108 protein-coding genes, 1 tRNA gene, 1 pseudogene and 1 riboswitch (1 of these 111 cut by a window edge) are annotated in these 114,034 nt (G+C 52.6%); of the genes and pseudogenes, 56 read left to right on the forward strand and 54 right to left on the reverse strand.

Annotated features, from left to right (window positions below; genetic code table 11):
- Positions 1-99 (forward strand): annotated as a pseudogene (locus tag EHSB41UT_RS25045) (IS30 family transposase); the annotation flags it as partial.
- Positions 100-325: 226 nt separating this feature from the next.
- On the opposite strand, the gene EHSB41UT_RS17795 reads toward EHSB41UT_RS25045, so the two are convergent.
- The 7 genes from EHSB41UT_RS17795 to EHSB41UT_RS17820 form a co-directional block, all read right to left on the reverse strand.
- Positions 326-1,093: an AbaSI family restriction endonuclease gene (locus EHSB41UT_RS17795; RefSeq protein ID WP_087112211.1), complete on the reverse strand. Its 768-nt coding sequence runs from the start codon at positions 1,091-1,093 to the stop codon at positions 326-328.
- A 184-nt stretch (positions 1,094-1,277) separates the two neighbouring features.
- On the reverse strand, positions 1,278-1,745 hold the full coding sequence (locus EHSB41UT_RS17800; protein WP_087112212.1) for a GNAT family N-acetyltransferase: 468 nt from the start codon (positions 1,743-1,745) through the stop codon (positions 1,278-1,280).
- Positions 1,746-1,856: 111 nt separating this feature from the next.
- A complete protein-coding gene (locus tag EHSB41UT_RS24510; RefSeq protein ID WP_133060567.1) occupies positions 1,857-2,090 on the reverse strand; it encodes a hypothetical protein in 234 nt (77 codons plus the stop codon).
- A 92-nt stretch (positions 2,091-2,182) separates the two neighbouring features.
- On the reverse strand, positions 2,183-2,623 hold the full coding sequence (locus tag EHSB41UT_RS17805; protein ID WP_087112213.1) for a DUF4085 family protein: 441 nt from the start codon (positions 2,621-2,623) through the stop codon (positions 2,183-2,185).
- A 98-nt stretch (positions 2,624-2,721) separates the two neighbouring features.
- Entirely contained in the window at positions 2,722-3,723 is a 1,002-nt protein-coding gene (locus EHSB41UT_RS17810; RefSeq protein ID WP_207626693.1) for a hypothetical protein, read from the reverse strand.
- 569 nt (positions 3,724-4,292) lie between these two features.
- Positions 4,293-4,368, reverse strand: a tRNA-Arg gene (locus EHSB41UT_RS17815).
- A 168-nt stretch (positions 4,369-4,536) separates the two neighbouring features.
- A complete protein-coding gene (locus tag EHSB41UT_RS17820) occupies positions 4,537-5,514 on the reverse strand; it encodes an arginase family protein (protein WP_165767313.1) in 978 nt (325 codons plus the stop codon).
- A gap of 134 nt (positions 5,515-5,648) precedes the next feature.
- Here EHSB41UT_RS17820 and EHSB41UT_RS17825 point away from each other — a divergent pair, with 134 nt between their 5' ends.
- Positions 5,649-6,545: an ArgP/LysG family DNA-binding transcriptional regulator gene (locus EHSB41UT_RS17825; RefSeq protein ID WP_087112216.1), complete on the forward strand. Its 897-nt coding sequence runs from the start codon at positions 5,649-5,651 to the stop codon at positions 6,543-6,545.
- On the opposite strand, the gene EHSB41UT_RS17830 is transcribed toward EHSB41UT_RS17825, so the two are convergent.
- On the reverse strand, positions 6,542-7,540 hold the full coding sequence (locus EHSB41UT_RS17830; protein WP_165767314.1) for a 2-dehydropantoate 2-reductase: 999 nt from the start codon (positions 7,538-7,540) through the stop codon (positions 6,542-6,544). The genes EHSB41UT_RS17825 and EHSB41UT_RS17830 overlap by 4 nt on opposite strands.
- Before the next feature lie 191 nt (positions 7,541-7,731).
- Between EHSB41UT_RS17830 and EHSB41UT_RS17835 the strand changes: the two genes are divergently transcribed.
- Complete coding sequence (locus EHSB41UT_RS17835; protein ID WP_087112218.1) at positions 7,732-8,076, forward strand: PBPRA1643 family SWIM/SEC-C metal-binding motif protein; 345 nt, start codon at positions 7,732-7,734, stop codon at positions 8,074-8,076.
- 93 nt (positions 8,077-8,169) lie between these two features.
- On the opposite strand, the gene dapD is transcribed toward EHSB41UT_RS17835, so the two are convergent.
- A complete protein-coding gene (gene dapD / locus EHSB41UT_RS17840; RefSeq protein ID WP_087112219.1) occupies positions 8,170-9,207 on the reverse strand; it encodes a 2,3,4,5-tetrahydropyridine-2,6-dicarboxylate N-succinyltransferase in 1,038 nt (345 codons plus the stop codon).
- Between the two features lie 111 nt (positions 9,208-9,318).
- Entirely contained in the window at positions 9,319-9,684 is a 366-nt protein-coding gene (locus EHSB41UT_RS17845) for an ArsC family reductase (RefSeq protein ID WP_087112220.1), read from the reverse strand.
- 147 nt (positions 9,685-9,831) lie between these two features.
- Between EHSB41UT_RS17845 and EHSB41UT_RS17850 the strand changes: the two genes are divergently transcribed.
- Complete coding sequence (locus EHSB41UT_RS17850; protein WP_087112221.1) at positions 9,832-11,358, forward strand: WD40 repeat domain-containing protein; 1,527 nt, start codon at positions 9,832-9,834, stop codon at positions 11,356-11,358.
- 68 nt (positions 11,359-11,426) lie between these two features.
- Here the strand turns inward: EHSB41UT_RS17850 and EHSB41UT_RS17855 are convergent, their stop codons facing one another.
- The 5 genes from EHSB41UT_RS17855 to aspA form a co-directional block, all read right to left on the reverse strand.
- A complete protein-coding gene (locus tag EHSB41UT_RS17855; protein WP_087112222.1) occupies positions 11,427-12,548 on the reverse strand; it encodes a M20 family metallopeptidase in 1,122 nt (373 codons plus the stop codon).
- An 80-nt stretch (positions 12,549-12,628) separates the two neighbouring features.
- Complete coding sequence (locus EHSB41UT_RS17860) at positions 12,629-13,093, reverse strand: YjiG family protein (protein WP_087112223.1); 465 nt, start codon at positions 13,091-13,093, stop codon at positions 12,629-12,631.
- An 11-nt stretch (positions 13,094-13,104) separates the two neighbouring features.
- Entirely contained in the window at positions 13,105-13,806 is a 702-nt protein-coding gene (locus tag EHSB41UT_RS17865) for a nucleoside recognition domain-containing protein (RefSeq protein WP_087112224.1), read from the reverse strand.
- 209 nt (positions 13,807-14,015) lie between these two features.
- Positions 14,016-14,285, reverse strand: a complete 270-nt coding sequence (locus EHSB41UT_RS17870) for a hypothetical protein (RefSeq protein ID WP_087112225.1) — start codon at positions 14,283-14,285, stop codon at positions 14,016-14,018.
- A gap of 171 nt (positions 14,286-14,456) precedes the next feature.
- Entirely contained in the window at positions 14,457-15,872 is a 1,416-nt protein-coding gene (aspA, locus tag EHSB41UT_RS17875; RefSeq protein WP_415837464.1) for an aspartate ammonia-lyase, read from the reverse strand.
- 455 nt (positions 15,873-16,327) lie between these two features.
- Between aspA and EHSB41UT_RS17880 the strand changes: the two genes are divergently transcribed.
- From EHSB41UT_RS17880 to frdD, 5 genes are all read left to right on the forward strand, one after another.
- Positions 16,328-17,626 (forward strand): anaerobic C4-dicarboxylate transporter, encoded by a 1,299-nt coding sequence (locus tag EHSB41UT_RS17880; RefSeq protein WP_087112226.1) that lies wholly within the window; start codon positions 16,328-16,330, stop codon positions 17,624-17,626.
- A gap of 68 nt (positions 17,627-17,694) precedes the next feature.
- The gene (frdA, locus tag EHSB41UT_RS17885) at positions 17,695-19,479 is read left to right on the forward strand and encodes a fumarate reductase (quinol) flavoprotein subunit (RefSeq protein ID WP_341350355.1); all 1,785 of its coding nucleotides are present in this window, start codon (positions 17,695-17,697) and stop codon (positions 19,477-19,479) included.
- 17 nt (positions 19,480-19,496) lie between these two features.
- Positions 19,497-20,285, forward strand: coding sequence for a succinate dehydrogenase/fumarate reductase iron-sulfur subunit (locus EHSB41UT_RS17890; RefSeq protein ID WP_087112227.1), 789 nt, complete (start codon positions 19,497-19,499; stop codon positions 20,283-20,285).
- Positions 20,285-20,677 (forward strand): fumarate reductase subunit C, encoded by a 393-nt coding sequence (locus EHSB41UT_RS17895; RefSeq protein WP_087112228.1) that lies wholly within the window; start codon positions 20,285-20,287, stop codon positions 20,675-20,677. The genes EHSB41UT_RS17890 and EHSB41UT_RS17895 overlap by 1 nt, the downstream gene beginning before the upstream one ends.
- Before the next feature lies 1 nt (position 20,678).
- Positions 20,679-21,044, forward strand: a complete 366-nt coding sequence (gene frdD, locus EHSB41UT_RS17900; RefSeq protein ID WP_207626694.1) for a fumarate reductase subunit FrdD — start codon at positions 20,679-20,681, stop codon at positions 21,042-21,044.
- A gap of 70 nt (positions 21,045-21,114) precedes the next feature.
- Here frdD and EHSB41UT_RS17905 read toward each other — a convergent pair whose 3' ends face one another.
- Positions 21,115-21,987, reverse strand: coding sequence for a LysR family transcriptional regulator (locus tag EHSB41UT_RS17905; RefSeq protein WP_087112229.1), 873 nt, complete (start codon positions 21,985-21,987; stop codon positions 21,115-21,117).
- 110 nt (positions 21,988-22,097) lie between these two features.
- Between EHSB41UT_RS17905 and EHSB41UT_RS17910 the strand changes: the two genes are divergently transcribed.
- On the forward strand, positions 22,098-22,472 hold the full coding sequence (locus EHSB41UT_RS17910) for a YybH family protein (protein WP_087112230.1): 375 nt from the start codon (positions 22,098-22,100) through the stop codon (positions 22,470-22,472).
- Between the two features lie 58 nt (positions 22,473-22,530).
- Here EHSB41UT_RS17910 and EHSB41UT_RS17915 read toward each other — a convergent pair whose 3' ends face one another.
- The 5 genes from EHSB41UT_RS17915 to EHSB41UT_RS17935 form a co-directional block, all read right to left on the reverse strand.
- Positions 22,531-22,908 carry a PH domain-containing protein gene (locus tag EHSB41UT_RS17915; protein ID WP_087112231.1) on the reverse strand — a complete coding sequence of 126 codons (378 nt, stop codon included), beginning with the start codon at positions 22,906-22,908 and terminating at the stop codon, positions 22,531-22,533.
- 227 nt (positions 22,909-23,135) lie between these two features.
- Complete coding sequence (locus EHSB41UT_RS17920; RefSeq protein WP_087112232.1) at positions 23,136-24,704, reverse strand: aldehyde dehydrogenase family protein; 1,569 nt, start codon at positions 24,702-24,704, stop codon at positions 23,136-23,138.
- Position 24,705: 1 nt separating this feature from the next.
- Complete coding sequence (locus tag EHSB41UT_RS17925; protein ID WP_087112233.1) at positions 24,706-25,218, reverse strand: hypothetical protein; 513 nt, start codon at positions 25,216-25,218, stop codon at positions 24,706-24,708.
- Positions 25,215-26,696 carry a GMC family oxidoreductase N-terminal domain-containing protein gene (locus EHSB41UT_RS17930; RefSeq protein WP_087112234.1) on the reverse strand — a complete coding sequence of 494 codons (1,482 nt, stop codon included), beginning with the start codon at positions 26,694-26,696 and terminating at the stop codon, positions 25,215-25,217. Before EHSB41UT_RS17930 ends, EHSB41UT_RS17925 begins: the two co-directional genes overlap by 4 nt.
- 130 nt (positions 26,697-26,826) lie before the next feature.
- Complete coding sequence (locus tag EHSB41UT_RS17935; protein ID WP_087112235.1) at positions 26,827-27,864, reverse strand: C45 family autoproteolytic acyltransferase/hydrolase; 1,038 nt, start codon at positions 27,862-27,864, stop codon at positions 26,827-26,829.
- Between the two features lie 133 nt (positions 27,865-27,997).
- On the opposite strand from EHSB41UT_RS17935, the gene EHSB41UT_RS17940 reads away from it, so the two are divergent.
- Together EHSB41UT_RS17940 and EHSB41UT_RS17945 are read left to right on the forward strand one after the other, a co-directional pair.
- Positions 27,998-29,071 carry a patatin-like phospholipase family protein gene (locus tag EHSB41UT_RS17940; RefSeq protein WP_207626695.1) on the forward strand — a complete coding sequence of 358 codons (1,074 nt, stop codon included), beginning with the start codon at positions 27,998-28,000 and terminating at the stop codon, positions 29,069-29,071.
- Between the two features lie 119 nt (positions 29,072-29,190).
- Positions 29,191-30,114 (forward strand): hypothetical protein, encoded by a 924-nt coding sequence (locus EHSB41UT_RS17945; protein ID WP_087112237.1) that lies wholly within the window; start codon positions 29,191-29,193, stop codon positions 30,112-30,114.
- Between the two features lie 15 nt (positions 30,115-30,129).
- Here the strand turns inward: EHSB41UT_RS17945 and EHSB41UT_RS17950 are convergent, their stop codons facing one another.
- Complete coding sequence (locus EHSB41UT_RS17950) at positions 30,130-30,726, reverse strand: LysE family translocator (RefSeq protein ID WP_087112238.1); 597 nt, start codon at positions 30,724-30,726, stop codon at positions 30,130-30,132.
- A 151-nt stretch (positions 30,727-30,877) separates the two neighbouring features.
- Between EHSB41UT_RS17950 and EHSB41UT_RS17955 the strand changes: the two genes are divergently transcribed.
- The 7 genes from EHSB41UT_RS17955 to EHSB41UT_RS17985 all read left to right on the forward strand — a co-directional run bounded on the left by EHSB41UT_RS17955 (position 30,878) and on the right by EHSB41UT_RS17985 (position 37,443).
- Positions 30,878-32,308 (forward strand): aminotransferase-like domain-containing protein, encoded by a 1,431-nt coding sequence (locus EHSB41UT_RS17955; RefSeq protein ID WP_087112239.1) that lies wholly within the window; start codon positions 30,878-30,880, stop codon positions 32,306-32,308.
- Positions 32,309-32,458: 150 nt separating this feature from the next.
- On the forward strand, positions 32,459-33,262 hold the full coding sequence (locus EHSB41UT_RS17960) for a DUF1338 domain-containing protein (RefSeq protein ID WP_087112404.1): 804 nt from the start codon (positions 32,459-32,461) through the stop codon (positions 33,260-33,262).
- 108 nt (positions 33,263-33,370) lie between these two features.
- Positions 33,371-34,192, forward strand: a complete 822-nt coding sequence (locus tag EHSB41UT_RS17965) for a hypothetical protein (protein WP_087112240.1) — start codon at positions 33,371-33,373, stop codon at positions 34,190-34,192.
- Between the two features lie 173 nt (positions 34,193-34,365).
- Complete coding sequence (purE, locus tag EHSB41UT_RS17970) at positions 34,366-34,848, forward strand: 5-(carboxyamino)imidazole ribonucleotide mutase (protein ID WP_087112241.1); 483 nt, start codon at positions 34,366-34,368, stop codon at positions 34,846-34,848.
- A complete protein-coding gene (locus EHSB41UT_RS17975) occupies positions 34,849-35,997 on the forward strand; it encodes a 5-(carboxyamino)imidazole ribonucleotide synthase (RefSeq protein ID WP_087112242.1) in 1,149 nt (382 codons plus the stop codon).
- Between the two features lie 268 nt (positions 35,998-36,265).
- A complete protein-coding gene (locus EHSB41UT_RS17980; RefSeq protein WP_087112243.1) occupies positions 36,266-36,841 on the forward strand; it encodes a hypothetical protein in 576 nt (191 codons plus the stop codon).
- Positions 36,838-37,443: a hypothetical protein gene (locus tag EHSB41UT_RS17985; protein WP_087112244.1), complete on the forward strand. Its 606-nt coding sequence runs from the start codon at positions 36,838-36,840 to the stop codon at positions 37,441-37,443. Before EHSB41UT_RS17980 ends, EHSB41UT_RS17985 begins: the two co-directional genes overlap by 4 nt.
- Before the next feature lie 13 nt (positions 37,444-37,456).
- Here EHSB41UT_RS17985 and EHSB41UT_RS17990 read toward each other — a convergent pair whose 3' ends face one another.
- On the reverse strand, positions 37,457-38,218 hold the full coding sequence (locus EHSB41UT_RS17990) for a TSUP family transporter (protein WP_087112245.1): 762 nt from the start codon (positions 38,216-38,218) through the stop codon (positions 37,457-37,459).
- Positions 38,219-38,383: 165 nt separating this feature from the next.
- Here EHSB41UT_RS17990 and EHSB41UT_RS17995 point away from each other — a divergent pair, with 165 nt between their 5' ends.
- Together EHSB41UT_RS17995 and EHSB41UT_RS18000 are read left to right on the forward strand one after the other, a co-directional pair.
- Positions 38,384-39,799: a YcjX family GTP-binding protein gene (locus tag EHSB41UT_RS17995; RefSeq protein WP_087112246.1), complete on the forward strand. Its 1,416-nt coding sequence runs from the start codon at positions 38,384-38,386 to the stop codon at positions 39,797-39,799.
- Entirely contained in the window at positions 39,796-40,827 is a 1,032-nt protein-coding gene (locus EHSB41UT_RS18000) for a YcjF family protein (RefSeq protein ID WP_087112247.1), read from the forward strand. The genes EHSB41UT_RS17995 and EHSB41UT_RS18000 overlap by 4 nt, the downstream gene beginning before the upstream one ends.
- On the opposite strand, the gene EHSB41UT_RS18005 is transcribed toward EHSB41UT_RS18000, so the two are convergent.
- On the reverse strand, positions 40,822-41,283 hold the full coding sequence (locus EHSB41UT_RS18005; protein ID WP_087112248.1) for an acyl-CoA thioesterase: 462 nt from the start codon (positions 41,281-41,283) through the stop codon (positions 40,822-40,824). The two genes, EHSB41UT_RS18000 and EHSB41UT_RS18005, sit on opposite strands and share 6 nt — an antisense overlap.
- Before the next feature lie 161 nt (positions 41,284-41,444).
- Between EHSB41UT_RS18005 and EHSB41UT_RS18010 the strand changes: the two genes are divergently transcribed.
- The gene (locus EHSB41UT_RS18010; protein ID WP_087112249.1) at positions 41,445-41,984 is read left to right on the forward strand and encodes a DUF2058 domain-containing protein; all 540 of its coding nucleotides are present in this window, start codon (positions 41,445-41,447) and stop codon (positions 41,982-41,984) included.
- Positions 41,985-42,006: 22 nt separating this feature from the next.
- Here the strand turns inward: EHSB41UT_RS18010 and EHSB41UT_RS18015 are convergent, their stop codons facing one another.
- Both EHSB41UT_RS18015 and EHSB41UT_RS18020 read right to left on the reverse strand, forming a co-directional pair.
- Positions 42,007-43,443 carry a CAP domain-containing protein gene (locus EHSB41UT_RS18015; RefSeq protein WP_087112250.1) on the reverse strand — a complete coding sequence of 479 codons (1,437 nt, stop codon included), beginning with the start codon at positions 43,441-43,443 and terminating at the stop codon, positions 42,007-42,009.
- Between the two features lie 75 nt (positions 43,444-43,518).
- Positions 43,519-44,790, reverse strand: coding sequence for a hypothetical protein (locus EHSB41UT_RS18020; RefSeq protein WP_087112251.1), 1,272 nt, complete (start codon positions 44,788-44,790; stop codon positions 43,519-43,521).
- Between the two features lie 145 nt (positions 44,791-44,935).
- Here EHSB41UT_RS18020 and EHSB41UT_RS18025 point away from each other — a divergent pair, with 145 nt between their 5' ends.
- Positions 44,936-45,448, forward strand: a complete 513-nt coding sequence (locus tag EHSB41UT_RS18025; protein WP_087112252.1) for a peroxiredoxin family protein — start codon at positions 44,936-44,938, stop codon at positions 45,446-45,448.
- A 7-nt stretch (positions 45,449-45,455) separates the two neighbouring features.
- Here EHSB41UT_RS18025 and EHSB41UT_RS18030 read toward each other — a convergent pair whose 3' ends face one another.
- Positions 45,456-46,562, reverse strand: coding sequence for a hypothetical protein (locus tag EHSB41UT_RS18030; RefSeq protein WP_133060568.1), 1,107 nt, complete (start codon positions 46,560-46,562; stop codon positions 45,456-45,458).
- A 786-nt stretch (positions 46,563-47,348) separates the two neighbouring features.
- Here EHSB41UT_RS18030 and EHSB41UT_RS18035 point away from each other — a divergent pair.
- The 3 genes from EHSB41UT_RS18035 to EHSB41UT_RS18045 all read left to right on the forward strand — a co-directional run bounded on the left by EHSB41UT_RS18035 (position 47,349) and on the right by EHSB41UT_RS18045 (position 49,865).
- Positions 47,349-48,035 carry a helix-turn-helix transcriptional regulator gene (locus EHSB41UT_RS18035; protein ID WP_165767315.1) on the forward strand — a complete coding sequence of 229 codons (687 nt, stop codon included), beginning with the start codon at positions 47,349-47,351 and terminating at the stop codon, positions 48,033-48,035.
- A gap of 168 nt (positions 48,036-48,203) precedes the next feature.
- The gene (locus EHSB41UT_RS18040; protein WP_087112255.1) at positions 48,204-49,550 is read left to right on the forward strand and encodes a reductive dehalogenase; all 1,347 of its coding nucleotides are present in this window, start codon (positions 48,204-48,206) and stop codon (positions 49,548-49,550) included.
- A gap of 21 nt (positions 49,551-49,571) precedes the next feature.
- The gene (locus EHSB41UT_RS18045) at positions 49,572-49,865 is read left to right on the forward strand and encodes a hypothetical protein (RefSeq protein ID WP_087112256.1); all 294 of its coding nucleotides are present in this window, start codon (positions 49,572-49,574) and stop codon (positions 49,863-49,865) included.
- A gap of 381 nt (positions 49,866-50,246) precedes the next feature.
- Here EHSB41UT_RS18045 and EHSB41UT_RS18050 read toward each other — a convergent pair whose 3' ends face one another.
- The 5 genes from EHSB41UT_RS18050 to EHSB41UT_RS18070 all read right to left on the reverse strand — a co-directional run bounded on the left by EHSB41UT_RS18050 (position 50,247) and on the right by EHSB41UT_RS18070 (position 55,040).
- Complete coding sequence (locus EHSB41UT_RS18050; protein ID WP_165767316.1) at positions 50,247-51,626, reverse strand: OprD family outer membrane porin; 1,380 nt, start codon at positions 51,624-51,626, stop codon at positions 50,247-50,249.
- A gap of 342 nt (positions 51,627-51,968) precedes the next feature.
- Complete coding sequence (locus tag EHSB41UT_RS18055) at positions 51,969-52,433, reverse strand: CesT family type III secretion system chaperone (protein ID WP_087112258.1); 465 nt, start codon at positions 52,431-52,433, stop codon at positions 51,969-51,971.
- 13 nt (positions 52,434-52,446) lie between these two features.
- Positions 52,447-54,021, reverse strand: a complete 1,575-nt coding sequence (locus tag EHSB41UT_RS18060) for a hypothetical protein (protein WP_087112259.1) — start codon at positions 54,019-54,021, stop codon at positions 52,447-52,449.
- 15 nt (positions 54,022-54,036) lie between these two features.
- Positions 54,037-54,516 (reverse strand): hypothetical protein, encoded by a 480-nt coding sequence (locus tag EHSB41UT_RS18065; protein ID WP_087112260.1) that lies wholly within the window; start codon positions 54,514-54,516, stop codon positions 54,037-54,039.
- Positions 54,513-55,040: a hypothetical protein gene (locus EHSB41UT_RS18070; RefSeq protein ID WP_087112261.1), complete on the reverse strand. Its 528-nt coding sequence runs from the start codon at positions 55,038-55,040 to the stop codon at positions 54,513-54,515. The genes EHSB41UT_RS18065 and EHSB41UT_RS18070 overlap by 4 nt, the downstream gene beginning before the upstream one ends.
- Positions 55,041-55,433: 393 nt before the next feature.
- Between EHSB41UT_RS18070 and EHSB41UT_RS18075 the strand changes: the two genes are divergently transcribed.
- The 5 genes from EHSB41UT_RS18075 to EHSB41UT_RS18095 all read left to right on the forward strand — a co-directional run bounded on the left by EHSB41UT_RS18075 (position 55,434) and on the right by EHSB41UT_RS18095 (position 61,452).
- Positions 55,434-56,003: a 2-oxoacid:acceptor oxidoreductase family protein gene (locus tag EHSB41UT_RS18075; RefSeq protein ID WP_087112262.1), complete on the forward strand. Its 570-nt coding sequence runs from the start codon at positions 55,434-55,436 to the stop codon at positions 56,001-56,003.
- The gene (locus EHSB41UT_RS18080) at positions 55,997-57,202 is read left to right on the forward strand and encodes a pyruvate ferredoxin oxidoreductase (protein WP_087112263.1); all 1,206 of its coding nucleotides are present in this window, start codon (positions 55,997-55,999) and stop codon (positions 57,200-57,202) included. The genes EHSB41UT_RS18075 and EHSB41UT_RS18080 overlap by 7 nt, the downstream gene beginning before the upstream one ends.
- Positions 57,202-58,233 (forward strand): thiamine pyrophosphate-dependent enzyme, encoded by a 1,032-nt coding sequence (locus tag EHSB41UT_RS18085; protein WP_087112264.1) that lies wholly within the window; start codon positions 57,202-57,204, stop codon positions 58,231-58,233. Before EHSB41UT_RS18080 ends, EHSB41UT_RS18085 begins: the two co-directional genes overlap by 1 nt.
- A complete protein-coding gene (locus tag EHSB41UT_RS18090; RefSeq protein WP_087112265.1) occupies positions 58,233-59,885 on the forward strand; it encodes an NAD(P)-binding protein in 1,653 nt (550 codons plus the stop codon). Before EHSB41UT_RS18085 ends, EHSB41UT_RS18090 begins: the two co-directional genes overlap by 1 nt.
- Before the next feature lie 283 nt (positions 59,886-60,168).
- On the forward strand, positions 60,169-61,452 hold the full coding sequence (locus EHSB41UT_RS18095) for a hypothetical protein (RefSeq protein ID WP_087112266.1): 1,284 nt from the start codon (positions 60,169-60,171) through the stop codon (positions 61,450-61,452).
- Positions 61,453-61,479: 27 nt separating this feature from the next.
- On the opposite strand, the gene pgm is transcribed toward EHSB41UT_RS18095, so the two are convergent.
- On the reverse strand, positions 61,480-63,117 hold the full coding sequence (pgm, locus tag EHSB41UT_RS18100; protein ID WP_087112267.1) for a phosphoglucomutase (alpha-D-glucose-1,6-bisphosphate-dependent): 1,638 nt from the start codon (positions 63,115-63,117) through the stop codon (positions 61,480-61,482).
- Between the two features lie 399 nt (positions 63,118-63,516).
- Between pgm and EHSB41UT_RS18105 the strand changes: the two genes are divergently transcribed.
- The 11 genes from EHSB41UT_RS18105 (at position 63,517) to EHSB41UT_RS18155 (ending at position 73,098) form a co-directional block, all read left to right on the forward strand.
- Positions 63,517-64,320 (forward strand): amino acid ABC transporter substrate-binding protein, encoded by an 804-nt coding sequence (locus EHSB41UT_RS18105; protein WP_207626696.1) that lies wholly within the window; start codon positions 63,517-63,519, stop codon positions 64,318-64,320.
- Positions 64,321-64,341: 21 nt separating this feature from the next.
- The gene (locus EHSB41UT_RS18110; RefSeq protein WP_341350356.1) at positions 64,342-65,013 is read left to right on the forward strand and encodes an amino acid ABC transporter permease; all 672 of its coding nucleotides are present in this window, start codon (positions 64,342-64,344) and stop codon (positions 65,011-65,013) included.
- Positions 65,013-65,750 (forward strand): amino acid ABC transporter ATP-binding protein, encoded by a 738-nt coding sequence (locus EHSB41UT_RS18115; RefSeq protein WP_087112268.1) that lies wholly within the window; start codon positions 65,013-65,015, stop codon positions 65,748-65,750. The genes EHSB41UT_RS18110 and EHSB41UT_RS18115 overlap by 1 nt, the downstream gene beginning before the upstream one ends.
- A 261-nt stretch (positions 65,751-66,011) precedes the next feature.
- Positions 66,012-66,290, forward strand: coding sequence for a peptidylprolyl isomerase (locus tag EHSB41UT_RS18120; RefSeq protein ID WP_087112269.1), 279 nt, complete (start codon positions 66,012-66,014; stop codon positions 66,288-66,290).
- A gap of 46 nt (positions 66,291-66,336) precedes the next feature.
- The gene (gene yiaY / locus EHSB41UT_RS18125; RefSeq protein ID WP_087112270.1) at positions 66,337-67,488 is read left to right on the forward strand and encodes an L-threonine dehydrogenase; all 1,152 of its coding nucleotides are present in this window, start codon (positions 66,337-66,339) and stop codon (positions 67,486-67,488) included.
- Positions 67,489-67,846: 358 nt separating this feature from the next.
- A complete protein-coding gene (gene rimK, locus EHSB41UT_RS18130; protein WP_087112271.1) occupies positions 67,847-68,761 on the forward strand; it encodes a 30S ribosomal protein S6--L-glutamate ligase in 915 nt (304 codons plus the stop codon).
- A gap of 41 nt (positions 68,762-68,802) precedes the next feature.
- A complete protein-coding gene (locus EHSB41UT_RS18135; RefSeq protein WP_087112272.1) occupies positions 68,803-69,846 on the forward strand; it encodes a succinylglutamate desuccinylase/aspartoacylase family protein in 1,044 nt (347 codons plus the stop codon).
- A 173-nt stretch (positions 69,847-70,019) separates the two neighbouring features.
- Positions 70,020-70,301 carry a hypothetical protein gene (locus EHSB41UT_RS18140; protein WP_133060569.1) on the forward strand — a complete coding sequence of 94 codons (282 nt, stop codon included), beginning with the start codon at positions 70,020-70,022 and terminating at the stop codon, positions 70,299-70,301.
- A 90-nt stretch (positions 70,302-70,391) separates the two neighbouring features.
- Positions 70,392-70,489, forward strand: a riboswitch (TPP riboswitch).
- Positions 70,490-70,574: 85 nt separating this feature from the next.
- Positions 70,575-71,342, forward strand: coding sequence for an ABC transporter ATP-binding protein (locus EHSB41UT_RS18145; RefSeq protein ID WP_087112274.1), 768 nt, complete (start codon positions 70,575-70,577; stop codon positions 71,340-71,342).
- Positions 71,339-72,094 (forward strand): ABC transporter permease, encoded by a 756-nt coding sequence (locus EHSB41UT_RS18150; RefSeq protein ID WP_087112275.1) that lies wholly within the window; start codon positions 71,339-71,341, stop codon positions 72,092-72,094. Before EHSB41UT_RS18145 ends, EHSB41UT_RS18150 begins: the two co-directional genes overlap by 4 nt.
- Before the next feature lie 35 nt (positions 72,095-72,129).
- On the forward strand, positions 72,130-73,098 hold the full coding sequence (locus EHSB41UT_RS18155) for an ABC transporter substrate-binding protein (protein WP_242667359.1): 969 nt from the start codon (positions 72,130-72,132) through the stop codon (positions 73,096-73,098).
- Positions 73,099-73,131: 33 nt separating this feature from the next.
- On the opposite strand, the gene EHSB41UT_RS18160 is transcribed toward EHSB41UT_RS18155, so the two are convergent.
- From EHSB41UT_RS18160 to EHSB41UT_RS18175, 4 genes are all read right to left on the reverse strand, one after another.
- On the reverse strand, positions 73,132-73,929 hold the full coding sequence (locus EHSB41UT_RS18160) for an SDR family oxidoreductase (RefSeq protein ID WP_087112277.1): 798 nt from the start codon (positions 73,927-73,929) through the stop codon (positions 73,132-73,134).
- A gap of 302 nt (positions 73,930-74,231) precedes the next feature.
- A complete protein-coding gene (locus tag EHSB41UT_RS18165) occupies positions 74,232-75,179 on the reverse strand; it encodes an SDR family oxidoreductase (protein ID WP_087112278.1) in 948 nt (315 codons plus the stop codon).
- Positions 75,176-76,099 (reverse strand): bile acid:sodium symporter family protein, encoded by a 924-nt coding sequence (locus EHSB41UT_RS18170; protein ID WP_087112279.1) that lies wholly within the window; start codon positions 76,097-76,099, stop codon positions 75,176-75,178. The genes EHSB41UT_RS18165 and EHSB41UT_RS18170 overlap by 4 nt, the downstream gene beginning before the upstream one ends.
- Positions 76,096-77,451, reverse strand: coding sequence for a flavin-containing monooxygenase (locus tag EHSB41UT_RS18175; protein ID WP_087112280.1), 1,356 nt, complete (start codon positions 77,449-77,451; stop codon positions 76,096-76,098). The genes EHSB41UT_RS18170 and EHSB41UT_RS18175 overlap by 4 nt, the downstream gene beginning before the upstream one ends.
- A 126-nt stretch (positions 77,452-77,577) precedes the next feature.
- Here EHSB41UT_RS18175 and EHSB41UT_RS18180 point away from each other — a divergent pair, with 126 nt between their 5' ends.
- The gene (locus EHSB41UT_RS18180; RefSeq protein WP_087112281.1) at positions 77,578-78,600 is read left to right on the forward strand and encodes an AraC family transcriptional regulator; all 1,023 of its coding nucleotides are present in this window, start codon (positions 77,578-77,580) and stop codon (positions 78,598-78,600) included.
- Here EHSB41UT_RS18180 and EHSB41UT_RS18185 read toward each other — a convergent pair.
- The 4 genes from EHSB41UT_RS18185 to EHSB41UT_RS18200 all read right to left on the reverse strand — a co-directional run bounded on the left by EHSB41UT_RS18185 (position 78,597) and on the right by EHSB41UT_RS18200 (position 83,704).
- Positions 78,597-81,383: a hypothetical protein gene (locus EHSB41UT_RS18185; protein WP_087112282.1), complete on the reverse strand. Its 2,787-nt coding sequence runs from the start codon at positions 81,381-81,383 to the stop codon at positions 78,597-78,599. The genes EHSB41UT_RS18180 and EHSB41UT_RS18185 overlap by 4 nt on opposite strands.
- A 76-nt stretch (positions 81,384-81,459) precedes the next feature.
- Positions 81,460-81,903 carry a GNAT family N-acetyltransferase gene (locus tag EHSB41UT_RS18190; RefSeq protein ID WP_087112283.1) on the reverse strand — a complete coding sequence of 148 codons (444 nt, stop codon included), beginning with the start codon at positions 81,901-81,903 and terminating at the stop codon, positions 81,460-81,462.
- A gap of 12 nt (positions 81,904-81,915) precedes the next feature.
- Positions 81,916-82,191 (reverse strand): hypothetical protein, encoded by a 276-nt coding sequence (locus tag EHSB41UT_RS18195; RefSeq protein ID WP_087112284.1) that lies wholly within the window; start codon positions 82,189-82,191, stop codon positions 81,916-81,918.
- Positions 82,192-82,282: 91 nt separating this feature from the next.
- Positions 82,283-83,704, reverse strand: a complete 1,422-nt coding sequence (locus tag EHSB41UT_RS18200) for a PP2C family serine/threonine-protein phosphatase (RefSeq protein WP_087112285.1) — start codon at positions 83,702-83,704, stop codon at positions 82,283-82,285.
- A 276-nt stretch (positions 83,705-83,980) separates the two neighbouring features.
- Here EHSB41UT_RS18200 and EHSB41UT_RS18205 point away from each other — a divergent pair, with 276 nt between their 5' ends.
- From EHSB41UT_RS18205 to EHSB41UT_RS18220, 4 genes are all read left to right on the forward strand, one after another.
- Positions 83,981-85,573 carry an ABC-F family ATPase gene (locus EHSB41UT_RS18205; protein ID WP_087112286.1) on the forward strand — a complete coding sequence of 531 codons (1,593 nt, stop codon included), beginning with the start codon at positions 83,981-83,983 and terminating at the stop codon, positions 85,571-85,573.
- Between the two features lie 140 nt (positions 85,574-85,713).
- Positions 85,714-87,696 carry an excinuclease ABC subunit UvrB gene (gene uvrB / locus EHSB41UT_RS18210; protein WP_087112287.1) on the forward strand — a complete coding sequence of 661 codons (1,983 nt, stop codon included), beginning with the start codon at positions 85,714-85,716 and terminating at the stop codon, positions 87,694-87,696.
- Between the two features lie 218 nt (positions 87,697-87,914).
- Positions 87,915-89,306: an MATE family efflux transporter gene (locus EHSB41UT_RS18215; protein ID WP_087112288.1), complete on the forward strand. Its 1,392-nt coding sequence runs from the start codon at positions 87,915-87,917 to the stop codon at positions 89,304-89,306.
- Positions 89,307-89,370: 64 nt separating this feature from the next.
- Positions 89,371-89,823 (forward strand): YcgN family cysteine cluster protein, encoded by a 453-nt coding sequence (locus EHSB41UT_RS18220; protein WP_087112289.1) that lies wholly within the window; start codon positions 89,371-89,373, stop codon positions 89,821-89,823.
- Between the two features lie 15 nt (positions 89,824-89,838).
- On the opposite strand, the gene EHSB41UT_RS18225 is transcribed toward EHSB41UT_RS18220, so the two are convergent.
- Positions 89,839-90,447 carry a DUF4136 domain-containing protein gene (locus EHSB41UT_RS18225; RefSeq protein ID WP_165767317.1) on the reverse strand — a complete coding sequence of 203 codons (609 nt, stop codon included), beginning with the start codon at positions 90,445-90,447 and terminating at the stop codon, positions 89,839-89,841.
- Between the two features lie 168 nt (positions 90,448-90,615).
- Positions 90,616-91,596, reverse strand: coding sequence for an acrylyl-CoA reductase (NADPH) (acuI, locus tag EHSB41UT_RS18230; protein WP_087112291.1), 981 nt, complete (start codon positions 91,594-91,596; stop codon positions 90,616-90,618).
- A gap of 70 nt (positions 91,597-91,666) precedes the next feature.
- Between acuI and EHSB41UT_RS18235 the strand changes: the two genes are divergently transcribed.
- The 4 genes from EHSB41UT_RS18235 to EHSB41UT_RS18250 all read left to right on the forward strand — a co-directional run bounded on the left by EHSB41UT_RS18235 (position 91,667) and on the right by EHSB41UT_RS18250 (position 95,543).
- Entirely contained in the window at positions 91,667-92,752 is a 1,086-nt protein-coding gene (locus EHSB41UT_RS18235; RefSeq protein ID WP_087112292.1) for a permease, read from the forward strand.
- A 221-nt stretch (positions 92,753-92,973) separates the two neighbouring features.
- Positions 92,974-94,335 carry a class II 3-deoxy-7-phosphoheptulonate synthase gene (locus EHSB41UT_RS18240; protein ID WP_207626697.1) on the forward strand — a complete coding sequence of 454 codons (1,362 nt, stop codon included), beginning with the start codon at positions 92,974-92,976 and terminating at the stop codon, positions 94,333-94,335.
- A 90-nt stretch (positions 94,336-94,425) separates the two neighbouring features.
- Positions 94,426-94,998: a hypothetical protein gene (locus EHSB41UT_RS18245; RefSeq protein ID WP_087112294.1), complete on the forward strand. Its 573-nt coding sequence runs from the start codon at positions 94,426-94,428 to the stop codon at positions 94,996-94,998.
- Positions 94,999-95,075: 77 nt separating this feature from the next.
- On the forward strand, positions 95,076-95,543 hold the full coding sequence (locus tag EHSB41UT_RS18250) for a ferritin-like domain-containing protein (RefSeq protein WP_087112295.1): 468 nt from the start codon (positions 95,076-95,078) through the stop codon (positions 95,541-95,543).
- Positions 95,544-95,606: 63 nt separating this feature from the next.
- Here EHSB41UT_RS18250 and EHSB41UT_RS18255 read toward each other — a convergent pair whose 3' ends face one another.
- A complete protein-coding gene (locus EHSB41UT_RS18255; RefSeq protein ID WP_087112296.1) occupies positions 95,607-96,542 on the reverse strand; it encodes a tetratricopeptide repeat protein in 936 nt (311 codons plus the stop codon).
- Between the two features lie 287 nt (positions 96,543-96,829).
- Between EHSB41UT_RS18255 and EHSB41UT_RS18260 the strand changes: the two genes are divergently transcribed.
- Positions 96,830-97,057 (forward strand): hypothetical protein, encoded by a 228-nt coding sequence (locus EHSB41UT_RS18260; RefSeq protein ID WP_087112297.1) that lies wholly within the window; start codon positions 96,830-96,832, stop codon positions 97,055-97,057.
- A 234-nt stretch (positions 97,058-97,291) separates the two neighbouring features.
- Positions 97,292-97,870 (forward strand): lysophospholipid acyltransferase family protein, encoded by a 579-nt coding sequence (locus tag EHSB41UT_RS18265; protein WP_087112298.1) that lies wholly within the window; start codon positions 97,292-97,294, stop codon positions 97,868-97,870.
- Positions 97,871-97,890: 20 nt separating this feature from the next.
- Here EHSB41UT_RS18265 and EHSB41UT_RS18270 read toward each other — a convergent pair whose 3' ends face one another.
- The 6 genes from EHSB41UT_RS18270 to EHSB41UT_RS18295 form a co-directional block, all read right to left on the reverse strand.
- Positions 97,891-98,694 (reverse strand): hypothetical protein, encoded by an 804-nt coding sequence (locus EHSB41UT_RS18270; RefSeq protein WP_087112299.1) that lies wholly within the window; start codon positions 98,692-98,694, stop codon positions 97,891-97,893.
- Between the two features lie 97 nt (positions 98,695-98,791).
- Positions 98,792-99,367 (reverse strand): peptidylprolyl isomerase, encoded by a 576-nt coding sequence (locus tag EHSB41UT_RS18275; RefSeq protein WP_087112300.1) that lies wholly within the window; start codon positions 99,365-99,367, stop codon positions 98,792-98,794.
- A gap of 194 nt (positions 99,368-99,561) precedes the next feature.
- Positions 99,562-100,959 carry an aspartate aminotransferase family protein gene (locus tag EHSB41UT_RS18280; protein ID WP_087112301.1) on the reverse strand — a complete coding sequence of 466 codons (1,398 nt, stop codon included), beginning with the start codon at positions 100,957-100,959 and terminating at the stop codon, positions 99,562-99,564.
- Between the two features lie 337 nt (positions 100,960-101,296).
- Positions 101,297-102,196 (reverse strand): CvfB family protein, encoded by a 900-nt coding sequence (locus tag EHSB41UT_RS18285; RefSeq protein WP_087112302.1) that lies wholly within the window; start codon positions 102,194-102,196, stop codon positions 101,297-101,299.
- A 42-nt stretch (positions 102,197-102,238) separates the two neighbouring features.
- Positions 102,239-103,690, reverse strand: coding sequence for a Na+/H+ antiporter NhaC (gene nhaC, locus EHSB41UT_RS18290; protein ID WP_165767318.1), 1,452 nt, complete (start codon positions 103,688-103,690; stop codon positions 102,239-102,241).
- Positions 103,691-103,934: 244 nt separating this feature from the next.
- Complete coding sequence (locus EHSB41UT_RS18295) at positions 103,935-104,852, reverse strand: glutaminase (RefSeq protein ID WP_087112304.1); 918 nt, start codon at positions 104,850-104,852, stop codon at positions 103,935-103,937.
- Between the two features lie 656 nt (positions 104,853-105,508).
- Between EHSB41UT_RS18295 and EHSB41UT_RS18300 the strand changes: the two genes are divergently transcribed.
- Entirely contained in the window at positions 105,509-107,404 is a 1,896-nt protein-coding gene (locus EHSB41UT_RS18300; protein ID WP_087112305.1) for a DEAD/DEAH box helicase, read from the forward strand.
- Between the two features lie 108 nt (positions 107,405-107,512).
- On the opposite strand, the gene EHSB41UT_RS18305 is transcribed toward EHSB41UT_RS18300, so the two are convergent.
- From EHSB41UT_RS18305 to ppnN, 3 genes are all read right to left on the reverse strand, one after another.
- Positions 107,513-108,427: a pseudouridine-5'-phosphate glycosidase gene (locus EHSB41UT_RS18305; protein WP_087112306.1), complete on the reverse strand. Its 915-nt coding sequence runs from the start codon at positions 108,425-108,427 to the stop codon at positions 107,513-107,515.
- Positions 108,428-108,459: 32 nt separating this feature from the next.
- A complete protein-coding gene (locus tag EHSB41UT_RS18310; protein WP_087112307.1) occupies positions 108,460-109,542 on the reverse strand; it encodes a PfkB family carbohydrate kinase in 1,083 nt (360 codons plus the stop codon).
- A 179-nt stretch (positions 109,543-109,721) separates the two neighbouring features.
- Positions 109,722-111,101 (reverse strand): nucleotide 5'-monophosphate nucleosidase PpnN, encoded by a 1,380-nt coding sequence (gene ppnN, locus EHSB41UT_RS18315; protein ID WP_087112308.1) that lies wholly within the window; start codon positions 111,099-111,101, stop codon positions 109,722-109,724.
- Between the two features lie 142 nt (positions 111,102-111,243).
- On the opposite strand from ppnN, the gene EHSB41UT_RS18320 reads away from it, so the two are divergent.
- Together EHSB41UT_RS18320 and EHSB41UT_RS18325 are read left to right on the forward strand one after the other, a co-directional pair.
- The gene (locus EHSB41UT_RS18320) at positions 111,244-111,771 is read left to right on the forward strand and encodes an NUDIX hydrolase (protein ID WP_087112309.1); all 528 of its coding nucleotides are present in this window, start codon (positions 111,244-111,246) and stop codon (positions 111,769-111,771) included.
- 37 nt (positions 111,772-111,808) lie between these two features.
- Positions 111,809-112,423: a riboflavin synthase subunit alpha gene (locus EHSB41UT_RS18325; RefSeq protein WP_087112310.1), complete on the forward strand. Its 615-nt coding sequence runs from the start codon at positions 111,809-111,811 to the stop codon at positions 112,421-112,423.
- Between the two features lie 58 nt (positions 112,424-112,481).
- Here the strand turns inward: EHSB41UT_RS18325 and EHSB41UT_RS18330 are convergent, their stop codons facing one another.
- Positions 112,482-114,034: the 3' end of a hypothetical protein gene (locus EHSB41UT_RS18330; RefSeq protein ID WP_087112311.1), read on the reverse strand. 3,472 nt of this gene lie beyond the right edge of the window; 1,553 of the gene's 5,025 nt are visible here — the last part of the coding sequence; its start codon lies off the right edge, out of view — the gene reads right to left on this strand; the stop codon is at positions 112,482-112,484.

Genomic DNA, 114,034 nt, shown 5'->3' on the forward strand with positions numbered 1-114,034 from the left:
ACTCAAAGAGAATGTGATGCCATAGCCAATGAACTTAATCGTCGTCCAAGAAAGAGGTTGGGCTATAAGTCACCCATCCACTGCTTCCTTAACTGTTAGGGTGTCGCGCTTCAAAACTGATACTAGGGGGCTCTTCGATTTCTTCACCAACAAATGCTTCCAGTTCCTCTTTTGTTAATTCAGAGTTCTTATCCAACATATTCACTCCATTTTTATATGGATGTAGCGCTCTTTATCTATCAAGCAGCTGTATGGCCCTGTGGGCACCCTATGAAAAAACACGAGGAGCCCTATGATTTTTTATAATCGTAGGGCTCATTTATCATTAGTGGCTGAATTTACGAAAAAGATTAAGTAGGTAAGAGATAGTTTCTTCTCTTGTGAGTTGTTTGTCCAAATCGGTTATTTTCCAGTAGGGTGGTTTCGTTTTTGACGGTTCTGAACAATGTAAACCTAAAGTTTCTAGCGTGGAAGAGTCATATTTTCCGATAATAATTTTTGGTTTGCATGTGCTTCTTGTGAAAACAGTTAGTCTTAGTTCCCCAAAAATAACGTCGAAGCCTATCATGCCATTGTTTGGCAGGGTGTTTGGATTTAGCTCCTTGGTGTCGATGGTTAGGCCCATCTGCTCTAGTTCTTCTTGTATACCATCCAGGAATTCAAATGCTTTTGCAGCCGTTAATCTGTCGATCTTGTCTTGTGAAAATTCACCACTAAAATGCCTTTTTGCACGATCCTTTATCTCCCATTTAGGTGGAGATAAAGCTTTGATTTTATCGACTAATCTATCAATCTGTTCGTATACGGGCTCATTAGTATTGATACGATAGAATTCACAGTTGAGCTCGGATTTAATATGGGCTTCTCTGATCGAGTCCTTTTCTTTTATCTTCTCGTGATATGGTTCGTCAACTTCTACAGCAATATTTAAATCTGGGAAATATCCATCAATATAATAATTGCCAACTGGGTATTGCGATAATAGTTTTACGTCTCGGAGTGCGTAATGCAGAGCGTACATTACTATGGATTCCCATCTTTTATGACTGGTTCTGGTGTTGTTAAAGATGAATTTTTCTACTTTAGTGCCCATGAAAGATACAGCTTTTTAGTTATTGTAAAATGTGCAATATCCCAGAGGTGGGATTTAGTTAGCCTTTGATAACTTTGATCTACTCTGGGTTTAGTATGAAGGGTGTGGCTTATTTTTGGGAAGGAACAAGCGTCCCTGGAGGCTTGTCTGTCGCACACTATCGGCTTGATATTTGGCGATAAAATTAAAGCTTCTTCTGACCAATATGAATGAGTGGCTTGATTCCACAGCTCTGATAGAAAGCCACGGCTCTTTCGTTAAATGCATAAATCTCCACCCAGATTTCTTCTACCCCTATGCTTTTCACCTGCTGCTCAAACTCGGTAAGTAGCTTTTTCCCTATACCATTGCCCTGAAATTCTTCCTCAACAGCTAGATCTATAATGTTTGCAATGCTTCTATTTTGGAGAATCCAGGATTTTCTCTCCCAAATATTACCAAGCAAAAAGCCTATAACCCTGTCTTGTGAGCATGCTACTACTGCAACATGCTTTTCATTATCAATAAATTCATTGGTTTTGATTTTTTCTTGAATATCTTCAGGTGAGTTATAGTCTCCAGGAAGGTTGTCGAGATGCATTTGGTTTAATGAAAATAGTAACTCTTGTATTCTTGGGATATCGGAATGTAAAGCAGGTCGTATTTTAAACATTATATTTCTGTTTCAGGGTTTTTATGAAATTTTTGTTTGGCGTAGTTAATAATTGAATCTCTGAGGTTTCAGGTTCATTTGTACCTGAACTTATAGTCGTACCGTTTGCATCTATGAATCCCCCTTCCGTTTCCATGATGCCCATAGAAATGAAGGTAATTTACCAACAATAGCTATATAAATTGCTGTAGCACCAAAAAGAGTATAAATCACTTCAAATAATGAGATATCCCAATCGCCATAATAAATTTGGAAGGCCATAAGAATAATTAATAATACTGATGGAACAGAAATGACTGCGGCCAAAACTCTAACATTTGTAGGCAAATTATTATTTTCATTCATTGTGCATGATCTCCTTATCTTATACAGCTAATGCCTAAGTGTGGAGCACCGAAGATGTCCCAGGAAGGTTGCTGGCGTACACGACGTTCTTGTTATGCCTCTAGTGCTTTGTATTCAAAATCCCGGTACAAGACTGAGAATGTTGCCCCTGAAGAGAAGATGCACCGGAAAGCAAAGTTTGAGTCATCTAATTCATGTTCCCAATAACCGAGGTCACCAAATTCAGGACTTGATAGGTCTTCATCATCTGAAAATTTGAAGTCACTCGACTGAATATCAGTGAATTTTACTTCATAGTTCTTCTGGTTCTCGAAGTGTTGATCCCAGCCCTTTAAGTTAAGCACAAGCTCTTTACTTATATAATTAATGGATATTCCTTTTATGCGTGAGTCATGTAAGGAAAAGAGACTCTCAAACTCTACCATTTTACTTGGTAGTTCATGTTTGATTGAGTTGTAATAATCGAGATAATTTTTGGCAGCTGGATCATTATCATCGGCTGCGTTCCACCAATCCATTGTAAAGTATTTCATTTATTATTCTCGAATGTATCAGTGTGTACCAAGGGCATAACGCCTGTGTAAGGGGGCGAGGGCGTCTCATTTGACGCACTTGTTAGCTGCCCGATATTTCAAGCTGTCTCGGTTTCAATTTTATTGACTCGGTTAAAACCTTGCGTTTTTTTGAATGACATGTTGTGTATAAAATTTTCCATAGCGTCTGATGGATCTATATAATCCATATTTAGATTATTTAAGGTGTTTCTAAGAATTTTTGCAGAAAATATTATTTGGTCTTCTATGTGGCCTGTTGATTTGTTTAGTAATTCATCTTCTGCGTTAATGATAACTTCGTGATCGGGTAATATAGAGAAAAATTCCCTGGCTACACGTAGGATTGCACTGCATACATAGTCTTGGTAAATTTCATTGAATTTGCCGATTGGCATTTTCTTAACGGAAAGCTTACCACTTTGAAGTAAGCTTTTCTGCTCATTTGGAACTATACCCTTACCATGAACCTTTATGGTTATCTCTATTAAAGAGTTTTCATGTGCTTGGAATAATAAATTTGACCCTAAGCTATCAAGTTCTGAGAATGGATCTAATTCCTCTATTACTTTTAGCTTTGTTTGTGGATCGTTTTCTAGAACCTTTTTTGCTGTCTCAATGCTTTCATCTCTGTCGTTGATGCTTATTTCCCAATCATTTAAAGAGTCTTGATAATATTCTTGATCTCTTTTTTTTGCTTCAAGTATATCTTTGTCGAAAACTTTGTTTTTGGCATCCGATCTGTTTAAAACTTTATCAATGAGGCTGGGTTTGTAATTCGCTTTAGCTACCAAAGCCTCCCTTTCATATTTTTTATTAGGCTCTGGCTTTACTGGTTTCGGGGTATTCAATATAAGATTCCAATCAATTGTGCTGCTACATTCTTTATGTAGAGATTGTAATAAATCAATATGGTTGTTGTAGATATCTACTTCGTACGAGGCTTGTTCTAATGCCTCCATTTTTGCTAAATGTTTTTGCTTTAACTCAAGCTCTCTTTGCCTTTTTCGTGCATTTCTCTCAGCCCTTTTAACAGCAGCATTTACTGATCTAATTGTTCCTTTCCATCCCATATGATTCACCAATTTATCCTATTAAAAGGCAGTGAGTATAATTGAATGCGGTGCTAATGGTTATTGCAGCTAACAGTTGCATATACGTATCACTCTCGTATGAAATTCTGTCTTTGTATTTTGCGATATGCCGCTTTTTATATTTGTTGCTTAAGCTAATGGATTGATCGAATCACGCGCTTATTAAGCGATGCGATGCATTCTTTTCAAAGCTTATAATTGAACCGTTATTTACTATTTTCATCATCAGCCTTTGGGTTGAAGATTTCCATCAGATAAAAATCGATTGCTTAAGGCTGGTTGAATTCACTCGATTGATAAGTCACGCACGCTACCGCCACCGCTCACGCACTGCAAACATCCCGTGCTGGGTGATTCGGAATCCCTTTGTGTGGAAGATTATGCCGATTTATTTGCTGGAAAGTAAGGTAATACGCAGTGGATAAATTCAATTCGGGATCTATTGCTCAAGTGTTGAATGAAAGTGCAAACGTCCGGGGGCACAGCCAAGTGGCGGCCTGTGGTGCTGATGATAGAGACAAGCTGTAAGAGGAGGAGAGAGCGAAGAAGTCTGAAAATGGCGTCCCCACCAGGACTCGAACCTGGATCTGATGCTTAGGAGGCAACGGTTCTATCCTGTTGAACTATAGGGACGGAACACCATTTTTTAGCCGTGAAAGATTTAGCATAACAGCCCGTATCTTTCACGGGCTGTATTCTATGAGCAGTCTTGTGGGTAAACAACCACTAACACAGGGTGCTTTGTACGTAAGTCCTGACTCTATAGTGATTCACAACACCGCTTTACATCAAACGGACTTTTTAGTCGCGATCTTTCCAGGTCGCTCCCAGCGCATTAATGATCAGCCGACCTGCCGTAATGCAGGTAATGGCATTTTTAAAATCAAAGGACGGGGCGATTTCCACAATATCCATGCCCACCAGGTCATTATGTTTGGCCAGGTGCTGAATCATGACCGCGACCTGCTCTTTATAGAGCCCACCGGGCTGAGGTGCCAGCACGCCTGGCATATGGGAGGCATCCAGACCATCGGCATCAATGGTGAGATACACTTTCCGGCCTTTGGGCAGGCGATCACAAATGGCCTTAACCCCTTCCATATGAACGTCCAGTGCCGGAATGATATCGGCTCCCCAGGCGACGGCATCTTCCATCTCTTTACGGCGGGCACTGCCAGTGCCGCGCATGCCGATCTGGGTAATATGGCTGATCCACGGCATTTCGCTAGCTCTGCGCAGTGGGCTGCTGTAACCGCCTTTTACGCCTTCCTTCTCTTCTCGCCAGTCGAGGTGGGCATCAATATGCACAACATGAACAGGTTCACCGATAACATTCAGCGCCTGCAGCGCCGGTGTTGTCACGCCATGGTCGCCACCCAGCATGATGACCTGGGTTTTACTGCGCCAGAGCTTTTCCAGTAACGCGACCTGATGTTCTGCAAAGGCCGGATACTGGTCTGGCTTGCGGCTGTCGAAATTGATATTGCCACAGTCAAACGGCTTCATGGCGGTGAGTGAGGAGAGGGTTGTATTGATATCAAAATCCCACTGGTCCGGGCCATCGCAAAACTGGTAAGACTGCAGGCGAACAGCATCCGGTGCGGTGGCCTGATCAGACGGTTGCGGATCGGCCGGGTAAGGCTCACTTTGTTGAACACCAATCAGGGCAACATTACCTTCCCACTGTTGCGGGTCGGTAATCACCGGCCAGTCCAGAAAGCAGCGAACAGGTTGGGAGGTGGGTGCCAGAACAGCGTCTTGAAGGCTTGGGGTGGTCATGGAGGGGCTTCCATCCAGTGGGTGTATGGTGGAAAAGTTTATTGACCGGTATCGGTTCAGCCTAACTAAAAATGCAATACCATCTTTAGTCATTCTAAAGTGAGGCGGGCGCATCATGCTCGGTCATAAGTACCATGCTCGATCATAAAGAGCTGGAAACTCTGGTTGCCATTATCGACTGTGGCAGTTTTGAGGCGGCAGCCCGCCGGTTGCATATCAGCCCCGGTGCGGTTTCCCAGCGTATTAAAGGTCTGGAGAACCGGGTTGGTCAGCCCTTGCTGGTGCGTCGTCAGCCACCGGTTGCTACGGAGGTTGGCAGTACAGTGCTTCAGCATGCCCGTAAAGTGCTGTTGCTACAGGATGAGGTGGAAGCTGCGCTGTGGCCTGCTGCCAGCTCTCAGGGGCATTCTGTTTCGGTAGCGATCAACCATGATTCCCTGAACTGTTGGTTTATGGTCGTGGTTATGGCTGTACAGAAGGATGTTCCGGTTAATTTTGATATTCGCACCATGGATAACCGCGCAGCGCTGGAGCAACTCAAACGTGGTGAGGTGATGGGGGCGATTACTTCTGTGGTACAGGATGTTCCGGGTTGCCGAAGTCGTGTATTAGGTCGGTTGGGTTATGTGGCGGTATGCAGTACATCGTTTCATCAGCGGTACTTTAGTCAGGGGCTTCATGCTGATTCCCTGAGCCATGCTCCTTATTTATGCCATGACCGCTGTGATGATCTGGCGGATGCTGTTCTGGCCCGGTATCAGGCCAGTCAGACACTTGCCAATACCCACTATATTCCCAGCACACCTATGATTGCCGATGCTGTTGCCCAGGGATTGGGGTGGGGAATGTTGCCCTCCACTCTGGTGGAAAAGCATCCGGCCCGTGAACAGTTAATCGTGCTCGACGGGCCAGAAGTGAATGTTGAGCTGCACTGGAAGCGTTGGGATATACAGTCCGACACGCTTGCCGTTATTGAACGGCATTTATTTGCGGTTGCCCGTGCCTGCCTGAATCAGGGCCAGAGCGATTAAAGGCCTACGGCTGTTAACAGTTCATGTGAGCTTAACCCTGTTGAACCCTTTCCCTGCTCCACATCGTGAACCAGCCGGGTCAGTGCCTCATTGGCCGGGCTGGAAAAGCCGAGCTTTGCTGCTTCTTCTGCAACCGCACCGTTGAGATAGTCGATCTCGGTGATGCGGCCGCTGCTTAAGTCACTCCACATGGAGGAGCGGGCTTTGGGGTCAATCGCCAGCATAGCGCTGGCCAGTCGGGTAAATAGCCAGTCCGGCGCTTTCAGGAGTGTGGGCAGCCAGTGTGGAGGGAGTTTGGTGAGCTTGGGCAACTCAAGTCCCTTTGCCTTGGTGACACGAAGCAGTTCTTGCTGGGCAGCAGCCAGAACGCGGCGGTAACCCCTTTGGCTCAACTGCTCCTTCAGAGGAATATTGGAAAGCGCATTGATGGGGTTATTCAGATTGAGCTGAAGCTTGGCCCACAGCAAGGCTTCCAGATCATTATGCAGGGCCAGTGGCAGGGAATCCTTCTGGAAGCAGGGGAGTAGTGCCTGGGTTTTCGGGGTTGTTGGCAGATCAATGCCACCCTCTGTACCCCGGTGCAGATGCCCCGGTTCCAGCTCGGCAATATTGGCGGCAAACACGCCCCGAATCACGGTATGCTCCGGAAAGTGGGATTGCACAAACGATTCCGCCCCGAGCCCATTCTGCAGGCAAATAATCATGGTGTTCTTGCCCATGCAGGCCTGAATGTCGGGTATAGCCTTCTCCAGTGCTGTGCATTTCACTGTCAGCCATAAAACATCCGGATATTGCCCCGCACTGTTCTGGGGATCAAAAAAGGTCAGATTGTTCAGCTCCGCACTGTTGCCAGCATAGTCGGTAATGCGTAACCCTTTTGCGAGCTTCTCACGTGTTGCCGGGCGCACGACCCAGTCCACGGTCTGACCGTTGAGGAGAAGGTTGGCTCCGAGATAACCGCCGATAAGACCTGCGCCAAAAACCAAATGCTTCACAATAATGGCCCTGTTTATTGTTTTTGTTCGCGAATCTTACTAGGAGTGTGGAGGTGTGCCTAGCGGCAGGTGGATGTACCCGTAAGAGTGGGATCCGGTGAGTCTTTGTGGTGTGGGTGTGTTAAGCTTCACCGTGTCTGGCGAGCCGTAATCATTGTTGCGGGCATGCCAATTCATTTCCAAGGAGTCTCATGTCAGACAAGTTTTTTTTCAAAGGGCGTCAGGATGCACGTGTTAACCACGTGAAGTGTGGTTACAAGGAGAAAGGGGCTCAGAAGGTTGGAACCAAGAAGTTCCCTCTGTCTCTGGTTGTAACCAGTGAAGAACGCAAAGAGGAAGTGGCAGCGCTGGTTGCAGGTGCCAACCTTTATGCGGATATTCGTATTGATGAAAATGAAGGCGCTGTTGAGTCCATTGACGCTCTGACAGTGTTGCTGAATAAAACCGTGACATCGGTGAAGCAGGAAGCCGTCCCATCCCGGAACGATCCTTGCAGCTGCGGCAGCGGCAAAAAGTACAAGAAGTGTTGTGGCTGAGTTGTGAAACTCACCCACTGACAGATACAAAAAAGGAGAGGGCGAACCTCTCCTTTTTTGTTGGTCTCCGGTTAAAGGAGACAGTATTAGCGATCAGTTATGAGCGTGCAGTTCTTCGTTCAGCTCGATCGCGGTTTTGTTGGCCAGACACTCGATCGCGCCAGTCTGGGAGTTACGCCAGAACATCAGATCGGATTTGTTGGCCAGAGTCACAGCCTTCACGGTTTCTACCGGCTGCTTATCTTTGTCCAGTACGGTCACTTTGGAACCGGCGGTCAGATAAAGACCGGCTTCCACGGTGCAGCGATCGCCCAGAGGAATATTGATACCGGCGTTGGCACCGATCAGGCAGTTTCTGCCGACGGAGACAACAATATTATTACCGCCGGAGAGGGTGCCCATGGTGGAGCAGCCACCGCCCAGATCAGAACCTTCACCCACCCAGATACCGGCAGAGATACGGCCTTCAATCATATTCTTGCCTTCGGTACCGGCATTGAAGTTCACGAAGCCTTCATGCATGACGGTGGTGCCTTCACCAATATAAGCGCCGAGTCGAACACGGGCAGTATGGGCAATACGCACACCTTTTGGCACAACGTAGTTGGTCATGCGCGGGAACTTGTCCACACACTGAACATCCAGCACTTCACCACGGGCACGGGCCTGCAGCTGACGGTGTGGCAGCTCTTCCAGATCGATAGCGCCTTCGTTGGTCCAGGCCACGTTCGGCAGCAGCGGGAAAATACCGGTGAGGTCAACACCGTGTGGCTTAACCTGACGGTGGGAGAGCATGTGCAGCTTCAGATAGGCTTCCGGAGTGCTGGTTGGGGCTGCGTCGGTTTCCAGAATCACCAGAACACGCGGGTTGGCGCTGGTTTCCAGAGAGTTGAGAATTACGGTGTGATCCAGCAGGTTGCGCTGCAGGAACAATTCTTCCAGGGCGTGACAGGTGGCGCTGTCCAGTTCAATCACCTGGTTGCCGCCTTCGTAGCCGACAATCGCGGCAACGGCTTCGATCAGATCCGTTTCCGGTTTGTGCAGTGGCGCCGGGTAGAAGACTTCCAGCCATTCACCCTTGTTATTTTTGGTGCCGATCCCGGCGGCCATGCTGAAGTATTCTTTGCTCATAGTGAGAAATGCTGTCCTTAACTCAAGTTTGAAGCCAGAGGGTTATTGTAGAGGCCAACTCCGTGGCTTGTCACGGTGGTGCACGATCTGTCAGAGGTTATGTGCCTGCTGTCAGAGATTGAGTGCCTGTTGCCAGTCGTCTGCCTTAAAGCCCAGCAGATAACCCGAACCATCGCTGTTTAATGGGCCAAACAGCGGACGTTTGATCATGCCGGACTGTTCCAGCAGAGTTTCCAGCGCACTGTCGGCATCCATGGTATCGCGCTGTTCCTGTGGCAGCTGACGCCATGTGGTACCACGACGGTTCACAACCTGTTCCCAGCCCAGCTCATCAATACGGGCTTTCAGCCAGTCACGGTCGAGGCTGTCTTTGCGATAGTTATGGAAGGTGTATTCCAAACCGTTATCGTCCAGCCACTTGCGGGCTTTTTTCATGGTATCGCAGTTGGGGATTCCATAGAGCGTCAATTGCGGCATAAGGCTTTCTTGGTGATTTTGAGGAAAAACGCATTATACGTATCTGACGCAGGGCTCGCTATAAAGGAGCCCGTGCGTGCATCAGCAGGATCACGAAAAGCTCCGGCCGGTCGATTTACCCGTTAGATTTTCTATCGGTGAAATATTATGCGCAAATATCTGGCCGGACTTCTTTCTCTCTTCGCACTTAACTGCTGGGCCGAGCTGAACAGCCAGCCGGCTTCCCTGTTTTTTGGGCATGTCCCGGTCGGTTATGAGGAGATACGTGATCTTCGGGTTTGTGGTGATGAGTTATCACCGGACACGCTGAAAGAGCTGCGCATCTCCGATCCCGAGCTTAAAGAGGTGTTTCGTATTATCGATTTGCGGTGGCGGGATGGTTGCCTGCAGGTCTCTGTCAGCTTTCAACCGGCAGCTGAGCAGGTCGACGACTATCGCACCTATGGCAACTTTGGTAAAGGTGAGGGGCTTATTTTCGGTTTCGGCCCCAGTCAATCCTACGCGGGAGGAAGTCTGCTGGAGGTGGTGCCGGGTGATGGTGATCCCCTTGTGGTGGCACCGGTGATGGGGATTGGTGTTTCCGGGTTGGCCTGGGAGCGGGATATTGAGCCAGCGGGGTGGCGCTATGGTGGGCGGGTCACCTATCGCAGAGAGCAGGGGCGTTTTATCTCTATCGGCCATAGAGCCATGGTAAACCGGCGAATGATTTATTCGGATGGGCGGGAATTGCTGTCCATGATGTTAAATCAGCAGGATATTCCGCTGATGATAAAGCCAGAGCCCCTCGTCCGACAGAATTCTCAGTGGGTGAGTGCCTACTGGCCGAAAAGGATTATGGCTACGGCAGGACGCAGGGGAGCAGTCAGTCTCTGGAAGCGATCACGTGGAGAGTGGCAAGAGTTCCCTGTGTCATCGAACAATACCCACCACCTCTTTGTGAATACCAGCTACCGCCCCCTATTTAATCAGACCGGCAGTTGTCTGTTGATGCCCCATGGTGATCTTAAAAACTTGCGTCGTATAAAAATTGATGGAGAAGGGCGTGCGCAGGAGCTGGAGCCTTATCCAACACCGAACTCTCCCTGGGCGCTGACCCAGGGGCGGGGTTCGGTATTTACCTTCGCCAATAGTCGAACCAATACTATTCAGGAGTGTGAGCTGGAGGCGGAGAGTTGTGATATCGGCAACTGTCGTGAGATTAAGGGGGCTGATCGTTACCGGGCTTATGATCTGCACATCAGCCCTGATGGACGCTGGCTGGTCTCGGGGGGAGATGGTGACGGTACTGTACGGCTGTGGTCTCGTAAAGATGATCGGGTTGAGAATAACCAGCCGGTGGGCGTTTATAATCTTGACGACAAGTGGCCAAAGCATCCGGGGCTTCTGTTCAGTCAGGACAGCCGCACGTTGTTTATGGTCAACAGGACGGTGATGCATATCCTCTCAGTGGGCGACGAGGGTACGCTAACCAGGGTGGGCGAATATAATTTTCGCTCAGCTAACGTGCATACCTTGCCGGTAGCCGCCGAGTGGTTATTTGGCCCTATGAGTCTGAATCGCATGGGTGATCGCCTTTTTATTAGCGCTCAGTTTCCTGACCAGGGGCTGGTACTGTTCGATAAGCTTGACGATAACGGCGAAAGCCGTCATCTGCGAAAAGTGGAAGACTGGTAGTTTTGTCGTAAAAAAATGCCGGCCTTCTCGAAAGAAAAGGCCGGCATTTGTTTGAGTGAGTAAAGAGATTACTCAGCCAGTTTGGCAATCACACGCTGCAGCAGCTTGATACGTGGTTCGATGGAGTCCAGAACCAGATATTCATCAGCCGTGTGCAGACCGCCACCGATAGGACCGAAACCGTCCAGTACGGCATCGCAGACCAGCGCTGTGGTGTTACCGTCGGAACCGCCGCCAACAGCCATCCACTCGATATCTACGTCAACATCCTTGCCGCACTCTTCAACCAGCTTCATCAGCTCTTCGGTTGCTGAGCTTGGAGTCATGGCCGGCTTGTAGGCGGTACGCTTCAGAGTGATCTCAACACCGTTAATAAATGGCTTCTCGGCCATTTCTGCCAGCTTGGCCTCAACGGCAGCGTAGTCTTCGTTGCTCCAGAAACGGATATCCAGATCAGCCTTGGCCTTCTCGGCAACCACGTTACCTGCGGTGCCTCCGGAAACCACACCAAAGTTAAAGGTGGTGCCGGTTTCAAAGTTGGTCATGGCGCTGATAGAAGCGATCCACTGAGCCATTTCGTGAATAGCACTGCGGCCTTTCTCTGGCTCGTTACCTGCGTGGGCAGCTTTGCCGGAGAATTCGATATCGTAACCGGCAATACCTTTACGGGCTTTTACCAGTGCGCCGTTGGCACGGGCAGGCTCGGCTACCAGAACGGTTTTGGCGTGCTGGGCAACGCTCTTCAGCCATGCGGCGGAATCGTTGGAGCCGGTTTCTTCATCCGGGTTCATGCATACGGCGATGGACAGCTTGTCCAGAACCGCAGCGTCCAGGCTGCGCAGAGCGTATACCACGTTCAGCAGACCGGCTTTCATATCGGATACGCCAGGGCCGTACGCGTTGGTTTCGTCAAACGTCATTGGACGTTCAGCAACGGTACCCACCGGGAATACGGTGTCCATATGACCGATCAGCATCACGTCGATATGCTCGGCTTCTGGCTTATTGCGCACTTCCAGACCGGAACCGGCCTTGCCCAGGGCAACGCGCTTCACGTTCCAGCCCATGGCTTCGTACTTGGCAGTCATGATGTCGGCAACGGCTTCGATACCTTCGAGGGTGTAGGTGCCGCAGTCAACGTCGATCAGGGGACGCAGTTCGTCCAGATAGGCTTCTACAGAAAAGCTCATGGGGCTCTCCTTGCTTTGTATAGATGAGGGGAAGACAAAACGGGATAGGGGAGCCGAAGCTCCCCAGGGTCAAACTTTTATCAGACCAGGATGTTCATAATGAACATGGCGATAAAGGCGTTGATGATGCAGATGATGAACATCGGCGGGATCAGACGACCTTCGGTGCCAACAACACCCAGGATGCGGCCCATGTACTGAACAATGGAGCCCATCAGGTAGATAGCTGGCGCAACGATGGCGATATGTTCGCCGGTCATGAGGCCACCTTCGTACAGGCCCATAACCACGCCAACCGCGCCGCCCATGGACATCATGGCACTCATCAGAACGGCAGCGGCTTCACCCGGCAGGCCAACAATCGCCATTACCGGTGCGAAAACCTTACCGATCATGGCCAGAGCGCCGGTAATGACCAGAGCTTTGATAATGATGAACGCCATCATAACGTTCGGGATGGTGCTGCTGGTGGCAATCGCCCAGCCTTTACGGGCGCCGGTCACGAATACGTCAGTGATCATCGGCTTGGAAGTAGGTGCAGACATCAGGCTTTCCCTCAGGCAGTAGCAGTTTTTGCGGCGGACTTGGAGGAAGTCACCTTCAGGTAAACACGCATCAGGTTGGCACCGATGATTTTGCACAGCAGCATCACGGCAACACACAGACCGATGGAAGAAGGCACAGCCAGGGAGCCGTCAGCCGCCAGCAGGGTGAACAGCACCGCGCCGGAGGAGAAGAAGTTAACGATGGTGGCACCGGCAGAGAACTGGAACATGGTGAACACGTCGCCCTGTTCTTTGGTCATCTTGCCTTCATCGATCAGGCCACGGGTCATCGCGGAGCCAGCGTCGGTGGACTGCAGGGAAGCGATCAGAGACAGACCGGCTTCACCGGAGATACCCATCAGCGGCTTCAGCAGTGGAGTCATCAGTTTGCGAGCAGCTTCCAGAGCGCCAAAGTGCTGCAGCACTTCGATCATGCCCATAGCGAACATAACAGTTGGAACCAGAGTCAGGGCGAAGATAAAGCCATCTTTGGCGCCGCTGCCGCCGGTACCGCGGAAAGAGGTGAACTTCTGGGTCACAGCATCAGCGCTGCCGGCTACGGAGCCAAGAATTTTACCAAAACCACCGTTCAGGGTGGTGAAGTCGAATACACCGTACCATTCGTTGGATTGCAGCAGTCCGGAGAAGAATACGCAGGCAAAGGCCAGCGCAATCAGACTGCCAATCGTGATCTTCTGATCATTGGCATTCATGGGGAATAGAACCTTGAGGGAGAGGAAAATCAAGGCGACATCATACTGATAGGGAGTGGTTTTTTTTTGACCAGCGTCATGTTTGACTGGTAAAAACCATAGTGACTTTCGAGGGCAGGGAGAGTAGCGACACCGAGCGGTGTCGCTTGGTCAGCACTCTGTAAATTATCGGTAAATAATCAATTAATGATATTTACCGTTAATTTTAATTAATGCTTTTCTGTCTCCGAATGCGCAGCGTGGGAAACAGATGCATACAATAAAGTATCAATTAACTCTTGCGTATTGATTTCACCTTCGTGAAGTTTTTCCGCAAGGAATCGTTTAATTTCTTTTGGCGATGTTTCCGCTTCGGAAACAAGTTCTTCTAATCGATCGACCTGGGTTTCAATCTGCACAGTTTCTGCAGGGATGTTATTTTCGTTTTCCAGGACATCTTCGTTCTTAGCCATTGAAGAATTGATTTCATTCTTATTCATACGGCTTATTTCTCCTCTGGCAAACAACAACTTGCTAGTGGAGTATACGTGAAAACACCTATCTCGTTCCAGTCGTAAAGCTCTGGACGATAAAAAAGGCAGGGACCGAAGTCTCTGCCTTTTGTGGGGTTTCAGCGGAAAGACATGTATCGATTAGACGATAATGGTGTCTTAGTTGAAACGCTTACCGTGGTACTTAGGGTTCATCAGGTTGTCGGCGGAGAAGATCACATCCAGTTCTTCTTCAGTCACCAGACCACGCTCCAGAACCACATCACGTACGCTGCGGCCGGTCTGGGCGCATTCGCGACCTACCAGGTCACCGTTGTGGTGGCCGATGTGCGGGTTCAGGTAAGTGATGATACCGATAGAGTTCATCACCATCTGCTCGCAGATTTCACGGTTGGCAGTGATGCCTTCCACGCACTTCTCACGCAGGCTGGTGCAGGCGTTGGCCATCAGAGTCAGGGACTCGAACAGAGCCTGAGCGATAACTGGTTCCATAACGTTCAGCTGCAGCTGACCGGCTTCAGCAGCCATGGTCACAGTGATGTCGTTACCGATCACTTTGAAGCAAACCTGGTTGACCACTTCAGGGATTACCGGGTTTACCTTGGCTGGCATGATGGAAGAACCCGCCTGCATTTCTGGCAGGTTGATTTCCTTCAGACCGGTACGAGGGCCGGAGGTCAGCAGACGCAGGTCGTTACAGATCTTTGACAGCTTCACTGCGAAACGCTTCAGTGCGCTCTGCAGCATTACGTAAGCGCCACAGTCAGAAGTAGCTTCGATCAGGTCAGCCGCTGGCACGTAAGCGTCGCCAGTGATTTCAGCCAGCTTGGCGATAGCCAGGGCGGAGTAGCCTTCGCAGGCGTTCAGGCCGGTACCGATAGCGGTTGCGCCCAGGTTTACTTCCAGCAGCAGCTCGCGGCACATCTGGATAGTCTTGATCTCTTCACGCAGGGTCACTGCGAAAGCACGGAATTCCTGACCCAGAGTCATAGGAACGGCGTCCTGCAGCTGGGTACGACCCATCTTCAGGATGTCCTTGAACTCTTCGGACTTGGCTTCAAGCGCACCGATCAGTTGTTCCAGGTTAGCCAGAACAGAAGCGGTAGAGTTGTATACGGCAACACGGAAACCGGTAGGGTATGCGTCGTTGGTAGACTGACTCTTGTTCACGTGATCGTTCGGGTTGATGATCTCGTACTCACCCTTTTCATGACCCATCAGTTCCAGAGCCAGGTTGGCCAGAACTTCGTTGGTGTTCATGTTTACGGAAGTACCGGCACCGCCCTGGAAAGCGTCAACCGGGAACTGGTCCATGCAACGGCCTTCGTTCAGAAGCAGATCACAGGCCTTAACGATGTTTTCGCCGATTTCACGTGGGATGGTACCCAGTTCGGTGTTAGCCAGAGCTGCAGCTTTCTTGGTCAGCACCATGCCACGGATGAATTCCGGTGCATCGTTGATGGTTTCACGGCTGATCTTGAAGTTCTGGATGGCACGCAGAGTGTGGACACCGTAGTAGGCTTCAGCAGGAACATCCATGAAGCCCAGCAGATCTTCTTCCTTGCGGAATTGCATATTACTCACCAATAAGAAAGGTGTTTGAGCAAAAGAGCCACGAATGCACCTTTTGCATCTGTAGCTCGGAAATTGGTGGCAAAGCTAAAAGAATGAAGTTGTACGTTTATTGATCTATGTCGTGTTTTTGGACGGATTGCGGAAAGTCCCTTTTAGAACATCTTTATATATAGAAATGGGCAAAAATTTAACAACAGATGATTTGTTTGTTTTTGTGTTCAGGAAAGAGTTTCTCCTTGTTTTTTTGCGCGATTATTTACATTAATAACCAATGTTGAGGTTCCGGAAGAAATATTGACCTAGCTCAATCTAATCCTGATGGCTATGTTTACTATTTGCTGCGCGTTAATTAGCCAGATCGTTTCGTAATCTTTTATTAAGCGTATTAATAGAAACAGAGAAACGGAATGGCTGTCTCTCTTATTTGACTCGACGTTTAATAAAAAGGTTTGTTTATGGTCTGGTTACAACTTGCTGTTGTTCTGGCATTCATTTATCTGGGGGCTCGGCTGGGAAGTATCGGTATTGGTTTTGCCGGTGCGGTCGGGGTTGGTGTGCTGTCCTTGTTCTTTGGTCTGGCACCCGGCGGAATTCCTATTGATGTTATTCTGATTATCATGTCTGTGATCGGTGCTGTTGCTGCCATGCAGGTAGCAGGCGGTCTGGACTACCTGGTTGACCTCGCAGAACGCATTCTGCGCCGCAACCCAAACCACATTACCTTTATGGCACCGGTTGTGACTTATGTTATGACCATGCTGGCCGGTACCGGCCATACCGCTTACTCCACTCTGCCGGTTATTGCTGAAGTCGCCCATGAAAGTGGCGTGCGTCCTTCCCGTCCGCTGAGTATTGCGGTTATCGCTTCCCAGATCGCTATTACCGCTTCCCCGGTGTCTGCTGCGGTGGTTGTATTCAGTGGTTTCCTGGAGCCATACGGCGTTGGTTACCTTGAGCTGCTGCTGATCTGTATTCCTACCACCTTTGCTGCGGTTATGCTGACTGCGGTGATCTGTAACTTCCTGGGTGTGGACCTGGCCAAAGATCCTGTTTACCAGGAGCGCGTCAAGAAAGGTCTGATCCAGAAGAAAGAAGGCGAGAAGCGAGTACTGAAAGACACCGGTCGTACTTCTGTACTGATCTTCATCGCGGCTATCGTGGCTGTGGTTATCTACGCGACTCTGATCAGCAAGAACGTTGGCGTGATCGAGAACCCGGTTCTGGGTCGTGACAATGCGATCATGATCTTCATGCTGGCTGCCGCAACTGTGATCACCATGATCACCAAGATCGATGCTTCTGAAATCCTGAACGCCCAGACCTTCAAGTCCGGTATGAGTGCCTGTGTCTGCGTACTGGGTGTGGCCTGGCTGGGTAACACCTTTGTAGGTGCCCATATTGACTCCATCAAAGCGGTCGCTGGTGACCTGCTTGCGGGATACCCTTGGTTGCTGGCAGTAACGCTGTTCTTCGCTTCCATGCTGTTGTATTCTCAGGCCGCGACAACCCGTGCCCTGATGCCTGCAGCCCTCCTGCTGGTTGAGCCGACCACTGCTATTGCCTCCTTTGCGGCGGTAAGTGCCCTGTTCGTACTACCAACCTACCCAACCCTGCTGGCTGCTGTAGAAATGGATGACACCGGCTCCACCCGTATCGGTAACCTGGTCTTTAACCATCCGTTCTTTGTGCCGGGCGTGATCTGTATCACCCTGTGTGTAGCCCTGGGCTTTGTCGTAGCCCCGATGGTGATCTAAACCTTCTCTTGGTTAGTTTTTGATTCCCCTTACGCCCTGCCGTTTCGGTAGGGCATTTGTCTGTTGAGATGTCCATGCAGATTGTAAATGCTGATATTGTGATCGTGGGAGCTGGTGGCGCAGGTTTGCGCGCTGCTATCGCTGCTGCAGAGAAAAATCCGGGCCTGAATATTGCCCTGATTTCCAAGGTTTACCCGATGCGAAGCCACACCGTGGCCGCGGAAGGTGGCTCTGCCGGTGTGGTACAGGCACACGACTCTCTGGAAAATCACTTCCAGGATACCGTGGCCGGTGGCGACTGGCTGTGCGACCAGGATACCGTTGACTACTTCGTCTCTCACTCGACTGAAGAGATGATCCGTCTGGAAAACTGGGGCTGCCCTTGGACCCGTAAAGACGACGGTAACGTGAACGTGCGTGCCTTCGGTGGCATGAAGATCGAACGTACCTGGTTTGCGGCGGACAAGTCCGGCTTCCACATGCTGCACACCCTGTTTCAGACTTCCATCAAGTACCCACAGATCAAGCGTTTTGACGAATACTTCGCTACCGACCTGATCATCGAAGACGGCCGTGCCCAGGGCGTTGTTGCTATCGAGATCGCTACTGGAGAACCAAAGACCTTCCTGGGTTGTGCGGTTGTCTTTGCAACTGGCGGTTCCGGTCGTGTATTCCGCTTCAACACCAACGGTGCCATCGTAACTGGCGACGGCCACGCTATGGCTTTCCGTGCCGGCGCTGCGCTGCGTGATATGGAATTCGTTCAGTACCACCCAACCGGTCTGCCGGGCTCTGGTGTACTGATGACCGAAGGTTGTCGTGGTGAAGGCGGTATCTTGCTGAACAAGCACGGCTATCGTTACCTGCAGGACTACGGTCTGGGACCGGAGACTCCGGTTGGCGAGCCAAAGAACAAGTACATGGAACTGGGTCCTCGTGACCGTCTGTCCCAGGCGTTCTGGAACGAACAGCGTAAGGGCAACACCATTGAAACCCCACTGGGCGACGCTGTTCACCTGGATCTGCGTCACCTGGGCAAAGAGAAGCTGATGGAGCGTCTGCCGCTGATCTGCTCCCTGGCCAAGAACTACCTGGGCGTTGACCCTGTGACTGATCCGGTACCGGTTCGCCCTGCGGTTCACTACACCATGGGTGGTATCCGTTCTGACCAGACCTGTAAGACCGATATCCCTGGTCTGTTTGTTGCGGGTGAGTGTGCCTCCAACGGTATGCACGGTGCTAACCGTCTGGGCTCCAACTCCCTGGCCGAGACCGTGGTATTCGGTAAGGTTGCCGGTGAAATGGCAGTGGACTTCGCTTCTCAGGCAACTCAGTCTGACGAGAAGATCCTGGCCGAACAGGGTCGCAGCCACCTGTCCCGTATCGATGCGATGCGTAACGCGAACGGTACCGAGAAGGCTTCCCACATCCGTCACGAAATGGTTCAGACCATGGAGAAGACCCTGGGCATCTACCGTCTGGGCGAAGAGATGCAGGAAGGTGTGGACAAGATTGCCGAGCTGCGTGAGCGCTTCAAGAACGTTAAGGTGGAAGACAAGACCAAGGTCTACAACACCGAACTGCTGCTGGCCTTCGAGCTGGATAGCTCCCTGATGGTTGCTGAAGCCATGGCAGTCGGCGCGCTGAACCGTAAGGAATCCCGTGGTGCGCACCAGCGCCTGGACGGTTTCGAGCAGCGTGACGACGAAAACTTCCTGAAGCACACCCTGACTTACTTCAACGGTGACAAGGCTCCACGCCTTGACTACGAAGCTGTCAACATCACCCGTTTCCAGCCAGCTGAGCGTGTTTATGGCGCCGCTGGGGAAAAGCAGGGCGAAGAGAAGAAGTAAGGGAAAGGAATACTGTTGTGACTGAGCAAACCATTAAACTCGAGATCCTCCGTTATAACCCGGAGGCCGATAACGAGCCGAGCTTCGGCACGTTTGAAATCCCTTACAACGAAGCCTGGTCCCTGCTGGACGCGCTGGAATACATCAAGGATGAACTGGACTCCAGCCTGACCTACCGCTGGTCCTGCCGTATGGCGGTGTGTGGCAGCTGTGGCATGGTGGTCAACGGTCGTCCGCAGCTGGGTTGCGAAACCTTCCTGCGTGATCACTACCCGAACACCATCAAGGTTGAGCCGCTGGCCAACTTCCCGATTGAGAAAGACCTGATCGTTGACGCGACCGGTTTCATCGAGAAGCTGGAATCTGTGAAGCCTTACATCATCGATGCGGTTGACGCCATGAAGGCCAACCCTGCGAAGAAGGTGAAGGAAACACCGAAGAACGAAATCGGTACCTACAACCAGAAGCCGGCAGAACTGGGTCTGTTCAAGCAGTTCTCCATGTGCATCAACTGCATGCTGTGCTACTCCGCGTGTCCACAGATGGGTCTGAACCCAATGTTCACCGGTCCTGCGGCACTGGCTCTGGGTCACCGTTACAACCTCGACAGCCGTGACCACGGCAGCGATGAGCGTACCGAAGTGATTCAGGACAAGAATGGTGTCTGGTCCTGTACGTTCGTGGGTTACTGTTCTGAAGTGTGTCCGAAGAACGTGGATCCGGCGGCAGCCATCAACCAGAACAAGGCGCAGGGCGCGCAGGACTGGGCGCTCTCCTTCCTGATGCCTCGCAAGGGAGAAAAGTAATGAGTCGTCGTCCATACGTACGTCCAATGCCGGCTAACTGGTTTATGAGCAAGCCGGCTTACCGCTTCTACATGGTGCGTGAAGCCAGCTGTGTTTTTAACCTGGTTTACGGTCTGAACCTGTTTGCCGGTCTGTGGCAGCTGACCAATGGCGCAGAAGCCTGGGCTGGCTGGCTGGCCCTGCAGGCGCACCCGCTGATGATCGTGTTCGCTCTGGCGACTCTGGCCATGACCCTGCTGCACACCGTGACCTTTGTGGAAATGGCACCGCGTGTTATGCCACAACAGATCCGTAAGATGATCCCGGACAACACCGTGAAAGCGGCCATGTTCGGCGGTATTGCTGTAGTGACTGCAGCCATCATTGGTTTCACTGCTATGGGAGCGATGTGATATGAGCATGACTCAAGCAAAATCAGCACGTCATATTGAACCGCTGCTGTGGAGCCTGTTCGGTGCAGGCGGTATGGCTATTGCCTTCCTGATGCCTGCGGTGATCCTGATTGTCGGCCTGCTGGTGCCAATGGGCATTCTGCCGGCTGAAGTGCTGTCTTACGAGCGTCTGTCTGCTTTCTTCCTGGAAAGCTGGTTCGGCCGCCTGTGTGCATTCGTGATTATCGTACCGGCCCTGTGGGGCAGCATTCACCGTGTTTACCACGGTATGCACGACCTGCAGATCCATGCTGGCACTGGTATCAAAGTCTTCTGCTACGGCAGTGTACTGGTGCTGACCATCGCGACTGTGGCTCTGGTTCTGTAATCAGAATTCAGCGCTGAAGTGCAGAAGCCCCGGACCGCTGTGCGGTCTCGGGGCTTTTTCGTTTACAGGTTTACTGCTGTGTTTGAGCGGCTAACTTCTCTTCGATAGCAGCAAGGCAGACCCGAACGCTTAACGGCATATGTTTGTTAAACGGGGAGAGCGCATACACGGTATTGATGGGCAGTTGATAGTCAGGAAATACATCAGCCAGTTTTCCCTGACTGGCCTTCACAATAAACTCCGGAATCAGGCCAGTACCGGCACCCATCTCAATCAGTGTTCGGCAGGTATGGAACGAGTCCGCCAGACATTGGGCTTCCGCTTCGTAATCGACGGTTTGTCCATCAGAACTGGTAAACCGATGATGGATAGCCTTGCCTTGCCAGGTGTTGGCGATATAAGGCGCCTGTTCAATATTGCCTTGGCTAATCAGGCTTGGGCTGGCACATAGCTGATCCCTAAACTCGCCCAGACGTTTCTGCAGCAGATTGGAATCTGGGGAGCGGCCCACCCGAATCGCCAGATCAATATCGTGAGCGATCAGATCCAGTGGCTGGTCGGTACTGATAAGTTCTGGTTTCAACTTCGGATGCTGGCTGAGCAGGCTGGCAGTAGCTGGGGCGACCAGAGCGTCCATCAGCGCCTGGGAGGTGGTGATACGCACGGTGCCCCGTGGTTCCGTTAAAGCTTCTTCCGCTTCCCGCCAGGCCGTATCGGCAGTTTCGTTCACAGCCTTGCAGTGCTGGTAAAAGCTGTGACCTTCTGGCGTCAGCGTTTGCCGGCGGGTTGTGCGTTTCAGCAGAGTAAGCCCCAGCAGGGATTCCAGCTCTTTCAGATGTTGGCTGACAACCGATTTGGAGATGTTCAGTGCATCGGCTGCAGCCGAGATGGAGCCAGACTCAATAATCTGGGCAAAGCTGGACATATAGCGCAGGCGATTCATGGTCCATTACTCAAGAAAACAGAACAATGCTTTCTATTATCTTTATTTTTCTTCGGATGGTCGTGCACTAATCTTTGCACAAATCAATTTTGTGTAGAGTGAGTCGAACCGTGGCCAACAAAACTGTATTGGAACTGTGTCAGGAAGGTATTGCAGCATGGCAGCAGGCATTTAATCGTCAGGATGCAGCCGGCTGTGCCGCACAATATAAGGAAGGCACCAAAATGCATGCCCAGCCTTTTGGGGATTTTGAAGGCCGCGAAGCCATTCAGGCGTTCTGGCAGAACATTATGGACCAGGGTTTTGCTGACGTGGATTACACCGATGTGAAGTGGGAGCAAGTGGACGATAATGGTTATCTGTTGTCTGCCAGCTGGACCATGAACAAGGCTTATGGTGTCGTTCATCGTGAGCACTGGGCTATTGATGACGACGGCAAGGCCCGTTTGGTCAGTGATCACTTTGAAGTGCAGGGTGAGCGTTAAGACAACGTGTTAACCGCCAGCCCTGCACTGACAGTATCAGGGCTGGTGATAATAAATTTTATTGTAGAACGTAGGTTGCCAGCGCCTGCTGCAGTCCGACCAGATCAGTACCGCGCTTCAGTTCCTTGACCAGCGGCTCAGGCTGACCGGAGATGTGAATCTTCAGCTCGGCATCCATATCAAAACGTCCGGCGCTTTCGACTTCAAAGTAGGTGATGGCTTTGTATGGCACAGACAGGTAGCTGACTTTCTTGCCGGTCATACCCTGCTTGTCAATCAGCATCAGTCGTTTATTGGTAAAGATAAACATATCGCGAATCACCTTGTAGGCCATCACGATCTGCTCATTGGGTGCCAGAATGGGTTGCAGTTCCTCCTGCAACTCTTCCTTGTTGACCTCGCTGGCATTACCCAGCAATCCGTCAAATAGTCCCATGGTTGACTCCTGTCTTCTGTTGGTTGCCTGACCGGAGTTTACTATTGTGAATTACTGATGTCCGGATTTATTGATTGGCTACTCTGGTTCCGACGCCCTGCGTGGTAACCCATACAGGTATGCGCTCCTACGGGGGACCGTAGGAACGAGATGTTAAGCAGGCAATAAAAAAGGAGCGGCAGATGACCACTCCTTTGTGCGCGATGATGTACAAGGCCAGAAGACGATCAGCCCCTCGGCTTTTTCGCTTCTCCTTCCAGTTTCATACCGGTTACGGCCAGCTTCAGCAGTTTGATCGGGCTCTTGGTAAAGAGCACTTCAATCAGTCGGTTAAAGATGTCGTATTTCTTCTTGGTATAGGGATACCAGTTCGGCTCGATAATATCGCTTTGCTTATCAATCAATACCGATTTGCTGCGGGTAAAGGCCAGCAGACCTTCGGTTCCCTTGGCACGGCCAAAGCCACTCTCTTTCTGGCCGCCAAAGGGCAGGGCCGGGTTACCTTCTGTCAGCATGACATTGTTGATGGAAACACCGCCCACTTCCAATGCCCGGGCCACCCGTTCAGCACGTACCAGATCCTTACTCCAAACGCTGGCTGTCAGGCCGTACTGGAAGCTGTTGGTCTCTTGCACCACCTCGGCTTCGGTGGAGAATTTGTATACGGGAATCAACGGGCCAAAGGTCTCTTCACTATGCAGCGCCATATCCGGGGTTATGTTGGTAATCACTGTTGGCAGATAGAAGTTATCACCCAGACGGGCTCCACCGGTCAGGATGCTGGCACCTTTGCTGCGGGCGTCTTCCACATGCTGTTCGATAATATCCAGCTGGAAGCCGGCGGTAATAGCACCGATATCGGAATCTCCGCGGTCACCATTGTTGACCACCAGTTTCTCGACTTCGGTGACCAGAGCCTGCACAAACTCATCATAGATGCTGTCGTGTATGTAGAGACGCTCAACAGAGGTACAGGACTGACCGGCATTGGTGAGTGCTCCCCAGACGGCACCGCCTACGGTTCTTTTCAGATTTACATCTTCAAAGACAATCATCTGGTCTTTGCCACCCAGTTCCATTTCTGCCGGAATCAGCAGATCGGCGGCCTGGCGAAGTATGCGCTTACCGGTGCGGGTGGAACCGGTAAAGAAGATCTTGTCCGGACGGGCGGCAATCAACTGTTGGGCAGTCATGCCGTTCCCGTAGGCAACCTGCACGGAACGTTTGATCAGCGGGGCAACATTGAAGATCTCTTCCAGTAAGCCATGCAGAGGTGTTTGCTCGGATGGCTTGAGAATCACCGCATTGCCCGCCAGAAACGCCCCAAGGGAGAAGGTCATGGCAATATGGAACGGATAGTTCCAGGGAGCAATTTTTAGAATAACGCCAAAAGGCTCGTGGAAGACGCGGGACTTTTTACCCATAAGGGTGATGGGTGTCGGAATCTTCTGATCTTTCAGAATCTTCCTGGCGTTATGGACATTCCATTCCAGATTATCGAGCACGCCCAGAATCTCGGAAACCAGAGCATCAGTGCGGGTCTTGCCGGTCTCTTCACAGATGCGGTCAACAATCCGCTCCCGGTTGTCCCGGACATAATCCATAACCTGTTCTACCGCATGCTGACGCTGTTCCAGCGGTGTGCGGCGCAGTTCATCGGCAGCTTCGCGGGCGCGTGCAAACAGGTTATCAACCTGCTCCTGACCATCCGGCTGCAGTTCATAGACCAGCTTCCCGGTAATAGCAGAGTTCACGGGGAGTGTCGTATTGTTGGTTATTGTGCTGACTTCACTCATCTTAGGACTCCATACCTGGCTGAGCTTGGTGGATATCTGTGGTGTTTGATGATGGGACAGAATCTGGCTGGCAGTGCACTTGATAGTCCATCACTTCGTAAACCCGGTTGGGATGGTAAGGGCTGCCCTGGCCGGAGTAGTAAAGGGAAAAAATTATGCCGCGCAGACCAAATACCAGCAGGCGTAGCTGGCTGCCCAGCAGATCGGCCCATGCGGGCATGGCCTGACCAGCCTTGTCGAGTTGATTTAATAGCCAGCCCAGAACCTTGGTGTTAAACACACTGAAGATGGTCAGTACCCACTTCATGGCGACCAGATCGTCTTTGGGCGTGGGAGCCAGCACGATATCAACGTTGTAGAGGCTGCCGGACTCACTGAACGACTGAAAGCCCTGACCGCCGGGTACAAAAATATCGCCGATGCGCGTGAGGGCACTCAGTTGGCGCTGATTCAGATAGCGTGATGTGGTGTAGCCGGTGTTGCCGCTCTCCGGACTGATGGATGCATCCCTCATGACTGCACGGCCTCCTTCTCGGTGTTCTGGACAAACGACAGGGGTGAAGACTCACTGATGCTCTGCCCGAACTCGGCGAGCAGGCTCTGACTGGCACGGTGACTTTGCGCCATGATGGTCAGTGACGGGTTGATTCCGGGAGCCATTGGGTAGATCGAGCCATCGGCAATAGCCAAATTGTCGAAGCCGTGTACATGGAAGCCTTCGTTCACCACGGAATTAGCAGCCTGTTGGCCAATATTGCAGCCGCCCATCAGATGCAGGGCAATACACAGAGGTGATTCCATAATCTTTCGGGCGTTGACGGCATGGAAGATATCCCGCACCTGTCGCTTGCCTGCCTCAGCCCGCTGGCGGTCAATATCTGACAATGGTTTATCAATCACCAGGCGGCCGCTGTTGTTCACCTTGATGGTGCCGGGCACCTCGTCACGAACCGCCACTTCAATGCAGGCCATTTTCCGGTACTCGGCCATAAACTGTTGATGGCTGGCGCCAAAGCCGCTTTTCAGCAGGGCGACACCGGCCGGTCCGGCAAAAACATTCTCCAGCTTGAAACCCTGTTTGCGGAAGCGCATATCGTCAGACTTTAACGCCTGGAACGCTCCCTTGTGTGAATCAACATTGTCGTTCATCAGGGCGATGGTCATAAACTGGGGATGGCAGTGGAAGCCATGGCCAAGGGCTGGCAGTCGATCACCAAAACCGGAGTTTAATAGCAGGCCGGTGGAGCCCAGGCTGCCAGCGGCAAGAATACACTTGCGGGCATGGAGAGCCTGCTGTTCGCCTTTATGAATGCCAAAGACTGATACGTGACCATGGCCGTGAATAATCTGCTGAACATGGAACTGATCTTTAAGAACCGCACCCTTGGCCAGTGCTGACGGCAGGAAAGAAACCGCCATGCTCTGCTTGGATTCCCGGGGGCAGCCACCAAGGCAGACCAGGCAGTCATTTTCATTATTGCAGCAGCCTTTCTGACCGCGACGTAAGGCGGCCCGTTTTAAACCGAGCTTATCGAAGCCCTGGGCATAAAGGTGAGCGTTGCCGTTCCAGTCGGACTCCGGGATGTATTCCAGATTCAGGTGGTTTTCGACCTCCTGATAATGCTTATCCATTGTGGTGCGATTATAAAAATCGATACCGGATTGATTTCGGAAATCATCCAGAGCGATATCATCAAAACGATCCAGCAGGCAGTTATTAATAATGGTGCCACCACCGGCCACCTTGCCTCTTAAAAAAACGGTGCGCGCATCGGTGCTGGGATCAATGCCGCCATTCCACATTAATTCTGTGTTGGCATGCAGTTCATCGGGAGGAAACTGGTCGGGGCGGTAATGTTTACCGGCTTCCAGTAGGCAGACATCCGCGCCGGCGCTGCTCAGGTAATGGGCGAGAACGCTGCCAGAGGCACCGGTGCCAATAATGATGAAATCATGGAAACGTTTGTTAGTCGTGGTTTTGTGCTGGTTCATAAAACGACAGCCTGCATCGGGAATATTATTTTTGTGTACGCTAGTCCCACTTGTGTAATTGTACACAAATTGCCGGATCGGGAAAACCGAGTCAGCCGGTTTAATTCGCCCAAACAGGCAATTCAACCGACTAAATCGACTGTTGAGAATCCACGACAGGATAGCTGATGATTTTTTCGCCGAGATCATTTCCCTTGCGGATATGGAGTACGCCCGTACTGAGTTCCATAACCACGGTGGCCAGGGTGCCCACATTGCCAAAGGCTGAAAAGTCATTGGTCTGGCAGGGGCGATTGACCGGATAAACCGGATTGGAGCGATCAGACAGCAGCCGGAACATGGTGTGCAGGTTCTGGGTGGTGAAGATGGAGGTCAGCCTCGCCAGTGTGCGCAGGCGTTCATAGGAGTTCTGGTAGGCACCGCTTTCCGGATTCAGGCGATGACCAAGGTAGTGGTTGGTGTGAATGTTTATCCGGCCCGGTGGAGAGAGAAACCAGCTGCGTTCCCCCGCGTACTCAATGCAGAAACTTTGATTCTGGTTGTTGGCCGCCGTTATAGAGCCCACCCGGCTGCCAGGCAGGGAGAAGGCCAGTTCCCGAGCCTGTTCCAGGCTTGTGGCTTCCAGCAGGCTCCGCAGCACAATATGTAGTGGGATACCTTCACAGCGTCGTTTGTAGTGGAGCATATTCACGCAGCAGCCGAGCCCTCGGCTGTTCATGCCCAGCTTGCCGATAATGCCGGGTTCGGTCAGGGTGAGCAGCTGATGACCGTTCTCCAGAGTGATATGTAACAGTACGGCCAGATCCTGCAGGGTTTCACAGAAGTCCCAGTTCTGGCCAAGCAGGCAGGCATCCCGAAAGGTGAGAGTGCTGCACTCAAGACTCTGGCTGATCAGCTCTGAACGGGCATTGAGTACATATATCCATTCGGGGATCTGCTCGGCGGCACTGGCCAGTGCTTCGATCTCCTCACAGTAAGCCGGAAACTGGCGCTGGATCTGTTGCTGGAAGTACCGGCCAATATCCAGCACTTCACGCTCTTTGATATTCAGCAGATGACCATAAAACTCTATGGTGGCGGCGATCTTTTCCTGTAACTGGTGGCCATGGCTTGCCCCCCGTTGCTCGGGGCTGCCCGTCAGTCTGATCAGGGGGAAGCTTTCACTCATGAATACAGGAACTGGCTGTTGAGGAGAGAGGTCGTTACAAAAACAGCTGATGAGTTTAGTCGGGGTTGGTGAGTTGTTCCGGCAATCCCGCTAAGATAGCCCGCACGCGGTATTAAAAAAGACTAATAAGTAGATGGCGATAAAACGATCTTTAGTGGTGCGCGGTGGCCGGGATGCGCTGGCGCACATCAAGTCACAGGGCTTTCAGCAGCAAGATGTCAAAGCCATGCTGGGCGCTTCCGGTGGACCCAAGTGGTTTGTGTTAAGTGGTATGGACCGGGCACTGCTGGGTACGACCTTTAAAGACCGCACCGAGCCTCTGGCTCTGCTGGGCAGTTCTGCAGGCTGCTGGCGTTTTGCCTGTTATGGCATGAATGATCCGGTGGCGGCAATCAACCGGTTTCAGGAAGCTTATATAAGAGATAAGTACGACGCCCGCCCAACACCGGAGCAGGTGTCGGCCAATATCGTTGGCATTCTCAACCATGTTTTTGGTGAACATGGCGCACAGGAAATTATTGCCAACCCGGTACGGCATCTGAATCTGATTGCGGTTCAGGGGCATGGACCGATGGCCAGTGAAAAGCGTCCCGTACAAATGGCTGGTTTGCTGGCAGCTTCTCTGGGAAATGCGGTTAGCCGTCGTTTATTGGCGCCGTTGTTCAGCCGGATTGTGTTTGAGCATCCTCTGGGGCATCTGCCTGTAGGGGAGATGAGCGATCTGCCCACCCGCCGGGTGAAGCTGGATACTGATAATGTTGCGGCGGCCATTCAGGCTTCCGGTTCCATTCCTCTGGTGCTGGCCGGTGTCGAAGATATCCCTGGAGCAGGACCGGGCATGTATCGGGATGGCGGCGTGACCGACTATCACTTTGATCTGCCTCTGACTGTTGATGAGGGGCTGGTGCTTTACCCGCACTTCCGAGAGCAGCCGATCCCTGGCTGGTTTGATAAAGGCCTGCCGTGGCGCAAGCCCAGCGCGGAGAATTATCGCCGAACCTTGCTGGTGGCCCCGTCTCCAGAGTTTGTCGCCAGTCTGCCTTACGGGAAGATTCCCGATCGTAACGACTTTACCAATCTCGATACCGAAACCCGCCAGAAGTACTGGAACAAGGCAGTGGCCGAGAGTGACCGGATGGGCGATGAATGGCTGGAGCTGGTCGAAAAGCAGCAGCTGGCAGATGTTATCGAGCCGCTGACTTTCTAAGACTTCTTAATATTGCCTAACAATCTCTGTCAGCAGTGCTAACCGTGCGGTTAGTGCCGCTGACCCCATTGTTAGGCAATCCCCGTTATGATGGTTCTTTACTGTCAGGGGACGCAAGGATGCATCTTGATCTGCGCATTAATAATGATGCCCGCAGCCGCTCCAATCCTATTGCCAGCCCTTACCGGGCGGATATGACGCTGTGCTGCATCACGGATTTTGGTGGCCGTCGCCGGAAGGTGAGTGGCTGCTGTTACAGTGATGGTGAGCAGCAGATCGAACTGAGCTGCCATCATGTGGTGCCCAATTCCCGCCTGCAGGCCTACTGGAATGCCCATCTGGCCAATGGTCATCTGGAATGCTCCCGTAAGTTTCTCGATCAGATGTGGCGCTGTATTGGTGACTACTCGGTACGTCACCACGGCAGCACGGTCGATGCCAGTCGGCTGGTGCAGCGTCTTGTTCAGGAGCGTATTGAATTCGATCAGGATGGGCTGGTGCCTGACGGTCTGGATGCCTTTGGCGAGTTGTTCTCCTATATGCCCGGCAATATGTTTATGGGGCCATCTGCCAGTAGCCGCTGTTGCCGCAGGGGTGACGATCCGTTGTGTGAATTTGAGAAAAATGCCTGGGTGGTGATTGGCTACCAGCCTTATCGAATCCTGTGGGACCTCAACGAAACCATCCAGGATTATCTGATCACACCTACGGCAGAGCGAGCATCTACGATCTCCAACCTGCTAACTATTGTTGTGCAAAAGCGTGAACCCTATGCCATGGATAGACATCACTGGCTGCTGAAGCGCAGAACCTACCGACTCAAGGTGGATTATGATGCGATTGCCCGTTGTGGCAGCAATGCCCGGGACAGGGATAATTTGCGCAGTCTGATCTTGCGTTCGGATTCGCTGGACTCTCTCAGCTCCCAAAGTTCGGATGCCAGCAGTGGTCTGGATACGCCTCCGCCCAGCCCGGTCAAGGAACGTGTGACACGCCGCTCCGGGCGGCGCTCTCATTGCAAAGGCACGGAACGGCTCGAATAGTGCCTCGAATAGCGTCTACCAGATAAAAATCAGACAGGAGGCTGTTGCTATTCCCATGCTGAGATTAAACAGACGCCATTGACGATCAGTCGAGAGCCAGCGACCAATCAGCGTGCCGAATCCGGCCCAGATCGAGATGCAGGGAAAGCCAATCACCATAAACACCGAAGAGATCATCAAGGCCGACAGCCAGTAGTCCCCACCCGAGAGTGAGAAGGTACCAATGGCGGCAATCGCCATGGCCCAGGCTTTTGGGTTCACATACTGAAAGCTTGCGGCTTCCAACACATTCATCGGGCGTTCGCTGGTCTCTTCATGCTGGCTGGGTGCTGGTGCGGAAGCAATACGCCAGGCCAGATACAGAAGGTAGGCGCTGGCCAGCCACTTCAGCCCTTCCTGAATCATCGGAAAGCGACTAAACAGCAGTCCCAGGCCGGCAGCGGTCGCCAGTATCAGGGTAAACATGCCCAGACAGATACCCAGCATGTGGGGCAGAGTGCGACGGTAGCCAAACAGAGCACCGGATGCGGTCAGCATCATATTGTTGGGCCCGGGTGTGCCGGTCATGGTGGCGGCAAAGAGTGCCACAGAGAGCAGGGTGTGAATTTCCATAGCGGTTCTGAATCACTGGTCATGGTTATTAATGACCAGACAGAAAATTGTATCGCTACAATTCTATTGTCTGGTTTGATTTGTATGCTTTCTGTCGACACAATGGACAATAAATAGCAAAAATAACTCCGTCAAAGGTTTTATTGTCACCATGACAATCACTACCAAAGCGCTTTGCTCTGCCTTGCAAAGCACCAGTGCCACTCTGGCCGAACAGGAAAGCCTGCCTCGTTACCGCTGCATTGCCAAAGCGGTGGAGCAGCTGATGAGCACCGGTGTTTTGAGCCCCGGTCAAAAGCTGCCCACTCATCGTGCTCTGGCCGATGTGTTGTCCACCACCGTAGGCACTGTCACCCGGGCTTATGCCGATTGTGAGCGACGCGGACTGGTGGAAGCCCGGGTTGGCTCGGGCACATTTATTCGCAGCCATGGTATGCCGCAGTGGTTCTTTGCCGCACCAGAGCCGGAGGAGGGGGATAGTCAGGAGATTGATTTTGGCTACAACCTGCCGCCGGCTATCAATCGGGAAGTGATGCTGCAGGATGCCATGAACCATCTGGCGGCAGACCCTGCGGCCTTGAATGCCTTGCTGTTGTATCAACCGCCGGAGGGCATTCCCGAACACCGGCAGGTGATTGTGGACTGGTTGCAAGGCCATGGCTTTAAGCTGGATGCGGACCGGCTGCGGTTTACCTCCGGCGCCCAGAATGCCATGCAGTTGGTGTTATCAACCTTCTGCCGGGAAGGCGACTGCCTGCTGGTGGAGAAGATGACCTATCCCGGGTTGATCAATCTGGCTCGCCAGCAGCGGCTGACACTCAAACCGGTGGATATGGACGACGAAGGCTTAATTCCCGAGGCGCTGGATAATGCCTGTCGCCAGTATCATCCGCGGTTTATCTATGGCACCCCGACTTTGCAGAATCCCACTGTCGCCAATATGGGGCGGGAAAGACGACAGCAGATTCTTGAAGTCTGTCGTCGACATGATGTGATCTTTATCGAGGATGAGGTCAATGGTCTGCAACCCGCTTCCCGTACCGAGCCAATGGTCAATCTGGATCCGGAGCAGGTGATCTTTATCGGTGCTCTCTCCAAGAACCTGGCGCCCGGTTTACGGGTTGGTTTTGTGCAGGTGCCCAAGGCCATGACCCGGCGGCTGACCATGACCATTCAGAACCAGTGCTGGATGGTCAGCCCGTTATTGACCGGACTGGCCTGTGAACTGATTCGTCGCGGGCATGCTGACCAGACGTTGTCGGCTGTACGCACCGAGATGCAGGCCCGCTTCCGCTTGGCCGGTGACATTCTGCAGGGGCAGACATTCAAGGCTGAGGAAGGCTGTTTCCATCTGTGGCTGACCTTGCCAGAGCACTGGCCGCTGAGTGCCTTTCTCTCAGCGTGTGAAGAGCGCGGGGTGAAGGTGAAGTCCGGCGAGCTGTTTGTGCCCCCAGGCTACCCTGTTCCGCCGGCGGTGCGTATTGCCATGAGTGCGCCACGGTTTCGCCGTGATGTTGAAACTGGGCTCAAGATCGTTGCTGAGATTCTGGCCTCGGAACCTGAGTTGACGGACTCAGCCTGAGCCGCTCGCAAGAGGTTATGCAGCCGTTACATTTTACCGGATGACACTCGAGCCGGGATCGGGATAATGGAGGGCTGCAATACAAGCACAATAAACAGTAATAACAAACAGGCTTCACAAGAGCCTGATAAATTGTTGCAAGGCCTCTGCATGCATACCAATGTTGATACGCTGTTCGCCCATCTCTGGGAGAACTTCCTTGAAGTCACACCATCCGCTGCCCGTATTCACAAGCTTCTGGGGGACTCCCAGCAAAGTGATGTGATCAATGATCATATTGCCCTGCGCACCTTTAACCTGGAAAAGGTTGGGCTGGACAAGCTGGCCCAACACTTTCTGGCCATCGGCTACCAGCAGTGTGGCGAGTACCATTTTGAATCGAAGAAGCTGTACGCACGTCACTATGAGCATCCGGACCCGAATCAGCCAAAGGTGTTTATCTCTGAATTGCTGGTGGATCAGTGCTCTCCTGCCCTGCAAGAGGTTGTGAACGAGTTGGTGGCACAGGTGCCGGAAGAGGCCGTAACGGCGGATAACTTCCTCTATTCTGGAACCCACTGGCAGGTGGATTCAGCCACCTATGAGCAGCTGCTGGCAGAATCCGAATATGCGGCGTGGATGGCAGCCTGGGGATACCGTGCCAACCACTTCACCGTAAATGTGAATACGCTGGCAAACTTCACCACGCTGGAGTCGGTGAATCAGTCTTTGAAAGAGGCGGGCTTTGCCCTGAATACCTCCGGTGGTGAGATCAAAGGCTCACCCGAGGTGCTGCTGGAACAATCCTCCACCCTGGCCGACAAGGCCCCGGTCCGTTTCCGTGATGGTGAAAAGACGATCCCAGCCTGCTTCTATGAATTTGCCCGCCGTTATCCTAAGGCTGACGGCGCGCTCTATACCGGCTTTGTCGCCGCTTCTGCGGATAAAATCTTTGAAAGTACCGATGCCAGCTGAACCTGAGCATTGACTCATCAGCCCAAGGTCATTCCAGCTTTGGTCTAGCGTGTTTATTAAGGGATGCCGATATACAGGCATAGCACGTGACGATCAGGGAGGATGACCATGGGGCTGGATATCGGCAATCTATTTCGCAAGTTGGTGGGGCGCACGCCCGACCAGCAGTTTCAACGGGAATTCGGGCAAGTTGAGGGCAACCATAAGGGGCGCTCAGTCCGGAATCTCTTCAAGACCGTCAATGTCCGACTGCCCCGTACCATTTCCACAGAAGGCTTGACCATCAATCACCGGGATGTTCGCCCGGTCACGCCGGATACCCAACAGTTTCGCCAGATAGCTCTGGGCAGCCAGCTGGCCAAGGCCTGTCTGGCTCACGATATGACCCTTGAACGTAAGGAAAAGACCGGGCAGAAAGACTGTGTGGAAATTTACGGTATCGAAGCCAAAAAGAATTTTCTGTTTACCACCTACACCTTTAAGACCCGGGTTTATGATGCTCAGGGCAACGCCGGCCTGCCGCAAACCCATAAGGGGCGCAGCTTACGATCACAGCTTGGCGCGGACCTGAAAAAAATGGTGGGTAAGTTGAAGGCCGAACAGGGTGTGCAGACTGCGGAAATCGAGCTCGACAAAATGAGTGAACAGGTGAACAGAAAATTCCCGAGTCGCAAGCCTGGCAAGTGTATGCTGTTGGCAGGCAAGAAACCCGGCTGGGGCAATAACAAACATGCTGAACTCAGCACGGTGTTTCGGCAGCATGATGGCAATAAGGTGAGAGTCGAGACCCAGAGTGATGTTGCCTTGAAAGATGGTGATGGGCTGCGGTCTAAACTCTCCCATTACTCAGGCGCTTACCGCTCGATGGTTGCCATGCAGCTTGCCTCTGATCTGGCGGTGGATCAAATGGTCGACAAGCTCAATAAATAGCCTTCCGTTCACTCTCCCGCGCCCTCCTATTGGGCGCATCCCTCCAGACCTGTTAGAATTCCCGGCGGCGGATTTTACCGCCGGGTGTTATAGCTCGCAGGCCTGTTGATCGTCACCACAGTTTCGGCTGGATTCTCAGGCAGATAACGCTGATAAAAACGCAGGAATAACGAATGACAATGGCGTTGGTTGAAATCGTAATGGGTTCCCGGTCTGACTGGCCCACCATGCAGAAAGCGGCAGAGATCCTGGACGAACTTCAGGTTCCCTATGAAGCCAAAGTGGTTTCCGCCCACCGTACTCCCGATCGTCTGGTCAGCTTTGCCAAGGGCGCAGCCGATGCCGGACGTAAAGTCATTATTGCCGGAGCCGGAGGTGCAGCCCACTTGCCGGGTATGATCGCTTCCATGACCCATCTGCCGGTCGTGGCGGTTCCGGTCAAGAGTAAGGCACTCAATGGCCTGGACAGTCTGTTGTCGATTGTTCAGATGCCAAAAGGCGTGGCCGTTGCCACTCAGGCCATCGGCGAAGCCGGTGCTGCCAATGCCGGTTTGATGGCAGCCCAGATTCTGGCCACGTCCGATGATGAGCTGGCCAAGCGACTGATCGCGTGGCGTACTCGCCAGACCGAACAGGTTGCTGTGGAGGTGGAATAAATGCGTGTTGCCATAATGGGCTGTGGTCAGCTGTCGCGCATGCTGGCCCTGTCCGGCATGCCCATGGGGATCGAGTTCAGCTTTCTGGCGGAACCCCAGGAGTCGACAGTCTGTATTCATGGTTATGGTGATGTGGTTCGTATCACCGAAGAGCAGACCCCCGAGCAGCTGTTTGAAGCACTGGGGCGCCCGGATGTGATCACCGTTGAGCGTGAGTCGGTGAATGTGCCGCTGCTGCGGGAGCTCAAGACTTACTGCCCGGTTTACCCGGACCCTGATATTGTCTGGGCCATCCAGAACCGCCATCGGGAGAAAACCCTCGTCTCCGATAGCGGTATTCCTCTCTCTCCCTGGTCCCGTCTGCAGAATAATGATCCGCTTCAGCCTGCCGTTGATGCCATTGGTGGTTTACCGGTGGTGATCAAGTCCACCGAAGATGGCTACGACGGCTACAACCAGTGGGTGGCTGATACCGAAGCCGATCTGGCGCACTTTGAAACAGAGCGTGCTCGCCTGTTGCAGGAATATGCTGAGCAGGGCAAGGGCATCAATGAGTGGATTGTCGAAAAGAAAATCCCCTTTGATCGTGAGATCAGTGTGGTAGGTGCCCGTAATGCCAACGGTGAGGTGGTGTTTTATATGCCCGGTGAGAACCGTCACCAGAACGGTATTCTCAAAACCTCCATTGTCCCGGCGCCGGGCATCTCCGATGCGTTGGTGGCCAAGGCCGAGCAGTATATTACCCAGCTGCTGGAGAAAACCGGCTATGTGGGTGTGCTGGCAGTAGAGCTGTTTGTGGTTGGCGATGAACTGATGGTGAATGAGCTGGCACCTCGGGTTCATAACAGTGGCCACTGGAGCATGGATGGTGCGGAAACCTGCCAGTTTGAAAACCATGTGCGCGGTATTACCAATCTGCCGTTGGGCAAGACGAACCTGAAGGGCGTAGCCGGTATGGTTAATCTGCTGGGCCTGGAGCTGTCTGATGACTCCTCGGCGCCGCTGCAGCTGGTTCAGCCCTGGGCTCACCTGCACTGGTACGGAAAAACGCCACGGCCGGGTCGCAAGCTCGGACATGTAAATATTGTCAGTGATGACCTGCCACAGCTGATGGATTGGATTGCCCAAACCGAAGCCGCTTACAGCTGATATATTCTTTCAACACCCGATTGTTGATGAAATACAAAAACACCACCAATACTGATAGGTATGGGTGGTGTTTTTTTATGTGCTGATTTTATAGGCATAGGGCATTAACATTTTTATTGATATGGAGCATAGGGCTTTTGCTGAAAGCCACTGGGACTCTGTTCACATTGTTGGGAAGTTTACATAGAATGAAAAGATTCAGGCGTCAGTGTTGAAAGGGTATTCAACAGTTTTTTAGTCGGCGTCGGTACCTAAAAAGGAATAAGTCATGGCTGGCTTTGCCTCTGATAACAAGGATTTGCTGTGGGATATTGCGACCCTGCGGGGGAAGCAGAAAGCAGTCGATTTTTTTAAAGAGGTTTGCGGGGCTTTCTGTGTTTATAGCCCAAGTGTGTCGCAACTCTATACCTCCTACGAAGTTTTCTGGCGCCCGGGCTCTGATGGTCTTGCGGTGCTGCCGAACCCTTATGCCTTTCACGATACCTTTTCTTTTATCCCGGAAAGTGTGATTACCACGACGGGGATCCGGGTGATTCCCGGTGATGCTGTGGGTCGTCATGAACAGGTGATGATCAGTATCCCGATTAAGGGCGGCAAGATGAGTCCGCCGGTTCCCGTGGAAAGGGCTCTGGAGCTGATTCGCACCAAATATCAGCAGCATGGTCGCCAGTTTCTACCGGTGATTACCCGGGGCGATCTGCGTGAGTTCCGCAAGAACAGTCCTTATCTGCACCTGCATGTGATGAATGAAAAGCTGCTGACTCAGATGTCTTCTCTTGATCGTTACAATGTTCAGGGGGTGATCTGTGAGCGTCTGCACCGGCTGGACAGGATGGTGGCTTGAGGGTTCTGAAAACCCCTTTCAGCTATCAGGTGTCAGCATACGACTGTGTTCCCATATCCTTTATCAATGCACTGGCTTATCTGTTTGAGCGGGATGATATCCCGCCGCTGGTGATCCAGAAAATCTATCTCTACTGCCTCGATACGGTGACTTCCCAGGGCAACCTGGGCCACGGCACTACCGGTCTGGCCATTGCCCTGCTGGGCAACTGGCTGCAGAAGTATCAGGAAGGCAGCTTCGATGTGTCCACCGCCTATCTGGATAAAGACAACTTCTCCATCGCTGCCAAGGGCCCGTTACTGGATTGTCTGGAGCGGGGCGGTACCGCCTTGATACGGCTGCATACCGATAAAAAGCTCTGGCACTATGTGCTGGCACTGAAGATGGACGAAGATTGGTTTTACGCTTTTGACCCTTGTCGGAGAGGCCGCAAATCTATTGTGAAAGGGCAGGTGGAATATATCACCTCTGCCAGAGAGCAGGAGCCCAATCTGCGCATCCGCCGGGAATGGATGGATACCCAGTCCAACCGTAAACGCTTCTGTCTGGGCACCCTGAGAGAGCGGGAGTGTCTGCTGATTGAGCGTCGCCCCCGCACCTGAACAAGCCTGGTGATTATCCGCCGAAATAGTTTTGCCAGATTAGTCGGGCAGACATTACCACGGACACCACTACAATCATCGGACGAATCAGCTGCTGGCCTTTGGTGAGAACTAGGCGGGCACCGATCCGTGCGCCGATAAACTGCCCCAGCATCATCACACCACCAAGCATCCAGACCATCTGTCCGCCCAGAGCAAAGAACAGCAGCGAAGCGACATTACTGGTGCAGTTCAATACTTTGGTATGGGCTGTGGCCTTGGGCAGAGCAAAGCCCATCAGTGAAACAAAGGCCATGGCAAAGAAGGAACCGGTGCCCGGGCCAAAGAAGCCATCATAAAAACCAATACCAAAGCCCGCCGTTAAGGCAAAGGTGTGCAGGGTAATCTTCTGTTCGCCTTCATCCATGTTTTTGGAAAACAGAAAGTACAAAGCGATGCCGATCAACAGCAGCGGAATCAGTGATGACAGAACACTGGTATCCACCTGCTGAACGAGCACGGTGCCCAGTGCACTGCCGATAAACGTACACAGGATGGCAAAGCGCATATCTTTCAGGCTGACCACACCACGGCGGATAAAGTAGAGGCTCGCAGTCAGTGAACCCGCCGTTCCCTGCAGCTTATTGGTCGCCAAAGCCTGAGTTGGAGTAATTCCGGTCGCCAGCAGAGCCGGCACAGTGATCAGTCCACCGCCACCGGCCATGGCATCAATACACCCGGCAAAACCGGCAACAAAAAACAGGATGACCAGCATGTCCGGTGAGAGGAAGTCCATCGCCTGTGTCCGAAAAAGAGAAGAAAGGGGGCATTCTATAGATCAGTGCCTGGGAAATCCTGCGGCTGTATCAATATTTTCGCGGCATCCAAACCGCTCTCCTCTTTATTTCCCGGTAGGATTAACGATAAATTGTTCGGCAGGCTTATACGGTTTATTGGATTTATGGAAACCTTCCGCAGCGCCATCGAATCACTTTCCCGCCACACTCAGGATCTGGCGCGCCGGAGTGCGGATCTGAATCTGCGTCTGGCGGTCACTGGTCTTTCAGGGGCGGGCAAAACTGCTTTTATTACCGGCCTGGTGCATCAACTGACCCACGGCAGCAGTGCAGAAAAGTTGCCTCTGTGGGAAGTTTGCCGTCAGCAGCGTCTGCTGGGCACACGCAAAGAGATGCAGCCCAATCTGGATATTGCCAGCTTTGATCTGACCGGTGCTCTGGCCTCGCTGTCTGCGAACCCTCCCCAGTGGCCGGCATCCACCCGTACTATCAGTGAAATGCGGCTGGCTATTCGCTTTCGTCCTAAACAGGGGCTGCGAGCGCGTGTGACCGAGACGGCCACACTCTATCTCGATATTGTCGATTATCCCGGCGAGTGGCTGCTGGATTTGCCGATGCTGCGTCTTACCTTTCGGGAGTGGTGTCAGCAGCAAAAACAACGTCTGCAGGTGTTTCAGCAGTCAAAGCTGTGGCCACAGTTTCAGGAGTCGCTGCACGCACTCAATCTTGAAGAGGCAGCAAACGAACAACAATTGAAAGATGTGGCAGCGAGTTATCAGCAACTGTTAAAGGATCTGGTGCTGGAGCAGGGCTTTTATCAAGCGCAGCCGGGCCGGATGCTGCTGCCGGGGGAGCTGGAAGGTACACCGCTGCTGACCTTCTTTCCGTTACTGACGGACAAAGATCTGGAGAGTCTGGAAGACAGTCACAAAGACAGTACCTACCAGGTTCTGAAACGACGTTATCAGGAATATGTGAACAAAGTCGTCAAACCGTTTTATAAGGATCACTTCGCTCACTTTGATCGTCAGGTGGTGCTGGTGGATTGCCTGACCGCCCTGAACCGGGGGCGGGCACAGTTTGAAGATATGACCCAGGCTCTGAACAATATTCTGGAAAGCTTCCAGTTCGGGAAGAGTAATTTTCTGCGTCGTCTGTTTGCGCCGCGTATCGATAAGTTGCTGATAGCCGCCAGTAAGGTGGACCATGTCACCACCGATCAACAACCCAATCTGTTGAACCTGCTCACGGATGTTTTGCGCCATAGCCGCCATTATGCAGGGTTTGATGGCTGTGAGGTGGAAACCATGGCGATCAGTGCCATCCGGGCTACCCGTGCCGGAGTGCTGGAAAAAGACGGTGAACGCTATCCGGTGATTCAGGGTTACAGTCTGGCGGACAACCAGCAGCTGACGGTTTATCCGGGGCAGGTGCCACGACAGTTGCCCGACAATAATTTCTGGGAAGAGCAGGGTTTTGAATTTACCAGCTACCGCCCCAGAGACCTGCCAGAGCAGGGTATGGATCATATTCGCCTTGATCATCTGCTGGAATATCTGCTGGGGGACAAACTGGTATGAGTCAGAAATCGGAAGACTCACTCAAACGACGTGTGCAGTTTGATGAAACCTTGCCGGAAGCGAGGGTTGATCCGCGTGAGGCTTCTTTAGAGGGGGCGCAGCAGTTTACGGCGGGTGAACTGATTGAGCCGGACAGTCCGGAGATTCCGGTCTTTGAAGCCAAAGAGATTGTTTCGCCGAAGCGTAGCTCCCGGCTGGGGCGATGGGTTGTGCTGTCGGGGCTGGTGTTGATTGCGGGACAGACCGGTTATTCGCTGTGGGAATCCTGGCAGGCAGGTAGCTGGCTTTTTGGCCTGAAAGCCGCCTTTATTGCGCTGGGTGGTGTGTGGATTGGCCGGCTGGGCTGGCAGGAATACCGCAAGCTGAAACAGCTGAAAGGAACCGAAGATATCCAGGCGCAGGCCGAGCGTTTGCGGGAGTCTGTGCAGCAGGGAGAGGCGACCCGGTTTTTAAATGGTTTATGCCAGAACCTGCCACAGCATGAAGGTGTACAGACCTTTTACCAGATGCGGCGCAGTGAACATACTGATGCCGAGCAGTTAACTCTGTTTGATGGCTATGTGTTGAACCCGCTGGATGAAAAGGCCAAGGCTATCGTTCATCGTTACTCTCTGGAATCATCACTGTTACTGGCTGCCAGTCCGGTTGCAGTGCTCGATATTGCTCTTATCCTCTGGCGCAACCAGCGCATGATCCGAGAACTGGCAGAATGCTATGGCATTGAGCTGGGCTACTGGAGTCGTATCCGGCTGTTGCGGCTGGTGGTGGGCAATATACTCTATGCCGGTGTCAGCGAGGCGGCCATTGATCTGGGTAGCCAGTATCTGTCTATGGAAATGACCGGCAAGGTTTCCGCCCGTATTGCCCAGGGGCTGGGCGGTGGTATGTTAACGGCGCGGCTGGGTTATCAGGCTATGGCGCTCTGTCGCCCATTGACGTTTACTGACCGTAATCGTCCCCGTCTTGGAGAGTTGCATGGTCAGCTGCTTCAGGAAGTGAAAAAGCGGCTGCTTAATCAGGGCTCATAAACCGGCATCCCGCATTGCCTGCTGGTGTGCCTGCTCCAAAGCTGGTGGCTTGCGCACCGGTTTGCCGGTGGTAAGGGAGATGCAGACATAATCCAGTTTGGCTGTGAGCAGGGTTTTGCTGTCGCTGGCCCGGATAATTTGGAACTCCCGGGTCATCCGCAGCCGGTCCCCGCCGGTCAGCCAAGTGCCGATATACAGCAAATCCCCGGCATAGGCGGCAGCGCGATAATCTACCTCGGTACGCACTGTTGCCATAGCTGCGCCCGCATCACGCCAGCTCTCCCAGGGCGCGCCCAGAAGGGTGATATGTTGCCAGCCTGCTTCTTCCAGCCAGTGCAGATATTGCACATTGTTAACATGACCCAGACGGTCCTCATGCTCTCCGGCACAGGAGATACGCCAGATAAACGGATTGGTGCGTTGCCAGGGCAGAGCATCGGGTGTTGGAAATGGCATGGCATTTATCCCTGAGAATAAAATTCCTGAATAAGTCTCTATGTTAGGGATTCCGTCCCGGTGACGACAACCCGTGCAAGGTTGTTTTCTGTAACACTGGTCTGGCGTTGCTGCCGTTGTATAATTCCGCCATTCGTTAAAAATCATCGGAAGAGACTCTTATGAGCCTGAGAGACCAGTTACTGAAAGCCGGTGTTGCCAACAAGAAGCAACACCAACAGGCCCGTACCCAGAAGAAACAGCAGAAAAAGCAGGGTGTGGATGATCAGGCCGCCAACCGTAAGCGTCTGGACGAAGAGCGCCGCCAGCAGGTTGAGCGTGATAAGGAGCTGAACCGTAAGCGTGAGGCTGAGCGCGCCGAGAAAGAGAAGCAGGCCCAGATTCGCCAGATTATCGAAACTAACCGTATCGCCCGTAAAGACGGTGAAACCGCGTACAACTTTGTTGATAACAAGAAGATCAAGAAGTGGTACCTGGACGAGAAACAGTCCAATGAACTGGTCAATGGTCGTCTGGCTATTGCTCGTCTGGGTGATGACGATTACGCACTGATCTCCGGTAAGGTCGCTGAAACCCTCGCAGCCCGTCTGGCTGATGAAGCGGACAAATACCTGCTGGTGAACAACAAAGGCAAGCAGGACGATGTCGATGAAGACGATCCTTACGCCGACTACCAGATTCCTGATGATCTGATGTGGTAAGCCCGGCAGGCTTCAGCCGTTATTAATTGTCAGATGTTGGCGGTTCACAGTGAATAAACCAGTGGCCGCCAGCTCCCTTCCTTCCGTTTAGCATCGCGTCTTTTGTGCAGCGGCCGCTCAGGGTCATTTGATGGGGGGCAAGCCCCAAAATACTGGCTATTTCTTTGGCGCCAAAGCTGATATTGCCTTTGAAGTTATTAAACACCTCCTCTGCAATCAGGATCGGTGTGGAAAAGATGTCGGCATCTTCCAGTGAAGAACCTTGTGCTCTCAATCTTGGCTGCCGCGACAGATCCGCATCGGTATGAAAGGTAAAGATGTGGGTGTGAAGGGTTCCGTCTTGAACGGTGTGCAGCTCACCCCGGTAGGTCTGGTCTGGGATCAGTTCACCGTTTCTGCCGTCTGGTGATCCGTCGAGATCAGCAGGGTACCAGGCATGGATCTCACTACCGAGAATGGTCAACCTATTGGTGACCGGGATTGTGGTAACAGGGATGAGCTCCTGACCCTGTTCTCGATAGAGATTGAAGCCAGTCACGGTGATTTGCTTATTCCTGTCAGGGTGGATATGGACAGAAATGGCGGGACCAACTTGATTGAGGTGTCCATTGATCTGCGCCATCACGGAGGGTTCGATATTCTTACTTCTGGGCGAGACATGGGTTTGCCCGTTGTAGGGGTAAGTGAAGAAATCCGGAAGGGGCGCCCGGTACTTGTGTCGAGTTTCGATAAAAAAATCCTGACCCAACAGTATGTTTTCATGGTTGGCGCAGTAGCGAATAAGTTTGAGATTTTCTGGTAGAGAGGGATAGATAAGGTAATCCTGATTGCTCTCAGCCAAATCAGGGTTATGAATAATGGCATCGCACATTTTGCGACTCAGACCTTCGCCTACGTTATAAACATGATGCATGTAAAGTGAATCGTGCTGTGAAGATTGTTCACGCCAGCCACCGATCTCATCAAAAGAGTAAGAGAGCAGAACGTTCCGGTGATCCAGCGATTCATCAAGCAGCCCAGTCCAGGATAGATTGTCGCTGTCGGTAAATATTTCTTCCCTTGAGTAAAACTCCCTAAAAGTCATAACTTCGCCGACGGTTGTCGATGAGTAGTTGTAATACGCTGTTCTGTCTCCCAAATCATTGATGGCCGGGAGCGTTGGACTGTAGGGATATCCATCCGGCAGTTGTTCACTGTGGTGATCTATCGCCATTGTTTCTGTCGAGTGGATCGCATGAAATCGGGCGTGATGTTGTGCTGCCTGTTGTAACTGTTCGTTGTGTTCATACGGAGGCAGCCCGGCCTTGTCTCTGATGAAATTCAATCGGGTGATATCAGGAGGCTGGTTGATGCTGTTATGGTTGATAGTACCCTGGGCCCATGAAAACGCTGATGCCAGACAGAGCGTAAGGCACAGGCCGATACCGGTAGGGAATATGAAAGCTTTTGGATTGCTCATGCTCTAGCCCTTGCACTGGGAACCATCCTCAGAGTGCAGGGCTGGGAAATAGTTCATTCCCCAATCCTCAGCAGATTAGCGGCAGTGGTAGTAAAGGACTTCCTCGCCGTTCTCGTCGATGCTGCGGGTCCATAACACATCGCAACCTGTGTTGGAGGCTTCCGGACGTTTCATGGGCATGGCGTTATCTTCGTCGCTAATTTGTTCTTCTGTGCTTATCAGCTCCGGGTCGGGTTCTGTCTGAAACTCCAGAGTCTTCTGGTAATCAATCCCTTCGATGCGGTAGACCAGTTCAATGGTATAACGTTGTCCATATTCAAGCGGACCTTCGCTGGCAAGGTAGCCTGGATCATGCTCTGACGCCTGAACCGGATAATAAACGTAGTAATCGCTACCGTCGCCGGTTTTCATCTGTGGGGCGTTCCGGAGTTCCTTGATTTTTATTGGCACCGGCTCCTGCTGGGTCATCTTCCAGAGCCAGACCTTACGGATTTTCATATCCGGCCATTTGTCCTCGTTGATATGGATCGTTACCGCAGGTCCGGTCTGCTGTTCGCCAAGGGCGGAGGGAGCCATTGAGGATTTGATGGGAACATGGCTCTGACCATCGTAAGGGTATACGGAGAGATCAGGAAGTTCCTCAGCAAGGTGTTTTCTTATCTTCATCACATCATCCAGAGTCAGGAGTGCGCGAGTCCCCAGACACCATTGATCGAGCTCTGGGCGGAGACGCATCGGTGCGTAAGCATCTGCTTGCAGATTTTCGCAGACTTCCCTGACCAGAGATTGTCCAAACGACAGAATGCTAACGGCGATATTAGTGCCTTGAGTGCTGGTGTAGGCTTGATAACTCACACCGATTTCATCCAGATAAGGGTGAAGGGCAAAGTAGCGTTGGACATAACTCATATCGGTAAACATCCGGCGATGGGCATCCGGATCATCCAATGTCTCTACACGGGTTGGGTGATAGGACTCAAACACCCACAAAGAGGGATACCGGAAATGCAAAATCCGGTCATCGAGTTTAGGGAGCAGTCTGAAGTTTGGTTGAGGCTGGCCGGGCAGCGAGCGATCGATTTCCAGATTGGCCTTTGATACCGGCCAATCGACCTGATAGGCCTTCAGGTAGCGGGTATGGTGGCGGGCTATCCGGTTTAGCTGTTTATTTTCCCGCATTAAGGGCAGCTTCATACCTGCCCGGGCTTTATTGATCCATTGTGTCGGTCCGGAGGGGGGCTGCTCGGAAGGTGACAGCTCTGCCTGAGCATGGGAAGCCTGCAGGCTGAGGAGAAGCATCAGCAGGAAAAGAACCAGATTTAAAGATGTTTTGCGTGTTATGGCCATAACCGGTGCCGACAGTTGTAATGAATCTCCATTGGACTGGGCTGAGCAAGTCTTGTTCGGAGAGTGACTGACCGAACGGTTAGAGAGATGGCTGTGATTTGTGCTTTATTGAAAGAAGAGATCTGCAAAAGTGAGACTGTCAGGGATGGAATACATAGGTCAGACATTGCCGGATATTACCGTGTATGAATTTGCCGGAGGGGAGGACACCAGTATCGCTATTGGCCCGCTGGCCTGGCGGCTGCCGGATCTCGCGTTCAAGAAAAAGGTTTTGGTGATTGGTCTGCCCGGGGCGTTTACGTCCCTTTGTAATGGCACCCATATGCCCGGGTTTCTGGATCACTATCAGGATTTTCTGGATTTGGGTTTTGATGAGCTTTGGTGTATTGCCGTGAATGATGCCTTTGTGATGCATGCCTGGGGGCAGTCACTGGGTGTGAATGGTCGTGTTCGGATGCTCAGTGATGGCTCGGCGGAATTTGTAAGGGCGATGGATGTCACGCTGGATCTGACTGATAAGGGAATGGGCGTACGTTCAGACCGATTTGCCATGGTGCTGGAGAATGGCGTGATTACGTTTTTTGTCCGGGAGGAGCCCGGACTTCTGCAGATGAGCGATGCTGATACCATTCTTTCCCGATTGCAGAATCAAGAGTAAACAGCCCCTAATAGAACGGTATAACCGGTGCTGTGGCAGACTCGTCTGAACACGTGTGGTAAAGGACCTCTTCGCCGTCCTCATTAATGCTCTTGGTCCATAAAACGTCACAGCCAATCCTGGAATCCCCTTCCTGCCTGGGTGTTTTTGTGTCTTTATGTTGTTCATCCATAGCTACGCGACTCGGGGCGGTCTCTGTTTGAAAATGAATAGTTTTCAGATGGTCGGTGCCGGCAAGTCTATAGATCAGCTCAATCCTGTAGTGTTGTCCATATTCAAGGGGACCTTCGCTGGCAAGATAGCGTTGATCATGGTCCGATGTCTGAACGGGATAAAAGACGATGTAATCAGGGCCATATTCGGGGAGCAGTGGAAGAGGGGCTTGTGGTAGCTCCTTGATTTTTACTGGCACGGAGTCGTGTGGCGTTATTTTCAAAAGCCTGGCTTTTCGTACCTTCAGCTTGGGCCATTTGGCTGTGTTGACATGGATGGATATTGCCGGACCTGCTTGCCCTTCATGTAAAAAAGGAGGGGCTATCGGGGTGTCTACCGGGACATCTGTCTGGCCATCATAGGGATAGGTTGTAAGATCGGGGAGGTTCTTGGCGTGTTGCGTTATCTTTTGCTGAATGTCATTGATCGCTAGGTTGTCGCGGGTACCTATACACCATTGCTTTGAAGTCTTGGGCATGCGCATGGGCGCGCGGGCAGTGGATTGCAATTTTTCACAGAGTTCCCTTACGTGGGAGTGTCCAAAGGTCATGACATTCATTGCGACGATATCCCCTGCGCTGCTGGTATAGGACTGATAGCCATAACCTATTTCATTCAGGTAAGGGTGGAGGGCGAAATAGCGCTGAAGGGGATCCATATCGTAAAAAATTTGCTGTCCGATATCCGAGCCGTCCAGAGCCTCCCATTTTTCCAGATGGTAGGCTTCAAATACCCATAAGGCTGGATAGCGAAAATTCAAAACCCGGTCTTCCAGCGCAGGATAAATTTTAAAAGGAGAATGGGGCAGGCCATTGCCGTGATCCTGGGTTTCCATGTCGGGATACGAAATAGGCCAATTGATCTGGAAGGCCTTGAAGTAACTGGCATGGTGTCTTGCCATGCGAGCCAGCCTTTTATTTTCGGTCAACTTTGGCAGTCCCATATGTTCGCGAACATGATTGATCCATAGGATCGGCCCCGCATGTTGGTGCGTAGGATGCAGGAGCTCTCCATAGGCTCGATCAGTGATAAGGTTGAACGCTGTCAGCAGAACCAGGATGCAGACTGAAGACGTTTTGCTTGTTACCACCATTAACCGATACCAATGAGTGTGCCTGAATACGTGTTCGACAGGTGAGGGCAGGGCAGGTTCTGAAGTCGTCTGACAGGCCGGTTATAAGATAAGTTGAGAGCATCGGGAGTAGAGTGCTCTGCCAAAGACTGCTCTGCTGAAGGGTGGTGGCCCTGAGTGAGCAGATGTGAGGGGGTATCGCTTACATGGTTTTAAGGTTTGATTGCCTGCAAGTGTAAATCAATATGCTGGCTGACTTTGACCTGACAGACACCCTTTGAATTATCGGTAACTGTCAGGCCGGGTCTGAACTTCTACAAGGTTATAAGGTGTACAGATTACAAAGCTGACCCGAAGCTAGAAAATTGAAACGATCTTTATGAATTGGGCATTTTCTTTACCAAATCATTTCAATTTCAAAAAACTTAACCTCTTTACTTTCTGGATAATAGTCTGTCACGGTTTGGCTTCGGGCAAAACCGTTCTCTCACTCGATATTTGATTTATAAACAGGCTGAGACAGGGGACTGTTAACCAATGCCATTTCATTCGCATTCGGGCTGGGTTACCCACAAACAACAGCGCCCTTCTCTAGAAAGTATCAGGGATCGCCTGATGACTGAACTGCAGGTTCTGGGTTTTCATTCATTTACCTACAGTGGCATTCCCTATCGCATCATCAATGATATCCACGCCCCGAGCGACTGCCGCCTGTTCAAACTTAGCCATCTGAAAAAAAACACGTCCTATCTGGCCTCAACTGAGGATGAGTTTGCTCGACACCAGGCCTACCTGGGGAAAATGCGTACCAGTGATCTGCCATCAAGTATTCAACAAGGCTTCAGTCAGCCTTACATTATGGCTGCTGACAGTCGTGAACAGATGCAGGGACATCCAGACAGTAATTTTAACAGCGCAATTAACTGGCCTATTTCCAGTTTCTGTAATCCGGAATGGGGCATGATGTTCTTTCTGAAAAGCTGGCGTGATGCTGATGAGATGCGGGTCTGGTATCTGAATAATATGCAGTTACTGGGTAACTTGCTGTTCTCTTATCATCTGGAATTCATGTTACACCACAAGAATGCCTTTAATCCCTTTTTACAAATGGGCGTCTTCAAAATAAAAACGCTGGACGTTCTCCGCATGGCTGCTAACGGTGATTCGGGAAAGGTTATCAGTCAGGAGCTTTGTATGACGCCAGGCGGCGTTGATTACCATATAGAACAAATGCGTATCAAGCTGCAGGCAAAGAACCGAGTGCATTTGATAAAAATTGCCAACAGGTTGGAAATTATCTGAACCCATAATAAATAAAAATCATCGTCCTAAGTTGATGAGCCTGTGGTTGATGTTGACCTATATCAACCGCAGGCCAGTAAGAAAATTTACTATAGAATCCTATAGCAAACCGTTAAACACTCTTTTCTAGAATCACTCCGTTCTTGAACAATACATCTGGATTGTGCGATGAGTGATCTTAATAATCAGTCTGAAACCCCAGCATCACCTAGCGGTATTAACCGTCGTGGATTGCTGAAACTGGGCGCTTTTGGTGGTCTGGCGAGTGCTGCGACTGCGCTGGCTTCAACTGCTCCGGCCAAGGCTATGGCTACTGGCGCAGCTTCCACAGAAGAGAGCAATGCCCATCTGTTTACTGAGCATGATGACTTCCCTTATGTGGTTGCAAACGACTATGAACGTTATCATCAGGAACGTACGGCATTCAGTTACTTTCATAAAAACCAGCTATGGGTGTATCCGAACCCGGATATGACCAAACCAGGTTTCACCATGGAAGATATCGCTCTGTCGATTGGCGCCTGGGATCTGAATGATCGCCTAAACAGTTACTCCTCTAACAGCGGCTACGATCTCGGCCTGTACAACTGGAACAACCCGGTGGCTCCGGAAAAACACCAGTTTGCCTCCAAGGAACATGCTGCCAATGTCATCAAGCGGGCTGCCCGACATTATGGGGCCAGTCTGGTCGGTATTACCCATCAAGATGACCGTTGGGACTATGCTTCCTTTTTCGATGGTGTAAAGAATGAAACCAAGACTTGGGCCGACTTCCCGTTCAAACCAAAAACAGTTATCGCGCTGGCTATAGAGTCCGACTACGAAGGTATGGCCACCACTCCCTCACTGGTGGCTGACGCAGTAACCGCAGAAGGCTATGCCCGCATGTCTTATGTCGCTTATGCCCTGTCTTCTTTCCTGCGAAACCTGGGCTATAACGCTGTTGCTTCCGGTAACGATCTGGGCATGAGCGTACCTTATGCCATTGCTGCCGGTATTGGCGACTCCTCTCGTATGGGGCTGCTGGTCACCTATAACTATGGCCCGCGTGTACGTCTGATGAAGGTCTACACCGATCTGGAATTTGTTGAATACGACAAGCCAAAGACTTTCGGAGTAAGGGAATTTTGCGAACGCTGTAAACGCTGTGCCGATGCCTGCCCATCAAAGGCGATCTCCCAGGAAGACAAGATGTCGCTCTATCCTCACGAAGGTCACGATGCCAGCACCAATAACGTGGGCGTCGAGAAGTGGTGGACAGACTCCAAGAAGTGCCTGCAATACTGGAATGACAGTAACACCAACTGTGGTACTTGCATTACCGCCTGTCCATACAACAAACCGGACTTCTGGCAGCACCGCATGATCGAGAAGATGAATTCCCTGATGCCCGGGCCACTCCACACCTTTATGCGAGAGATGGATATCTGGTTCGGCTTTGGCGATACCTTCGATGAGAAAGCCGTGGCCCGCTTCTGGGATCCAAAAGGTCGTAAATACGACGGCCGCGGTTAATCAGCTATCAGGAGAAAGACAATGTTTCTAGGAATTTTTACCGGTATAGAAGTGCTGTTCTTTATGCTGGGTGTGCTAACGACTCTGACCTTTGTCGGTCTGGGCTGGCTCAAATTCACCCATAATGTCGGTGCCAAGCCGCTGGCGCCACTGGCTATCGGCCTGCTAATTATGATCGCAGCTATTGCCTGGTGTGTCAGCTCGGTTCTGGAAGGTGAACCACAAGCCGGCAGCATGGGTTTGATGGTCATCTTCCTGCCGGGACTGGTGATTGCTTCGCTGGGTGCTCGTCAGGTTTATAACGTCGCTCGTTAATTTCAATAAAGGCAGGCTGAATGTCACCCAGTCTGCCCCCTTTCTTCTTCTCAATTTTTTCCTTTTTCTGATTTCCACCAGTCAAAAGCATATCCTGTAAAAAAGGCAGCGACTGCTTAGCTGCCTGGTTGCTCCATAGCGCCAGCCGGATGGGTCGTTCAACACACTTTGAAATTACACTTCTCCAGCACCGCTGCTCACGCTCTGTGCGGTATCCCATACCCATTCAGTTTATTGTGATAAACGTGTATCTGCACAAGTAGCTATAGAGGCGAGATCGATTAAGTGGCTGAGTTTCTAAAAGACAGATAGCAATAATCCCGCCAACAGAAACCTGTCAGCGGGATTATTAAAAGTAAAAGTATTTAATAAACTTCGGACTTAGAACATCTTGATGGTGTAATCGAGAATAACCCGACCACCCTGGGTGTTGCTGTAACCACCGCCATCTTTGTTATAGGTTGCGTTCAGCCAGAGCCCCTGCAATGGACCATCAAAGACTTCATAGGTAAAGCCGACAACACCTTCCCAGGCATGATCTTCAGTCAGCGGCATCATGCCACCCATCGGCATCTCCATAACATCCGCATCCCAGCCATAGGCGGCCTGGGAAATCAAAGATACATCATCCAGACCAATTGACTTCAGTGAGTAAGCACCTCCCAGCATCACTGTTTTCATATTGGCCTGATTAAAGTCGTTCCAGATCATAGCGGTGTGATTCACTAACGTCAGAACACCATCGGTGAAAGAAATATCATACGGATCATCGCCCACTTGCGAATAACCGCCTTTCAGCATCAGGCTGTCACCGATTTGCCCCAGCAGGTTAATGGCAAACATATCGGCTTTATAGTCTTCGATACCGTAATATTTACCGCCTTCCTGTGTATGGTAAATAAATTGTCCCATGACAAAGTTATTACCTATAGGCAATCCCGCTTCCGCAGTGACCATGTATTTTTCAAGATAATCCTGCTGCTCGCCATAATGGACACTCAGGATTGGCATCTCGCCACTTTTGCCCAGAGTGATACCTGCCATATCCAGAGGGATTTCCTTGTACTCACTGGTGCCTGTAACCGGGTCGAAGTTGTATTCAGCACTCATCTTGTTCAGATTGCTGGATTCCTTCATACCAAATTTTTCAAAGCGGGATATATAACCACTGATCAGTTTGTAGTGACCATTCACCACCGCCCCTTCAAACACTTCCGGTACGGCAGAGTCCATATCGGAGCTGGCCATTGGCATATTCAGGGTCATACGACCAATACGGCCATCAATACCGGTGTCTTCGTTGCCAAAGCGGAACTTCAGGTTGGCCTGACCAATACGGCTGATACTGCTGAGATGGTTTTCTTCCCAAAGCTGAATGGTATCCGGGTTGCCGTCATTTGCCAGCGCTTTGGCACCATAGGCGGTGATATCAAAACCGATGGCGTCCCACAGCCAGCCAGACTGGAAATCGGCCCAGACTGCCAGACCAGAGTCGTGACGCTCTGCCGAAGAGTACATGGCTTTAGCGGTTGGCGGTGCACCTGCAGGCAGATTAACCGGGCTTCTGTAACTGTCACGATCATAAGCAACAAAACGCAGTTTTACATCAAGGCTGGCATCATCAATAAACGGACTGCCGGTATGAAAGCTTAATGCGCCAAGTTCCTTTTTTGCTTCAGGGATAAACGGGTTGGCTGTTGCGGATTGGGCGATAGTGCCGGCACTGATAGCCAGTGCGATCAATGTTTTTTGAAAGCGCATGACAAATAGCTCTGTCCTTATAGTGCTTACGGAATGGCATCTATCCATCCAGGATCCAATGCCAGTGTGTGCTTTAGATAGTGAATAATCGGCAGGTGTTCAGACCCTGAAGAGAAGGGCAGACATCAGATGTATTCAACAGCACACATTATTGAAAGGCGCACAATCAAAAAAACTGCTTAATTCTATAGTGATCTAATGACACTCTCTTTAAACCATTGCCACGTTGATATAGATCAGCTTAGAAATTTTATTAAGGAAGATATAAGTGAGGTTGGTGAGGGACTGTACTGTGAGGTAGGTAACAGTGATTTGGTCCCTGCTGTGAGTGATGACAATGTATCAGGGCTTGATTGCCTGCAGGTGCAGATCAATATGCTGGCTGACTTTGCGCTGGCGGGCCTCGTACTCTTCAAAGGCCAGTTGTGGAACAAGTTCGCCGGCGACTTCCAGCAGGTTGCTGATAATGGCATCCAGTTGTTGCTCATCAGCCCCTTCCGCCGTTAACCGGTAACTGAGTACCAACCGTTCACCCACCGTATCCCAGCCGATTACGCCGCCCCGGGTTTCCAGCGCATAATTATTTAACTGCATGGCCGCTTCCAGCCGTTTCTTACGCAGCTCGCCGGAGCCGGCAGGTAAGAGTTCAATCACCACAAACAGGTCTTCGCAGTAAGCCGGTGCTTCGAGGCTGACCGGAAACTGATCGTTAAACAGAAAGGCACAGACCCGCCCACTGCTGTCCATGGCCTCTTCGTCCAGTCCATTCTGACTCATCCATTTCTGCAGCAGTTCCAGTGGTTTCATACCGACCTCCTTTTTAACTGTGTCGGCGTGTTCGATAACGGGTAAAGACTGTTGAATCCGGATTGTGCGCCAAAGGTTTCAGCTCATAGCTGGAAGATATTTCCGGTGCGTGTCTGAGGCTGTAACCGGTATGGGTCTCTCGCAATGCGGAAAGCTTTCCTGCCAGCCATTGGCTGCCTGCTTTGATTTTGCTGCCCAGTGCCGAGAGGCCGCTGATATGCAGTAACGTCTTGCCGGTTTTTTTCAGCATCAGCCCCTTGAATTTCAGTTTGTCTTTGTAGAGCGTTTGTTGAAGAGCGTTGAGTGCTACGCCCTGTGGAGCCAGCTGCAGTTTTTTAATGGTATTGTCGGTTACGCCCAGTTCCCGAAGAAACGACACAGCGCTTTTAAGTTCTTCTCCCTGTGAGGTGCGCAGGCGCATCAGGAAGGCCCGTTCCGCCACACCAATATTGTCTTTAGCCAGACTTTGCAGGGGATGCCCCAGAGACATCAGCTCTGCCGCTTTCTCCCGGGCTTTGGCGAGCTTGCGGTTATGCAGGCCATCAAAGGCCATGGTGCCCACCGCGGTTGCTGTGCCCAGGGCGCCGGCGGTCACCAACGCTGCCGGTGTGCCTACGGCAGAGGCGGCCAGCATAATTGCGGCACCGGTGCTGACGGTATTCACGCCTGTCTGGATCAGGCCTTTGCGGGCCAGGATGGTACGTTCCTTTTTGATATGGCTGGACAGTGCCTGCAGCAACGCATCATCAGTCTTCTGTTGAGCACAGGTCAGATTATTCAGAGCCGCGACCTGAATACCGGTTTTGATACCGGATTGAATGGCGGCGATGGAGCCAGCGGCAACGGCGACGCCGGGAACCGCTTTTGCGGCGGCAGCGCTGGTATGTTCAGCTATCAACAGGGCGGTGCTGGAGATGCCCAGCCCACGGATAGCCAGATCCTTCAAATCATTCAGCCGGGACAGTGCCGTCTTTTTACGGGACTGGGTCAGGTCGGTTGTCTCCGAGCCGGTCAGTTCCTTCAGGCGCTGCTCATCTTCCCTTGAGCCCTGGAAGGTGCGGGTTTCCGGATCCCACTGTTTCAGCAGTTCCTGAGCCTCGCCCCGCTTTTTATGGGCACGAATATCCCGAAGCGCACGCCAGCCACCGGTAGCTGCATCCTTGAAGAAGCCCAGCCCTTCGGTAGCGATGCTGATCCCGGCCAGCGAGTGCAGACTTTTGATAAAGCCGGAACCTTTACTGACCGCGCTACCGAGAACATAAGGAACCTTGGCGGCGTAGAGCGCCAATGTATGCAGCACACCGCCGGCGGTGCGAATATGGCCTAGGGCGTTGGCGGTTTTATCCAGCTTGCTACTGCTGTTGGCAAAGTGAAAGGTATTGCTTCCGAAGGCAATATTATTGGCTAGTTTAAGGCCAGCCGAAGCGCTATCTCTGAGACTGTAGCCCTGCTTGCCATGGGGCGTGATTACACCGCTTGCGGTTGAACGGCTTTGGGATAGAGCCGGTGATCGCGAATGGTTGGGCTTGGTGGTGGAAATACGGTGCCCGGATAAGACACCGCGGGATAACGGGGCAGGGGGGCTCATCGTCTGCCCGTCCGGTCAGCCGGCCTGTTGCTGGGACTGCTCTCCCTGCAGGGCCTGCATGGCCATCACCATGGCATTCTGCATTGGGATCTTGCCTTCGGCGAGCTCTACGATCCTTGGGAACACCGAAGCAATAATATGCCGGGAGATCAGAATGCCTTCTTCCAGCAGACCGCCGATGCTGGCCGCGTCACCGCGCACCATCATACGCAGGGATAAAACCTCGCCAACGGTAATCACCGCTGCTGGAGCCAGCGCGGGACAAATCGCCGCAGCCAGGGTGGTGGCGTTATCGCTGCTTTTGATCTGCACCGAGGTCATGATGATGGCGGTAATATCATTGGCTTCTACTTCATAGCAGAACAGTTCGCTCTGCAGGTTTTCGGCGATATCAAACAGCCAGCTTTCCGACTCATCATCGGTATCCCGCTGTTCCGGGTTGAGCTTGTTGCTGGTCAGAAAGGTCTGTACAGCCTGTTTGGCAGTGATATTCATTCTTGCAGGGCTCCATAGAAGCTTTTGGCCAGCAGGTCCGCCATCTCCCGGGCATCGTTGGGAGCCGGGTTCATCTTGACCAGTGAATCAATGGTCTGCTGCATCAGCGGTACCAGAATCTGGGCAGCATTCACAAAGGCGATGGTGGCGGGCGGGTGATTCAATGGCATCACATGGCTCTGGCGCAGCACAATCTGGCTGGTACGCATATCCACCATCACTGTCATCGGGCTGAGCACCGCGGTGGCCTGTTGCATAAACGCGCTTAGTGAATTCAGTACCGGCTCCAGTGACGGGCCTTTAGGCAAAGTGATATCGACAACAATATTGACGTGCTTGTCACCCTGAATGCCGGGGGTGAGCAGGGCGGAGATAGAAGAGGTCTGATCGTTCAGTGTTTGAAAGCGGCTTTTCAGGGCTATGCCGAAGTCATGCTTGGAGGCGCCCACCTTTTCCATATCCATCGACAGCCACTCTTTTTTGACATTCCTGGCGACGGGTTTGAGCGTTTCCTGAATATTCACTGTGGTTCCTTCCTGTGGATCCGGGTTGCCGCGTCCGGCGGCCTGATCTGAGATGCACCCTGCATACGTCTTGTCAGCGTCTTGTAAGGGTATCGGTCGTTCGGGGCAATGTTTTTAATTATGGCTGAAATCCCCGGTACTGCATGGTGGCGCGGTATCGCTGTGATAAACGCGGTAACAGGGGGCTTACAAAGGGCGGGTTCCGGTTACCCGGCCATTACCAAAATTGGTAATTCTTTTGTGGGTGTAAGTGTTATGCGTAGATTTTGTGCGGTTTATGACAGTTAAAAGCGAATGCTCTGACCCCTATTCTCCTACAAACAAAATTCCATTGAGCATTGTTATCTGAATGATGCTCCTGGACTCTCAATAATTGAAAGTGGGCAGGTTTTGATGTTCCAGGTCCGTATTCACGGTCGCGGAGGGCAGGGCGTTGTATCGGCAGCAGAAATGCTCTCGATAGCACTGTTTCATGAAGGGGCTCACGCCCAGGCTATTCCCAGCTTTGGTTCCGAGCGCATGGGCGCCCCGGTCGAAGCCTATGTGCGTATCAGCGATCAGGAGATCGAGCTGCGCGAGCCGGTATCCGAGCCGGACATGGTTATTATTCAGGACCCGTCCCTGCTGCATGCACTGGATGTTTTTGCGGGTCTTTCTCCAAACGGTTATGTGTTGATTAACACCTCCCGTTCCCTCGAAGAGCTGGGTATCCAGGACAAACTGGCCCATCTGCCGGCAGGTCATATTCACTGCTTGCCGGGTACCGAGCTGGCGCTGGAATATCTGCGCCGTCCAACCCCGAATACTGTACTGCTGGGTGCGTTCTGTGCCGTGGTGGAGTCCTTCTCCATGGAATCTCTGGGTAAGGCGATCAACCAAAAATTCGCTGGCATCGTGGCTGAGAAGAATATTGAAGCTGCGCAGGCCGCCTTCGATAAGATCAAGGAGCATATCGGATGCTGAAGCAGATTGACGGCTCCTATGCCGTGGGCGAAGCCGTAGCTTTGTGCCGCCCGCAGGTCATCTCCTGTTACCCGATCACCCCGCAGACCCATATTGTTGAGTCCCTCGGCAAGCTGGTAAAAGCCCGCAAGATCGAAAACTGCAGCTTTATGAATATGGAGTCCGAGTTTGGTGCCATGAGCGCCTGTATCGGTGCTTCTTCGGCCGGCAGCCGGACCTACACCGCGACTTCCAGCCAGGGCATGCTATTCATGCTGGAAGCCGTGTACAACGCTTCCGGTATGGGGCTGCCGATCGTAATGACCGTCGGCAACCGTGCGATCGGTTCACCGATCAATATCTGGAACGACCACAGCGACGCCATGTCTGCCCGTGATACCGGCTGGATTCAGCTGTTTGTGGAAAACAATCAGCAGTCTATCGACGTACATATTCAGGCCTTCAAACTGGCCGAAGCCACCGGCCTGCCGGTGATGGTGAACATGGATGGCTTTATCCTGACTCACGCCTACGTACGTGTAGATATTCCAACCCAGGAACAGGTTGATCAATTCCTGCCTCCTTTCGCACCGCTGCAGAAGTTGGACCCGAAAGCGCCAATCACCATGGGTGCTCTGGTCGGTCCTGAAGCCTTTACCGAAGTGCGGATGATGGCCCACTCCCGTATGGAGCGTGCTCTGAAGCTGATTCCTGAACAGGCGGAAGAGTTTGCCAATATCTTTGGCCGTGACGCTGGTGGTCTGGTGAAGAAGCACTATGAAGGCCAGGCAGATACCGTGCTGGTGACCATGGGTTCTGTGATTGGCACAGCCAAGGAAGTGATCAACGCTCGTAGAGAGATTGGCGAATCTATTGGTGCCGTGACTCTGCGGACCTACCGTCCATTCCCGACCGCTGCCTTCCGCGAAGCGGTAGCTGGTGCCAAGCGTGTTGTGGTACTGGACAAGTCTTTTGTTCCAGGCGTAGGCGGTACTGTCTATCAGGACGTGTTTACCGCGCTGAACGGCACCGGTATTGAAGTGCAGTCTGTCATTGCCGGTCTGGGTGGCCGCCCGATTACCCGTAAGTCCATCCAGGCTCTGTTCGATGGCTGTGACAGCCGTAAGGGCTTTGAAGTGCTGGATCTCAATACTGACACCATGGCTCGCGAGCTGGCTCGTGAAGATGCTGTTCTGGGTGCGCGCGAGGAGTGTCTTTAATGCAGTCGCAAATTTTTCATTATCCGGCCAAGGATGCAGTGATCAAACTGCATCAGACCGGCGACCAGACCATCAGCAACCGTCTGGTGGACGAAGCCGACAGCCTGCAGGGCAGTAGGGAGCGCAGCAACGCGCTGGATTCCGGTCACCGTGCCTGTCAGGGCTGTGGTGAAGCACTGGGTGCCCGTCACGCGATTGATACCGCACTGGATGCCACCGATGGCGAGCTGGTGGTGGTGAACGCGACTGGCTGTCTGGAAGTGTTCTCTACCCCTTACCCGCAGTCAGCCTGGCGTCTGCCATGGGTTCACTCCCTGTTCGGTAACGCGGCGGCGGTTGCTTCCGGTGTGGCGCAGGCCATGAAGATGCAGGGCAAGGAGAATGTCCGCGTGATCGCCCAGGGCGGTGATGGCGGTACTACTGATATCGGTATGGGCTGTCTGTCCGGCATGTTCGAGCGTAACGAAGATGTGCTGTACATCTGTTACAACAACGAAGCCTATATGAACACCGGCGTGCAGCGTTCCAGCCAGACTCCGGGCGGCGCCCGTACCGCTACCACCATGCCAGTAGGCGAGCATCCGGGTAACAACTTCGGCACCGGCAAGAGTGTGCCGAAGATCGCCATGGCGCACAATATTCCTTATGTGGCCACCGCCAACATTGCCAACCCGCGTGATCTGGAAGCCAAAGTGCGTAAGGCGATGAGCATTCGTGGTGCCCGTTATATCGAAGTGTTTGTACCTTGCCCGCTGGGCTGGGGTACGGCCAGCTCCGACACTATCAAAGTGGCCCGTCTGGCCATGAACTGTGGTCTGACTCCGCTGTACGAAGCCGAGTATGGTCAGATTACTCAGGTGACCAAGCTGGCCAATGTGCAGCCTGTGAACGACTACCTGAAAATCCAGCGCCGTTTTGCCCATATGTTCCAGCCGGGCAATGAGCATCAGCTGCAATCCATTCAGGCGATTGCCGATGCCAACGTGCGTGCTTTCGATCTGCTGTCCAGCTCTAATGAGGGCGAAGAATAATGAGTGTTGAAGTGAACGGACAGCGTCTGATTCCTTTTGCCACCACGCTGGAGCCGGGCTCCAGCCGTGCCAACAAGACTGGCAGCTGGCGCAGCCTGCGCCCTGAGTATGTGAATAACCTGCCGCCGTGTAATCAGGCGTGTCCGGCCGGTGAAAATATTCAGGCGTGGCTGAGCCATGTGCAGCGTGGTGACTTCCATGCTGCGTGGCAGGAAATTACTCTGAACAACCCGATGCCAGCGACCATGGGCCGGGTTTGCTATCACCCTTGTCAGAGCGGTTGTAACCGTAAAGAGACTGATGGTGGTGTACAGATTAACGGCACCGAAAAGTACATCGGTGATCAGGCTCTGCAGCACGGCTGGCAGTTTGCCAGGCCGGAGCAGGAGTCCGGTCTGAAAGTGCTAGTAATCGGTGGTGGCCCGGGTGGCCTGTCTACCGCTTACCATCTGCGTCGTGCCGGTCACTCCGTGGTGATCTGTGAAGCACAGCCAAAGCTTGGCGGCATGCTGCGTTACGGTATCCCAAGCTACCGTCTGCCCCGCGAGATTCTGGATATGGAAATCGACCGTATCCTGGCCATGGGCAATATCGAAGTCCGCACCAATACCCGTGTGGAAGATATTGAAGCTATGAAGCAGGCTGAAGGTTTCCACTCTGTATTCGTTTCCGTGGGCAACTGGATCGCCAACCGTGCAGAAACCTCTATCGAAGACGGCCAGCGTATGCTGGACGGCATCGAGGTGTTGCGTCAGGTTGAGAACGGTGAAGAGCACGGCATGACCGGTCGCGTTGTCGTCTGGGGTGGTGGTAACACCGCTATCGACGTCGCCCGTGTCGCTCTGCGTGTGACTGGCGAGAAGCCGGTGATGATCGTGCGCCGTGATATGAGTGGCCTGCGCGCCCATCCGGAAGAGATTCAGGATGCGGTGGATGAAGGCGTTGAGATTATGGTGCTGTCCACCATCCATACCATTCGCCAAGGTGAAGTGGTACTGGAGAAGATGGTGGCAGACGAATCCGGTCGTCCACACCCAACCGGCGAATATCTCACCATCAAGGGTGACTCTGTGGTGGCGGCTCTGGGTCAGAGTGCCGAGCTGAGCCTGATGGAGAAGCTGGGTCTGAGCAAGGCCGGTGATTGGGAAGTCGCTGTTTCCCCAGCGATGATGACTGAGATCCCTGGCATCTTTGCCGGTGGTGATATGGTGCCGTCTATCCGGACAGTGACTGCCGCTATCGGCCACGGTAAGAAAGCGGCTCGTCATATTGATCTGTGGTTGAACGATCAAGCCTTCCCTGAAGCGAAAGAGAGGGTGATCGCGACCTTCGAGCGCATGAATACTGTTTACTACCCTCAGGCGACGATGCACAAGCGTCCGAAGCTGGAAGCCGGTGTGCGTATTGGTGACTTCCGCGAGATCAAGGGCAGCCTGACGGCAGCTCAGGCGATTGCCGAAGCCCAGCGCTGCATGTCTTGCGGTAACTGTATGGAGTGTGATAACTGCTACGGTTTCTGTCCGGATAACGCCATTATCAAGCTGGGTGCTGGCAAAGGCTTCCAGATAGATTACGACTACTGCAAGGGGTGTGGTATCTGTGCTGCCGAGTGTCCGCTGGGTGCGCTGGATATGGTGATGGAAACCATCTGATTTTCAGATACAGGTGCCCACGATCGGACAAAGAGTTATTGATTTCCATCCCTCAGTGCTGTCCTGCACTGGGGACGACCGCCATGGATGGTGGAAGTGTCAGAAATGCAGGAGCAGTTTCTGACCTGTCGGGCCATCCATGGCCCTTGAAATCAACAACCCTTGCCCGATTATCACCATCGAGTTCTCTCAAAATGCCGAACTGGTTTCAGTCCGGCATTTTTTTTGAGGAAACTTCTATGCTTGTTATAAGCACGGACGCACTTATAACAGGTAACCCTTTATGGGACATATTTCAGGCGACTCTTCAAGACAATCGATCAACATCGGCCAGCATGCTCCCGGAGCGCTCAAACCTCCTGTAGAAGAACAAAAAGGCCGTAAGAATGGGGTGGATATTAGTGTGGAAACCGGCGTGGTGCGTTATACCAAAAGCCGCTCTGCTCCACAGAGTCAGGAAACACCCCTCAATCAACGCAAAGCAGTGCCTACCGAGAAGCCAGCGGCTTCTGTGCGGCAATCATCTTCTCCTTCGGAAGAGAGCGTAAATAACCGGCGGGAAGCCCAGCTGATTGCCAACCAGCAGTTTATGGAAGCGGCGACGGAGCTGGAGTTCTCGATTCAGGAGTCTATCCAGAAACTAGGGGCCGCAGGTAAGAATGATTCCCGCCTGTGTAATGAGCTGGCTACCCAGATCGCTTTATTTGAAGATGCCATTACCCAGATTGATGATCCAGCCGTAACCAGTCGAAAGGTACTGGATATGCAGGCCCGATTTAATGATCAGCTGGATCGGATGAGTACAAAACATAAGGGTTATTTCTGGAGTTCCCGCAACACCAATGCTGACTTTATGGCTCAGGCCGCACAAGGGCTGGGGCGGTTGGCAGAATCGATAATCATGAATCCACGCCATGATTTTACTGAAGTTGTGCTATCGCCAGAGGTAGATCGTGATATGCGGGAGAGTCGTACCGATCGCAAGCATCAGCGTGATTTGGAGGAGATGAACCGGAACTTGTCGGAAGGCAAGCCGCTGACTCTGCCCCGTCAGACCCGGGTAGATATTACCCGGCAGGATTTTGTGCTGAAGAATGCGGCGGGTGAGACATTTGATAACCGGGAACTGCGCAAAAGTCAGAATGAGCCCGGAGTTGGTAGTGATAAAGTTGCCGCGCAGATAGAAGAGCAAATGCTATCCCTGACCGAGCAACTTCCCCAAGCGCAGCGGATGTCTCTGTTCTCCCATCTCAATCAGAGCGAACCGAACCATATGATCGAGACTTTTATGGATGCCTTTACCAAAAACCTGCCGGGGTGGGGCATGCCATCCCCGACTTCGACAGAACGGCAGGTGGTGGCTGTGCAGAATGGTGATGATATAGAAGTGACCTACACCATGCAGTTTGTTCCCAGTATGGCTGGTGGTGAACTGAATGGGATTATTCAATACGATGATCAGAGCAAGGTGTCACTGATCCGCACTGCGACCATCCACAAAGATGGCCAGGTGGAGTATTCCGATATCGCGTCCAGCATGTATCTGAATCAGGGAGAGCGGGTGTAGAGCGACTCTACACCCGATTTTGATCTATCAGGCTGAGGCAAAAACGCTGTTAACCAAAGCCTGAGCTTCATCAACCAGCAGCTTCAGGTGTTCTTCCCCTTTAAAGCTCTCCGCATAGATCTTGTAGGCCGGTTCCGTTCCGGAAGGACGGGCGGCAAACCAGCCATTCTCGGTGACCACCTTCAAACCACCAATCGACGCACCATTACCTGGCGCGGCAGTCAGGGTCTGGATAATTGGATCGCCGGCCAGCGTATCGGCCTTGACCATATCCGGATTCAGAGTGGAGAGAATCTTGCGCTGGGCCAGATCCGCCGGTGCCTGCAGACGGGTATAAACCGGCTCACCGTATTTGGCCGCTAGCTCCTGGTAATACTCACCAGGGTCTTTGCCGGTCACAGCCAGAATCTCTGCTGCCAGCAAGGCCAGGATGATGCCGTCTTTATCGGTGCACCAGGTATCGCCATCGTGGCGCAGGAAGCTGGCTCCCGCACTCTCTTCGCCACCAAAGGCCAGATCACCAGAGAACAGACCGTCTACAAACCACTTGAAGCCCACCGGTACTTCATAGACTGGACGCTCCAGACCTTGGGCAACACGGTCGATCAGGGAGCTGGAAACCAGCGTCTTGCCGATCTTGGCAGACTTCGGCCAGTCCTTGCGGTGACGGTAGAGATAATCAATCGCCACAGCCAGATAGTGGTTCGGATTCATCAGACCCATGGAGCGGGTGACGATGCCGTGGCGGTCGTAATCGGGATCATTGCCCAGGGCGATATCAAACTTGTCTTTCAGTTCAACCAGACCGGCCATGGCCCATTTGGACGAGCAATCCATACGGATAGCGCCGTCTTTATCCAGGCGCATAAAGCCGAAGGTCGGATCGATGGTGCGATTCACCAATTCAATATTCAGGCCGTAACGCTCGGCAATCACATCCCAGTAGTAGAGGCCTGAACCACCCAGAGGATCAACACCGATCTTCAGGTTGGCTTTGGCGATGGCTTCCATATCCAACACTTTTTCCAGGTCGTTGACATAGGCCTGGGTGAAGTCGTGGGCATGAACATTCTCGGCATCCAGTGCCTGCTCCAGCGTCAGGCGGTGTACGCCCTCCAGATTGGCGGCCATCAGTTCATTGGCACGCTGTTCAATCCATGCGGTAACGGAGGTTTCAGCCGGTCCTCCATGGGGCGGATTGTACTTGATGCCACCATCTTCCGGTGGGTTGTGGGACGGCGTGATGATAATACCATCCGCCTGAATGCTGTTTTCCCGGTTATGGCTGACAATCGCATGGGAGATAACCGGAGTCGGGGTAAAGCCACGACCGATCTGGTAGTACACCTGGCAGTTATTGGCAGCGGCCACTTCCATCACGCTGGCAAAGGCGGCTTCAGACAGAGCATGGGTATCCATGCCGATATAGAGCGGACCGGTGATGCCAGCGGAGGCACGGTATTCACACACAGCCTGGGCAATCGCCAGTATATGGGGTTCGTTAAAGGTGCAACGCAGAGAGCTGCCACGGTGTCCTGAGGTTCCAAAACTGACCCGGTGGGCCGGTTCGTTCAGGTTCGGAGTCTCGGTGTAATAGGCACTGACCAGTCGAGGGATGTTGACCAGACTGTCTTTCGGGGCGGGTTGGCCGGCAAGTGGATGCACGACAGCTCTCTCTCGTAACAATAATGGTTAGAGCGGGCATGTTACCTGTCTCTCCCAGGAATGCCACCGGGATAACGGAGAGTGTTGATGCATGGCAATGCTCGGGTTGGTTATTCCTTGAGCGGAGAACTTTCTGTAAACAATTAAAAGTTATTATGTGGTAGTCGTATATGCTTTGAGGTTATATAGGCATAGCGACAAGTTCTTTTGTCATTTCGGCCAATTTCGGTAAGGTTCGCATCAATCCAGTTGGCCAGCTGTTTTACAGTTTCTCTGGCCAGCCTGTCATCTGTCTGTCCCCCTCCAGACAAGCAATTTCAACTTTCAAACAAACCTTGCACCCACCGAAAAACAATTCGGGTGTTTGCCGTATTACTTTTGAATAAAGAGGCGAGAATTATGTTGCGTCGTATGAGTCGTGTTGCCCTGTCTGTGGTTTTGGCGGGTGCACTGGCCGCCTGCAGTCAGCAGGAGTCTTCCTCCGCCACGGCGCAGACAGAGAATGCTCCGGCGGCACAGGAAGGCGTCAAGGTGGGGATGTCCGGCAGTTACTACCCGTTTACCTTTGTTGAGCAGGGCGAACTGCAGGGCTTTGAGGTCGATATCTGGAATGAGCTGGGCAAGCGTCTGGATCGTCCGGTCGAGTTCGTGACTGCTCCGTTTTCCGGTCTGTTCGGTATGCTGGAAAGCCAGCGTGTCGATACCATCTCCAACCAGATTACCGTGACCGAAGCCCGACTGGAAAAATACAACTTCGCTACGCCTTATGTGTACGACGGTGCTCAGATAACAGTGAATAACCAGACCATGGATATTCACAGCCTGGAAGACCTGAAAGGCAAGACCGTAGCTGTGAATCTGGGAACCAACTTTGAAAACCTGATTCGCGCCTTCGACAGCGAAGGACAGATCACCGTGAAAACCTACGACACGGGTATTGAGCACGAAGTCGCTCTGGGGCGGGTTGATGCCTTTATTATGGATCGTCTGTCTGCGGCCGAGCTGGTGAAAAAGTCCGGCCTGCCCCTGAAGCCTGCGGGTCAGCCATTTGAGGTGATCACCAATGCTATGCCGTTCCTGAAAACCGAGGACGCCGATGCTCTGCGTATTGAGGTGGATGCGGCCCTGCAGGCGATGCGTGAGGACGGCACTCTGGCCAATATTTCACAGAAATGGTTCGGCACTGACGTGACCCGTAACTGATAACCGGAGTGCGGGTAGTTAATGATGAACAGCTTTGATTTTGATTTTGCAGCCGGTCTGCTGCCACAGCTGATCAGTGCGCTGCCCGCCACTCTGGGTATGACAGCATTGGCCACGCTGCTGGCTCTTACTTTGGGAATGCTGCTTGCTGTCGTTCAGGTCACCCGGATTCGGGGTCTGAACCAGTTGGCGGATATTTATATCTCTTTCTTCCGGGGAACCCCGCTGCTGGTGCAGTTGTTTCTGCTCTATTACGGACTGCCACAGGTCTTCCCGGAGTTAACAACGGTCACTGCTTTTCAGGCGGTAATCCTTGGGCTTGGTCTGCACTTTGCCGCTTATATGGCAGAGATTATCCGCGCCGCGATTATCAGTGTTGATCGCAGCCAGATGGAAGCCGCCCTGAGTGTTGGCATGAGTTATGGCACCGCCATGCGCCGGATTGTTCTGCCCCAGGCGTCGCGTATTGCTTTGCCCGGTTTGATGAACACCTTTATCGATCTGCTGAAAAGTACCTCACTGGCTTTCACCCTTGGAGTGGCGGAAGTTATGTCCCGCGCTCAACAGGAGGCTGCTTCCAGCTTTAACTTCCTGGAAAGTTATCTGGTTCTGGCTCTGGTTTACTGGGCGCTGGTCGTTGTGATGACCTGGGTACAAAAGCTGACGGAAAAACGACTGGGGGAGGCTTACTGATGGCATTGCTCACGATTGAAAACCTGCATAAGTCTTTTGCTGATCAGGTGGTGCTGGATGGAATTGATCTGCAGGTTGATGAAGGCGAAATTGTTGTTGTCCTCGGTCCATCCGGCAGTGGCAAGTCCACACTGCTGCGCTGCATAAATTTTCTGGAGCAGCCTGAGCAGGGACAGATTCGTGTAGCCAGTGCTTCTGTGGATGCGGCTGTGGCTCGAAATCGGGATATTCAGACGCTGCGGCGCCAGACGTCCTTTGTCTTTCAGAACTATGCACTGTTTAAAAACAAAACGGCGCTGGACAATATCACTGAAGCCCTGACCGTCGTAAAAGGGATGTCAGCCAAAGACGCTGAAGAGGTTGGTCGTAAAGTGCTCAGCAGTGTCGGGCTGGCTGATCGTGCCGATGCCTGGCCTTCTGAACTGTCCGGTGGTCAGCAGCAACGTATTGGGATCGGTCGGGCCATGGCGCTTGATGCACCGTTGATGCTGTTCGATGAGCCAACCTCTGCGCTGGATCCTGAGAAGGTGCATGAAGTGCTGGAGCTTATGAAAGTACTGGCCCGGCAGAAGCGCACCATGATTGTGGTGACCCATGAGATTCCGTTTGCGCGGGAAGTGGCTGACCGGATTATTTTTATGGATGGTGGCAAGGTGATAGAGCAGGGTACACCTGAAGAGGTTCTGGACAATCCGCAGGATGAGAGAACCAGAGCGTTTCTTCGGCAGGTTCTTTAACCTGCCCTCGAAGTATGCTCCTGGTTCATCGATTCACAGAGTTTGATGTTTGCGGGATGGTAGCCTGCTGTTTCCCGCGCCCATGGGCAGTCCCTGCCCAGCGGCGCTAGTCGGCCATCCATGGCCTTTGGAAACATCAGACCACCACCCATCCATATCTGTGACGTTGTGTACCAGGGAAAAACTGCGCAGGATACCGACGTCAAAGGCCGGCTAATCCGTCATAATAGCCCTTTGCTATTGATTGTTTGAGAGAGTGCCATGCCTGTCGCCTGTGCCCGTCATATTCTTGTGAAAACTCTGGAAGAAGCCGAGAAACTAAAGAAGCGAATTGATAATGGTGAAGACTTCGGTCAGTTGGCCAAGAAGCATTCTACCTGTCCATCAAAGAAGCGCGGTGGTGATCTTGGGGAGTTCCGTCCCGGTCAAATGGTTAAGGCATTTGACAATGTCGTCTTTAAAAAGCCGGTGCTGGTCGTTCATGGTCCGGTTAAAACTCAGTTTGGTTTTCATCTGATCCAGACTATCTATCGCAAATAATCACCTATCCTTGTGGCAGCTTTTGACCCTCTGGAGGCAAGCTGCCATGAGTGCATACCGCTTTTACATGCCCGCCCTGAACCATATGGGTTCCCACTGCCTTGATGAATCGATTGAAGATATTAGTGTTCTTGGCCTGAACAAGGCGCTGGTTGTGACCGACAAGGTGCTGGTGGATATTGGTCTTGTGGGTGAGGTGATCAAGAAACTCGGCAAGGCGGGTATTACCTGTGAAATTTTTGATCAGACCAAACCCAACCCAACAGTCAAAAATGTAGAAGACGGTGTTAAGCAGTTACAGGCTGCTGGCTGTGACTGTGTGATTTCGCTGGGCGGCGGCTCTCCACATGACTGTGCCAAAGGTATTGCACTGGTGGCGGCCAATGGTGGCAGTATCAAAGACTATGAAGGTCTGGATAAATCCGCCAAACCCCAAGTACCGCTGATCTGCATAAACACCACTGCCGGTACCGCCAGTGAGATCACCCGCTTCTGTATCATTACCGATGAAGCCCGCCATGTGAAAATGGCGATTGTCGATAAGCACACGACACCGACCATGTCGGTTAATGATCCGGCACTTATGCAGGGTATGCCCCGTAGTCTCACTGCCGCGACTGGTATGGATGCGCTGACCCATGCGGTGGAAGCCTATGTTTCGACCGCCTCTACCCCGGTGACCGATGCCTGTGCCCTGCAGGCGGTGGAACTGGTGTCTTCCTGGCTGCGTACGGCCGTCTATAACGGTGATGATATGGAAGCCCGGGAACAGATGGCTTACGGGCAACTGTTGGCCGGTATGGCGTTTAACAGTGCCAGTCTTGGTTATGTTCATGCTATGGCTCACCAACTGGGCGGGTTTTATGATCTGCCCCATGGCGTGTGCAATGCGATTCTATTGCCCCATGTGCAGGCCTTTAATGCCCGGGTGTGTCCGGAGAAGCTGGCCAGGGTGGCCGCAGCTATGGGTGTAGATATCAGCGGTATATCGGATCGAGAAGGTGCGGATGCCGCCCTGCGGGAGATTCAGGGGCTGGCTCTGGATATAGGCATTCCAGAAGGGCTGGCGGAACTGGGAGTGAAAGAGTCTGACTTCCCGACTCTGGCGGATAATGCGTTGAAAGACGCCTGTAGTCTGACCAACCCTCTGCAGGCCACCAAAGAAGAGATTATCGAAATCTTTGAAGGGGCGTTTTAAGCGATCTGGATAAGCGACTCTCGCTGATTGTTTTCGGGAGAGTCGCTGTTAGATTCTTTACAAACTTGCAAGATAAGTGTGCGTTTGTCCATGGCAGGCAGACGGCAAGATTATTTTCTTTGGATATACGTGAAAATGCGGTATAAACGCAAACCAAGGAACAACTCGTCCGACGTTGTTCGTCTATATCCACGCCAGAGTCAGACAACTAAGTTTGCTGAGGCTCTTTTTTGTCAGCTGCTATCCTCAGGCAGCCTATTGGCGTTTATTAGACCTATTTGAATTTCAGGTGTTGTTGCTGCCCGGCTTGGCCAGGGCTTAGTGCGGCGCTGTTTGCTTATGGCAGTTTAATTTACCTATGCGTATTGGCATTCTTTCCCGTGAACCGGAGTGCTACTCCACCCGTCGTCTGGTGGAAGCAGGCATTGCCCGTGGTCATCAGATTGATGTGATTGACACTGTTCACTGTTACATGGATATCACCAGCAGCAAGCCCACCGTCCGTTACGACGGTGAAGCGCTGCCGAAGTACGATGCGATTATTCCCCGTATCGGCGCCAACATTACTTTTTATGGCACCTCTGTCGTTCGTCAGTTCGAGATGATGGGCACCTTTGCGGTGAACAGCTCGGTGGCTATCAGTCAATCCCGGGACAAGCTCTGGTCTTTGCAGCTGATGTCCCGCAAGGGCGTGGGCATGCCACGTACCGGCTTTGCCAACGAACCGGATGATATTAAAGATCTGATCAAGAATGTGGGCGGTGCTCCCGTTGTGATCAAACTGCTGGAAGGCACCCAGGGGATCGGTGTGGTACTGGCAGAAACCAACAAGGCTGCCGTATCAATGATCGAAGCCTTTATGGGCATCAAGGCCAATATTCTGGTGCAGGAATTTATCGCTGAAGCCGGTGGCGCGGATATTCGCTGCCTGGTCGTTGATGGCAAGGTGATTGCCGCCATGAAGCGTCAGGGCGCGGAAGGGGAGTTCCGTTCCAACCTGCACCGTGGTGGTTCCGCAGAGCTGGTCAAGCTGACCAAGGAAGAACGGGCAACCGCAGTCAATGCCGCCAAGATTATGGGCCTGAGTGTCTGTGGTGTGGATATCCTGCGCTCCAATCGTGGTCCTCTGGTGATGGAGGTGAACTCCTCACCGGGTCTGGAAGGCATTGAAAGCTCCACCGGCAAGGATGTGGCCGGTATGATTTATGAATTTATTGAGAAGAAAGCCTCAAAAAAAGCGACACGTCGTATAGCCCAGAGTGAGTCTGAATAAGCACCTTCGCGGTGCAAGCCTGAAGTAGTAAGGAAAAGGCAATGGACGAAATTACAATCAGTGGTCAGGTAATAAAAGCAGGGCAGAAGGCACGGATTGAAGTGCCGGTCGCCGATCTCTATACCGGCACCGAAATGAATATGCCGGTGCATATTATTCGGGCGAAAAAGCCCGGGCCCAAGCTGTTTGTCAGTGCAGCCATTCATGGCGATGAGCTCAACGGTATCGAGATTATCCGTCGTCTGCTCACTATGAAATCGCTGAAACTGGCGGCGGGTACGCTGATCTTTGTTCCGATGGTGAATGTCTACGGGGTACTGAACCAGAGTCGTTATCTGCCGGATCGCCGGGATCTGAACCGCAGTTTCCCGGGTTCACCGAAAGGGTCACTGGCTGGCCGGATCGCCGACCGGTTCCTGAATGAGATCGTGCACCAGTGTGATTACGGTATTGATCTTCATACCGGTGCTATTCATCGCTCCAACCTGCCGCAGGTGCGGGCCAACCTGAGTGATCCGGAAACCAGTGCTATTGCCGAGGCCTTTGGTGCGCCGGTGATGCTGAATGCCAACCTCCGGGATGGCTCTTTGCGTCAGGCCGCGATGGAATCCGGTACCCGTATCCTGTTGTATGAAGCTGGTGAGGCTCTGCGCTTTGATGAGTTTTCTATCAAGGCCGGTGTGCGTGGCGTGCTGAAAGTGATGGCCAAACTGGGCATGATCAAAGTGAAGCCGGGCCGCCGTAAGAAGCTGCCACCGTTTGTTGCCACCAATAGTGTCTGGGTGCGAGCGGAAGGCAGTGGTATCGTCCACGATATCAAACATCTGGGTGACCAGGTGGTGAAAGGTGATGTGCTGGCGGAAATTGGTACCCCGTTCGGTGAGGTGATCAGCAAGGTCAAGGCCAGCCGCAGCGGTATTATTATCGGCAAGCAGAATATCCCGCTGGTGCAGGAAGGTGAGGCCATGTTCCATATCGCCTATTTTGACGATGCGGACGATGAAGAAGTGGCCGAGCATATCGAGAATCTGCAGGGCGCGCTCGAGGAAGATGATGAACCGTATCCGGTACCTGTAGCGCACTAAGGTTAGAGCTTTAAGACTATTGTCTTAGAGAGCATTGAAAAAAGCGGCTTAGGCCGCTTTTTTTGTGGGTGTCTGTGACCTAAGTCTATCTCTGTCGTCTGAACTTCGCGGGTCTGTGTGCCTCTAACTGTGTGAATGGATACAACAGATAGACAACATGGATGGAGGTCATTATGAGCATTGGAGCCGTTGTTTCAGATTCCGCAGGTTACTTGGGGCGTGGGTTAGTGAAGTGTGCCAAGATCAATACAGCAGTGAGCTTTGGTATCTTTACCGTCTCTGCCACCATGGCATTGACACCGTTCACTCTCGTTGTTGATACGCTCTTTACCGATCCGGATGCCAAGCATGAAGACGGTCACGATAAATACCCTGTGTCCGAAGCCATGTACAAGTTGAGTGGTCGGGCTGTTAAGGAACTGTGTGATTACACTGTCGAGACTTACAACAGTTAATCCCTGTTTGGTTAAGAATATGCTGGGCACTTTGTCCGGCATTTTTGTTGCTGCCTGATGCAACACGCCGCAAAAACCTGTAAATTTCCTTTCCGTTGGTTGGGGTGCTCCGGTTGGTGCCGGGGCTGAGAATAACCCATAGACCTGATCCAGATAATACTGGCGTAGGGAACCGGCGGGAAAAGAATCACCTTCTGTTTATGGCTCCGGGTTCCGGACCTTTCCTGATGACTCTCCTGTCTCCCTGTACGCATTAACGGGGATTCGTTCTGCATGTTTGATGTCCATCTCCATAAGGTCGGTTTGGCTTATGGTGATCTGCAGGTTTTTCAACAGCTGGATCTGAGCTTAAAGGCCGGGCAGTGGACCTGTCTTCTTGGTGGCAGTGGTGTCGGGAAAACCACCTTGCTGCGTATGGTGGCCGGTCTGGTGGATCAATCCGATATCCGGGTTGAAGGTCGGGTGACTTGTGATGACGGACAGCCTTTAGCCGGACGTATTGCCTGGATGTCACAGCAGGATTCCCTGCTGCCTTGGGCCACTGTGCTGGATAACATTACTATCGGTGAACGGTTACGCACCCGGAAATTTCTACGCCGAAGCCGCCTCTCTTCCGAAGCTCTTGATCGGGCACACCATATGCTGGAGCTGGTCGGTCTGGATGAAAAGGCCAGGGTGTTGCCCCAGAACTTATCTGGTGGACAGCGCCAGCGGGTGGCTCTGGCCCGTACCTTGTTTGAAGATCGCCCGGTTGTACTGATGGATGAACCTTTTGGTGCGCTGGATGCAATTACCCGCCTGAATCTTCAGGATATGGCTTGTGACCTGCTGGCGGGAAAAACCGTTATGCTGATCACCCATGATCCTCTGGAAGCCCTGCGCCTGGGGCATGCTGTTTACCATTTGCGTGGTCATCCGGCGCAGTTGACCGATGCGATTACCCCTCCGGGCAAGATTCCCCGCTCTCTGGATAATGCTGAACTGATGACGTTGCAGGGTGTGCTGCTGGATCGTCTGCGTCATGAGGAGAGTGTCGCATGAGTAAGCGTTTTGCTGTCCTCAAGCCGTTGCTGGTGTTTATCGGCATCCTGTTGCTCTGGCAGGGATTGGTGGTGGGGCTGGAAGTGCCGTCGTTTATTATCCCTGACCCCGTTTCTGTCTTTAAGCGCATGGTTAGCGATGCCGGACTGCTGTGGGAACATGCCCTGGTAACGATGGCCGAGATGCTGATGGGCCTGACTCTGGGCGTTTTGTTTGGCGTATTGATGGCGCTGACCCTGGTGTATTTTGTTTCCCTACGGCCCTGGTTGCTGCCGCTCCTGCTGGTAACTCAGGCAATTCCTGTCTTTGCGTTAGCCCCGGTGCTGATGCTCTGGTTCGGTTATGGCATGGCGTCCAAAGTCATTATGACCGTGCTGATTATTTTCTTTCCTGTGGCCACTTGCTGCTATGACGGCCTCCGACAAACCCATCAGGGTTGGCTGGATCTTGCTCAGACCATGGGCGGTGGCTCCTGGGCGGTGTTGCGCCTTGTACGCTGGCCTTCTGCTTTACCGGCATTAGCTTCCGGCCTGCGCGTAGCGGTGGTTGTGGCTCCTATCGGTGCAGTTGTCGGAGAGTGGGTCGGCTCCAGTGCCGGTCTGGGCTATCTCATGCTGCAGGCCAATGCCCGTTTGTGGGTGGACTTGATGTTTGCTGCGCTCACAGTACTGGCCATCTGCTCAGTCGGGCTTTACTACTTCACTGATCTGTTACTGAAACGTCTGATTCCCTGGCAGACCAGTCACCATTAATTTCCATCAATAAGAATATGAGAGGACAAACGACAATGTTGAAGAAACTGGCCGCAGGCCTGATGTTATGTTTTGCGGCGACGGCCAGCGTGGCAGCCTTCGCTAAAGAGCTGCCGAAAGAGCAGCCAAAAGAACTGACCCTGATGCTGGAGTGGTTTATCAACCCGGATCATGGGCCGATTATTGTGGCGCAGCAGAAGGGCTACTTCGAGCAGGAAGGGGTGAAGGTTACCATTCAGGAGCCGGCTGATCCGGACCTGCCGCCGAAACTGGTGGCGGCCAATGATGTCGATCTTGCTGTTTATTATCAGCCAAGCCTGATTCAGGCGGCCAGCGAAGGGTTGCCTCTGGCCTGGGCTGGAACTCTGGTGGCCACACCGCTGGATGGTCTGATTGTATTGAAAGACGGCCCGATCAAAAGCCTGGCGGATATGAAAGGCAAGTCCATCGGCTTTAGCGTTAATGGTTCCGAGAAGGCGATTCTCGATACCATGTTTAAGCCGTATGGTTTTGGCGCGGAAGATGTGAAGACCGTGAATGTGGGTTGGAATCTGTCGTCTTCTCTGATGACTGGCCGTGTGGATGCTCTGCTGGGCGCTTACCGAAACTTTGAATTGAACAGCCTGGAGCTGCACAAGAACTCGGGCAAGATGTTCTTTATCGAAGAGCACGGTGTGCCGCCTTACGATGAGCTGATCTTTATCGCCAACAGCAAGACTGCTGATAAAGAAGCGATTCGGCGTTTTCTGAGAGCCGTGGAGCGTGGAGCCCAGTTTATTGCCAACAACCCGGAAGAGGGCTGGAAGGTGTTTCGGGATTCCAAGCCGGAAGCGCTGGATAATGATCTGAACCGTATGGCCTGGATTGATACTGCTGACCGTTTCGCCCTGCGTCCGGCCGCCGTTGATAAAGGCCGCTACCAGCGTTATGCCGAGTTTCTGAAGGAGTTTGGTGAGATCAAGCAGGTACCTGACCTCAAAACCATGATGCTGGAGCTGTATTAATCTTTAATGATTAATCCCTGCTGTGTTTGCCGGTTACTGTTCCAGTTCGCTGGCAAACTTGCGGGTCATCAGTTTCTGGTAAGCCCTGGGCATCAGTTTGTATAACACGCTGGCTGCCCAGGTCTTCCTGTCCGGAAATAACCGTTCTTTTCCCTGATCCAAAGCTTTCAGTATCGCGGTGACTGTTTCACTGGCCGTGCGCATCTGGCCAATGGTTGAACGCTGGTGGCGGGCAGGCTGACCATCATGCCCCAGAGCATTCTGCTCAATCGGCGTGTCCAGAAAACTCGGGTAGACCATCAGTATATGGATGCCTTGGTGGCGAACTTCGCAGCGCAGGGTTTCAAAGAATTGGTTCAGGGCGCTCTTGGCGGCACAGTAACCGGCTCGACCAAGAACCGGCATCCAGCTGGCCATGGAGCTGATATTGATAATGGTTCCATGGCTTTTCTTCAACAAAGGCAGCAGGCCGAGAGTCAGTTCTACTGGTCCCTTATAGTCCACATCCATCACCCGTTGGAAAACCCGGGCGTGGGTTTTGGTAACCAGAGAGCGGTGGGTGATACCGGCATTATTGACCAGAATATCTATCTGCGGGTGCGACTCGGTGACTTGGGATGTGAGGTTTTCAACGGCTTGAGAATCGGACAGATCGACGACAAAGGATGAAACATCAAGCTGAGAATACTGGTCGGTGAGTTCCTGCTGCCGTGTTTCCAATAGCTCTTTTTGAATATCCACCAGAACCAGTTGTCTGGCTCGGGGCGCAAATTGCCGGGCCAGTTCCCAGCCCAAGCCACTGGCGGCTCCGGTAATCAGAATTGTGCTCATAACGGTTACTGCAATGTCTCGTTGTTATTTGTGTTGTTAGGGTCTGTTGACGTTTTGTGATGCGGCTCAGTGAGTCTGGAAGCCGTTCATCGTTAGAAAGGCTTGTGAAAATCGTAGTTGCCCTACATTAAGCAAGCCTGACGCAGCGAGGGGCGGCTTCCAGCCTCACCCGGAGGGCTTTCCCGAGAGCTTCCATGGCGTCGTTACAGCGATTTGAAAGGCAACAAGCATTCCTGCATCGCTGTGCCTAGCCCTGAAAACTCTCGGGAAAGCTGAGCGCGATCACAAAACGTCAACAGACCCTAGGTGGCATCTCTTTGCTTTTGATGTCGTAAATAGAAATCAAAAGTCTCGGCTGAAGTTTTTTCCGGGGTGTAGCCAAAAGTCTCTTTCAGAGCCTTGTTACTCAATACCGGGCGGTAACGCAGGAAATTAATTTGTTCCGGCCCGTAAGGCGTTAAGCGCAGGGTCTGGCCCAGCCACAACAGGCTTTTTATCAGCCATGGTGCCAGACACATGACCGGTTTGTTCAGCTTGTCGCCCAGGTTATAAATCGTCAGTGCGCCATCGCCGGCCATATTGAAAATGCCGGTTTTGCTTTCTGTCACACCTATCTCAATCGTGCGTACCAGATCCTGATCCCAGATAAAGACAAAGGGAGAACGTGAGCCTTGAACAGCCAGCAGTGCACGGCCTTCAAACAGACGGGTAATCATATTACTGGTGGTTGCTCCCAGTACGGTCCCCGGGCGCAGGATCAGCTGCTTGAGCTGGGGCTGACACTGACGATAGCTGGCCAGCATCTCTTCGACCTGTCGTTTATGATCGGAATAGGAGAACTCTTTGTTACCCCGCAAAGCGTCGCTTTCTGATATCCATTCCGGGTTGTCAGCATAGTAACCGTAGGCCGCGCCGCTGCTGGTCACCGTCAGATGCCGGACATGACTGATCGTACAGGCCTCCAGCACATTGCGGGTGCCCAGTACATCCACACGGTAGTCGTGCTCGCGGTCGCGTGACGGCTCAACAATACTGGCCAGATGAATCACATGGGTGATCCCGCACTCGGTCATGGTTTTGGCCAGGTCCGGACTGCAGATATCCATAATCAACAGCGGGAACAAAGCCTGATCGGTATCGCGGATATCGGTGCCGATCACTTTCAGGCCCTGCTCGGTCAGGCGATTGCCCAGCTGCAGGCCGATATAGCCGGCAGCGCCGGTAATCAGAATGGTTTTTTCGGTGTTCATCCCTGTAACTCCGGAGATTTCCCGGTCAGACGGTTATCCCTGGCTGACCACCACAGGGCCAGCCCAAGCCCGGTAATCAGATGCCAGACGCCCCAAAGTGCGGCCACCAGGATCATGGCACCCTGACCGGGGAAGAAGGTAAATAATATCGACAGTGCCAGGCCGGAATTCTGAATGCCGACTTCCAGTGTGACCGCTCGTTTGTCTTGTTCAGGCAGCCCGAAGGTGCGGGCACTGAGCTGGCCAATCAGCAGGGCAATCAGGTTATGGGCAATCACCAGCAGGGCCAGCAGCCCAAGTACGGAAGGCAACAATTCACGATTCTTGAAAATGCCCAGACCCACAAATGCAAACAGGGCCAGCACGGAGAAGTTGCGGAAAGGCTTTTCCAGACGTTGAGCGAGCCGGGGAACGTGATGCCCGATCAGCATACCCAGAACCAGAGGAATACCGATCACAAACACAAACAGCACCACAATCTGCCACGGGTCGAGAGCGATATCCTGCAACAGTGGTCGGGTATAAGGGTTCAGGCTGGCATATAAGGCAAAATTAAACGGCGTCATGATGATGGCCGCCAGACTCGATACGGCGGTCATGCTAATCGAGGTGGCGACATTGCCCCGGGCGATAAACGTCATCACATTGGAGAACGAACCGCCAGGGCAGGCTGCGACCAGCATCATGCCCAGTGCCAGAGCCGGATCAATTTGCAGCTGCCAGGTGGCGAGGCAGGTCAGGGCCGGCAATATCAGGAACTGAGCCAGCAGGCCAACGACAGGGGCCTTAGGCTTTCTGGCGACCCGGATAAAGTCCACAGGTTTAAGACCCAGCGAGACGCCAAAAATAATAATGGCCAGAATCAGGTTTAGCGCCAGCAGGCTACCGGGGTTTAACGCTGCAGACGTTTCCGGACTCATGCCGGCTCCCCCGTTGTTTGCTGGAGTGCGGGATTCAGGTCTTGTCTGAGTGCATGGATATGGCCATTAACGGCCTTGCGGTAGGTTTCTTTTTCTACGTAATAGGCCATCCGATCCAACTTCAGATAGTCATAGCCGCCATCTGCACGGTTATGGGCTTCTGCTTTTTTGATCTGCTGCAGCTTTTGGGCGCTGGCCTTGCCATCGGTGAGCTGACGAATGTAAAGTGCGATCATCTCCGCCTGTTCAGCACGCCCCTGCCAGCCAAGCCCGGCCGCTTCGACCATGCCCATCATAAACAGGTTGTCGTAATCCGGATGCATGGCATTGAGATAGAGAGACGGAGCGCCGCCCTGTTGCCAGTTCAGCAGCTCCCGGCGAATAAACGGGTAGTGCAGTTTATAACCGGTGGCCGTGAGTATCAGGTCGTAGTCCTGTTGCTCATCATTCTCAAAAGTGACGGTTTTGTCCGAGATATTTTGAATGCTGCCACGGGGAGTAATATCACCATGGCCAAGATGGTGCAGAATCAGGGAGTTGATTACCGGATGAGACTCATACATTCGGTAATCCGGGTCGGGCAGACCATACTGGCTGGGCTTGCCCATAATCATCCGGATCAGAAAGGCGTCCAGTGTCTGTTTAATCCGGCGGGGCAGACGAACTTTTCCACCCAAAGAATCCGACGGCTTACCCATAATGAATTTGGGTAGGAAGTAGTAGCCCCGGCGGGTGCTGAAATCGACCGAGTCCGCATGATGCACGGCATCCACGGCAATATCACAGCCACTGTTGCCTGCACCGATAATCAGCACACGCTTGCCTTTAAAGAGTTCAGGGGAGCGGTAATCGCAGGCATGGTACAGCTCACCGGAAAAGTTGCCGGGCAGCTCCGGTCGGTTGGGGTGATGCAAAGTGCCATTGGCAATCAGTACACCGGCAAACCGACGAACCTTCTTTTCACCCTGATGTTCGGTGGTGATAACCCACTTATCGCCCTCCGGCTCCACACTGACGACACGGGTGTTGAACTCATAATCTTTGCTCAACCCAAAATGGGCAGCATAGTCCTGAAAATACTGTTTAAGGGTGCTGTGCTTTGGGTAGGTCGGCGTGTGTTCCGGCATGGGGAATTCAGTGAATTCGGTCATACCCTTGGAGCTGATCAGATGGGCGCTGTCGTACATGGTGGAGTGGGGGTTATCGATATCCCACAGTCCACCGACATCGGAATGCTGTTCCAGCCCGGTATAGGCGATACCGTAACGTTGCAGCTGGCGAGCGCAGGCCAGGCCCATCGGGCCGGCACCTATGATCGCATAACGGTTTGCGTCGTCTTGATCCGGATTCATTGGTGATGTCGCTGTTTTTATTGTTATTGTCAGGGCATACTGACCATGTCGTATAAAAATAAATATAAGTCCTTTGTGGACTGAAAACACGTCCAACTTGGGACAGGCTGTCGGTACTTTCGGGACATGCAACAGCGTACTTTTGGCACAGGTGCACCGATTAGCACCACCTCCGTGAATATCCGTTATACCCGCGGTCTGGTTATGGCCCTGCAGATGCTTGGCTATCCGGTGCCCGGGGTCATGGTGGAGATCGAGGCTACTGCCGGTGAGAGTGGTCGAGGCTCTGTTGAGCTGCAGAACCAGTTTTGGGCAGAAACCATTGCTACCTGTGACGATCCTCTTCTGGGGCTGCGCATGGGCGCCCTCATGGAGTTCGGGCATCTGGATGTGATTGGTTACCTGTTGCTGAGCTGTGATTCTCTGGAGCAGGGGTTGGAACTGCTGGAAAGCTATTTCCCCATTATTGGTGGCGGTGGCCGGATTGAGCTGCAGTTGCCTGATAATCTCTGTCGTATTGTTTATAAGCACTCGTTTGTTTTGGGTGGCGAGCAGCGCACCGGTGTAGTGATGGCGCTGATGGCCAAGTTTGGGCGTCAGCTGCAAGGCGCGGAGTTTGGTATCACTGAAGTCACGCTGGTTCAGCCGGGCGATACCACACTCACGGCAAAGGCCTCTGAGCTGTTGGGATGTCCGGTGCGTATGGGGCAGAAGGAGAACAGTTTCTGTTTTTCCGCCGAGTTATTGAAGCGTCCTGTGTGTCAGTCCCATCCATTGGTTAAACAGCAAGTACGGACGGTAGCCGATCAGGCTTTGAAGCAGCTTGGCACGGTCGGGCTGCAGGGGCAGGTGCAAAAGCTGCTGGCTGATCATCTGCACTGGGGGCGGGAGCAGGTGGCGGATGCATTGCACCTGAGCCCCCGGCATCTCAGCCGGCGACTCTCTGCAGAAGGGTGTAGCTTTAAGCAGCTGCAGGAGCAGAGCCGCTGTCAGGTGGCGATGGAGAAGTTATGCAACAGTTCGCTAACGTCCAAACAGCTGGCCGAGCTGCTGGGCTTTAATGATGAAAGCGCATTTGCCCGGGCCTTTCGGCGCTGGACCGGACACTCTCCCCGTGAGTACCGATGTGTCCGGTGTGACAACGCCTAAAGTCGTTTGGGATATCTTTCCTTGGGAAGCATATTGTTGGCGACAAGATAATGCCCCAGCTGTCGCGGACTGGGCAGATACTTTGCCATCATGTTCTTGAAGTTATCATCCCACTCTGCCGGTTTGTTCAGGCCGTTGATCCACATTTGTTCAAGGCGGGGATCCACTCCGCTGTTGGCAATCCAATCTCCGCCTTTACCGATATTGAACTGATCGAGAAAACGGAAAGATTCCTCCCTGATCATCTCATCGGTCTGGCGGTTAATCTGGTAATCCATTGGGCTCAGTTGGGTCAGCGTTTCCTGGGTGGCGTCCTCTCGCAGATCCATCTTTTGATACATGGGGCGAGGATCACCCTGGTATTTTTTGCCCATACGCCCCGCGACCGTACCGGCCACCTGAGTGGTTACCCTGCTGGCAACCTGCAGCAGCATGATTTCCTGCATCCGTTCCGCCCAGCTGTTGACCATAACTCCCGGAACCTTTTCATTCTCCATGCGCACCCGTAAAGCCAGCATTATCTGAGGTGATTCGATCGCCAGCAGGCTTTTGCAGAAGTTGACCGGTGTGCTGAGATCTGTCTCCATCGCCTGATGGTAGGCTTTGGTGAGTTTGTTCAGGCCACCGAGAATATCTGAGGTTTTGGGATAGCCCCGCAGACGTTTGGCTGCCCGCATATAGGAGGGAGGTGGCGGGGCTTCACGCATGGATCTGCGCTTGGGTGGCTTGTAACGAGCCTCCATGGTCGCTTCCCCTTCCTTGGTTTCGTAGAGTTTCAGTTCTTCTGGGGTGCGCATGTCTTCAAAGGTGGTGATATGATTGCCGAAGGCCTGTGAGCGGCGAGGCATCAGGCTTTTGACCACGGTCAGGCCGGTCAGATTATGGAAGTCATTGATAAACTCGGTTTTGTCCACCAGTCCAGACTGAACATAAGACATCTGGCTCAGTGCATCGGTACGGGCTTGTCCTGTAACAGGACCGGCACGCTCCGGATCAAAACGGGCCAGATGTGGGTCAAGCTCGCTCATGAGCACTGACGTCTTCTTTTCCGCCTGATCATACAGTTTTTCACATTGCTGCTGGATTTTAGGGGGAACACCATTGCGATATTTGCCTGCAATCTGATTGGCTTGATTCATCAACTCGGTAACACTCTCGGCCTGCCCTCGGAAGTGAAAGAGTAAGGTGCTGGCGTCTGCATCCCCATGGGCCCGCTTCTCCAGATCGTGCAGATAGTCCTGCAGCAGATCAAAGTACTGCACTGAGATATGGCTGGCCATATCTCCACGGCTCAGGGGAACAATATCTTCGATTTTTGCACCGGTAGACTGCCGGGCTTCCTGCGCAGGTACCACTTCAGGCTGATCCTTAAACCGCACTCTTTTGCCTTTATCACTCTCTGTCCTGGCTTCCTGTTGGCCAGTTTTGACGGAGGTACTGATATCCTCTGGCTTGGGCTGAGCAGGTTCTTCAGCAAGCCCAAGGCGGGTTGCTGATTTCTGGAAATCGGGCATTAATGCATTGCCCAAAAGATAGACAACGGCGTTTGGCTGATCTTTATCATCCGAAAGCCACAGGTCCATCTGGATCAGGTGGCCCAGTTCATAACCTTCACGGGTCCGGGAGAACTCAACAATATAATGATCGAGGCGGTCATGGGGGGAGGAGCTGCCGGCAATACTGGCCAGTCGGCGGAAGTGGGTGTAATCCATTTGCTCCGGTGACATATCGAAGCCCGTCGCCGCTTTGAACTTGTCGGCATGGTTTGCCACCAGTTGCTGGCTGATAAACGTATCTAGTTTTTTTACCGTTCGCTCATAATCCTCTTCCGGGGTTTCAGCTACCAGTTTCTGGCGAAAGATCAGCAGGGTTTCCAGTATCTGCTTAGGGTCCTGTTTGAGCTCCAGAATTTTTTCCGGTGCCGCATGGTGGAGCTGCTCAGCCACCAGATAGTTGTCCATAAAGTCCTGTAATGTGGGAATCAGATCTTCGGCTTTCTCGATTTTTGTGGCGGTATGCTGAAGAGTGCTGACGACCTTTTCAGGGTTGGTCGCTGCCGGGAAGGTTGTTATCCAGGCGCTGAGAGCCGCTTTTAAATCCTCACCTTCAATCCAGGCCGGGTTCCGGCAGTCATGGGATTTATTGATAAGTCCGGTCAGGTGATTCCAGGCCTTATCACGTTGTGGGGACGATTTTCTAACCGGGGTTGGCACCATGCTGGCCGTCAGTGATGGGGTGGCAGAGAAAAACACGGCATCGTCTTCATCATCACTGCTTTCATCTCCACTGGTACTGACAACGGAGTGGGTGATGGGTTGTCCTGTTTCAGGTTCATTTTCTTCAGGCTCAGGTAAGGGCATGGACAGTGGGCGGATCAATGTCAGGCCACTTTCAGGGTCCTGGCCGGCAAAGAACTTTTCGGAAGGATCAGGGCGCAGGGTCACGCTTCCGGTATCGTCTGTGCTCTCATTATCTTCTGAAATGGCGGTGAGCGGCTCGTCTTCCCCCTTCCTAAGCATTTGGTCGAGAAGGTATTCATTGCAGGTTTTGAACACCAAAGAGGCTTCAACACTCTCAAAATCCAGCTGTTCAATATTGTAATCTGTCAGAGATTTGCTGGCGGTATCGGTATTCGACTCAGCGTTAAGGCTATCATTCTGGCCGGAGAGCTGGCGTTTGATAAATTTCTGGGTGACTGGACCCTTGGTATCTTCGGCGGAGCCAGGCTGATAAACAGGCAGGCTTTGGGAAGGTGAAGGAAGGCTGCTGGGTTTATCAAACATTATGGGAGGCTCCAAGGACGAATGGCTTTCCCAAGCTATCGGCTTACGGCCTTGATCTTTGATTCTCCAAGAGCCCTCAGGGCAGGGAGCGGGGCGGTTGCCAGACCATCAGGGCGAACTCTTCACCGTTATCCCGGTAGGCTTGCCAGGGGCGAGCTATCACAGCAGGAGCCTGCTCTGGCAATGCGGAGCAGAATCCGTGGGCGGTATAGAAATCGACAAGATAAGCGTAGGGATAGCACCAAACCGGAGCATTGAGACCTTGAAGGCAGGCGGTCAGCAGCTGGCCGCCTATGCCAAGCCGGCGCTGATCCCCGGCAATCCATAGGCTGCGCAGCAGCCAGATATCGCCTTTGTGGATCAGGCGAACGGCGCCGACGATGCGGTCCCCTGACCGGGCCAGAGTGACCCGATCATCACGCCCGCATTTGCCCTTGTGACCATTGGCTTTATAAAAGCGGTTCACCAGCCCGAGTTCGGAGCCGGTGGCCTGCTGAAAGGTCAGGAGTGGCGGGGACACAGAACCTCGGGCTTAGTCTTCGTCGATAATGTCGGCCAGCCAGGGTGCATCCGGCAGTTGATCCAGTTTTTTGCAGTAGCTGTCCAGATCAAAAGCGTTGCCGGAGGTGACCATCGCTTCCATTTCCAGGCCCATGGCGCAGGCCATGAGTTCAATGGCATCACTGCGTTCGGTGCCGGTCATCACCAGCCGCATCAGGGTTTCCTTAACCCGGATTGGATTGCCTTCTTCCAGCTGATTTTCAATGATGGTCTTCAGTTGTTCGCCGTCGAGCAGTTCGTCAGTCATGGTGTTTTATCAGTACAACAGGAAAACGCGCATGATACGGCAGAGTTAAGGCTTCGGCGAGCGGGAATCCTGATGTCTGATAAAGAACGGCTTAATCGAGAAACGTAACCAGTACCGTCATATTATCTGCGTAATTTTCGATGCTTTCCTGGCCAAAGCCATGCACCACGTTTCTGGTGGCGGCCAGACAAAGTTCAATAAGCATTGTCGCAATAGCACTCTCATTAGCACTGTTGGCACGCATATGGGCGACCAGGGTTCCCACCTGTTCACTGGTGCAACAGTCTGAGACTCCATCACTGAACATCACCAGGGTCTGTGGATTACCTGTCGATGGCATATGGAAACGAACAATATCAGGGCGTGGCGAGTAGCCATGCAGTTGTCCGTCACCAAGACCGCGGGCCGGCTCAATATGATGTGCGACACGCACTGGACCCCCGGGCTCATCATCGGCTATGCCTACCGTGCCGAAACGTTTATAGACCGAAGAGTGGTAGTCTTTGTTACACGCCCTCATATCAGTACTGAGCTGGGTGGTGAGAGTGCCATCGACAACCAGAGCCCGGCAGTCTCCGGCATTGGCAACGACCAGTGTGTCACCTTCGATAATGACAGCGCAGGCGGTAGAACCATGGGTATAGCCACAGCCCTGATTTCTGAGCTGGAGGGAAGTATCGGTAAAGGCGGTTTTCATGGCATTAAAATTGGCTACGTCAGGATATAGAACCTCCCGGTAATTCAGCAGGTTTTGCATGACATGGGATGGCAGGAATTCTGATGCTGTTGTGGAACACTCTTCGCCACCATGACCATCAAACACGGCCATCAGATGACAACCCTGTAAAGATGGCTGTTCATCACCCAGATGTTTATAGGTTGAGCAGTCTTCCTGGTAGGGGCGACCACCTACAGTCATGGCCTGAGCATAGGACAGTGTATTGTCACCCCGTGCTAGCGTTGCGAAAGCGTGCGGGAAGCCAACAGGCGGAATCTTGTTGTTATAGAGGTAATCATTCAGCAGGCTGGCAAAGGCTGACCGGTAAACGCTCTGATAGGGGGATTGGCTCTCCTTTTGCTCTTGTGCTTTGGTCCGCGCTTTTTCCAGTTTCTTTTCCACCTGTTCCTTGTCCACCACAAGCCGGTATTCAAGATCCATCAGATACATCTTCTCGAGCGTTGTCAGGGTGCGGTATTGCGGACCATTGGCAGTGGTTTTGACGATGTGCGGGTATTTATGGGATTGCAGCATAACTCTTTGCCTGCAGCTGAGACGTATGTCACCTGACTCATCTGGCGGCAGGAAGGCATCGGCTTCAAGACGTTTTCCCGGTAATACTCCGGTGGCATGAAACTCCCCGTCCTGCAGATTCTTCTGCTCGGCATCGACCAATGTGACTTTTTTGCCATCGAAGGTTTTGGGAATACCATCGGGCTTGTTTGGTGGTGTCGGCTCTTCCTGAGGCTGGCTTCGTCGGTGGGGAGGGATATATTTCCCTGCTGGTGATGCCATGTCCTTGCTCTCTCACTTTTAAAGTCAAAAACGATAGAGTGCCGGACACAGTCGTTGGTTGCCGGAAAGCGGCGTTTGTCAGCGATACTAAGCAGATTGTCAGCCGCTCGCTTGCAGCTATGCTTTTGCAGATAGGTGATGTTTACCTGCTGGGTTGCAGCAATTACCCCCTTGCCTGAATGAGGTTCGCCCTGTAGGCTGCGCGCTTTTGTCCGCCGGGCGGGCATAAAAATAATTACGACAATACGATTACCAGAACGCTGACAGGACACGCCATTGATCTCTACAGCCAATATCACCATGCAGTTCAGCGACAAGCCGCTGTTCGAAGATATCTCCGTGAAATTCGGTGATGGAAACCGTTACGGATTGATTGGTGCCAACGGTTGCGGCAAATCCACCTTTATGAAAATCCTGACCGGTGAGCTGGAACCCTCTGCCGGTAACGTCAGCCTGATGCCAAACACCCGTATGGCCAAGCTGAATCAGGATCAGTTTGCCTACGAAGAATTCACGGTTATCGATACTGTGCTGATGGGCCACGCCGAGCTGTGGAAAGTGAAGGCTGAGCGTGACGCGATCTATGCCAAAGGCGATATGTCGGAAGAAGAAGGCATGCGCGTGGCCGATCTGGAAGTCATGTTCGGTGAGATGGATGGCTACTCTGCCGAAGCTCGTGCCGGTGAACTGCTGCTCGGTCTGGATATTCCTCTGGAGCAGCATTACGGCCCGATGAGCGCCGTGGCTCCAGGCTGGAAGCTGCGTGTGCTGTTGGCGCAGGTGCTGTTTGCTGATCCAGATATCATGCTGCTGGACGAACCAACCAATAACCTGGATATCAACGCCATTCGCTGGCTGGAAGGTGTTCTGAAGCAGCGCGACTGCACCATGATCATCATCTCCCACGACCGTCACTTCCTGAACAGTGTCTGCACTCATATGGCGGATCTGGACTACGGTCGTCTGACTGTGTTCCCGGGCTCCTACGATGAGTACATGACCGCTGCCGAGCAGGCTCGCGAACGTACTCAGGCGGACAACGCCAAGAAGAAGGCACAGATCGCTGAACTGCGTACCTTCGTCAGCCGCTTCTCTGCTAACGCCTCCAAGGCCAAGCAGGCGACGTCTCGTATGAAGCAGATCGATAAGATCAAGCTGGAAGAGATCAAGCCATCCAGCCGACAGTCGCCGTTTATCCGTTTCGATCAGGAAAAGAAACTGTTCCGTAACGCGCTGGAAGTGACCAAGCTGGCCCAGGGTTACGATGAACTGCTGTTCAAAGATGTAAACATGCTGGTGGAAGTAGGCGAGCGCATCGCCATTATCGGCCAGAACGGTATCGGTAAAACCACGCTGCTGCACACTCTGGCCCGTCAGTTCGAGCCAAAGGCCGGTGAGGTGAAGTGGTCCGAAAACGCCAAACTGGGTTACTACGCCCAGAACCACGCGTCCGACTTTGAACAGGATATGAACCTGTTTGACTGGATGAGCCAGTGGCAGAACGAAGGTGAAGATGAGCAGACTATCCGTGGCACTCTCGGTCGTATGCTGTTCTCCTCCAACGATATCAAGAAGTCCGTGAAGGTTATCTCTGGTGGTGAGCAGGGCCGTATGCTGATCGGTAAACTGATCCAGCAGAAGCCAAACGTGCTGCTGATGGACGAGCCGACCAACCACATGGATATGGAAAGCATCGAAGCTTTGAACCTGGCGCTGGAAAACTACCCTGGAACCCTGGTGTTTGTTTCCCACGACCGTCAGTTCGTATCCTCCCTGGCGACCCGGATTATCGAGATCACCGACAGCGGCGTGACCGACTTCCACGGTTCCTACGATGATTACCTGAAGAGCCAGGGCATCGAAGGCTGATCGTATTCGGTTGTTAAAGAGATCCCGGCATAGCTTTGGCTGTGCCGGGATTTTTTATGCATGGACGCCTATCACATTCCGGCAGAACAGGCTGTCTTGCATATACTTTGCTTCCTGTTGTGTTATGTCGGATATCTTCCATGCCTGAAGGAATCTACCTGCTTCACTCGAACCATCCGCCAGCGGGTGATCAGCCGGAAGCTATTGCACGACTAATTGCCGGTATTGAAAGCGGCAAAACACATCAGATTCTGAAAGGGGTTACCGGTTCCGGTAAAACCTTCACCATGGCCAATGTCATCCATAGGCTGGAGCGTCCGGCTCTGATTCTTGCCCACAATAAAACCCTGGCTGCCCAGCTCTACAGTGAGATGAAGCATTTCTTTCCGGAAAATGCAGTGGAGTATTTTGTCTCTTATTACGATTACTATCAGCCCGAGGTTTATATCCCGGGTTCCGACCGTTTTATTCGCAAGGACTCTGCCATCAATGCTCATCTTGAGCGACAAAGGTTATCAACAACCAAGTCCCTGATTGAGCGGCCTGATGTTGTGGTGGTTGCGTCAGTGTCTTCTATTTACGGGCTGGGGGATCCGGATATTTATCGTGCTTTGCAGGTGCCTCTGGTGACAGGGATGACGGTTGAAAGACACAACCTGATTGAACGGCTGGCGCAGTTGCAGTACGAGCGCTGTAGCAGAACCATTGAACGGGCCACCTTCCGGGTGACGGGGGATGTGATCGATATCTTTCCTGCGGACTCGGAGCATCGGGGGGTGCGGGTAGAGCTGACCGATAATGTGATCAGCCGCTTGTCATGGATTGATCCGGTATCCGGTGACGTTCTTGGCTCTCTTGAGCATTACAGGGTCTCCCCGAAAACACTGTATTCGACGCCACGTGATCGTATTGAGCAGGCCTGTGAAAAAATTCGGGCGGATATGGAGCAGCGTGTTGAAGAGCTGAATCGGGACAACCGTGTTGCTGAGGCTGGTCGGCTTTACGAGCGTACGGAAGCGGATATAGAGGCAATGCAGCTGAGAGGCTACTGCTCAGGGATGGAAAATTATGCCGGCTACTTTAATGGTCGGGATTCTTCATTGCCGCCGACGACGTTGATGGACTATCTGCCCCGGGATGGGCTGCTGTTTATTGATGAATCCCATGTGATGGTGCCACAGATTTCTGCCATGTATCGCAGTGATAAAAGCCGTAAGGACACACTGGTTGATTATGGTTTCCGGTTGCCTTCTTCCCACGCCAACAGACCGTTGACCTTTGCGGAATTTGAAGCGATCAAGCCACAGACCATTTTTGTCTCTGCAACACCAGGGAGTTATGAACTGGGAAAAACCGGCGGCGAGGTGATCAGCCAGTTGATACGTCCAACCGGGCTTTTGGACCCTGAGGTGCAGGTTCGACCCATGGCATCCTGGGAGGAGGATTTACTGGCAGAGATTCGCGAGCGGGTCGCAAGGCAGGAAAGGGTCTTGGTGACCACGTTGACCAAGGCCAGTGCTGAGGCTCTGGAACAATTTATGAGGGTGAATGGGATCAACGCCAATACCCTTCACTCCGATGTAAAAACGGATGATCGGATTCGGCTGATCAAGGAGCTGAGGGCTGGTGACTATAATGTGTTGATAGGGATTAACCTGTTGCGTGAAGGTCTGGATATTCCCGAAGCTTCCCTGGTAGTGATCTTGCATGCAGACCGTGCCGGCTTTTTGCGATCGGTGCAGGCTCTGATTCAGATCATTGGTCGGGCTGCCCGTAATGCCAATGGGCTGGCGATTCTCTATGCGGATAAGATAACCCCGGCGATGCAGCAGGCTATTGATGAATCCTCTCAGCGTCGCGATATTCAACAGGCCTACAATCAGGCGAATGATATTTCTCCCCGAACCCCATCTCGCACTTCGGGTGATCTGGTTGAGACGGCCCGGGAGCCTGAAGTCATCACTGTTGCCTTTTGTGATTCGCTGGAATCCCTGTGCCATGAGATTACCCGACGTGAGAAGGATATGCTGGATGCCGTCGATAATCAGGATGAGGTACGTGCAAAGCAATTGCGCCAGGAGCTGCGAGCGCTGTATAAACAAACCATTTTTATGGATGCCTGAGACATAATCAGCTTTTTAGTTCATAAGCAGGCAAGAGTCGTTACTCTGGTGGTTTCACATTTTCTTGATAACGGTGTTTGGCGCGTTGTTTCCCGCATAGCCAAAGGGGAAGGGCTCTCGTTATAATTCCCGGTTATAAGTAACCTGATCATAGTGGTGTGAATCAGGTACAACAGCTGTTGCTTCCTTAATAGCTGTGATTTCCGGAAGAAGTTAGGATGTCCTCAACCCTGTTTTCCCTCCCGCGTGTCGCTAAAGAGATGCGGGAACTTTGGGCTTTGTCCCTGCCTATTATTATTGCCCAGCTTGCTGCAGCAGGGATGACCTTTGTTGATGTGAGCATGTCAGGGCAGTATTCCTCCCTGGATCTGGCAGCCGTTGCTATTGGCAGCAGCTTCTGGACACCGGTCTATATGCTGGTGCGTGGTGTGCTGATGGCGATGACACCGATTACGGCCCAGCTCTATGGAGCCGGTGAGCTGGATCAGATTGCCGCCAAAACCCGCCAGGGTGCCTGGATTGCTTTGCTGTTGTCGTTTGTCTGCGTGTGGGTGGTTATCAATCCCGGTGTGTTGTTTGATGCCATGGGCGTTGAACCACGTATTGCCGCACTGAGTGAGCAGTATCTGATCGCGCTGTCCTGGAGCCTTCCGGGGATGTGTCTGTATCAGCTGATGGCCAGCTACTGTGAAGGCTTGTCGGATACCCGTACGCCGATGATTATCAGTGTGTTCGCAGTGCTGCTGAATATTCCCGCCAACTATATCCTGATTTACGGCAAGTTCGGCTTCCCGGCATTAGGCGCAGTCGGCTGTGGTTATGCCACGGCATTGTGTTTCTGGGTAATGGCAGTATTGCTGGGGCTGTATCTGCGATTCGGTGCCCGCCATAAGCGAACCCAGCCGTTTACTCGCTTTGAGTGGCCGAACAAGGGTGATATCGGTGCCCACCTGAAAGTCGGTGTGCCAGTGGGCATGGCTCTGTTTGTGGAAGTGTCGATCTTTTCGGTGATTGCCCTGATGGTCGGTGATATGGGCGTGTCAGTGGTGGCGGGTCATCAGGTGGCTCTGAACCTGGCCTCACTGGTTTACATTATTCCGGTTAGTCTGGCGGCGGGTATCACCATTATGGTTGGGCAGAGCCTCGGACGCGGTCATGCCAACAAAGCGGCCTATACCAGCCTGATCTCCATACTGGCGATAATTTTGCTGTCCGGCATTCTGGCAACATTTATTGTGATGTTCTCAGAATCGATCGCCGGCATTTATTCACAGGATGCGGCGGTTATTGCTCTGGCGGCTGAGCTGCTGATGTTCGCTGCACTGTTCCAGCTGGTGGATGGTGTACAGCTGGGATCCGTCGGTGCGCTGCGTGGCTACAAGGATACCCGGGCAGCTATGATCTATATGATGATTGCCTGCTGGCTGGTGGCTTTGCCACTGGGATATACCCTGGCACTGACCAGCCATCTGACAGCTGAACCAATGGGACCCCATGGCTTCTGGATTGGTCTGGTCACAGCGCTGACTATTGCGGCCATTCTGACATCGGTGCGTTTGTGGAACACCTGTCGTAGAACCATGCAGAATTGTGGGCAAACTCTGTGTTGATTACGCCTGTTGCTGGTGGCTGTGGCGCTTTAAGATCAGCCGCTTTTTACTAAGGGAGTCACCCATGGCCGAAGTGAAAGGTCCTTTCTGGCACACCAAGACGCTGACAGAGATGACCCGTGAGGAGTGGGACTCCCTGTGCGATGGCTGTGGCCGCTGCTGTCTGAATAAGCTGATCGATGAAGATGATAATGTGCAGACCACCGCTGTGGCTTGCAAGCTTCTCGATCTGCATAGCTGTCAATGTCAGGACTTTGCCAATCGCTGGGCCCATGTCCCTGACTGCATCCGTTTTACTCCGGAGAATCTGGAAGAGAACCTGATGTGGTTGCCGGACAGCTGTGCTTATCGTTTGCTCCATGAAGGCTATGATCTGCCGGAATGGCATCCGCTGGTGACCGGGGATCCGAACTCCGTCCATGAGGCGGGTTTCTCAATTCGGGGTATGGCCGTTTCCGAACTGGAGTGGCCAGACCCCGAAGAATGGCATCAGCTGATTATCGTCTCCGAAGAGTGACGATTAGACTCCACTTTAGAAGTCATCATCGTCGTCGTAATAGCTTTTGTTGGGGCGTGGGAAACCGGACAGGATTTTCTTCACGGCTGCCTTGATCTGGTCGGTACGCTCCATTGGTGAGGCCGTTTTGCTGATTCTGGCCCAGGAGCTGCCGCTCCAGATCACCTGCTTGTTGCGCGGGTTAATCACATCAAGAGTCAGTGTGCCTTCGTTATACGGGCGGAAGTTGGTGGTGCTATAAACGTTGGCTCCCCACGGATAGCTTGGGTAGTAGAAGCCGCAATCCAGGCAGTTGGATGTTTGAATCGCCTGCAGGCGTGGGCTGATTCGATAGGTCGCATGGATATAGAAATCCGCCATGCGGCCACGTTCGGTGCTGATATCGTTGGTTGGGATTTCAATAAAGCCTTTGGAGCGCAGGGTGCGGGTAACCGCCGAGGTTATACGCTTCTGGGTGAGGGCGTCGGCATCATAGCCGGACTCAACCGACGTCTTTTCCCCCGGATACCAGGCATAATATTTCAGGCTGCCCAAAGACACGGATGGGTTGTAATCCCAGTTAACGTTCCGTGAGGCACAGCCGCTGATTACCGCAGCCAGACCAAACAGAAAAATATAACGCACACACAACCTGATTGAACTGCAAGACGATATCATCACATAACCCCGGCTGTTGATTGTTGGTTTGGGCGCCTAAGTGTATGAGAAGATTGTCAGAGAGCAACGTGGCGGGAAAATTATTCATTGTGCATGCTCAACCGGCTGGCAGAGCATGCACAATAAGAGATGTAATCAGGAAAGCTTGATCAGCACCCGGCCAGTAACCTGACCATTGGTAATGGCTTCTGCCAGTTCCGGTACTTCTTCCAGAGAAACTTCCTGACCAACCTGATCGTAAACATCTTCCGGCAGCAGGTTCACCAGACGGTTCCAGGCCAGTGTTCTGCGCTCCAGCGGACACATCACAGAATCCACACCCAGCAGAGCAACATTGCGCAGGATGAACGGCATGACTGTGGTTGGCAGATCGAAACCACCGGCCAGACCGCAGGCCGCAACCGCACCACCGTAGTTTATCTGGGACAGAATATTGGCCAGCAGCTGGCTGCCAACGGTATCAATGGCACCAGCCCACAGCTGGCGATCCAGTGGACGGCCCGGCTCGCTGAACTGTTCCCGTGGCAGAACCTTGCTGGCGCCCAGAGAGGTCAGCATATCGCTGTTCTGTTCACGGCCGGAGATCGCTACGACTTCATAACCCAGACGGGACAGCAGGCTGACAGATACGCTGCCCACGCCACCGCTGGCACCGGATACCAGAATCGGGCCGTGGCTTGGGGTAATGCCGTAGTCTTCGAGAGCCATTACGCAGAGCATGGCTGTCAGGCCGGCAGTGCCGATGATCATGGCTTTACGGGCATCCATGTATTTCGGCATGTGTACCAGCTGGCTGGCTTTTACCCGGGCCATTTCGGACATACCGCCCCAATGGTTCTCACCCACGCCCCAGCCAGTCAGGATGACTTTATCGCCTGCAGTAAACAGCGGAGAAGCAGACTCTTCAACCGTACCGGCAAAATCAATGCCCGGCACCATCGGGAATTCACGAATGATCTTGCCCTTGCCGGTAATGGCCAGACCATCTTTGTAGTTCAGGGAGGAGTAATCAACCTTAACCAAAACATCCCCTTCGGGAAGGTCACTGATAGTGAGCTGGCGGATAGAAGACAGAGTTTTTTTATCTTCCTGCTCGAGAACGAGAGCCTTGAACATGGTATGTGCTCATACGGTGGGAAAAAGATAACTATAGGGATGCGGTGTTCAAATATGAAGGACTTCCTGCATGTTTTGGTACAACTACGACCTATACTGCGGGCTGCCTCTGTCGATGATCATGCGCTGGAGTCTGTGCATGCTGTTTGTAGAAATTCTCTCCTCTTATGCGTTCCTGCTCTGGCATATGATCTGGCCAATTACCCTGGGTTTTATTCTCGCCGGAGGGGTGCGCAGCTATGTCCCGACCCAAACCATCGTACATCGGCTGGGTAGCTCTCGCTCGGATGCCGGCCTGCTGGCCGCAGGTTTTGGGTTTGTGTCGTCTATTTGCAACTATGCGACTATCAGTGCCGGGCATTCGCTGGTTCTGAAAGGGGCCAGCTGGCCGAATGTATTGGTCTGTATGCTGGCGAGTACCAACCTGGGCATTACCATCCTGATTGCTATTGCCGGTTTCCTCGGTGGGGCCTTTCTCTCTGTACAGATTGTGACCGGATTGATCTGCCTGCTGGTCGTCTATCTGCTAAGCCCATTGTTTCGGTTGGGTAAGAACACTCCGAAGGCAGAAAAGGGCGATGGCATGATGATGAACCAGAGTCGTTGGCAGGATGCCTGTGACTATCTGCGTGGTGATCTTGATATGACCCGCAAGGATATTCTGGTGGGGTTACTGATTGCGGCATGTATCAGTGTGCTGGTTCCTGCCTCGGCGTGGACGCTGTTTTTTGAAACCGGCCCCGTTACCCCGTTTGCGGCATTGTGGAATGTGGTGGTTGGCAGTCTGATTGCCATTCTCACCTTTGGCTGTTCCATTGGTAATGTCACCGTGGCTGCAGTGATGTGGTGGCAGGGAGTGCCTGTAGCGGGAGTGATGGCCTATCTGCTGTCCGGGCTGTTAACCATTCCAATGTTGAAGGTCTCTTATCGTTATTACGGTGGAGGCCTGACTGTACGTTTGGCTGGAGCCATCTGGATAAGTATTGCTATTGCCTGCCTGATCACTGAATTGGGGCTGTCATACTGGCCGATTAAGCTGGCTCATACCCATATGACGCCAATGGCTGCGCATGTGGATTTGACCTTGATTCTAAATGTTTTGATCGGTGGTTTGGGGGCAGTGATGTATCGCCGTGGACAGCCCATGGATATGTGAACATTCCGGCTCAGGTTCGGTCTATATGATTTTGTGGGCTTTTGTAGGTGACAGCCGCATATTGTGCTGTTTTTTATGCATATTCTGCGTATATTGGCTCCAGGCAGTTGTTCATGGAAGCACAGCTGGATCCGGTCGTGCCGGCTCTTATAAAGCCCGGTGTACGGAAGCGTATCTATGGCATACAGTGAAGTTAAGAATGCGTAAGGGAGTGAGAACTGATGTCCCTGTGGACTCCTGATAGTTGGAAGAATCATACCGCCCTGCAAATGCCGGAATATCCGGATGCGGGTGTGCTGCAGGATGTAGAATCCCGCCTCAGTAAATTGCCGCCGCTGGTGTTTGCCGGCGAGGTGCGTGCGCTTACCGATCAGTTGGCGAAGGTCTCCCGTGGTGAAGCCTTTCTTCTGCAAGGGGGCGATTGCGCGGAAAGCTTTGCCGAATTCAGCGCGGTAAATATTCGCGATACGTTTAAAGTTTTAATGCAGATGGCGGTCGTGCTGACCTTTGGTGCCAGTCTGCCGGTGGTTAAGGTAGGGCGTCTGGCCGGGCAGTTTGCCAAGCCTCGCTCCAGCCCGACCGAAACCCGTGATGGTCTGGAGTTGCCGACTTATCGCGGAGATATCGTCAACAGTAATGAATTTACCCTGGCTGCCCGGGTGCCGGACCCGGAAAGGATGCTGGCTGTTTACCATCAGGCTGCGTCTACTCTGAACCTGCTGCGGGCGTTTGCCCAGGGTGGTCTGGCATCTCTTGAGCAGATTCATGCCTGGAATCTGGATTTTGTGAAGGCGACTCCAGAGTCGAAGCATTATCAGCAGATGGCAGACCGTATTGATGAAACTCTGGCCTTTATGCGGGCCTGTGGAATCACCGCCGAGAACAGCGCAGCGATTCGGGAAACCAGCTTCTACACCTCCCATGAGGCGCTGCTGCTGCCTTATGAGCAGGCGCTGACCCGTAAGGACAGTCTCACCGGTGACTGGTATGACTGTTCATCCCATATGCTCTGGATTGGCGACCGTACCCGTCAGCCGGAAGGCGCCCATGTAGAATTTATGCGTGGCGTTCATAACCCGGTAGGCATCAAGGCCGGTCCAAGCCTGCCTCCGGATGATCTGATTCGTCTGCTGGATATTCTGAACCCTGAGAATATTCCAGGTCGTGCCACTATTATCGTACGTATGGGAGCAGATAATGTGGAAGGGCATCTGCCGGCTCTGATCCGTGCCGTTCAGAAGGAAGGCCGCAATGTGGTCTGGAGTTCTGATCCAATGCACGGCAACACGATCACTGCCGGTAACTACAAGACCCGTGACGTCAGCAGTATCCTCAAGGAAGTGCGCAGCTTCTTTGCGGTTCATCGGGCTGAAGGAACCTATGCCGGTGGTGTGCACTTCGAGATGACCGGGCAGAACGTGACCGAGTGTATCGGTGGCAGTCACAAGGTGACCGAAGAAACCTTGAAAGAGCGTTATCGCACCCATTGTGATCCACGTATGAATGCCAGCCAGTCCCTGGAAATGGCGTTTCTGATTGCGGATACACTCAAGCAGTGTCGTAAGGATCAGCTGGGCGAATAACTCTGCTGTTCAACCTACAAAAAAGAGGCTGCGGCCTCTTTTTTATTATCCCTTCTATAGTGTGTGAACCCTGTTCCGGGAGCTGCACTTATGAGTCTTCGTGGTTTTAAAAATATTGCCGTCAGTTTATGGGCATGTGCGTTGCTATTGTCCCCTGTCTGTTTTGCCGGCTATGTGGAATGTTATGGCAGTCTGGCGGATGAGCTGTGTTTTCGGGTTTGTGAACATTCTGTCTGGAGTGTGGCAAAGCTGGAAACCCATACCGGTGAGGTCAAAGCGAAGGATGCTCACTCGTTTGTCGCCCGTGACCATTTTGGTTTAGGTCCCAAGGTGACGGTGACGCTGAAAAATGCGAGCAATGGTGAGCAGTGCGCCATGACCGTGGAAAAACACTCGCATCTGTGGCCAGAGTTTACCAAGGGGGTCTCGGTATCAAAGAACAGCTGTCAGAAAGAGGGGGCAACGAAAAGCGCGATACTGGATATCTGTCTGAGTGCTTCTATTGATGTGCTGTTTTCAGAGTTCAGGCGCTTTGATACCCGTGATGATGGGCATGGCCTGTGTGTCCGTGATGGTTTTCTTGTTCCGGAGTTTGATGATGGTACCGGCTCCGGTATCGTGACCTTCAATCCTGAAGGAGCGTCCTGCCCTGATCCTGAGTAACGTCGATGTTCGGGAAACATAATTCTTTTTTACTGGGCGACTAAACTGCTTACGCCTGATGAAAAAGGAGAAAAGTAATGTCCCAGATAAATCCGGCTATTGTCGCCAAGCTGAATGAGATTCTTGAACATGAGCTGGCTGGTGTTGTGCGTTATACCCATTACAGTTTTATGGTCTTCGGGTACAGCCGTATACCGATTGTTGGCTGGTTAAGAAGTTCTGCCAATGAAACACTGATGCATGCGCATCAGGCCGGAGAGATGATTACTCATCTTGGCGCTCATCCTTCACTGGGGATTGGCCGGATGCTGGAAACATCCCGTCACGATATCAAGGATATTATGGAAGAGTCGCTGGCGTTTGAGCGGGAAGGGGTAGAGCAGTATTACAGCCTGTTGGAACTGGTCACCAATGAGCATCAGTCTTCTACCATGGTGATGCTGGAAGAGTATGCCCGCACCCTGATTCAGGAAGAAGAACAGCATGTCGGTGATATCGACAAGATGCTGCGCAAGCCCGGAACACTGGAAAGTGTAATTGAGTAAAATAACAAAGCCCCGATTCTGAAGGGAACCGGGGCTTGTTTAGATATCGAGTATCAGAGCGTACTAAACGCCGTGAAAGGTACGCTTTTGACGCTGAATAGTTTCGATAATCGCCTTGGCGCTATCCTGGGCATCGGCAAACTCTTCCTTGGACAGTTGGCTAGTCACCTTCTGGAGAGGTTCCATCGCTGCCGAGAAGCCACCGGACAAAGCGACTGTCAGCCAGGCTGCCGCCTGCTGGAGATCCTGATTGTCTTCACTGTAGCGGGCGTGGAGCACACCCAGCAGAAACTGTGCCTGCGGGCTGCCCTGGAAAGCTGCCTGCCGTGACCAGTCCATCGCCATGTTCGGATCAATATCCGTACCCATCCCTTTGGCATAAGTCAGTGCCAGAACCAGCTGGGATTTCATATGGCCCTGTTCGCCGGCTTTGGTGAACCATTCCAGCGCCTTGTTGGGATCGGTTTCGACCAGGGTACCGCCGGAGCGGTACATCTGGCCCATCAGATACTGTGATTCGGCCAGCCCGTTATCCGCAGCCTTGCGGGTCCAGCCCAGCGCTTTCTGATAATCCTGTTCGATACCTTCACCGTGGGCGAACATAAGTGCGAGGTTATGTTGTGCGTGAACATGATCCTGTTCCGCAGCTTTGCTGTACCACTTAATGGCTCTTGGGTTGTCCTCTTTAACGCCCTGGCCCATATCGAGCATGACGGCCAGATTGTACTGGGAATCCGCATGGCCACCTTCGGCCGCCATCTTGAACCACTCAATAGCCTTGGTCTCATTCTTCTGAGTACCCAGGCCCTGGCTGTTCATTTGCCCCATCAGCCAGGCCGCTTCCACATTCCCTTTGGAGGCTGCAGCATGGCAACTCAGCAGAGCCTGGCTGTGGTCGTTATCCTGAAACTGGGATTGGCACTGGGCTGGGTCTCCCGCGTGGCTGTTGGCGCTGAGCAGGGTTCCACAGGTTGTCAGGGCGAGGATCAAACGCTTCATGTCTTACTTCCTTGTTGATGCCACATTGGTGCACAAGAGTGGGTGCATAACGATGAGCAGGGCTCCGGTAAGTAAGAGATTTCGGCCGGTGAACCAGAGGCTGAATGATTTTCTCGGTCAGCTCGGGGATTTGCTGGTTTTTCCCGGGTTTGGGCGTATCAGTAGAAAGGGCGTGGGTGAAAGGTCAAAAACAAGGCACGGTGGCGCATCTGCAGCCTGCTACCACAGATGCTTAATTAGGACGTGTCTGATGAGAAAGATCAGGCCCGGCAAGGCTTGCGCTGTGTTTGGCTCAGGGCCTGAGAGCGCGACTGGACCTGATAGATGCGCCGGAAGTATTCCGCTTCGATCTGGTGTTGTGTGAGATGGCCAAGCCGGACGCCAATACCCTGAAGATAAGCGACCATATGATTGAGTTTGGGTTTGCTCATGATGACTCCGGTAATATCCTTTACCTGTCTTCTGTTCCCGGCTTCCTGTCGGGGACTATAGGGATAGCACGTGCTGTGCCATAACAATCCCAACCTGTCGTCTTCTTTCCGGAAGGCGCTTCAGGCTGGCGATGGGGAGTATCGGGAATAATTATGACCATCCGGTGACAACAGGAAGATTTTTCCAGTTGTTACCTTCCGGAACCCGTGACTGACTGTATCGCGGTATAAACCGTTACTAAATGTCACAAAACTTCACCACGTTCAGGGTACAATGCCGATTCGTTACTCTCGCTTTACCCATCATAAGAAGTACATATGAGACACACTGTTTTTGATACGCCAGTTGTTAACCAGTTTTTTAATCTGGTCAGTTGGCTTGCACTGAAGTTGGCCGGCTGGAAAATTGAAGGTCAGGCACCGAATGCGCGCAAGTATGTCTTGATCGCTGCCCCCCATACCAGTAACTGGGATTTTCCCCTGACGCTGGCGATGGCCTTCCGTCTTAAGATCAAGGTGTTCTGGATGGGCAAGGCCTCTTTATTTAAAGGGCCAATGGGGCCAGTGATGCGCTGGCTGGGTGGAATACCTGTCGATCGTCGTCAGGCTAATGGTCTGGTGCAGCAGGTTGTGGATGAGTTTAACCGGTGCTGTGATCTGGTTGTGGCGATTCCGCCGGAAGGAACCCGCAGCAAGGTTCAGAAGTGGAAAAGCGGTTTTTACCATGTGGCCCATAACGCTCAGGTGCCGATTGCCCTAGGCTTCCTGGATTTCAAACGGAAAGTGGGCGGTATCGGTGAACTGTTTGAGCCGACCGGTAACTATGAAGTGGACCTGGAAACCATTCAGGCCTTCTACCGCGACATTATCGGCAAAAAGCCCCACCAGTTCTCCTGATCCAATAGGAAGGGTTCGTGTTATCGAACCCTCATCCTCAGCAAATAACGCATCCTTTGATCCATGCTCATGCTGAAATAATCATCATGCAGCAAAACATCCGGATTTTGTCGTTCAAAGTGGTAGAACCACTGGTTACGTCTGAGCTGTAATCCGTTGAATGATCTTATACGTTCCAGGATAAACAGATTTCTATCTGCGAATCGCTCAGAGTCTCGAACCGATTCTTCCTGAGCCGGCAGGCTGCGAGCCAATTCTTCCTCTGGTGTTTCATATTCATAACTGAGATCCCGCAATAACATGGGGTGAGCAGGTTTCGGTGCCACATCCTCTGTTGTTGGAGAATCAGTCACCGTTGGTGTGATGTTTTCCTCATCCTCTTCCCGTTCATGGGGATCGCTCTCGAAGGTCAGTTTGACTGGTGGCTTCAAAAACTCTTCTGGAACCTGAGGCTGGGAACGCATTGAGGGAAGAAAGCCAAGAAGGCAGGAAACTGCGCTCGATATGCCCAGGGCTACCTGGTCGGTGAGGCCGTTAATAAATAGATATAGGGCTGTTGTACCAAAGACGTTTTTTCCCGCTTCAAAATAGCTCCAGGGGTTGGCATTGCGATCAAGGAGATAGGTGCTGACCAGACTGTGACTGTGCCAGGTCAGGACAAGAGCCGTGCCGAATGATGCCAGATAGGCTGCTGTGCGGATACGCTTTACCAGTCGGGTATTCCAGGGAACCGTGGAGATATTGGATTCTGCCCTGTTCTGGCCAGGCTTGCCGGTGCGATCCGTCTTTATTGAAGCTGGAGAGATTCCCTGGAAATCATTCATGATGCGCTTCCCTGTCGGCATGAGTGTCTGGGTTAGACAGCTGCCAGAGCAGGGAGGCGGTAACCATATTGTTAGTCGTGGTGACTGTTTGCCGGCCTTATTGTGCGGCGGATGTCTTTACGGTCATGCTTTTGATAACAATGGCTTCGACGGGAACGTTCTGGTGCATGCCCTTGTTGCCGGTAGGGGCCAGCGCCATTTTGTCGATCACTTCCATGCCCTTGGTGACCTTGCCAAAGACGGCATAGCCTGGCTTGTAGGATTTGCCATCCAGGAAGGGGTTATCGACCAGATTGATAAAGAACTGGCTGGTGGCACTGTCCGGGTGCGGGGTACGCGCCATCGCAAGAGTACCGCGAGTGTTCAGCAGGCCGTTGGTGGACTCGTTCTTGATAGGCTGGTCAGTGTTTTTCTGATTCATATCCTCGGTAAAGCCACCGCCCTGAGCCATAAAGCCCGGGATGACACGATGGAAAATCGTACCGTTGTAAAAGCCTTTCTCTGCGTAGCTCAAAAAGTTTTTACTGGAGATGGGGGCTTTTTCTTCATTCAGTTCAATTTCAACGGAGCCAAGGTTGGTTTCCATGACTACGACCGGAGCAGCCATCAGTTGAAATGATAGAGTGGTAAGAGCCAGGCCGGCCAGTACCATAAATTTTTTAACCGGATTCATAGATCGTAATTGCTCCAGAAGGCAGGTTGGTATTTCATTCTGGTGTTGGAGCTTACGATTAACCGGCAGGCAATTCAAAAATCGGGATCAAATAAACGATTCAATCTCCCATTTTCCGAATGACTGTCAGCAATTATTCCTTATTGAAGAGATGGCCTTCTGCTTTTTATGGGTAGTATCAGTTGTGGGCAGTATCAGAAACCAGCAACGCCGGTTGGCCAGGCTGGTGAGTTTCCTTCTATTGAGCCGTGGCGGTTCACGTAATCAATGGCTTCTTCCATAATCTGCAAGCCTTCACGCAGTACCGACTCGTTCATATTCAGTGCTGGATAGAGCCGTATGGTATTCTCGCGGTCGCTGATCGCCCAGACTCCGTTGGCCAGCATTCGGCTGCGTACCGAGCGGGAAAACCACCAGTCATCCATATTCGGATCCGGACTACGGAAGTTAACACCAATCAGCAGGCCATTACTGCGTACCTGACTGACAATCTCATATTTCTCTTCCCAGGGTGTCATGAAATTACTGGCAACCCTGCCGAGGTAGGCGGCATTTTCCACCAGATTATAACGCTCATAAAGTTCCAGAGTTTTTAAACCTGCAGCGCAGCCCGCAGGTGTTCCGGCAAAAGTAGAGCCGGAGGCAAAATCATTATTGGCACCAAGAATATCGTCTCTGGCAGCTATTCCCGCACAGGGTTCAATACCGCCGGACAGATTCTTGCCTACTACGAGGATGTCCGGTTTCACCTGATAATGCTCTACGGCCCACATTTTTCCGGTCCGTCCCAGTCCTGTCAGAACTTCATCGGCAATCATCAGCCAGTCATGTTTGTCACAGATGCGGCGAATACCCTGCAGGAATTCAACGGAAGGAATCCAGTTACCCCCTTCGGCAAGTCCTGGTTCAACAATCACCCCGGCAATATTTTTTTTGGATGCAACACTGTTGGGAATTTGGTGTTCCAGATACCAGAGGCAATAGTCCACATATTGTTCACGGCTCATCCCAGCAGGTATCTGCTCGCTGTAAGGGTAGGGCGCGCGGATTACCCCGCCATTCCAGGCTTCCATATACGTGTCTCGGGTCTGGAAACCACTCAGAACTTTACCGGCCAGACTTTCCCCATGGAATGCTGAGCTAAACACAATGATATAGCGTCGTTTGGTATGGGTCAGAGCCAGGTGGATGGCAGACTCGGCCGCCTCGGTGCCGGAAACTTCATAGTTAAAGCGGTTAAGAGATGGGTGAGGCATGGTGGGTAACAGCTTTTCGGCCAGCTCGTAGCGCAGCGGGTGGTCGTAATGGAAACCATATTGCTGGTGGGCTTTGTGGACCGCCTCAATTACTTCCGGATGAGCATTACCGACCGGATTGGTGGCCCAGCCGTTCTGAAAATCAATAAATCGGTTGTCATCCATATCCCAGATGAAATCGCCCTTGGCACGGCTGATCACGATCTGAGAACCGCTACGGTGTCCTCGCTGCTCGGCTTGTTGGCGATCCTGCTCATAACGCAGACCATTTCGGAACAGCGGAATGCCCCGCTCCAGTACCCCCAGTGTTTTAGGGCCAGGCAGCTTGTAGCTCATGGATTACACCTTGTTATTGCTTTACCGAAAGTGCACGCAGGCTTGAGAGCCTGTTAATTTACAAGGACTCCATTCTAGCTTGAGTTTTTCGTCAGCATTTTATGATTGGCAATAATAATCTTCCCCCGTTGAATACCCGCGTGCGTTTGCCAGCTATGGCTGTTATCTGAATCGGAAAGCGGCCGCTGATAAGTTGTTCTGCAGGCTTAGGAATTGTCAGGAGATCATCTGTTGGTTTGTGCCGCTAAATAGTTTTAGCGGCACTGGCAGGCCATCCATGGCCTTGAATACGTAGGGCTCTACGCCAATCTGAAGGTAGGGTTTACTGATGCCAAACTCAGGCGTTTTCGATCAAACGAATACCATCTTTATCTATAGTAATCTTCTTTTGTTTGTAGAGTCCGCCAATGGCCATCTTGAACACCCGCTTGCTGGTCTTGAAGAATCGGCCGATCTCTTCCGGCGCGCTCTTGTCGTGCAAAGGCAGGAAGCCATCATTCTCTTTTAGCCTGGCAATGATCTGGTCACTGAAGTCTGTGGACTTGAAGTCATAGGGCTTGTTCAGGGTCAGATCGATCTTCTTGTCGTCCCGCACCCGCTTGATATAACCGGTCAGCTTTTGGCCGATGCGTACCGGCTGGTGGATATCGTTCTGGAAGATCACACCCTGATGGCGGTTATTAATAATCGCCATATAACCAATATCGGTTTTATCAAAGATCAGCAGATCGACGGTCTGACCGTTTTTATAACGGCCCGGACGCGGATCCAGGAACTTATCCAGTTTGGAAGAGGCCACTATCCGGAAGTTACGCTGTTCTTGATACAGGTAAACAACATAGTACTGGCCTTCGCGCATCCGCATTTTCTGCTCGCTGAATGGCACCAGCAACTGCTTCGGCAGACCCCAGTCCAGAAACGCGCCAATCTGATTCACTTCGACAGCTTTCAGGCCGGCAAACTGACCCAGCTCTGCCTTCGGAGTTTCAGTGGTGGCGATAACATCATCATTGGAATCCAGATAGATGAAGACATTCACTTCATCACCGATCTTGCTGCCTTCGGGAACGTAACGCTTGGGCAGCAGGATATCGACATACTGCCCGCCTTCCAGAAAGACACCAAACGGCTTTTCCCGAATGATCTTCAGGGTATTCCAGTGGCCGATACGCACATGCAGGTTGTTGGTGCGTTCACTTTGGCCGTCGGCGGGTTGATTGTGATCCTGGTCTTTCATAATGACACTGGGCTGAGAAAATTGGGCGCGGATTATATCACCTCAATCGTTCTCAGTCGTTCTTCTGTGTAGCAATGGGTTGTTCTGCAGCTGTTGCAGGGCATAGTCACCGTCAAACTGAGTTGTGCGATGGTTGATGGTCCGATACCAGGAGACGGCAATAGCAATCGCCAGACAGCTGAACGATAGCCACATATACGGCAGATAGCTTAGGGTGCTGACGCCAAGAATACCGGCCATAAAGGTACCGTTGTCACTCCACGGCACCATACCTGAGGTCAGGGTGCCACCAAACTCGGTGTTGCGGGACAGCAAACGACGGTCAGCTCCCAGCTTGTCGCTGGTTTCTGAAAGCAGTTTAGGGGTAAGGATCAGAGAGACATACATGGCACTGCCAAGCAGGTTGCCGAGAAAGGCCGTGAGCAGTGTGCAGTTGGTCAGACGACTTTCGTTGGTGACATAGCTCTGCAGATGATTCGCCAGCAGCTGAACGATCCCCACCTTAACCAGCAGGCTGCCAAACCCCAGCCCGAAAATAATCATCGCCACCGAGGGCATAATCGAAAGAATACCGCCCCGGTTCAGCAACCGGTCAGTAAAGGCGTGGCCGGTTTCAATGGCTGGGATATCCCACAGGCTCCCCAGTGCGGTAATCAGGTTAGTGTCCTGAAAGTAGATGGCATAGCCAACACCCAACAGGGCTCCCAGGGATATCACCGGGAAGGCGGGGGCGCGCAAAGCCAGCATGCCCATAACAAGCAGAGGTGGCAGGAAAATCAGTGGGGAGAGGACGAAGTATTCATTCAGCAGACGGGTCAGAGTCTGAATATGTTCCAGAGTATGACCGCTGCTATGGTTCAGGCCGACGATGGTAAACATCACCAGCGTGATCAGGTAGGCTGACAGGCTGATCGGCAGCATGGCTTTTATATGGCTGCGAATTTCCACGCCGCTCATGGAGGAAGCCAGTAGAACGCTGTCAGATAAGGGTGAAAGCTTGTCGCCGAAGTAAACACCGGAAAGCACGGCTCCTGCCACCAGGGCCGGGTCCATCCCGAAGCCTTCACCGATGCCCATCATGGCAATGCCGGCTGTACCGGCTGCTCCCCAGGATGTTCCCGTTGCCAAAGCGGTAATAGAGCAGATGATCAGCGTGGTAGGCAGGAAGAAGCTGGGGCTGATCAGCTGCAGACCGTAATAGATCAGACCGGGAACAATGCCGCCGACAATCCAGGTGCCGATCATGGCGCCCACCGCAAAAAGGATCAGAAGTGCAGGCATACCTTCAAAGATGCCAAAGGCGGCCGCTTCTTCCAGATCCCGGTAGGTGCAGCCCAGATACATACCCAGCCCGATAATCACAAACCAGCCGATAAACAGCGCCAGCATGACCGGCAGATGGAGCAGGGTGGTAAAGCTGAAAGCCATGGTCAGAAACAGGCCCAGCACCAGAAGTGTTTGCAGTAGCGTGGGTGGTTTTGCGGTTCTCATCATGCCTCTCCTTCCGTAAAGACTTGAAATGAGTCGCATGATGGCGGTCAGAACGTTTGTCACCCGGGCAATACAACTCCAAGGTGAAACAGTATTGGTGATCAGGCATCAGCCTGCCAGTGGCTACGCCCGGATTGTTAGTGATACTGACAGCCGGGTCGCCAGACTGTTAGTGAAGCTGTCAGCCCGGTTATGGACGTTGGGAAAGGAAGAGAAGAGGTTGGAGGGGAATCACCAGAGAGGCGGTTTAGAAAACCGCCAGACCTGTCTTTTCAACAAAGGTTTTCAGCGCCTGCATGCCAGGCAGTGAGTTACCTTTCTTGCCCAGTTCCGGGCTCCAGACGCAGATCGACATCTTGCCCGGTACAGTCGCGACAATCCCGCCACCGACACCGCTCTTGCAGGGCAGGCCGACATGAAAGGCAAACTCGCCGGCTTCATCGTAGGTGCCGCAGGTCATCATCAGAGTGTTGATCCGGCGGGCCTGCAGTGGCGAGACCACCCGCTCGTCACGGAACGGGTGCTGTCCTTCCATGGCCAGAAAGCGGCTGGCCCGGGCCAGATCCAGGCAGCTCATATTCAGGGAACACTGATAGAAGTAGAAATCCAGTACCTGAGCGATCGGATGCTTGATATTGCCAAAGCTGTACAGATAGTGGGCCAGGGCCGCATTACGGTGGCCGGTGTCGTATTCGGAGCGGAACACCTGCTCGTCATACTGGAGGTCCAGATTGCCGGACAGCGCCCGCATATAATCGAGGAAGTCCTGCTTGGGTGAGCCTAAGTGGCCCAGCAGTACATCGGCAATCACCAGCGCACCGGCGTTGATAAACGGATTACGGGGAATGCCGTTCTCGCTCTCCAGCTGGGACAGCGAGTTGAACGGGTTGCCGGAGGGCTCAACACCGACCCGCTTGAATACCCTCTCGCCGGCATAGTGCATCGCCAGGCTGAGGGTAAACAGCTTCGAGATACTCTGAATGGAGAAGCCTTCTTCAGCATCACCGATGACATAATCACGCCCATCCACGGTACTGATAGCCATACCGAACTTGTCCGACGGAATCTCAGCCAGAGCGGGAATGTAATCAGCCTGTTTGCCCTTACCCTGGTAAGGTGCAATGGCGGCAGGCAAAGAGCCAAGAATGGATGCGAAGTCAGTCATGTATATCCGGACTGGGATTTACGGGGCGGTAAGGTTACGTTTGGCGTAAAGTGAAATCAATTGGTCGGAGTAGTGGTTTTCCGTAGTGGAGAAGTGTGCGTTTTTGCCGTATTGCATTCCCACTGGACAGCCATTACTATGCGTGTCCATAGAAGTCAGCTCCCTGAATATACCGGCTGTTTCCCGTCCCGATACTCGGACTGGTCACAGCGCTCTGTTGCGAGTCGAGCCGATTTCAGCAGCCTGTGAAGGTTACAGGCTGAAGTATGAACGAATGTGAAATGGGCCTTGGATTACTGTAACAGACAGGTGTGGGCACTTTGCTCCTCAATATCACGCCGCTTTGTTATCCACTGCATTATCAGTACGCAGGGATTGAACAAAGGGCTGCCGGCATCCGAATCCCATCTGCATCAAGACTTACCGATTAACTGACTGTTTGAACCTGTCCAGCTGACCGACAAGCCGAAGGCTTTTGTTCGTGCTGGCTACAACTTCCGGGTTGTCCGGGCAGTCTTTAGGCTGACCATTTTTCTTTACAAAAAACTGAAAATGGTTTGCGAAATACTTAAGGATGGACGACTTTCAATAGCCAGTGTTTGGCTTGTTTCGACAGGATCGTCCGCTTTTTCAAACTTCTACAGGCGCGCTTTTTCATGCCAGAAACCCAGATCGAAACGATTACCGCTTTTGACCAGCTTCCTTTATCAGATGCCATTCTGCGTGCGGTCAGTGATGTCGGCTATGAAACCCCATCACCGATTCAGGCCCGCAGTATCCCGCATCTGCTGGAAGGGCGGGACCTGCTCGGTCTGGCCCAGACTGGTACCGGTAAGACGGCGGCATTTGCTCTGCCGACCCTGTCCCGTATCGATGTAACCAACAGCGATACTCAGGTACTGGTGCTGTGCCCGACCCGTGAACTGGCTATCCAGGTAGCCGAAGCCTGCCAGACCTACGCCAAGTATCTGCCGAGCTTCCACGTACTGCCAATCTACGGCGGTCAGGATATGCGTGGCCAGCTGCGCGGTCTGCACCGTGGTGCCCAGGTGGTTGTAGGCACCCCTGGTCGTGTAATGGACCACCTGCGTCGTGGCAGTCTGAAACTGGACAGCCTGAAGACCGTGGTTCTGGACGAAGCCGACGAAATGCTGCGCATGGGCTTTGTTGACGATATCGAGTGGATCCTGGATCACACTCCTAAGAGCCGTCAGACTGCACTGTTCTCTGCCACCATGCCACCGGCGATCCGTCGCATTGCAGATACCTATCTGCAGGATCCGGTATCTGTTGAAATTCGTGCCAAGACCACCACTGTTGCCACCATCACCCAGAAGGTGTGGATGGCCAGCGGCCTGCACAAGCTGGACGCACTGACCCGTATTCTGGAAGTCGAAGATTTCGACGCCATGATCATCTTTGTGCGTACCCGTTCTGCCACTGTGGAACTGGCTGAAAAGCTGGAAGCCCGTGGTTTCTCTGCAGCAGCCCTGAATGGCGATATGAGTCAGGCTCTGCGTGAGAAGATGGTTGATCGTCTGAAGAAAGGTTCTCTGGACATCCTGATCGCGACTGACGTTGCGGCTCGTGGTCTGGACGTTGAGCGTATCAGCCACGTTGTTAACTACGATATCCCGAACGATACCGAAGCTTACGTTCACCGTATCGGTCGTACCGGTCGTGCTGGTCGTCAGGGTACTGCGATCCTGTTCGCGGCTCCGCGCGAGCGTCGTATGCTGCGCGCTATCGAACACGCCACTCGTCAGAAGATCGAACCGATGCGTCTGCCGACTCAGCGTGACGTGCGCGACATTCGTATCAAGAACTTCAAGGAGCAGCTGGCCTGTATCCTCGGCAACGAAGATCTGTCCCAGTACCGTGAAGTTGTGAACGAAATGATTCAGGAGCAGGCCATCGAGATGGAAGATGCGGCTGCAGCCCTGTGCTACATGGCTCAGAAAGAGCGTCCGTTCCCGGATGGTAACGAGCCAGAGCCGCGTCAGTGGGAAGATCGTGGTGACCGTGGCGATCGCGGTGAGCGTGGTGAACGTCGCGGCCGTCGTGGCGATGACCGTGAAGATCCTCGCAATATCGGCAAGAAGCGCTACCGTATCGGCGTTGGCCGTGAGCACGGTGTAAGCCCTGGCGAAATCGTAGGTGCACTCGCGAACGAAGGTGGTATCTCTGGCCGCGATATCGGTCATATCCGTCTGTTCGACAAGTTCTCCACTGTTTACCTGCCGGAAACTCTGGGTCAGGACGTGCTGAGCACCATGAGCGAAATCTCCATCCGCAACCAGGTGATTGGTCTGCGCGAATGGCGTGAAAACCCTGAAGGTGGCCGCGGTGGTCGTGGTGGCTTCGGTGGTGAACGTGGTGATCGCGGCGAACGTCGTGGTGGCCGTGGTGGCTTTGGCGGTGATCGTAATGATCGTGGTGGCGAGCGTCGCAGAAGCTTCAGCGACCGTGGTGAGCGCGGTGGTCGTGATGATCGTGGCGACCGTCCACGTCGTGCCCCGCGTCGCAATGATGATAACCGTGGCAACGAATAAGCCAACGATTGATCATCCGCTTTTCGCTGGATAAAAAGAAGGGAGCCACTGGCTCCCTTCTTTTTTGACCTTCAATTGCATTTCATCGGGTCAGGTCGCTTACTGTGCTCAGGCAGCGCAATAAGACTTGGCGATGGCCGCACCCAGACGTGCGTTGTTTAGAACCAGCTCAATGTTGGATTCCAGACTGTCACCACCGGTCAGCTCCTTAACACGAGATAGCAGGAATGGAGTGGACTCCTTGCCCTTCACGCCCTGTTCGTCCAGTTCACGCAGTGCCTGTTCAATCGCAGGATCGATCAGATCGCGGGACATGGAGAACTGTTCCGGAATCGGGTTGGCAACTACCATGCCGCCCTTCAGATTCATTTCCCACTTGGCCTTCATGGCGCCAGCGATCTCTTCGGCGGTATCCAGCTGGTAATCCACACCGAAGTCACTTTCGCGATTGTAGAAAGCAGGCATAACCTTGGTCTGATAACCAATAACCGGAACACCGTTGGTTTCCAGGTATTCCAGAGTCAGACCGATATCCAGGATGGACTTGCAGCCCGCACAGACAACGGCAACGTCAGTGTTGGCCAGCTCCTGCAGGTCAGCAGAGATATCGAAGGTGGTTTCCGCGCCGCGATGCACACCACCGATACCACCGGTTGCGAACACTTTAACGCCGGCCATGGCAGCGATCATCATGGTGGTGGCAACAGTGGTGGCACCATCCATCTTCTTGCTGATGATAACCGGCATATCACGACGGCTGGTCTTGGTGATTGCCAGGCCGGTCTTGCCCAGATATTCGATTTCTTCGTGGGTCAGGCCCACTTTCAGACGACCACCGATAATGGCGATAGTGGCCGGGATTGCGCCATTTTCACGGATGGTTTCTTCTACCTTCAGGGCGGTAGTGACGTTGTCCGGGTAAGGCATGCCGTGGGAAATGATGGTGGATTCCAGGGCAACGACCGGCTGGTTGGCTTCCAGGGCGGCTTTAACTTCCGGGTGGATATCGAGATATGCGTTCATGGTTTTCTATCCGTGGGTGAACGAGTTAAAAATCAGGCGTTAATACGCTGTTCGATAGTTTCGGCGCTAAGGGCCGGATTGTTGGTGCCATGATGCTCAAGCGCCAGACAGGCACAGGCCTGTGCAATTCTGGCCGTGTTGACCAATGGCTGATGATTGATCCAGCTGTGAACCAGGCCGGCCATCAGGGCGTCACCGGCTCCGGCAACGCTGGCTACGGTAATCTGCTCGGGAGGCAGCAGAACCTGTTCATCACTGCGGCTGGCATAAAGACCTTCTTCCCCGAGGCTGATAAACAGCTGGCTGATGCCCTGCTCGTGGAACCAGTTCGCGCAGGCCGGCAGATCGGCTTCGGATTGGATTTCCTGTCCCCAAAGCAGACTGGCTTCCATACGATTCGGTTTCAGGGTGTGAATGCGATGCAGCCACGGCTTCAGGCGTTCTGCCTTGGCAGCAGAAACACAGTCGGCAAAGACAGGAGGAAGATCCTGACGCTGGAACAGGTAGGTCAGGGTGGCTTCGCTCAGGTTGGTATCAATGATCAACGCCTGGCTCAGATGAAGATCCGGGGTGCAGCCGGCGAGAAACTCAGGAGTCATCTGCTCGGTGACCGACATATCGTTGATCGCCTGCAGCAGCTCATGCTCCGGATCAAGTACCGAGAGATAAACCGGGCTGCGGAAGCCTGAGAAAGCTTTGATGGATGAAGTATCGACACCGGCGGAGCGGGTGGCCTGGATCAGTTGTTTACCAGCGTCGTCTTCACCCACAGCGGATATCAAACGAACCTGGTGGCCCAGTCTGGCCAGGTTTTCAGCGATATTGCGACCAACACCGCCCGGGGTCATGGTAACTGTGCCGGGCAGGGAGTCACCGGCCTGGCCGTGCTGGAGCGGGATGCCCTGGATATCGAGGTTGCAGCCACCGATCACCAGCACTTCCAACGGGTTGTTGAGCAGATAACCTTTGCCACGAATGAACCCTTTGCGGGTGAGGTTCATGATGTGATGGGCAACGGCCTCACGGCTCATACCTGATTGCTGCCCCAGTTCTTTCTGGGAGATCAGCGGGTTTTGGCGAATGGCCGATAGAATCAGCTTCTCTTTCTCTGTCATGGCCCGTCACTTGGTTGAGGACAACAGTGTTCGAGCCGCTATTACAGAGTTGATCCGTTTTTTTGTCAAACAAAAGTTTGTTGTGCAAACATTTGTTTATTTGTGGTTTGTGCCAGATCAATAAAAAGCCGGACATGGAAGAACCAGGTCTGGCTTATAGAGGGATTAAAAGAGCGCTGTTATTCTGTGATTATCTCGTAACAAGGCTCGTAATGGCTGCCGGGTAGTTTCATACGCTGCTGTTCAACAAAAGCCTGCAGCAGAGCATCTACCCGCTTCATCAACTTCGGTTCACCATGGAGTTTGAACTTGCCATGTTTCTGGATGTTGGCCAGTCCATCTTCCTTGATGTTACCAGCGACAATGCCAGACATGGCTCTGCGCAGGTTGGCCGCCAGCTCCGCGGCTGGCAGATGGCTGTGAAGATTCAGCTGCGCCATGTTCTCATGGGTTGGCTCAAACGGGTGCTGGAAGCTGCGATCAATATTCAGTTTCCAGTTGTAATAGAAGGCATCGTTGTGCTCCCGACGATAGCGGGTAACTTCTTTCAGTCCCTTCTGCATCTGGTTGGCCACTTCTTCCGGATCATCAATGATGATGGTGTAAAGCTTCTGGGCCTCTTCACCAAGAGTGTCGCCGATAAAGGCATCGATCTGCTCAAAGTAGGCGCGGGATGATTCCGGGCCAGTCAGAATAAACGGATAGTTCTGACATTCGTTGTCCGGGTGCAGAAGAATACCGATCAGATAAAGAATCTCTTCACAGGTTCCCGGACCACCTGCAAAAGCGATAATGCCGTGTCCCATCCGGACAAACGCTTCCAGACGTTTTTCAATGTCCGGCATGATGATCAGTTCGTTAACGATCGGGTTCGGACTTTCGGCGGCGATAATGCCCGGTTCGGTCAGACCGACAAAGCGACCTTTATGAATGCGCTGCTTGGCATGGCCAATGTAGGCGCCTTTCATTGGACCTTTCATAGCACCCGGACCACAGCCAGTGCAGATATCCATACCCCGCAGGCCCAGCTGGTAGCCGACGTCCTTCGTGTATTTGTACTCTTCCCGGCCGATGGAGTGACCACCCCAGCACACCACCAGATTAGGTGGATGCCCAGGACGGAAAGCATTGGCATGGCGCAGGATCTCAAACACCAGATTGGTGATATCGTGGGGATCGTCGAGGTTGCTGAGGCCATGGGCTTCAAGTTCGCTGTGCAGGTGCAGGATGTCACGCACAACGGAGAACAGGTTCTGACGTACACCACGGATCAGTTCGCCATTTACAAAGGCGCAGGACGGTGCATTCACCAGTTCCAGCTGCAGGCCGCGATGTTCCTGGATAATGCGGATATCAAAGTTGCTGTAGAGAGCCATCAGCTCGCGGGCATCATCAAGTTCGGTATCGCAGCTCAGAACGGCAAGTGCACACTGGCGAAACAGGGTGTAGAGACCTGTCTGGCTGGTGTCGTGCAGTTGGCTGACCTCACGGGAGGACAGCACATTCATGGAACCAGTAGGGTTGACCAGAGCATTAACGGTTTGGCATCGTGCCGTCATGTATTTTCTTCCTCTGCCTGACGGGCGCTTTTTCAAAGTATAGGAATGATGTTGCAAACAGAAATGTTTTCTCGCGTTTAAGCGAGGTAACGTAAGCGCCTGTCCTTACAATAACAGACAAAACCCGCAGGAGTTTTGAGCTATGTCCGAACATGATCACCCGATTAATGCGTACGACGAGCAGGTGGTGGTTGTCGATATGGAAAATAACATTATCGGCAGTGAGCCCCGGTCAAAAGTCAGGGATGAGCGTTTGTGTCACCGGGCAACGTTTGTGTTTATCTTCACGTCTTCCGGCCAGCTGGTCTTTCAGGAACGCACGCTGACCAAGGATGTCTGGCCCGGGTTTTATGATCTGGCAGCCGGTGGTGTGGTGGCTGCCGGGGAAGAATATGATGTCGCCGCAGCCCGGGAGCTGGAAGAAGAGATGGGCGTGCGTGATGTTGCTCTGGAGCCCCGGTTTCACTTTTATTATCAGGACGATGGCTGCTGCCATTGGGGCAAGGTCTATACCTGCGTGTGGGATGGGGAGATAATTCCCCAGCCGGAAGAAGTGGCTCGCGTGGTGACAGATGACCCGGATCGAATTCTTGCCAACCCGGCGTTTCGTTCCTATACACCAGATAGCTTTCTGGCACTGCAGAAATTAAAAAACGATGGTGTCTTTTGATCTTACCCCGTTGGGGTAGAAAGACCTGAGGAGTTGTATGTTTACCGGAATTGTTCAGGGTACACGGGAAGTTGAATCTGTTGAGCTTAAGGATGGATTCGCCACCTTCACTATTCTGCTGGGGCACGATCTGAGCCTTGGGTTGCAGGTTGGGGCCAGTGTTGCCGTTAATGGTGTCTGCCTGACCGTCACCCAGTGTACCGAAGACTCAGCCAAGTTCGATGTGATCGATGAAACCCTGCGGGTTACCAATCTCAGCAGCATCAAGGCTGGAACTCTGGTCAATGTCGAGCGGGCAGCCCGCTTTGGTGATGAGATCGGTGGTCATTCCATGTCCGGCCATATCCACGACACGGTGGAAGTGTCGGCTGTTGATAAAACCCCGGATAACACCAAAGTCACCTTCCGCTTCGACAGCCGCTGGCAGGATTACATTCTGCCTAAGGGTTATATCGGGCTGAATGGGGCCAGTCTGACCATTGGTGCGGAAGTCTCTGATAAGGAGTTCTGTGTACACCTGATTCCGGAAACATTGCGCCAGACGGTATTTGGCCATGTGCGGGTTGGTGACCGGATTAATATGGAGATTGACCCACAGACGCAGGCCATTGTTGATACCGTGAAGAAGGTGTTGGAAGCCAGAAATATCTGATACCAGACATCTTCGCTAAGAAGAGAAAAGGGCCTGCTCAGGCCCTTTTTTCGTTTGGTTATTTGTACGGGGTAATCATATGGTCCAGCGGGTTAATACCGCTGGAGTAGGCGATCGGAGCGAGGATTTTATGAATTTCCCGGTTGATATGTTGGCATGCCCTCCAGAGCTTGCGCTTCTCCTCGTGATCCAGAGACTGTAATCGGGCTTTTTCCAGCAGGTTCAATACGCCCAGCCAGGATTTACTGTGCAGGAGACGCTGGTTGCTGATGCGCTGCTTATCAATAAGCTCCTGTGCACGATCGCTGGTACTGTTGGGCTCACGTATCCAATGAGGCAGCTGTGTCTGTATCCGTTCCATACAGCTCTGTATATGATCCGGGTCCAGTCGGGAGTAGGTGGTATGGCCCTGTTCATAACCGGCTCTCACTTTTGGAATATTGGTTGGTGCCACTTCAGGTGTTGCATCCATTTCAGTACCAGTGCCGCTTACAATCAGTGGCGGCACCCGGTCACGGGCATTCTTATAGACCTCGGCCAGAACCACACTTTCTCTGCAGGTCTGAATCTCTTCCTGCAAACAGGCGAAAAACGCTTCCCGATTATTAAACTCTGCCAGCGTTCGGGGTATGGGGTAGTCTTGCTGGATTTTGGCGAGCATGACGTCACGCTCTTGTTTACTGGTCCAGGTATATTCATTCAAATCCTGGTTCTGCCGGCGCATGGTTTTTATGCGCTGTAAAACAACCTGCTGATAGACATCATCATTCCAGTTGTCCGGGAGCGTCTGGCCGATCTGCAGAATATTGCGAGCGTCCATCAGCGGGTCACCGGCACTGGCCACCTGAATGGTTGGCACCTCACTGGCTGAAACCAGTCGTATATCCGGCTTGATCCGTTCAAAGATCTTAGCCACGGAGATCTCTCCAGTGCTTTCATCCACCAGCCCCAACTTTTTGAAAACGGGCATCAGTACGGTAGAGCGGGCGGCCAAAGCCACGCCCTGGTAAATCTTGGCGTAAGGCGTCAGTGCCACCGTTCGGCTGGAGAAAGAGATACTGAGGCAGCTGATCACTGCAGCCAGTGTGGTTCGGCCATTGGTAACCGGAAGGTTGGTCAGGTGAATACGGAAGTTAATTGGCTTGGTCAAAACACTGAAGGCTTTCAGTGCCCCTTTGGCCAGTCGGTTTTCCACATAGCCGACCAGCATGCCAATAAAGGGGGAAAGGGCGCCGCCGGCTGACAGGCTGATCTGGCCACTCAGGTCGGCATCCAGATTCGGATTGAGCTGAAGGTCCACCAGTTTACCGAGGGCACTCTGCTGCAGAACATTTTGCTTGTGTTTCAGCAGTCGGGTTAGTTCTGGGGCGAGGTTCGGGAAGTTGGTATGAATCTCACGGGCATCATAGCGGGGGTTGATTCTGACGCCCTGTTGATTTTTCACGACAGTCACGCCCAATCGCCCAGTGCGGGCGTCACCATTCAGGTCGCCGCTGATACTGAAGGCTGAGGAGCCCAGCTCGGTCGTGACCCTGCGCTCCTGTTCCTCTTCGGACCCCGTGATTTCCTGGGAAACCAGCAGATTATTGCCGGTCATTTTAATATCCAGAT

The sequence above is a fragment of the Parendozoicomonas haliclonae genome, assembly GCF_900174585.1.
Lineage (GTDB): Bacteria > Pseudomonadota > Gammaproteobacteria > Pseudomonadales > Endozoicomonadaceae > Sansalvadorimonas > Sansalvadorimonas haliclonae.

Coding starts and splice junctions, on each gene's coding strand:
- EHSB41UT_RS18150 (WP_087112275.1), top strand. CDS start 71,339: ATGAGTAAGCGTTTTGCTGTCCTCAAGCCGTTGCTGGTGTTTATCGGC.
- EHSB41UT_RS18045 (WP_087112256.1), top strand. CDS start 49,572: ATGTTTCTAGGAATTTTTACCGGTATAGAAGTGCTGTTCTTTATGCTG.
- EHSB41UT_RS17800 (WP_087112212.1), bottom strand. CDS start 1,745: ATGTTTAAAATACGACCTGCTTTACATTCCGATATCCCAAGAATACAA.
- EHSB41UT_RS18065 (WP_087112260.1), bottom strand. CDS start 54,516: ATGAATATCACTGCCAAACAGGCTGTACAGACCTTTCTGACCAGCAAC.
- ppnN (WP_087112308.1), bottom strand. CDS start 111,101: ATGACGGCACGATGCCAAACCGTTAATGCTCTGGTCAACCCTACTGGT.
- EHSB41UT_RS17860 (WP_087112223.1), bottom strand. CDS start 13,093: ATGTCTGCACCTACTTCCAAGCCGATGATCACTGACGTATTCGTGACC.
- EHSB41UT_RS18215 (WP_087112288.1), top strand. CDS start 87,915: ATGTCCTCAACCCTGTTTTCCCTCCCGCGTGTCGCTAAAGAGATGCGG.
- nhaC (WP_165767318.1), bottom strand. CDS start 103,690: ATGATGAGAACCGCAAAACCACCCACGCTACTGCAAACACTTCTGGTG.
- rimK (WP_087112271.1), top strand. CDS start 67,847: ATGCGTATTGGCATTCTTTCCCGTGAACCGGAGTGCTACTCCACCCGT.
- EHSB41UT_RS17955 (WP_087112239.1), top strand. CDS start 30,878: ATGACAATCACTACCAAAGCGCTTTGCTCTGCCTTGCAAAGCACCAGT.
- EHSB41UT_RS17820 (WP_165767313.1), bottom strand. CDS start 5,514: ATGACCACCCCAAGCCTTCAAGACGCTGTTCTGGCACCCACCTCCCAA.
- EHSB41UT_RS17845 (WP_087112220.1), bottom strand. CDS start 9,684: ATGCCGCAATTGACGCTCTATGGAATCCCCAACTGCGATACCATGAAA.
- EHSB41UT_RS18090 (WP_087112265.1), top strand. CDS start 58,233: ATGAGTGTTGAAGTGAACGGACAGCGTCTGATTCCTTTTGCCACCACG.
- EHSB41UT_RS17930 (WP_087112234.1), bottom strand. CDS start 26,696: ATGAACCAGCACAAAACCACGACTAACAAACGTTTCCATGATTTCATC.
- EHSB41UT_RS18220 (WP_087112289.1), top strand. CDS start 89,371: ATGGCCGAAGTGAAAGGTCCTTTCTGGCACACCAAGACGCTGACAGAG.
- EHSB41UT_RS18060 (WP_087112259.1), bottom strand. CDS start 54,021: ATGAGCCCCCCTGCCCCGTTATCCCGCGGTGTCTTATCCGGGCACCGT.
- EHSB41UT_RS17855 (WP_087112222.1), bottom strand. CDS start 12,548: ATGAGCTTTTCTGTAGAAGCCTATCTGGACGAACTGCGTCCCCTGATC.
- EHSB41UT_RS18270 (WP_087112299.1), bottom strand. CDS start 98,694: ATGAATGATTTCCAGGGAATCTCTCCAGCTTCAATAAAGACGGATCGC.
- EHSB41UT_RS18300 (WP_087112305.1), top strand. CDS start 105,509: ATGCCAGAAACCCAGATCGAAACGATTACCGCTTTTGACCAGCTTCCT.
- EHSB41UT_RS18050 (WP_165767316.1), bottom strand. CDS start 51,626: ATGCGCTTTCAAAAAACATTGATCGCACTGGCTATCAGTGCCGGCACT.
- EHSB41UT_RS17965 (WP_087112240.1), top strand. CDS start 33,371: ATGGGGCTGGATATCGGCAATCTATTTCGCAAGTTGGTGGGGCGCACG.
- EHSB41UT_RS18280 (WP_087112301.1), bottom strand. CDS start 100,959: ATGAGCTACAAGCTGCCTGGCCCTAAAACACTGGGGGTACTGGAGCGG.
- EHSB41UT_RS18140 (WP_133060569.1), top strand. CDS start 70,020: ATGAGCATTGGAGCCGTTGTTTCAGATTCCGCAGGTTACTTGGGGCGT.
- EHSB41UT_RS18310 (WP_087112307.1), bottom strand. CDS start 109,542: ATGACAGAGAAAGAGAAGCTGATTCTATCGGCCATTCGCCAAAACCCG.
- EHSB41UT_RS18095 (WP_087112266.1), top strand. CDS start 60,169: ATGGGACATATTTCAGGCGACTCTTCAAGACAATCGATCAACATCGGC.
- purE (WP_087112241.1), top strand. CDS start 34,366: ATGACAATGGCGTTGGTTGAAATCGTAATGGGTTCCCGGTCTGACTGG.
- EHSB41UT_RS17905 (WP_087112229.1), bottom strand. CDS start 21,987: ATGAATCGCCTGCGCTATATGTCCAGCTTTGCCCAGATTATTGAGTCT.
- EHSB41UT_RS18120 (WP_087112269.1), top strand. CDS start 66,012: ATGCCTGTCGCCTGTGCCCGTCATATTCTTGTGAAAACTCTGGAAGAA.
- EHSB41UT_RS18235 (WP_087112292.1), top strand. CDS start 91,667: ATGTTTTGGTACAACTACGACCTATACTGCGGGCTGCCTCTGTCGATG.
- EHSB41UT_RS18055 (WP_087112258.1), bottom strand. CDS start 52,433: ATGAAACCACTGGAACTGCTGCAGAAATGGATGAGTCAGAATGGACTG.
- EHSB41UT_RS17980 (WP_087112243.1), top strand. CDS start 36,266: ATGGCTGGCTTTGCCTCTGATAACAAGGATTTGCTGTGGGATATTGCG.
- uvrB (WP_087112287.1), top strand. CDS start 85,714: ATGCCTGAAGGAATCTACCTGCTTCACTCGAACCATCCGCCAGCGGGT.
- dapD (WP_087112219.1), bottom strand. CDS start 9,207: ATGAGCAAAGAATACTTCAGCATGGCCGCCGGGATCGGCACCAAAAAT.
- EHSB41UT_RS18245 (WP_087112294.1), top strand. CDS start 94,426: ATGAGTCTTCGTGGTTTTAAAAATATTGCCGTCAGTTTATGGGCATGT.
- EHSB41UT_RS17880 (WP_087112226.1), top strand. CDS start 16,328: ATGGTCTGGTTACAACTTGCTGTTGTTCTGGCATTCATTTATCTGGGG.
- EHSB41UT_RS17895 (WP_087112228.1), top strand. CDS start 20,285: ATGAGTCGTCGTCCATACGTACGTCCAATGCCGGCTAACTGGTTTATG.
- EHSB41UT_RS17950 (WP_087112238.1), bottom strand. CDS start 30,726: ATGGAAATTCACACCCTGCTCTCTGTGGCACTCTTTGCCGCCACCATG.
- EHSB41UT_RS18110 (WP_341350356.1), top strand. CDS start 64,342: ATGATGAACAGCTTTGATTTTGATTTTGCAGCCGGTCTGCTGCCACAG.
- EHSB41UT_RS17935 (WP_087112235.1), bottom strand. CDS start 27,864: ATGAGTGAAAGCTTCCCCCTGATCAGACTGACGGGCAGCCCCGAGCAA.
- EHSB41UT_RS17795 (WP_087112211.1), bottom strand. CDS start 1,093: ATGGGCACTAAAGTAGAAAAATTCATCTTTAACAACACCAGAACCAGT.
- EHSB41UT_RS24510 (WP_133060567.1), bottom strand. CDS start 2,090: ATGAATGAAAATAATAATTTGCCTACAAATGTTAGAGTTTTGGCCGCA.
- yiaY (WP_087112270.1), top strand. CDS start 66,337: ATGAGTGCATACCGCTTTTACATGCCCGCCCTGAACCATATGGGTTCC.
- EHSB41UT_RS18185 (WP_087112282.1), bottom strand. CDS start 81,383: ATGTTTGATAAACCCAGCAGCCTTCCTTCACCTTCCCAAAGCCTGCCT.
- EHSB41UT_RS18275 (WP_087112300.1), bottom strand. CDS start 99,367: ATGAATCCGGTTAAAAAATTTATGGTACTGGCCGGCCTGGCTCTTACC.
- frdD (WP_207626694.1), top strand. CDS start 20,679: ATGAGCATGACTCAAGCAAAATCAGCACGTCATATTGAACCGCTGCTG.
- EHSB41UT_RS18075 (WP_087112262.1), top strand. CDS start 55,434: ATGTTCCAGGTCCGTATTCACGGTCGCGGAGGGCAGGGCGTTGTATCG.
- EHSB41UT_RS17920 (WP_087112232.1), bottom strand. CDS start 24,704: ATGAGTGAAGTCAGCACAATAACCAACAATACGACACTCCCCGTGAAC.
- EHSB41UT_RS18160 (WP_087112277.1), bottom strand. CDS start 73,929: ATGAGCACAATTCTGATTACCGGAGCCGCCAGTGGCTTGGGCTGGGAA.
- EHSB41UT_RS17940 (WP_207626695.1), top strand. CDS start 27,998: ATGGCGATAAAACGATCTTTAGTGGTGCGCGGTGGCCGGGATGCGCTG.
- EHSB41UT_RS18025 (WP_087112252.1), top strand. CDS start 44,936: ATGGAATACATAGGTCAGACATTGCCGGATATTACCGTGTATGAATTT.
- EHSB41UT_RS18285 (WP_087112302.1), bottom strand. CDS start 102,196: ATGAAAGACCAGGATCACAATCAACCCGCCGACGGCCAAAGTGAACGC.
- EHSB41UT_RS17960 (WP_087112404.1), top strand. CDS start 32,459: ATGCATACCAATGTTGATACGCTGTTCGCCCATCTCTGGGAGAACTTC.
- EHSB41UT_RS18000 (WP_087112247.1), top strand. CDS start 39,796: ATGAGTCAGAAATCGGAAGACTCACTCAAACGACGTGTGCAGTTTGAT.
- EHSB41UT_RS18155 (WP_242667359.1), top strand. CDS start 72,130: ATGTTGAAGAAACTGGCCGCAGGCCTGATGTTATGTTTTGCGGCGACG.
- EHSB41UT_RS18320 (WP_087112309.1), top strand. CDS start 111,244: ATGTCCGAACATGATCACCCGATTAATGCGTACGACGAGCAGGTGGTG.
- EHSB41UT_RS18305 (WP_087112306.1), bottom strand. CDS start 108,427: ATGAACGCATATCTCGATATCCACCCGGAAGTTAAAGCCGCCCTGGAA.
- aspA (WP_415837464.1), bottom strand. CDS start 15,872: ATGCAATTCCGCAAGGAAGAAGATCTGCTGGGCTTCATGGATGTTCCT.
- EHSB41UT_RS18295 (WP_087112304.1), bottom strand. CDS start 104,852: ATGACTGACTTCGCATCCATTCTTGGCTCTTTGCCTGCCGCCATTGCA.
- EHSB41UT_RS18250 (WP_087112295.1), top strand. CDS start 95,076: ATGTCCCAGATAAATCCGGCTATTGTCGCCAAGCTGAATGAGATTCTT.
- EHSB41UT_RS18115 (WP_087112268.1), top strand. CDS start 65,013: ATGGCATTGCTCACGATTGAAAACCTGCATAAGTCTTTTGCTGATCAG.
- EHSB41UT_RS17925 (WP_087112233.1), bottom strand. CDS start 25,218: ATGAGGGATGCATCCATCAGTCCGGAGAGCGGCAACACCGGCTACACC.
- EHSB41UT_RS18015 (WP_087112250.1), bottom strand. CDS start 43,443: ATGAGCAATCCAAAAGCTTTCATATTCCCTACCGGTATCGGCCTGTGC.
- EHSB41UT_RS18180 (WP_087112281.1), top strand. CDS start 77,578: ATGCAACAGCGTACTTTTGGCACAGGTGCACCGATTAGCACCACCTCC.
- EHSB41UT_RS18240 (WP_207626697.1), top strand. CDS start 92,974: ATGTCCCTGTGGACTCCTGATAGTTGGAAGAATCATACCGCCCTGCAA.
- EHSB41UT_RS18005 (WP_087112248.1), bottom strand. CDS start 41,283: ATGCCATTTCCAACACCCGATGCTCTGCCCTGGCAACGCACCAATCCG.
- EHSB41UT_RS17850 (WP_087112221.1), top strand. CDS start 9,832: ATGCGCAAATATCTGGCCGGACTTCTTTCTCTCTTCGCACTTAACTGC.
- frdA (WP_341350355.1), top strand. CDS start 17,695: ATGTCCATGCAGATTGTAAATGCTGATATTGTGATCGTGGGAGCTGGT.
- EHSB41UT_RS17870 (WP_087112225.1), bottom strand. CDS start 14,285: ATGAATAAGAATGAAATCAATTCTTCAATGGCTAAGAACGAAGATGTC.
- EHSB41UT_RS18030 (WP_133060568.1), bottom strand. CDS start 46,562: ATGGCAAGACACCATGCCAGTTACTTCAAGGCCTTCCAGATCAATTGG.
- EHSB41UT_RS18170 (WP_087112279.1), bottom strand. CDS start 76,099: ATGAGTCCGGAAACGTCTGCAGCGTTAAACCCCGGTAGCCTGCTGGCG.
- EHSB41UT_RS18175 (WP_087112280.1), bottom strand. CDS start 77,451: ATGAATCCGGATCAAGACGACGCAAACCGTTATGCGATCATAGGTGCC.
- EHSB41UT_RS18010 (WP_087112249.1), top strand. CDS start 41,445: ATGAGCCTGAGAGACCAGTTACTGAAAGCCGGTGTTGCCAACAAGAAG.
- EHSB41UT_RS17990 (WP_087112245.1), bottom strand. CDS start 38,218: ATGGACTTCCTCTCACCGGACATGCTGGTCATCCTGTTTTTTGTTGCC.
- EHSB41UT_RS17945 (WP_087112237.1), top strand. CDS start 29,191: ATGCATCTTGATCTGCGCATTAATAATGATGCCCGCAGCCGCTCCAAT.
- EHSB41UT_RS18325 (WP_087112310.1), top strand. CDS start 111,809: ATGTTTACCGGAATTGTTCAGGGTACACGGGAAGTTGAATCTGTTGAG.
- acuI (WP_087112291.1), bottom strand. CDS start 91,596: ATGTTCAAGGCTCTCGTTCTCGAGCAGGAAGATAAAAAAACTCTGTCT.
- EHSB41UT_RS18165 (WP_087112278.1), bottom strand. CDS start 75,179: ATGAACACCGAAAAAACCATTCTGATTACCGGCGCTGCCGGCTATATC.
- EHSB41UT_RS17995 (WP_087112246.1), top strand. CDS start 38,384: ATGGAAACCTTCCGCAGCGCCATCGAATCACTTTCCCGCCACACTCAG.
- EHSB41UT_RS18145 (WP_087112274.1), top strand. CDS start 70,575: ATGTTTGATGTCCATCTCCATAAGGTCGGTTTGGCTTATGGTGATCTG.
- EHSB41UT_RS18200 (WP_087112285.1), bottom strand. CDS start 83,704: ATGGCATCACCAGCAGGGAAATATATCCCTCCCCACCGACGAAGCCAG.
- EHSB41UT_RS18080 (WP_087112263.1), top strand. CDS start 55,997: ATGCTGAAGCAGATTGACGGCTCCTATGCCGTGGGCGAAGCCGTAGCT.
- EHSB41UT_RS17805 (WP_087112213.1), bottom strand. CDS start 2,623: ATGAAATACTTTACAATGGATTGGTGGAACGCAGCCGATGATAATGAT.
- EHSB41UT_RS18105 (WP_207626696.1), top strand. CDS start 63,517: ATGTTGCGTCGTATGAGTCGTGTTGCCCTGTCTGTGGTTTTGGCGGGT.
- EHSB41UT_RS17865 (WP_087112224.1), bottom strand. CDS start 13,806: ATGAATGCCAATGATCAGAAGATCACGATTGGCAGTCTGATTGCGCTG.
- EHSB41UT_RS18265 (WP_087112298.1), top strand. CDS start 97,292: ATGAGACACACTGTTTTTGATACGCCAGTTGTTAACCAGTTTTTTAAT.
- EHSB41UT_RS18255 (WP_087112296.1), bottom strand. CDS start 96,542: ATGAAGCGTTTGATCCTCGCCCTGACAACCTGTGGAACCCTGCTCAGC.
- EHSB41UT_RS18035 (WP_165767315.1), top strand. CDS start 47,349: ATGACTGAACTGCAGGTTCTGGGTTTTCATTCATTTACCTACAGTGGC.
- EHSB41UT_RS18020 (WP_087112251.1), bottom strand. CDS start 44,790: ATGGCCATAACACGCAAAACATCTTTAAATCTGGTTCTTTTCCTGCTG.
- EHSB41UT_RS17915 (WP_087112231.1), bottom strand. CDS start 22,908: ATGGGACTATTTGACGGATTGCTGGGTAATGCCAGCGAGGTCAACAAG.
- EHSB41UT_RS18195 (WP_087112284.1), bottom strand. CDS start 82,191: ATGACTGACGAACTGCTCGACGGCGAACAACTGAAGACCATCATTGAA.
- EHSB41UT_RS18085 (WP_087112264.1), top strand. CDS start 57,202: ATGCAGTCGCAAATTTTTCATTATCCGGCCAAGGATGCAGTGATCAAA.
- EHSB41UT_RS17825 (WP_087112216.1), top strand. CDS start 5,649: ATGCTCGATCATAAAGAGCTGGAAACTCTGGTTGCCATTATCGACTGT.
- EHSB41UT_RS18040 (WP_087112255.1), top strand. CDS start 48,204: ATGAGTGATCTTAATAATCAGTCTGAAACCCCAGCATCACCTAGCGGT.
- EHSB41UT_RS17975 (WP_087112242.1), top strand. CDS start 34,849: ATGCGTGTTGCCATAATGGGCTGTGGTCAGCTGTCGCGCATGCTGGCC.
- EHSB41UT_RS18135 (WP_087112272.1), top strand. CDS start 68,803: ATGGACGAAATTACAATCAGTGGTCAGGTAATAAAAGCAGGGCAGAAG.
- EHSB41UT_RS17835 (WP_087112218.1), top strand. CDS start 7,732: ATGTCAGACAAGTTTTTTTTCAAAGGGCGTCAGGATGCACGTGTTAAC.